At 39.8% G+C, this 94,067-nt stretch carries 85 protein-coding genes and 1 tRNA gene; 42 read left to right on the forward strand and 44 right to left on the reverse strand.

Translation table 11 applies throughout. The features are described from left to right. Nucleotides 1-303 precede the first annotated feature (303 nt). A complete protein-coding gene (gene aroB / locus LO761_RS07690) occupies nt 304-1,362 on the reverse strand; it encodes a 3-dehydroquinate synthase (RefSeq protein WP_272817707.1) in 1,059 nt (352 codons plus the stop codon). A 106-nt stretch (nt 1,363-1,468) separates the two neighbouring features. Between aroB and LO761_RS07695 the strand changes: the two genes are divergently transcribed. The 4 genes from LO761_RS07695 (at nt 1,469) to cls (ending at nt 7,946) form a co-directional block, all read left to right on the forward strand. Continuing rightward, nucleotides 1,469-1,879 carry a hypothetical protein gene (locus LO761_RS07695; protein WP_272817708.1) on the forward strand — a complete coding sequence of 137 codons (411 nt, stop codon included), beginning with the start codon at nt 1,469-1,471 and terminating at the stop codon, nt 1,877-1,879. 73 nt (nt 1,880-1,952) lie between these two features. Continuing rightward, nucleotides 1,953-4,868, forward strand: a complete 2,916-nt coding sequence (locus LO761_RS07700; protein ID WP_272817709.1) for a TonB-dependent receptor — start codon at nt 1,953-1,955, stop codon at nt 4,866-4,868. Between the two features lie 78 nt (nt 4,869-4,946). After that, nucleotides 4,947-6,482, forward strand: a complete 1,536-nt coding sequence (locus LO761_RS07705) for a S41 family peptidase (RefSeq protein WP_272817710.1) — start codon at nt 4,947-4,949, stop codon at nt 6,480-6,482. Nucleotides 6,483-6,509: 27 nt separating this feature from the next. Continuing rightward, nucleotides 6,510-7,946: a cardiolipin synthase gene (cls, locus tag LO761_RS07710; RefSeq protein WP_272817711.1), complete on the forward strand. Its 1,437-nt coding sequence runs from the start codon at nt 6,510-6,512 to the stop codon at nt 7,944-7,946. Here the strand turns inward: cls and LO761_RS07715 are convergent. Genes LO761_RS07715 through LO761_RS07725 form a run of 3 tightly spaced genes read right to left on the reverse strand, consistent with a single transcriptional unit; the run spans nt 7,870 to nt 9,964 of the window. Continuing rightward, entirely contained in the window at nt 7,870-8,472 is a 603-nt protein-coding gene (locus LO761_RS07715) for an RsmD family RNA methyltransferase (RefSeq protein WP_272817712.1), read from the reverse strand. The two genes, cls and LO761_RS07715, sit on opposite strands and share 77 nt — an antisense overlap. Further along, nucleotides 8,463-9,275, reverse strand: coding sequence for a DUF3822 family protein (locus LO761_RS07720; RefSeq protein ID WP_272817713.1), 813 nt, complete (start codon nt 9,273-9,275; stop codon nt 8,463-8,465). Before LO761_RS07720 ends, LO761_RS07715 begins: the two co-directional genes overlap by 10 nt. Before the next feature lie 2 nt (nt 9,276-9,277). Continuing rightward, entirely contained in the window at nt 9,278-9,964 is a 687-nt protein-coding gene (locus LO761_RS07725) for a hypothetical protein (RefSeq protein ID WP_272817714.1), read from the reverse strand. A gap of 118 nt (nt 9,965-10,082) precedes the next feature. Between LO761_RS07725 and LO761_RS07730 the strand changes: the two genes are divergently transcribed. After that, nucleotides 10,083-11,516 carry an ATP-dependent DNA helicase gene (locus LO761_RS07730; RefSeq protein ID WP_272817715.1) on the forward strand — a complete coding sequence of 478 codons (1,434 nt, stop codon included), beginning with the start codon at nt 10,083-10,085 and terminating at the stop codon, nt 11,514-11,516. A gap of 291 nt (nt 11,517-11,807) precedes the next feature. Here the strand turns inward: LO761_RS07730 and alaS are convergent, their stop codons facing one another. Further along, a complete protein-coding gene (gene alaS, locus LO761_RS07735; RefSeq protein ID WP_272817716.1) occupies nt 11,808-14,435 on the reverse strand; it encodes an alanine--tRNA ligase in 2,628 nt (875 codons plus the stop codon). Nucleotides 14,436-14,566: 131 nt separating this feature from the next. On the opposite strand from alaS, the gene LO761_RS07740 reads away from it, so the two are divergent. Next, nucleotides 14,567-14,914, forward strand: a complete 348-nt coding sequence (locus tag LO761_RS07740) for a MerR family transcriptional regulator (RefSeq protein WP_272817717.1) — start codon at nt 14,567-14,569, stop codon at nt 14,912-14,914. On the opposite strand, the gene LO761_RS07745 is transcribed toward LO761_RS07740, so the two are convergent. The 5 genes from LO761_RS07745 to LO761_RS07765 form a co-directional block, all read right to left on the reverse strand. Further along, nucleotides 14,911-17,217, reverse strand: coding sequence for a RelA/SpoT family protein (locus LO761_RS07745; RefSeq protein ID WP_272817718.1), 2,307 nt, complete (start codon nt 17,215-17,217; stop codon nt 14,911-14,913). The two genes, LO761_RS07740 and LO761_RS07745, sit on opposite strands and share 4 nt — an antisense overlap. 76 nt (nt 17,218-17,293) lie before the next feature. Beyond that, entirely contained in the window at nt 17,294-18,571 is a 1,278-nt protein-coding gene (locus tag LO761_RS07750) for a lytic transglycosylase domain-containing protein (RefSeq protein WP_272817719.1), read from the reverse strand. An 8-nt stretch (nt 18,572-18,579) separates the two neighbouring features. Continuing rightward, on the reverse strand, nt 18,580-19,377 hold the full coding sequence (locus LO761_RS07755) for a DUF5683 domain-containing protein (protein ID WP_272817720.1): 798 nt from the start codon (nt 19,375-19,377) through the stop codon (nt 18,580-18,582). 3 nt (nt 19,378-19,380) lie between these two features. Then, nucleotides 19,381-20,259 carry a ParB/RepB/Spo0J family partition protein gene (locus LO761_RS07760; protein WP_272817721.1) on the reverse strand — a complete coding sequence of 293 codons (879 nt, stop codon included), beginning with the start codon at nt 20,257-20,259 and terminating at the stop codon, nt 19,381-19,383. A 1-nt stretch (nt 20,260) separates the two neighbouring features. Beyond that, entirely contained in the window at nt 20,261-21,028 is a 768-nt protein-coding gene (locus LO761_RS07765) for a ParA family protein (protein ID WP_272817722.1), read from the reverse strand. Between the two features lie 251 nt (nt 21,029-21,279). Here LO761_RS07765 and surE point away from each other — a divergent pair, with 251 nt between their 5' ends. Together surE and lpxB are read left to right on the forward strand one after the other, a co-directional pair. After that, entirely contained in the window at nt 21,280-22,050 is a 771-nt protein-coding gene (surE, locus tag LO761_RS07770) for a 5'/3'-nucleotidase SurE (protein WP_272817723.1), read from the forward strand. After that, nucleotides 22,047-23,186, forward strand: coding sequence for a lipid-A-disaccharide synthase (lpxB, locus tag LO761_RS07775; protein WP_272817724.1), 1,140 nt, complete (start codon nt 22,047-22,049; stop codon nt 23,184-23,186). Before surE ends, lpxB begins: the two co-directional genes overlap by 4 nt. Here lpxB and LO761_RS07780 read toward each other — a convergent pair. From LO761_RS07780 to rsfS, 3 genes are all read right to left on the reverse strand, one after another. Then, on the reverse strand, nt 23,176-24,015 hold the full coding sequence (locus LO761_RS07780) for a phosphatidate cytidylyltransferase (RefSeq protein WP_272817725.1): 840 nt from the start codon (nt 24,013-24,015) through the stop codon (nt 23,176-23,178). The genes lpxB and LO761_RS07780 overlap by 11 nt on opposite strands. A 63-nt stretch (nt 24,016-24,078) precedes the next feature. Then, nucleotides 24,079-26,022 carry an ATP-dependent zinc metalloprotease FtsH gene (gene ftsH / locus LO761_RS07785; protein ID WP_272817726.1) on the reverse strand — a complete coding sequence of 648 codons (1,944 nt, stop codon included), beginning with the start codon at nt 26,020-26,022 and terminating at the stop codon, nt 24,079-24,081. A gap of 18 nt (nt 26,023-26,040) precedes the next feature. After that, nucleotides 26,041-26,400: a ribosome silencing factor gene (gene rsfS, locus LO761_RS07790; RefSeq protein WP_272817727.1), complete on the reverse strand. Its 360-nt coding sequence runs from the start codon at nt 26,398-26,400 to the stop codon at nt 26,041-26,043. Nucleotides 26,401-26,930: 530 nt separating this feature from the next. Here rsfS and LO761_RS07795 point away from each other — a divergent pair. The 6 genes from LO761_RS07795 (at nt 26,931) to LO761_RS07820 (ending at nt 31,743) form a co-directional block, all read left to right on the forward strand. Then, nucleotides 26,931-27,323 (forward strand): ISAon1 family transposase N-terminal region protein, encoded by a 393-nt coding sequence (locus LO761_RS07795; protein WP_407951552.1) that lies wholly within the window; start codon nt 26,931-26,933, stop codon nt 27,321-27,323. Between the two features lie 81 nt (nt 27,324-27,404). Next, a complete protein-coding gene (locus LO761_RS07800) occupies nt 27,405-27,638 on the forward strand; it encodes a hypothetical protein (RefSeq protein WP_272817789.1) in 234 nt (77 codons plus the stop codon). Between the two features lie 446 nt (nt 27,639-28,084). After that, on the forward strand, nt 28,085-28,528 hold the full coding sequence (locus LO761_RS07805; protein WP_272817729.1) for a PqqD family protein: 444 nt from the start codon (nt 28,085-28,087) through the stop codon (nt 28,526-28,528). 17 nt (nt 28,529-28,545) lie between these two features. Continuing rightward, nucleotides 28,546-28,968: a hypothetical protein gene (locus LO761_RS07810; RefSeq protein ID WP_272817730.1), complete on the forward strand. Its 423-nt coding sequence runs from the start codon at nt 28,546-28,548 to the stop codon at nt 28,966-28,968. 363 nt (nt 28,969-29,331) lie between these two features. Then, nucleotides 29,332-30,273 (forward strand): NAD(P)H-dependent flavin oxidoreductase, encoded by a 942-nt coding sequence (locus LO761_RS07815; protein WP_272817731.1) that lies wholly within the window; start codon nt 29,332-29,334, stop codon nt 30,271-30,273. Between the two features lie 219 nt (nt 30,274-30,492). Further along, a complete protein-coding gene (locus LO761_RS07820; protein WP_272817732.1) occupies nt 30,493-31,743 on the forward strand; it encodes a 3-keto-disaccharide hydrolase in 1,251 nt (416 codons plus the stop codon). 464 nt (nt 31,744-32,207) lie between these two features. Here the strand turns inward: LO761_RS07820 and LO761_RS07825 are convergent, their stop codons facing one another. Next, nucleotides 32,208-34,511, reverse strand: coding sequence for a glycoside hydrolase family 20 protein (locus tag LO761_RS07825; protein WP_272817733.1), 2,304 nt, complete (start codon nt 34,509-34,511; stop codon nt 32,208-32,210). Between the two features lie 178 nt (nt 34,512-34,689). Between LO761_RS07825 and LO761_RS07830 the strand changes: the two genes are divergently transcribed. The 5 genes from LO761_RS07830 to LO761_RS07850 are packed head-to-tail and all read left to right on the forward strand — an operon-like array spanning nt 34,690 to nt 39,201. Further along, the gene (locus tag LO761_RS07830) at nt 34,690-35,334 is read left to right on the forward strand and encodes a PASTA domain-containing protein (protein WP_272817734.1); all 645 of its coding nucleotides are present in this window, start codon (nt 34,690-34,692) and stop codon (nt 35,332-35,334) included. 14 nt (nt 35,335-35,348) lie between these two features. Further along, nucleotides 35,349-36,419, forward strand: a complete 1,071-nt coding sequence (locus tag LO761_RS07835) for an RluA family pseudouridine synthase (protein ID WP_272817735.1) — start codon at nt 35,349-35,351, stop codon at nt 36,417-36,419. Beyond that, complete coding sequence (locus LO761_RS07840; RefSeq protein WP_272817736.1) at nt 36,416-37,396, forward strand: D-alanine--D-alanine ligase; 981 nt, start codon at nt 36,416-36,418, stop codon at nt 37,394-37,396. Before LO761_RS07835 ends, LO761_RS07840 begins: the two co-directional genes overlap by 4 nt. 3 nt (nt 37,397-37,399) lie before the next feature. Next, nucleotides 37,400-38,551, forward strand: a complete 1,152-nt coding sequence (locus LO761_RS07845; RefSeq protein ID WP_272817737.1) for an acyltransferase — start codon at nt 37,400-37,402, stop codon at nt 38,549-38,551. Further along, complete coding sequence (locus tag LO761_RS07850) at nt 38,548-39,201, forward strand: NigD1/NigD2 family lipoprotein (RefSeq protein ID WP_272817738.1); 654 nt, start codon at nt 38,548-38,550, stop codon at nt 39,199-39,201. The genes LO761_RS07845 and LO761_RS07850 overlap by 4 nt, the downstream gene beginning before the upstream one ends. On the opposite strand, the gene ccsA is transcribed toward LO761_RS07850, so the two are convergent. The 6 genes from ccsA to LO761_RS07880 all read right to left on the reverse strand — a co-directional run bounded on the left by ccsA (nt 39,202) and on the right by LO761_RS07880 (nt 46,337). Beyond that, nucleotides 39,202-39,984 (reverse strand): cytochrome c biogenesis protein CcsA, encoded by a 783-nt coding sequence (ccsA, locus tag LO761_RS07855; protein ID WP_272817739.1) that lies wholly within the window; start codon nt 39,982-39,984, stop codon nt 39,202-39,204. Next, nucleotides 39,981-40,886, reverse strand: coding sequence for a cytochrome c biogenesis protein ResB (locus LO761_RS07860; protein WP_272817740.1), 906 nt, complete (start codon nt 40,884-40,886; stop codon nt 39,981-39,983). Before LO761_RS07860 ends, ccsA begins: the two co-directional genes overlap by 4 nt. Further along, the gene (gene nrfA / locus LO761_RS07865; RefSeq protein WP_272817741.1) at nt 40,886-42,376 is read right to left on the reverse strand and encodes an ammonia-forming cytochrome c nitrite reductase; all 1,491 of its coding nucleotides are present in this window, start codon (nt 42,374-42,376) and stop codon (nt 40,886-40,888) included. The genes LO761_RS07860 and nrfA overlap by 1 nt, the downstream gene beginning before the upstream one ends. A gap of 23 nt (nt 42,377-42,399) precedes the next feature. Continuing rightward, nucleotides 42,400-42,972, reverse strand: a complete 573-nt coding sequence (gene nrfH, locus LO761_RS07870; protein ID WP_407951553.1) for a cytochrome c nitrite reductase small subunit — start codon at nt 42,970-42,972, stop codon at nt 42,400-42,402. Between the two features lie 150 nt (nt 42,973-43,122). After that, nucleotides 43,123-44,775 (reverse strand): hydroxylamine reductase, encoded by a 1,653-nt coding sequence (gene hcp / locus LO761_RS07875; RefSeq protein ID WP_272817742.1) that lies wholly within the window; start codon nt 44,773-44,775, stop codon nt 43,123-43,125. Nucleotides 44,776-45,371: 596 nt separating this feature from the next. Continuing rightward, nucleotides 45,372-46,337, reverse strand: coding sequence for a Rossmann-fold NAD(P)-binding domain-containing protein (locus LO761_RS07880; RefSeq protein WP_272817743.1), 966 nt, complete (start codon nt 46,335-46,337; stop codon nt 45,372-45,374). 60 nt (nt 46,338-46,397) lie between these two features. Here LO761_RS07880 and LO761_RS07885 point away from each other — a divergent pair, with 60 nt between their 5' ends. Further along, complete coding sequence (locus LO761_RS07885) at nt 46,398-47,183, forward strand: Cof-type HAD-IIB family hydrolase (RefSeq protein WP_272817744.1); 786 nt, start codon at nt 46,398-46,400, stop codon at nt 47,181-47,183. A 7-nt stretch (nt 47,184-47,190) separates the two neighbouring features. Here the strand turns inward: LO761_RS07885 and LO761_RS07890 are convergent, their stop codons facing one another. From LO761_RS07890 to dinB, 8 genes are all read right to left on the reverse strand, one after another. Then, complete coding sequence (locus LO761_RS07890) at nt 47,191-48,888, reverse strand: AMP-binding protein (protein ID WP_272817745.1); 1,698 nt, start codon at nt 48,886-48,888, stop codon at nt 47,191-47,193. A 3-nt stretch (nt 48,889-48,891) separates the two neighbouring features. Continuing rightward, a complete protein-coding gene (locus tag LO761_RS07895; protein ID WP_272817746.1) occupies nt 48,892-49,443 on the reverse strand; it encodes a helix-turn-helix domain-containing protein in 552 nt (183 codons plus the stop codon). Between the two features lie 401 nt (nt 49,444-49,844). Continuing rightward, complete coding sequence (locus LO761_RS07900) at nt 49,845-50,060, reverse strand: immunity 17 family protein (protein ID WP_272817747.1); 216 nt, start codon at nt 50,058-50,060, stop codon at nt 49,845-49,847. Then, nucleotides 50,060-50,485 carry a tRNA (adenosine(37)-N6)-threonylcarbamoyltransferase complex ATPase subunit type 1 TsaE gene (tsaE, locus tag LO761_RS07905; protein ID WP_272817748.1) on the reverse strand — a complete coding sequence of 142 codons (426 nt, stop codon included), beginning with the start codon at nt 50,483-50,485 and terminating at the stop codon, nt 50,060-50,062. Before tsaE ends, LO761_RS07900 begins: the two co-directional genes overlap by 1 nt. Before the next feature lie 10 nt (nt 50,486-50,495). Next, the gene (locus LO761_RS07910; RefSeq protein ID WP_272817749.1) at nt 50,496-51,320 is read right to left on the reverse strand and encodes a metal ABC transporter permease; all 825 of its coding nucleotides are present in this window, start codon (nt 51,318-51,320) and stop codon (nt 50,496-50,498) included. Continuing rightward, nucleotides 51,317-51,751, reverse strand: coding sequence for a phospholipase (locus tag LO761_RS07915; RefSeq protein WP_272817750.1), 435 nt, complete (start codon nt 51,749-51,751; stop codon nt 51,317-51,319). Before LO761_RS07915 ends, LO761_RS07910 begins: the two co-directional genes overlap by 4 nt. 19 nt (nt 51,752-51,770) lie before the next feature. Continuing rightward, nucleotides 51,771-53,009: a 3-phosphoshikimate 1-carboxyvinyltransferase gene (locus tag LO761_RS07920; protein WP_272817751.1), complete on the reverse strand. Its 1,239-nt coding sequence runs from the start codon at nt 53,007-53,009 to the stop codon at nt 51,771-51,773. Between the two features lie 59 nt (nt 53,010-53,068). After that, nucleotides 53,069-54,166 carry a DNA polymerase IV gene (gene dinB / locus LO761_RS07925; RefSeq protein WP_272817752.1) on the reverse strand — a complete coding sequence of 366 codons (1,098 nt, stop codon included), beginning with the start codon at nt 54,164-54,166 and terminating at the stop codon, nt 53,069-53,071. Between the two features lie 93 nt (nt 54,167-54,259). Here dinB and LO761_RS07930 point away from each other — a divergent pair, with 93 nt between their 5' ends. The 6 genes from LO761_RS07930 to LO761_RS07955 all read left to right on the forward strand — a co-directional run bounded on the left by LO761_RS07930 (nt 54,260) and on the right by LO761_RS07955 (nt 62,736). Continuing rightward, the gene (locus LO761_RS07930) at nt 54,260-55,015 is read left to right on the forward strand and encodes a tRNA threonylcarbamoyladenosine dehydratase (RefSeq protein WP_272817753.1); all 756 of its coding nucleotides are present in this window, start codon (nt 54,260-54,262) and stop codon (nt 55,013-55,015) included. Between the two features lie 13 nt (nt 55,016-55,028). Continuing rightward, the gene (locus LO761_RS07935) at nt 55,029-56,315 is read left to right on the forward strand and encodes a histidine-type phosphatase (protein WP_272817754.1); all 1,287 of its coding nucleotides are present in this window, start codon (nt 55,029-55,031) and stop codon (nt 56,313-56,315) included. Between the two features lie 569 nt (nt 56,316-56,884). After that, complete coding sequence (pruA, locus tag LO761_RS07940; RefSeq protein WP_272817755.1) at nt 56,885-58,510, forward strand: L-glutamate gamma-semialdehyde dehydrogenase; 1,626 nt, start codon at nt 56,885-56,887, stop codon at nt 58,508-58,510. A 9-nt stretch (nt 58,511-58,519) separates the two neighbouring features. After that, complete coding sequence (locus LO761_RS07945; protein WP_272817756.1) at nt 58,520-59,392, forward strand: M90 metallopeptidase family protein; 873 nt, start codon at nt 58,520-58,522, stop codon at nt 59,390-59,392. 30 nt (nt 59,393-59,422) lie between these two features. Continuing rightward, nucleotides 59,423-61,822 (forward strand): trans-4-hydroxy-L-proline dehydratase, encoded by a 2,400-nt coding sequence (gene hypD, locus LO761_RS07950; protein ID WP_272817757.1) that lies wholly within the window; start codon nt 59,423-59,425, stop codon nt 61,820-61,822. Nucleotides 61,823-61,827: 5 nt separating this feature from the next. Further along, a complete protein-coding gene (locus LO761_RS07955) occupies nt 61,828-62,736 on the forward strand; it encodes a glycyl-radical enzyme activating protein (protein WP_272817758.1) in 909 nt (302 codons plus the stop codon). An 82-nt stretch (nt 62,737-62,818) separates the two neighbouring features. On the opposite strand, the gene LO761_RS07960 is transcribed toward LO761_RS07955, so the two are convergent. Continuing rightward, a complete protein-coding gene (locus LO761_RS07960) occupies nt 62,819-62,941 on the reverse strand; it encodes a hypothetical protein (RefSeq protein WP_272817759.1) in 123 nt (40 codons plus the stop codon). A gap of 172 nt (nt 62,942-63,113) precedes the next feature. Then, on the reverse strand, nt 63,114-63,236 hold the full coding sequence (locus LO761_RS07965) for a hypothetical protein (RefSeq protein ID WP_272817760.1): 123 nt from the start codon (nt 63,234-63,236) through the stop codon (nt 63,114-63,116). Between the two features lie 51 nt (nt 63,237-63,287). On the opposite strand from LO761_RS07965, the gene LO761_RS07970 reads away from it, so the two are divergent. Beyond that, nucleotides 63,288-63,521, forward strand: coding sequence for a hypothetical protein (locus tag LO761_RS07970; protein ID WP_272817761.1), 234 nt, complete (start codon nt 63,288-63,290; stop codon nt 63,519-63,521). A 57-nt stretch (nt 63,522-63,578) separates the two neighbouring features. Here LO761_RS07970 and LO761_RS07975 read toward each other — a convergent pair. From LO761_RS07975 to LO761_RS07985, 3 genes are all read right to left on the reverse strand, one after another. Beyond that, a tRNA-Lys gene (locus LO761_RS07975) sits at nt 63,579-63,651 on the reverse strand. A 202-nt stretch (nt 63,652-63,853) separates the two neighbouring features. Then, complete coding sequence (locus LO761_RS07980; protein WP_272817791.1) at nt 63,854-64,987, reverse strand: AI-2E family transporter; 1,134 nt, start codon at nt 64,985-64,987, stop codon at nt 63,854-63,856. A 32-nt stretch (nt 64,988-65,019) separates the two neighbouring features. After that, a complete protein-coding gene (locus tag LO761_RS07985; RefSeq protein WP_272817762.1) occupies nt 65,020-65,631 on the reverse strand; it encodes a thymidine kinase in 612 nt (203 codons plus the stop codon). A gap of 189 nt (nt 65,632-65,820) precedes the next feature. On the opposite strand from LO761_RS07985, the gene rsmI reads away from it, so the two are divergent. The 9 genes from rsmI (at nt 65,821) to LO761_RS08030 (ending at nt 78,170) form a co-directional block, all read left to right on the forward strand. Continuing rightward, the gene (gene rsmI / locus LO761_RS07990; RefSeq protein ID WP_272817763.1) at nt 65,821-66,501 is read left to right on the forward strand and encodes a 16S rRNA (cytidine(1402)-2'-O)-methyltransferase; all 681 of its coding nucleotides are present in this window, start codon (nt 65,821-65,823) and stop codon (nt 66,499-66,501) included. A 23-nt stretch (nt 66,502-66,524) separates the two neighbouring features. After that, nucleotides 66,525-67,367, forward strand: coding sequence for a Cbp1 family collagen-binding glycoprotein adhesin (locus LO761_RS07995; protein WP_272817764.1), 843 nt, complete (start codon nt 66,525-66,527; stop codon nt 67,365-67,367). Between the two features lie 5 nt (nt 67,368-67,372). Further along, nucleotides 67,373-68,059 (forward strand): YjjG family noncanonical pyrimidine nucleotidase, encoded by a 687-nt coding sequence (locus LO761_RS08000; RefSeq protein ID WP_272817765.1) that lies wholly within the window; start codon nt 67,373-67,375, stop codon nt 68,057-68,059. A gap of 941 nt (nt 68,060-69,000) precedes the next feature. After that, a complete protein-coding gene (locus LO761_RS08005) occupies nt 69,001-72,213 on the forward strand; it encodes a SusC/RagA family TonB-linked outer membrane protein (protein ID WP_272817766.1) in 3,213 nt (1,070 codons plus the stop codon). 17 nt (nt 72,214-72,230) lie between these two features. Continuing rightward, nucleotides 72,231-73,916: a RagB/SusD family nutrient uptake outer membrane protein gene (locus LO761_RS08010; RefSeq protein WP_272817767.1), complete on the forward strand. Its 1,686-nt coding sequence runs from the start codon at nt 72,231-72,233 to the stop codon at nt 73,914-73,916. Between the two features lie 41 nt (nt 73,917-73,957). Then, nucleotides 73,958-74,812, forward strand: coding sequence for a hypothetical protein (locus LO761_RS08015; RefSeq protein WP_272817768.1), 855 nt, complete (start codon nt 73,958-73,960; stop codon nt 74,810-74,812). A gap of 133 nt (nt 74,813-74,945) precedes the next feature. Further along, nucleotides 74,946-76,193 carry a GTPase HflX gene (gene hflX, locus LO761_RS08020; RefSeq protein WP_272817769.1) on the forward strand — a complete coding sequence of 416 codons (1,248 nt, stop codon included), beginning with the start codon at nt 74,946-74,948 and terminating at the stop codon, nt 76,191-76,193. A gap of 92 nt (nt 76,194-76,285) precedes the next feature. Beyond that, nucleotides 76,286-77,932, forward strand: a complete 1,647-nt coding sequence (locus LO761_RS08025) for a fumarate hydratase (RefSeq protein WP_272817770.1) — start codon at nt 76,286-76,288, stop codon at nt 77,930-77,932. 106 nt (nt 77,933-78,038) lie between these two features. Continuing rightward, entirely contained in the window at nt 78,039-78,170 is a 132-nt protein-coding gene (locus tag LO761_RS08030) for a hypothetical protein (protein WP_272817771.1), read from the forward strand. 113 nt (nt 78,171-78,283) lie between these two features. Here LO761_RS08030 and LO761_RS08035 read toward each other — a convergent pair whose 3' ends face one another. From LO761_RS08035 to LO761_RS08055, 5 genes are all read right to left on the reverse strand, one after another. Further along, the gene (locus LO761_RS08035; protein WP_272817772.1) at nt 78,284-79,309 is read right to left on the reverse strand and encodes a M28 family metallopeptidase; all 1,026 of its coding nucleotides are present in this window, start codon (nt 79,307-79,309) and stop codon (nt 78,284-78,286) included. Between the two features lie 89 nt (nt 79,310-79,398). Next, nucleotides 79,399-80,331, reverse strand: a complete 933-nt coding sequence (gene rsgA, locus LO761_RS08040; RefSeq protein WP_272817773.1) for a ribosome small subunit-dependent GTPase A — start codon at nt 80,329-80,331, stop codon at nt 79,399-79,401. A gap of 11 nt (nt 80,332-80,342) precedes the next feature. Next, nucleotides 80,343-80,906, reverse strand: coding sequence for a ribosome recycling factor (frr, locus tag LO761_RS08045; RefSeq protein WP_272817774.1), 564 nt, complete (start codon nt 80,904-80,906; stop codon nt 80,343-80,345). A gap of 78 nt (nt 80,907-80,984) precedes the next feature. Further along, on the reverse strand, nt 80,985-81,695 hold the full coding sequence (gene pyrH, locus LO761_RS08050) for a UMP kinase (protein WP_272817775.1): 711 nt from the start codon (nt 81,693-81,695) through the stop codon (nt 80,985-80,987). A gap of 23 nt (nt 81,696-81,718) precedes the next feature. Then, entirely contained in the window at nt 81,719-82,942 is a 1,224-nt protein-coding gene (locus LO761_RS08055; protein WP_272817776.1) for a clostripain-related cysteine peptidase, read from the reverse strand. Between the two features lie 244 nt (nt 82,943-83,186). On the opposite strand from LO761_RS08055, the gene LO761_RS08060 reads away from it, so the two are divergent. Both LO761_RS08060 and LO761_RS08065 read left to right on the forward strand, forming a co-directional pair. Next, on the forward strand, nt 83,187-83,441 hold the full coding sequence (locus tag LO761_RS08060) for a hypothetical protein (protein ID WP_272817777.1): 255 nt from the start codon (nt 83,187-83,189) through the stop codon (nt 83,439-83,441). Next, complete coding sequence (locus LO761_RS08065) at nt 83,438-83,836, forward strand: putative toxin-antitoxin system toxin component, PIN family (protein ID WP_272817778.1); 399 nt, start codon at nt 83,438-83,440, stop codon at nt 83,834-83,836. Before LO761_RS08060 ends, LO761_RS08065 begins: the two co-directional genes overlap by 4 nt. A gap of 377 nt (nt 83,837-84,213) precedes the next feature. Here the strand turns inward: LO761_RS08065 and LO761_RS08070 are convergent, their stop codons facing one another. The 3 genes from LO761_RS08070 to LO761_RS08080 are packed head-to-tail and all read right to left on the reverse strand — an operon-like array spanning nt 84,214 to nt 86,636. After that, nucleotides 84,214-85,509 carry an MATE family efflux transporter gene (locus LO761_RS08070; RefSeq protein WP_272817779.1) on the reverse strand — a complete coding sequence of 432 codons (1,296 nt, stop codon included), beginning with the start codon at nt 85,507-85,509 and terminating at the stop codon, nt 84,214-84,216. A 2-nt stretch (nt 85,510-85,511) separates the two neighbouring features. Further along, nucleotides 85,512-86,255: a biotin--[acetyl-CoA-carboxylase] ligase gene (locus LO761_RS08075; protein ID WP_272817780.1), complete on the reverse strand. Its 744-nt coding sequence runs from the start codon at nt 86,253-86,255 to the stop codon at nt 85,512-85,514. Between the two features lie 15 nt (nt 86,256-86,270). Further along, nucleotides 86,271-86,636 carry a YraN family protein gene (locus LO761_RS08080; RefSeq protein ID WP_272817781.1) on the reverse strand — a complete coding sequence of 122 codons (366 nt, stop codon included), beginning with the start codon at nt 86,634-86,636 and terminating at the stop codon, nt 86,271-86,273. Between the two features lie 87 nt (nt 86,637-86,723). Here LO761_RS08080 and LO761_RS08085 point away from each other — a divergent pair, with 87 nt between their 5' ends. Then, a complete protein-coding gene (locus LO761_RS08085; protein ID WP_272817782.1) occupies nt 86,724-87,158 on the forward strand; it encodes a nucleoside deaminase in 435 nt (144 codons plus the stop codon). 2 nt (nt 87,159-87,160) lie between these two features. Here the strand turns inward: LO761_RS08085 and LO761_RS08090 are convergent, their stop codons facing one another. Genes LO761_RS08090 through LO761_RS08100 form a run of 3 tightly spaced genes read right to left on the reverse strand, consistent with a single transcriptional unit; the run spans nt 87,161 to nt 88,814 of the window. Next, nucleotides 87,161-87,394 (reverse strand): DUF4834 family protein, encoded by a 234-nt coding sequence (locus LO761_RS08090; RefSeq protein WP_272817783.1) that lies wholly within the window; start codon nt 87,392-87,394, stop codon nt 87,161-87,163. 19 nt (nt 87,395-87,413) lie between these two features. Further along, nucleotides 87,414-88,121, reverse strand: a complete 708-nt coding sequence (gene pssA / locus LO761_RS08095; protein WP_272817784.1) for a CDP-diacylglycerol--serine O-phosphatidyltransferase — start codon at nt 88,119-88,121, stop codon at nt 87,414-87,416. A gap of 6 nt (nt 88,122-88,127) precedes the next feature. Further along, nucleotides 88,128-88,814, reverse strand: a complete 687-nt coding sequence (locus LO761_RS08100; protein WP_272817785.1) for a phosphatidylserine decarboxylase family protein — start codon at nt 88,812-88,814, stop codon at nt 88,128-88,130. Nucleotides 88,815-88,997: 183 nt separating this feature from the next. Here LO761_RS08100 and dnaE point away from each other — a divergent pair, with 183 nt between their 5' ends. From dnaE to LO761_RS08115, 3 genes are all read left to right on the forward strand, one after another. Next, nucleotides 88,998-92,798, forward strand: coding sequence for a DNA polymerase III subunit alpha (dnaE, locus tag LO761_RS08105; protein ID WP_272817786.1), 3,801 nt, complete (start codon nt 88,998-89,000; stop codon nt 92,796-92,798). Between the two features lie 73 nt (nt 92,799-92,871). Continuing rightward, nucleotides 92,872-93,186 (forward strand): thioredoxin, encoded by a 315-nt coding sequence (gene trxA / locus LO761_RS08110; RefSeq protein WP_272817787.1) that lies wholly within the window; start codon nt 92,872-92,874, stop codon nt 93,184-93,186. A gap of 10 nt (nt 93,187-93,196) precedes the next feature. Then, nucleotides 93,197-93,520: a hypothetical protein gene (locus LO761_RS08115; RefSeq protein WP_272817788.1), complete on the forward strand. Its 324-nt coding sequence runs from the start codon at nt 93,197-93,199 to the stop codon at nt 93,518-93,520. The last annotated feature ends 547 nt before the right edge of the window (nt 93,521-94,067 follow it).

Below are 94,067 nucleotides of genomic sequence, written 5' to 3' on the forward strand. Positions count from 1 at the left end.
CCAGACTCCTCATACTCGCGAAGAAGATTTAATTTTTCTTCCTCACTGTAATGTTTGTACTTTTTACGCATAAGTTATACACATTTTTATGGTTATTAAATGTGTCTACTTATATCAGTATAAGTCACACTTTTCCCAATCATCCTTATCACACGCAATGTCCATATATACGATTCACAATCTTCATTTGAATAGTTGAAAAATTCTTTATGGAAAGAAATATAAGTTGTGAAGTTGCCTTCGGTTATTCTTTTTTATGAACAGCTGTCTTTTATTTTAAGTTATATTGTTTTGTTTAATCTCTCAAAAACCTGCGTCTTGAAAGAAATCGAAAATCTCAAATATTTCTTTTTTGTCGGCTTGCTGGTTGATATGAACATCACCGATATCACTGAGTAAGGTAAAGTTAATTACGCCGTTAGTATTTTTTTTATCGTGAGTAATCAGCTCATACAGCTTGTCATACTGTTTGCAAGTGATGCCGAGGGTTCCGTAATGTTCTTTTATAAACAGATTAGTCTGTTGCAACTTATCTTGTGGAAATTTAAGACGGAGATAAGAAAAATAGAGCTCGCAAACCAAACCAAAGGCGACTGCATACCCATGCAGAATGGGATGATTGCGTTCCATCGACCAACTTTCGAACGCATGACCGATGGTATGCCCGAAGTTGAGTGCTTTGCGGATGCCATGCTCATGCGGATCTTCTTCTACAATCTTTTCTTTAACAAGAACAGACTGCTCAATTAAGCTTAATAGTTCTTTATAGTCAGGCTTATTCCAATCGAAGTTCAGCAATTCTGCCCAATGTTTTACGTTACTTATCAGTCCGTGCTTCAGCATTTCAGCATAACCCGAAAAGAGGTTTTGCGTGTCGAGTGTTTTTAGAAAATCGGGACATATAATAACACTCTCGGCAGTGTTGAACACTCCTATTTCATTTTTTAGTCCGTTAAAGTTGATTCCTGTTTTTCCTCCTACCGAAGCATCAACCATAGCGAGCAAGGTGGTAGGGATGTTGACAAACGGAATACCGCGTTTGAACGTGGAGGCGGCGAATCCTCCTAAATCAGTCACCATGCCTCCCCCCAAGTTGATCATCAGTGATCTTCGGGATGCTTTCATCTTGTCGAGAGCATTCCAGACAATTTGCATGGACTGCAGGTTCTTGTTCAAATCTCCGGTTGGAATGGTAATGATGTCCGCGTTCTTTAAACATTCAAAGTTCTGAACAATAGGTGCACAGAACTTCAGAGTACTTTCGTCGGTGAGTAAGAAAAGTTTATCGTATGTGCAGCGAAAGAGAACTTTTTCCAAGTCTTTCTCTATATTATGCGTGAATAGAACCTCTTGTTTTTGCATATAATTCTAAAATTTGTTTGTAAAATTAGGTAAAAATAAGAAGTTCCTCGTCATTAATTCAACTAAAAAGCTTAAATTTGTCCAACAAAGAGAAAAGCCACCAATTATGAATGGAATATTACCGCATTACTGTCGCATATTAGGATATGTCATTTTAATTTTATCCGTTTTCGTACCTATCATTATGTTTCTTTCCGGGAGAATCGATGATAGTAACTTGTTATTAGTTAAGGCTTCTGTTAAATTATTTGTTTGGTTTGCTTTATTTATGATATTTTTGGCTCGTCAAAAGCAGGAAGATGATGGTACGGCGAAGATTCGTTTGAAATCCATATATTATGCCATATATTTGTTGGGGATATATTATATTGTTGCGCTGATTATCGGGTTCCGTCACGAGAATATAGAGAGTGCAGACAGTAATATAGCTATATTGTATATGGTATTCAATGTAGTTTGTATGGAGTTCTTCACACAAAAACAACGAATTGACAAAATCTTTAAGAATAAAAAATAAAATGTAGATTAAACCTTTTCGCTTTTTCCTTATCAAAAAGTTGTTTAGCAGTAAAATCACATAAAAAGGAAAGATGAGAAAGTTCTTGTTTGTATTGTTGCTGTTGATAGCCACAATCAATGCTTTTGCTCAAAGCAATCAGGTTACAGTGGTAGGAAAGGTAGTAGAGAAGGACACGAATGAACCTATTATACAAGCTACTGTTCAATTGCTTTCCCCAAAAGACAGCTCGATGATAAATGGTAACGTGACGGACGCGAATGGAAATTTTGCCGTTCATGCTAAGCCGGGTAAGTATATTCTAAAAGTATCTTATGTAGGTTATCTGTCTCAATTCAAACAATATACATTCTCGAAAAATCGTCCGCAGGTGAGTGCGGGGACGATTCCTTTGTCGGCTGATGCTATCATGCTGAAAGAAGCTATTGTTACTGCCGAGGCTCCGATGGTTTCTGTTTCAAAAGATACGATGATGTATAGTTCTTCAGCTTATCGCACCCCGCAAGGAGCTATGCTTGAGGAGTTGGTAAAGAAGTTACCGGGAGCAGAAGTGTCGGATGACGGGACAGTGAAGATTAACGGGAAAGAGGTAAAGAAAATCATGGTTGACGGAAAAGAATTCTTCGGTGGTGATGTGTCTACCGGTCTGAAAAACCTGCCGGTGGATATGGTTGACAGAGTAAAGGCTTATGATAAGAAGTCTGATTTAGCCCGTATTACGGGAATTGATGATGGCGAAGAGGAAACTGTACTTGATTTAACCGTTAAAAAGGGAATGAATCAGGGATTCTTTGGTAATGCCGATTTGTCTGTTGGTACGAAAGATCGTTACTCAGGGCGTATGATGATGAATTATTTCAAGGACCGGACACAATTCTCAGTGATAGGTTCAGCTAATAATACCAATGATCAGGGATTCTCTGGTGGTGGTCCGCGTTGGTTTAGCCCTAATGGTTTAAACGCACGTAAAATGTTGGGAGCAAACTTCGCAACTGAGACTGAAAAGTTGGATATGGGCGGTAGTATCCGCTATAACTATAGTGATCAGGATCTGATTGGTCGTGGATATTCCGAGCGATTCTTGCAGGCAGGAAGTTCATACGCTAATACAAACTCTTTATATCGGGCTAAAACCAATTCTATAAATTTTGATTATCGCTTGGAGTGGAAGCCGGATAGTATGACGAATATTATCTTCCGTCCTAATTTCAGCTATCGGAGTTCGAAAACGAATTCCGAAAGTCAATCTGCTACATTCGATAGTGATCCGTTTGATATTATCGCAAATCCGAATGATTACTTAAATCTTGATGATTTAGATTCGAATGAGCCGTTGAAATCAATTCGGGTAAACTCTTCAAATAATCGTTCTCATCAGAAATCAGGGAGTACTTCGGTAAATGCTACACTGCAAGTAAACCGTAAGCTGAATAATAAGGGAAGGAACATTACATTCCGAGGTCGATTCGGATATACCGATACAGAGAATGACTCGTACACTGACGCGTTAACCCGTTACTATCAGTTTGATTACAATCCGGATTCAACGAATATTCGACGTCGATATATTAATACTCCGGTAAATAATTATACTTATTCCGGTAGATTAACTTACAGTGAACCTATTGCTAAAGGTTTGTTTCTGCAGTTCAGTTATGAATTGTCATACCGTCATAATACGAGTGTCCGTTCAACGTACGATTTAGATAATTTTGGTTGGCGTTTAGATGACCGACTTCCGGAAAACTATAAGGATGGATTTGACCCGAGCTTAAGTAAAGATGCTACATACGATTATGTAAATCATGATATTCAAGCCGGATTTCGTTTGATTCGAAAGAAGTATCAGTTGGATGCCGGAATATCTGTTCAACCGCAGAATACGAAACTCTCGTATACTCGTGGAACTTATTCAACCGATACAGTACGTAATGTATTTAACTTTGCTCCTAACATGCGCTTTCGCTATAAATTCTCCAATTTAAGTCAGTTAGAGGTGATGTATCGTGGTCGAAGCAGTCAGCCCGGAATGGAAAATCTGTTGCCTATTACCAATGATTCAAATCCTTTGAATATTACTATGGGTAATCCGGGCTTAAAGCCTTCCTTTACGCATACAATGCGTGTGTTTTATAATACCTATAATCCAGAAAAACAGCGTGGTATAATTACACATTTAATGTTTAATGCTACGCAAAACGCTATTAGTAATAGCACGATGTATAATGAATCTACCGGTGGACGAATTACTCAACCAACAAATATCAATGGTAATTGGAACGCTTTCGGTATGTTCGGATTCAATAGCGCATTAAAAAATAAGAAGTTTAACATCAATTCATTTTCTCGTGCCAATTATATGAATAATGTCGCTTATCTTTATAATAACGCAACGAAGACGGACGATAGGAATAAAACAACTAATCTGACGTTAGCAGAGAACTTGAATGGTACATATCGAAATAATTGGTTTGAGTTTTCACTTAACGGCGCATTGGAATATAATTGGGAACGTAGTGCTTTACGGCCTCAAAATAATCAGGAGCCATATACCTATTCATACGGCGCGAGCACTAACATCTCATTGCCTTGGGACATGACAATTTCAACAAATCTGACGAATCAGTGTCGTCGAGGTTACAGTGATTCAAGCATGAATCGCAATGAGTTGATATGGAATACTCAGATTGCTCAGAGTTTCTTTAAGGGTGCTGCGACATTAAGCTTTGAGATGTATGATATTCTTCATAATCAAAGTACTATTTCACGTACACTTACGGCAGAACTTCGGAATGTAAACGAATACAATAGCATTAATAGCTATTGCATGGTTCATTTTATTTATAAATTTAGCTTGTTTGGTAGTAAAGAAGCTCGAAATAGATTCGAGCGTATGGGGCCTGGCGGCCTTGGTGGTCGTCGAGGTCCGGGAGGAGGTCGGCCGAACGGTCCACCTCTGGGTGGTTTTGGCGGAAGAAGAACATTCTAACCATATTTAAACAAATAAATATGGTGATTCCGTAAAAATTGCTTTATTTAGCGGATATAAACTTATAAAAGAATGATTATGAAAAGAGTTTCTTTTGTATTGCTTATGTCCGCTATTGTTTTATTGTGCGGATGTAGCAAAGATAAAGATGAAGTTAATACTCCTGTAATACCTGTCCAACCAACTATCAGTGAAGAAATAAGGTATGCCACACAAATGGCGAGAGATTTGATGGAAAGTTATTATTTCTGGGCAGATGAAATAACTTCCGATGTTATCCGCTTAAATCCTGATACTTGTCAATATCCTATCGGAGTCGTTAATAATATTCGATATAATTATGTAAGGTCTATGAATGGCAGTATCAGTTCTGGTGTTGATATTGATAAATGGACTGCATTAACGAATGATTTTAATTCTTTTATAGGCAGTGTTAATGGTGTTAATACTACGTACGGTTGGAATATTACTCCATATTCATTTAGTAATAGTAATAATATATTTTACGTTGTGAACTTTGTTTATAAAGATGGGCCTGCAGAGAAGGCCGGCATTAAACGTGGTGATATTATTTTGACTGTTGATGGAAGTCAGCCGACTCGTGATAATTTCTCTAATATTTATTATAGCTCCTCTGCGACAATAGGCCTTGGTACGTATGATTCAAACAATAATATTATTTCCGATGGTGGCGGGACACGCAGCTTAACTGCTGTCGAAATGTACGAAGATCCTATTTTATGTAATGCTATATTTGATGTGAATGGTAAGAAAGTCGGGTATTTGGCTTATGCTTCTTTTGATTTGAAGTCAGCGTCTGCATTAGTAGGGATAATGAAAGCATTTAAGGCTTCCGGAGTTGAAGAATTGGTTCTCGACCTTCGATACAATGGCGGTGGTTATGTTAATACAGAGGAACTGCTGGGATCTATGTTAGCTCCTGAAAGTGATGTTATAAATGGAAAAACTGTTTTCCATACCGAGGTTTATAATAAGACTATGACTAATCAATATAAAGAGCGAGGAGAAGATTTGAATACGTATTTTAGTACTATTCAGAAAGTTTCAACCGACGGGACATCAAAGACGCTAACAGAGGTTTCTATTGCTGATGCCATTTTAAGTCCGTCAAAGATTTATTTCTTGATGACAAGTAATACAGCTTCTGCTTCAGAAGGGGTTATTGTTGGTTTATCTCCTTATGTCTCTATTGAGAAGATTGGTAATCAGAGCTATGGGAAGTATTGTACAGGTTGGATGGTATCATCTTCAGATATTTATAAGACAGTTCCTTCTGTCATAAAGAATTGGGGTATGTACCTTATGGTCTCAACGTTTGCTGATGCAAATGGGAATAACGCTTCCCGCCCTGATGGTTTTGCTCCGGATTATAAAGTTGATGATAATCCTTTTGACGGCTATCAGTTGGGGGATGAGAATGAAACAATGTTGAAGTTCGCTTTAACTCGTGCAGGAAAGGTTTATCCCGAAGTTTCTTCGACACGTTCAATCAAAGAGTTGCCGTATAGTATTGTTATGGGTAAACCACATCAGGCTTCGTTTGGCATGAGCATTGGATTCCCTAAGGATGGTCAGTTTAATTTGAATAAATAATTAAAAGCATGAAGTTTATAGGATATAATGATTGAGTGGGGAATCTTTCATCAGATTTTTTCTACCGCAATCGACTTGGTGTATCTTTTTCTTGTTTTGGGTACAGTCATTGTGATAGTGATGGATAACAGGAACCCGGTGAAGACATTAGCTTGGTTGCTGGTTCTTATCTTTGTACCTTTACTTGGTCTCGTATTATATTTCTTTTTCGGCCGGAAGGATCGTAAGGCCCGACTTATCAGCCGAAGCAGATATACACGATTGACAAGGCATCCGATGGAAGAGTTTCAGGCTCAGAAAGCGTTTAAGTATCCTCAAGAGCAGTATCAGTTAATGTATTTCTTTTATAACATTAACCATGCTCTGTCATTTGCGGATAATCAGATAGAAATTTATACAGACGGAGAGTCAATGTTGCTTTCTTTGTTGAAAGAAATCAATAAGGCAAAGCATCATATCCATGTTGAATTCTTTAAATTCGAGGATGATCCCATTGGTCGTTTGGTGCGTGATGCTTTGATTGATAAAGCAAAACAGGGTGTAGAGGTTCGCGTTATTTATGACGACGTGGGCTGTTGGAAAGTTGGTCGTGATTTCTTTCAGGTTTTGCTCGAGGGTGGGGTGGAGGTACGCGATTTCTTGAAGGTTCGCTTCCCTCTTTTTACCAGTAAGGTGAATTACCGGAATCATCGGAAAGTTGTTGTGATAGACGGTCGGATTGGTTTTACAGGCGGTATGAATTTAGCGCTTCGATATGTGCGAGGTGTCAGTTGGGGTGTATGGCGCGATACGCATGTAAAGATTGTTGGCAAGGCTGTTTATGGACTGCAAACTGTATTCCTCACAGACTGGTATGCCATGGATCGTACACTCATCACTTCGTCGGAGTATTTTCCGGAAATCAGTTCCAAGGGGAACGCGTTGATTCAGATAGTTACTTCTGATCCTATCGGAGATTGGCGTAATATAATGCAGGGACTGTTAATGGCAATTACTAATGCTCGTTCTTATTTCTATATCCAAACACCGTATTTTCTGCCGACGGAATCTATTCAGATGGCTTTGAAAACTGCAGCTTTGGCCGGTGTCGATGTGCGAATCATGATACCTCGCAAAGCAGATACAATTCTGACACATTATGCTTCATTCTCTTATTTGGATGATATTATAAGAGCCGGCATAAAAGTTTATTTTTATGAGAAAGGATTCCTTCATTCTAAGATGATGGTGAGTGATGATCAGCTATCTACCATTGGGTCTACTAACATGGATTTTCGGAGCTTGGAATACGATTTTGAAGTAAATGCTTTTATGTATGATAAACAGTCGGCATTAGCTTGCAAAAACATATTTCTGAAAGACTTGGAATCTTCCTCATTGCTCAATTCTAAGATGTGGGAGCGTCGTTCGAAACGTCAGAAATTAGTTGAGTCGATTCTTCGATTAATCTCTCCTCTGCTGTAAAGATAGAGAAGTTTACACTTCCGTATTCACGGTGTTCGGCAAAATGTGGATTTGTTTTAAATGAATTTGTTTCACCATGCTCCAAAACAAAGATTCCATTTGGTTTCAGCAAGTGGTATTTAAAGATAAGTGATGGAATGTCAGGCAATTCTTTTAGTGCGTAAGGCGGATCGGAAAAAATGAAGTCAAACTGTTCTTGACATTTTTCTATATATTTCAATGCATCTGCGCGGAGAGGAAAGCCTTTATTGGTTTTTACTGCTTCCATCACATTACGTATGAAAGCATAGTGTTGGGGATCTTTTTCAATGGAGATGACCCTTTCACATCCTCTGGAAAGTAATTCCAGACTGATGCTTCCTGTACCGGCAAATAAGTCGAGCGCATTGAGTCCGTCTTCAAAATCTATATATTTCTTCAATACATTGAAGATGTTTTCTTTAGCGAAGTCTGTGGTAGGACGTGCTTTAAATGTCTTCGGAATATCAAAATGTCTGCCCTTGTATATTCCTGCTACTACTCGCATATCAGTAAAGTTTGAAGGTCGAAATGTATATCATCGCGTTGAGTGAGTATAGATCGATTGAACTCAGATCTCGGGTGAATGAGGAACACGTTACGAATGTATTTTTCCAGTCCATCGGTCAGTTTCTCTTTTTCTGCTATGTTGCCTACCAAATATAGCTCGTCGGTTTCCGTATCAAACCCTAATTGTTTCCATATATATAATAAGTAATAGATACGGTCTTCGAATGTTTCACAGCTGAAAGAATTTATAAGCATCGGGCGTCCGTTGTCGAATGCAAATACCTTGATGCCCCCTTTTTGCAGATAAGCGTATAGATGTTTGTTTTTTGTCTTACTTTTTTTCTGAAAGTATTCTGTGAGGGGACTAACTGTCGCAAAGTATTTTGCGTGTGGAAACCGCTCGTTCATAAGCTGGTATGCATGTTTGTCCATTCCAAAGAGAAGCGCGATGTTACTTTTCTCAAGAATATTACAAAGTATGGTTTCGTTATTCGCTTTCGGGAAGTTTGAATAGAACAGGTCTTCCATTTCGTCATCTTCGAAGAGCTCAAAGGGAACAGGAGTAACGCGTGCGGTATCGTATAATATATAGATGTGCCTATAAGTATGCTTGAATACCTCCGAAGAATCAAGCATCTCTTTTGCGTTGGCTGTAAGAGAGTAGGCGATGTTCACGGAATAAGGTTCATAGAAGAAGCTGCCCTCATCGTGAGGGTTGTATAGAGAAAAAGAAAATCCATCCGCGCTAAGGCGGATGGATAGACTATACTGATCTGATTTCGTGAAATCGATGACTGTCATTATTATTCCCAGTTACCCGCGTTGTTATTAGGCTCTTCAATGTTACCTACACGTAAGCCGGCATATTTATTCAACTTTTCTTGTAAGTCCTTAATATTAATGATTTCCTGCTTGTTTAAGCCATTCAGATAAACTTCGTATGGAACTTGAGCTTGGAATAAGTTCAATGGAGCGCCCGACTTTGTAGTATCACTGCGGACAGCCATCTCAAACTGTGCACCGTTACCAAATGGAACATAACGCAAAGAATCAGGATTAAAACCTTTTGCGAAAATAGTATCTGTAACAGGAATCCAAATAGTATCACGACTGAAATCCTTTAAGCCGGCAGCCTCAACTTCTTTCCAGTTACCACTCTTCTTTGCTTTCTCAATCATAGCGACAGCTTTCTTTTCTGTCATTCCATTCTCTAACTGATCATCGGTCAAAGTACCAACTTTCTTTACAAAAGGAATTTTTGCGGTTTTAACGAAGTCGATTAAAGTATCGAAGTTGGCAGTATACTTACCGTCATGCAACTGACGATACTCTACTTGAGCTTTACGAATGTCGATCAAGCGGGTTTTCACCTCAGTCTCTCTGATGTCTCTTTGCTTCTTAAAGTTGATAGGTCCCATGATACTACCATAGCAAATGTATACCAATCCGACCACGCAAAGAGCCAAAATAACATTAATAACAGTTTTCATGATAAATATGTGTTTTTTTAGTTTATATTCGCATTGAATATTTTAATATTTCGCTTCGCAAAAATAAATAAATAAATTGAATATCGCATCAAATCATGATTTTTTTTGATACCCAATTATGATAAATAACTATTTAACTACGCAAATTAAAGGATTTTTTCATTATAAACCAACTATAGAGCAGGAAAATACAATTAATTTTTTGTCTGAGTTCTTGGTTGACCGACGTGGAAATACCGTGTTCGTTCTGAAAGGGTATGCAGGGACAGGGAAAACCTCCCTCATCGGGGCTCTGGTGAAGACACTCGATGCCTTGAAACAAAAGACAATCTTGCTGGCCCCTACGGGGAGAGCCGCGAAAGTCTTTTCGCGTTATTCTGAACATACGGCCTTTACTATCCATAAACGTATTTATAGACAGAAAAGTTTTTCGAATGAGATGACCAATTTCTTACTCGATAATAATCTGAATCGGCACACCTTGTTTATCGTGGATGAGGCTTCCATGATTTCGAACAGAGGGCTTTCGGGCTCAGTTTTTGGAACAGGCCGGTTGCTTGACGATTTGATTCATTATGTTTATAGCGGGGAAGGTTGTCGTTTGCTTCTTATTGGTGATACTGCTCAGTTGCCTCCGGTAGGAGAAAAAGATAGCCCGGCGCTTTCTGTCAGTGTATTAGAAGGATACGGGCTGAAAGTTTATCTGTCGAAGCTGACGGAGGTAGTCCGTCAGTCGCAAGAATCGGGTATCTTATATAACGCGACTGTGCTCAGGCAAAATTTAACTAATCAGGACTTTTCAAGATTCCCGGAAATTAGAATACGGAATTTTCCGGACATTCAGATTATTAATGGCAGTGACTTGATAGAGAAGATAAACAACTGCTATGATGAGGTGGGCATAGGCGAAACCATGATAGTAACGCGTTCTAATAAACGGGCGAATATATATAATAACGGGATACGCGGTACCATTCTTTTTCGGACTGATGAGTTGAACTCAGGAGATTTGTTGATGATTGCGAAAAATAATTACTTTTGGGCAGAAAAGATGAAAGAGTTGGATTTCATAGCCAACGGAGATATTGCTGTGGTTAAACGCGTACGTCGTGAGCAGGAACTATATGGGTTTCGCTTCTGTGACGTATTGCTCTCATTCCCCGATTTTAATGATTTGGAAATAGAGGTGAAACTTCTGCTTGATACATTACAAACCGAGGCTCCGGCACTCACCGGAGAGGAAAATGATAAGTTGTTCTATTCAGTGCTTGAGGATTATGCTGACATTCCGCGAAAAGCGGAACGTATGAAAAAAATGAAAGCCGACCCGTTTTATAATGCTCTTCAGGTTAAGTATGCGTATGCGGTAACTTGCCATAAGGCGCAAGGCGGGCAGTGGAAACGTGTATTCCTTGACCAAGGGTATGTAACTGATGAGATGCTTGGACCGGATTATTTCCGCTGGATATATACTGCGTTTACTCGTGCTACAGAAACACTTTATCTGGTTAATTGGCCAAAAGAGCAGATTGAGAATGAGAATTTAAAATAATTACTTGATTAATTTATTGATTTATAATGACGAATTGCCTGAATCTACAGATAACTTAGGTGTACCACGCATGTGAGCCATGTGTACTACGCACGTGAACCACGTGTACCACGCACGTGAATCACATGTATCACGCACGTGATGCACTTATTTATAAATAAAAAATGAAATGATTCTTTATAAAAAAGGTGGACTTATTAGGGCCACCTTTTACTTGTTTTCTTTATCTTATTTATGAGATAACAAAGCTCGTTATTCGGGATGTTGTTTTAACCCGGCCGGTAAAGATAATTACTGTATTGATAAGTTAGCCAATTCCAGCACTTTATCTACAGCAACACTCAGTCCGTCAACGTTCTTGCCTCCGGCAGTCGCGAAGTGAGGCTGACCACCTCCGCCACCTTGTATCAATTTAGCGGCTTCGCGTACTATCTGACCGGCATTCAGTCCATCTTTAACCAAGTCATCGCTGATCATAACGGTCAGCATAGGGCGGTTGTTCTCTATACTGCCGATGACGACGAACAAATTGGAAGGAATTTGTCCTTTCAGTTGGAAAGCGATGTCTTTAGCCGAGGCAGCAGGAATAGGAAGGACGGAACTGATGACTTTTACACCGTTTATATCTTTAGCGTTGCTAATCAGTTTTTCTTTGACCTGAGCGACTTTTTCTTTTATAAAGGTTTCAACTTCTTTCTTTAACTCACTGTTTTCATCCATATACTTTTTGATGGTTCCGATTAAATCAGGAGCATTGTTGAAAAGTTCTTTTAAATCGGTCAGGGTACATTGAATATTGTCCATCAGTTCTTCTACTTTTTCGCCCGTGATAGCTTCTATGCGGCGAATGCCGGCAGCGACAGAACTTTCGCTGATGACGCGAACCATACCGATTTTTCCGGTAGCTGATACGTGTGTACCACCGCAAAACTCAACAGACGGGCCGAACTTGACTACACGAACCTCATCGCCGTATTTCTCACCGAACAAGGCGATGGCGCCAAGTTTCTTAGCCTCTTCGATAGGCATGTTACGATACTCGTTCAATGGGATATTTTTGCGAATCATAGCGTTAGCTATATGTTCAATCTGGCGAAGTTGTTCGTCCGTAACTTTTTGGAAATGAGAGAAATCGAAGCGGAGACCATCAGGACTGACCAAAGATCCCTTCTGTTCGACATGATTACCAAGAACTTGACGCAAGGCATAGTCGAGCAAGTGCGTACAGGAGTGATTGGCTTCGCATGCCTCACGTTTTTGCTTGTCAACAGACGCGATAAATTTAGCTTCCGGATGAGTAGGCAACTTCTTGGTGATATGTATCGGCAAGTTGTTTTCTTTTTTCGTATCAATAACTTCAATAACTTCATCACCACATTTCAATACACCGGTATCACCAACCTGCCCACCCATTTCGGCATAGAACGGAGTCTCTTTCAGCACAATCTGATAAAGTGTCTGTTTCTTCTGAGTAACTTGACGGTATCGAAGAATAGTTGTCAAACATTCGGTATTATCATAACCGATAAATTCCGTTTGTCCGTCTTCTATATTAACCCAATCTCCGGTTTCTATAGCAGCTGCGTTACGGGCACGCTGTTTCTGCTTTTCCATTTCGGCATTGAACTCATTTTCGTTCACAGTCATTCCATTCTCACGGAGAATCAGTTCAGTCAAATCAAGAGGGAATCCGAATGTATCGTAAAGAGTAAATGCGTCTACACCGCTAATTTCTGTTTTTCCGTTCGCTTTTGTATCATCTATTGTCTTCTCTAATAAATGAATACCGGTATCAAGTGTACGGAGAAAAGCCTCCTCTTCTTCCTTGATTACTTTCTCAATCAGCACTTCCTGTGCTTTTAGTTCAGGATAAGCCTCTCCCATGTTGGCGATCAGCGTTGGGATTAGTTTATATAAGAATGCTTGCTTCTGATTCAGGAATGTATACGCATAGCGGATAGCACGGCGAAGAATACGGCGGATAACGTATCCGCCTTTTGCGTTGCCGGGTAATTGTCCGTCGGTGATAGAGAACGCAAGTGTACGGATGTGGTCGGCAACGACACGCATAGCAACGTCCACTTTCTCGTCAACCCCGTATTTTAGTTCGGATAATTCGCCAATTGCCTGAATCAAAGGCTGGAAGATGTCAGTATCATAATTGGAATGTTTGCCTTGAAGCATACGGACCAAGCGCTCAAATCCCATGCCTGTATCAATTACATGCATAGGGAGCGGTTCCAAACTGCCGTCAGCCTTACGGTTGAACTGCATAAATACTATATTCCATATTTCAATTACCTGAGGATTGTCTTTGTTAACCATCTTGTTTCCCGGAATTAGAGCTTTTTCTTCCGGAGTACGTTCATCAATATGAATCTCAGAGCAAGGACCACATGGACCGGTATCCCCCATTTCCCAAAAGTTATCGTGCTTGTTTCCATTAATGATATGATCATTAGGGAGATGTTTTGCCCAATATTCGGCAGCCTCATCATCACGTGAAATTCCTTCGGAGGGTGAGCCTTCGAATACGGTAACATATAAATCTTTCGGGTCAAGACGCAGAACGTCAACGAGATATTCCCAGGCAAAGTCGATGGCGCCTTCCTTGAAATAGTCACCGAAACTCCAATTGCCGAGCATCTCGAACATGGTATGGTGATAAGTATCGTGGCCAACCTCTTCCAAGTCATTATGTTTACCACTTACTCGGAGACATTTCTGAGAGTCCGCCACTCTTTTATATTTTGCAGGGTGATTGCCAAGGATGATGTCTTTCCACTGATTCATACCTGCGTTAGTAAACATAAGGGTTGGGTCATCTTTAATGACCATTGGCGCAGAAGGAACAATTTCATGCCCCTTTGACCGATAAAAATTCTTAAACGATTCTCTAATTTCGTTAGCTGTCATCATTTAGCTATATATCTTTTATTTAATATTCAAAAATGATTTTGCAAAGATAATCTGTTTTATTATTTTTGTCGATATGATTTGAATAAAATCTTCGTTTTTTACGTTGATTATGAATTTAAAGGCCGATATTTATGTTGAATCTGGAGAAAGATCTGAAAATGTACTATTCTATTAGTGAGGTTGCTGATATGTTTAGTGTGAATGAGTCTTTGTTGCGCTATTGGGAAAAAGAGTTTCCTACAATGATTCAGCCAAAGAAGAGTGGTGGTAATATTCGTCAATACAAGAAAGAAGATATTCAAAATATTCGTTTGGTTTATCATTTGGTGAAAGAGCGTGGCATGACACTTGATGGCGCACGTAAACGATTGAAAGTTAATAAGGGCGCAACTGTAAAGGCATCAGAAATAGTTGATCGACTGAAAGGTATTCGTGCAGAATTGGATTCGATAAGAAAAGAATTGGATTACTTGACTTAATCGTCGGTAGGTAGTGCGTCAAACTGATCGATGCGGGCAGTTGTTTTTATTTCGGTTATTTTCTTCAGATGCTGTAGAACAGCTTTTACATCATTTACATCGTGAACAAACAACTCAATACGACCTTCGAAGATTCCATCGTTTGTCTCAATGACCAAACGGTGAATATTTACATTCATTTGAGTGGAGATGATTTGTGTCACTTTATTCAGTACACCAATCTGATCAATGCCCTTAATATATAAGAACACAGAGAAATATACTGATTTCCCGGGTTCCCATTTAACGGCTAACAAACGGTTTCCAAAGCTACTTTTTAATTTGGTTGCGACCGGGCATTGTCGCTTATGAATAATAATTTTGTTTTTATCATCGATAAAACCAAGCACATCATCCCCCGGAATAGGTTTACAACAGTCGGCAATAATGTAGTCCTTTTGTTGATCGGCCTCTTCATTAATCGTAAAAATCTTTTTGTTGTCAATTTTTTCATGCACCGGCTCTTCCTCTTCCTTTTCTTTTTCTTTTTTCTCTTTCTTTGATTTATTACCGAAAGCAAAAGATATAAATTTAGTCCAGTTACGCCCTGTAGACTTCTCTTTTAATTGATTTTTATCTTCATCACCGAGAATGATATCCTCTCGGCCAATGGCGGCATAAAGTTCTTCGATTGTATCCAGCCGGTGAAAGTCACATAGTTTTTTTAAGTTGGTTAAATTTACTTCTAATTCGTTTGTGTTGAAGAATTGTTGTAGCATTTCCTCTCCGTCTTGTTGTGCGCTTCTCTGTTCGCGTCGAAGGATGGCTGTAATTTTCGATTTAGCTTTTGCGGTGGTTACAAAGTTAATCCACGATGGTTGTACATGTTGGGCATTTGATGTCAGAATCTCCACTTGGTCACCACTCTTCAGCTTGTAGCTCATCGGTACCAATTTATGGTTTACTTTTGCTCCAATGCAATGACTCCCGAGGAAAGTATGAATAGAAAAAGCGAAGTCGAGTGCAGTGCAATTCTGAGGCATAGTCTTCAGTTCACCTTTTGGAGTGAAGACAAAAATCTCAGAAGCAAAGAGATTCAGTTTTATGGTATCCAGAAAGTCGATAGCATCCGGTTGCGGATCGTCAAGAATTTCTTTGATAGTGTGAAGCCATTTATCGAGTTCTCCCTGATCTTCTGTATAAGGTTCGTCGCCTTCCTTATATTTCCAATGAGCAGCAAAGCCTTGTTCGGCGACATCATTCATGTGTTCACTCCGAATTTGAACTTCTATCCATTGCCCCTTTTTACTCATTAACGTGACATGCAGTGCCTGATAACCGTTTGATTTTGGATGACTGACCCAATCGCGTAAGCGGTCGGGATGTGGCTTATAAATCTTTGTAATATTGACGTAGATATTGAAGCAGTCATTGATTTCTTCATCGAGATGATTCGGAGTAAAAATGATGCGTACAGCAAGGATATCATAAATTTCTTCAAAACTGACGTGCTTGGTCATCATCTTGTTCCATATAGAATAAGGTGTTTTGACGCGGGCAATGATGCGGTATTTTATACCCATCTTGTCTAATTGTTCTTTGATGGGAGCAGTGAAGTCGGCGAAAGTTTTATCACGCTCTGCTTGTGTTTCTTTCAGTTTGTTTTGTATTTCTTGATAAGTTTCAGGATGTTCATACCTGAAACTCAGGTCTTCAAGCTCTGTCTTTATTTTGTTTAAACCAAGTCGGTTGGCAAGGGGAGCATAGATATAAAGGGTTTCACCTGCAATTTTATACTGCTTGCTCGGAAGCATAGAGCCGAGAGTCCGCATATTATGAAGTCGGTCAGCCATCTTGATAAGAATGACACGAATATCATCGCTCATTGTTAAAAGGAGTTTCTTGAAGTTTTCGGCTTGAGCAGAAGCACGGTCTCCGAAGATGCCACCTGAGATTTTTGTTAAGCCATCGACAATTTGAGCGATCTTCGGGCCGAAAAGATTTTCTATATCCTCAACGGTATAATCCGTATCTTCAACTACATCATGTAGTAAGGCTGAGCAGATGGAAGTGGACCCCAAACCAATTTCCGTACACACAATTTTTGCAACCGCAATGGGGTGCATAATGTACGGCTCACCTGAGCGGCGTCGTACACCTTTGTGTGCTTGCTTGGCAAAATTGAAGGCCTTTGTAATAATCTCGACTCTTTTTCGGTGCTTGGTTGCCAGATAGCAATTCAACAAGTCTTGAAAGGCGTCGTTTATGGTCTCGTCTTCAATTTGTTCCTGCGTTTTAGTTTGTTCCTTAGATTTTTCGGCCATTTCTTATTATAAATGTCTTGCAAAAATAAAGAAAAAAGACTTTAAAGCAAGTCTTTTCCCTCAATATTGTATAAGATTATCTTACTCTAATAGACTTTCCTGCTTGAATATTATTACCAGTGATACCATTTAACTTTCTCAAATTAGAAACTGTGGTATGATATTTATTGGCGATTCCTCCCAATGTCTCACCTTTTCTTATTTTATGGTAAGAAGCTTTGCCCGAAGTTGCTCTGTTTCGTTTGCCTTTTTTCCATTGTGTGGTATTTTCACTGATTTCAACTCTTTGTCTCTTGCTTAGATACTTATCTGCTTGGTATGAAATAATGCTATCCTGATTGGCCAAGAATATACTTAATGTATTGTTTGGTAAGCGAATAGCGCTTGGATCACTTTTCCCTGGCACGACATCTCTACGATACTGAGGATTTAAGCTACGAAGTTCGTCTATATCTAAATTACAGACTTCGGCAATCTGGTTCAGGTTGATGTCTTTATTTACCATTATCGTATCGGTTTGAGCGGGAAGTTCCGCGTTCATCGGACAAATACCGTGTTCGCAATAGTAAGTCATAATGTAGTTGGCTGCAATGAAGCCTGGAACATAACCTCTTGTTTCTTTAGGAAGGTATGGATAGATTTCCCAGTAATCGGTTTTGCCGCCAGAGCGTTTAATTGCTTTATTAATTGTTCCGGGGCCGGCATTGTATGACGCTAATACTAAGTTCCAGTCCCCATACATATCATATAGATCCTTCAAATAACGGACAGCCGCCCACGTTGACTTAACCGGATCCTGACGTTCATCAACTAAACTATTAGTTTTCAATCCGTATATTTTTCCTGTCCCAATCATGAATTGCCAGAGTCCGGCAGCTCCTTGGCGAGATACTGCTTTAGGATTTAAAGCTGATTCTATTATCGGAAGATATTTTAATTCCAACGGTAGATTGTATAAATCCAAGGCTTCTTCAAATAAAGGAATATAGAAATTGGCAGCAGCTAACATATATGATACCCGTGTTCTAAGGGAACTTGAGTAATAGTCAATGAATTTACGAACAGCCTCATTGAAAGGCATTTCGATGACAGAAGGAATTCTGACAAGTCGGTCTATGATGATTTCATCACTGACGACCGGATTGCTATCTGTTGACTTACATGTTTCATCTTTATTGACATAGTTCTTTATTTGCCAGATCTGCATTTTTTCGTCTAAGTCTTTTCGCAGGCTTTCCGGAATATCTATTTCTTCTTCTTTTCCAGTTTCCTGATTCTTGACAGTTATGATATTTTGCGCATGGATGCTTTGAATAAATACTATTGCAAATAATATAATAAATATATGTCTCATGGTAACTTTTAAAATGTTATGCTACATTGCAGGCCAATATTCTTTGATGTTCTGCCATAGCCATTGTTTATCAATGTTGGTTCTATTCGTATACCCAAATCGTTTGAAATATCAAAGTCGGACAGTTCTGCGTCGACATATGCGTCAATGATGGATAACACATAAACTCCAATGAATGCAAAGATACTTAAATCTCGCTGACGGCGGAAAATATCTTTTCTCTTTTTAAATCGTTCTTGATATTGAGCTTTTTCTCCGGAGATATCATATCCCGGCGGTATATAATTTTCATAACTCTTTGTATTGGGGTCATCATCCATAATATCGATATAGGCTTGTTTATAATCGTTGTACATTTTACTGTTCCAGTTGAATGCATAAGCGCAACCTACGAAGCCTCCATAGAAGATGGGCAATTTCCAATATTTACGGTTATAAATTTGTCCACCCCCGGGAAAAATAATAGCAAGCCAAGTGGCTTTCTTTGAATTCGGAATAAAACGTTTATTTGGAATCATTGAGGTGAGGATACTTGCAGAATCTGCTTGCTGGGCTATATTGGCTGTATCAATCGGAGTGTGGAGTGCTTTCAGCGCACTATCATTTTGTAGAGCTATACTGTCGGCAGTTAAAGAATCTACATTCAAACTATCAAGTATATTAAGTTGGAATGTAATTGAATCGTTTTTTTGTGACAGAATACGACGTTGTTTGACATTCTGTCCACATATATTTGTGTTTCCCAATCCAAGAAGAATGAGAAATATGGTAAAAAGCAGTTGAATTATGGACTTATATTTTTCCAAGTCTTAATCTTTTTTCAGTGTATCAAAAATTTCAATGATACGTTCCAAATCTTCTTCATTATTAAACGGAATACTAATCTTTCCTTTCCCTTTCGGTGTATATGTCAGTTTTACTTTTGAACCGAAGAAGCCGGCCAGATGCTTCTGCAAGAGAAGATATTGTTCTGTCAGTTTTGAATTGTTTTTTCTTCCGCTTTTGTTATTTTTCTCAGAGATTGTTTTTACAATTTCTTCTACCTTGCGGACTGAATAGCCATGTTTTTGGATATCGTTAAAGATTCGAATTTGCTGTTTAGGGTCATCCAGAGATAATAGCGCTCTGGCATGTCCCATATCTATTTGTTTATTTTTTAAAGCTACCTGTATTTGAGCGGGAAGTTTTAAGAGACGTAAATAATTTGTGATAGTTGTACGTTTTTTTCCTACGCGCTCACTCAGTTTGTCTTGAGTCAGTTCGTACTGTTCTAATAGATGCTGATAGGCAAGGGCAATTTCCAGTGAGTTTAAATCTTCACGTTGAATATTCTCAATAAGTGCCATTTCCATTACATTCTCATCGTCAGCGGTGCGGATATATGCAGGAATGGTTTTTAGTCCGGCTTGGATAGAGGCACGATAGCGACGTTCGCCAGCAATAATTTGATATGAGTCTTCGCTTATCTTTCGTAAAGTAATCGGTTGGATGATTCCAATTTCTGTAATAGAATCGGCTAACTCTTGGAGAGCAACCGGATCAAACTCTCTTCGCGGTTGATTCGGATTAACGGAAATCTTGCTTAATTCTATTTCGCTAATGGATGATGAGCCGGAAGTCTTAATTTCATCTGTTGAGATGAGTGCATCCAACCCACGACCTAAAGCAAATTTTTTATGTACTGCCATATTATTTACTATTCCTTTCTATTAACTCTTTTGCGAGTGCCAGATAGTTACGTGAACCAGTAGAGTCTGCGTCATAAAGAATTGCAGGGATACCATGACTCGGTGCTTCGCTTAGTTTTACGTTACGTTGGATAATAGTTTTGAAAACTAACTCTTGAAAATGGCGTTTTACTTCGTCATAGATCTGATTAGCTAAACGTAAACGAGAATCAAACATTGTCAAAAGGAACCCTTCAATTTGTAAGGCTGGATTCAATTTCGACTTGATAATTTTTATGGTATTCAGTAATTTACTGATGCCTTCTAATGCAAAATACTCGCATTGTACGGGAATGATAACAGAGTCTGCCGCCGTTAATGAATTTATGGTTATTAAGCCTAAAGAAGGAGAGCAGTCTATAAGAATATAATCATAGTCTTTTACTATAGGAGTAATGACATTCTTCATAATCTTCTCTCTGTTTTCTAAGTTTAGCATTTCAATTTCAGCACCGACTAAATCGATATGCGAAGGGACAATATCCAAACCGTCAATATCGGTAGTATAAATGGCTTCGTGTATATCTATTTGGTTAATTAAGCATTCGTAGATAGAAGTTTCCACTTCCTTAACATTTACACCTAAACCAGAGGAGGCATTAGCCTGCGGATCTGCGTCAATGACTAATACCTTTTTCTCTAATGTAGCTAAAGAAGCAGCCAGGTTAATAGTGGTGGTTGTCTTACCTACACCACCTTTTTGATTGGCCAAAGCAATTACTTTTCCCATATTAATCTGTTTTTATTACACTGCGAAATAAAGAATAATCATCTAACCTATCTACAAAATCTATGAGACATTGGTAAAACTGTTGATAACTCATCTGTTTTGTTAATAACTCTTTTAGTCGCAAAGATAATTATTTCCTTCCAAATGCTCGTACTTTTTGTTCCGGCATTGCAGAACATTAAGTTAATTTTCTTTTATTCTCCATATTTATGGGGGAAGTATCATATCTTTGTAATTTAAAAAATAAAGATATGAATAAAAAGAAACCATTATTGCTAATATCTAATGATGATGGTGTAGAAGCAAAAGGATTGAATGAACTGATTCGTACCCTTAAAAGTTTAGGAGAGATAATAGTGATGGCTCCTGATGCTCCACGTTCCGGATATTCTATGTACTTTACTACGGACAACACAATTCATTATGAAGTGGTTAGAAAAGAAGAGGATCTTACTATTTATAAATGTAGTGGAACTCCTACTGATTGTGTAAAGTTAGGATTATTTGAGTTATCTGCTCGTAAGCCGGACATAGTTATTGGAGGAATCAATCATGGAGATAATTCAGCTATCAATGAGCATTATTCGGGTACTATGGGAGTGGTTAAAGAAGGTTGTATGAAAGGTATTCCTTCCGTTGCTTTTTCTTTGTGTGATCATAAATTGGATGCGAACTTTGAACCTATGCTTCCGTATGTTCGTAGGATTACAGAGACTGTTCTTGAAAAAGGATTGCCAAGAGGTGTTTGTTTGAATATTAACTTTCCAAATATTCCTGAATTTAAAGGGATTAAGATCTGTCGTCAGACAGATGGAGATTGGGTGAATGAGTTTGCGCCATGTTCTCATCCTACTCGTGATCATTACTTCTGGGTAACCGGAGAATATCAGAATTTTGAACCAGAAGCAGAGGATACAGACCATTGGGCGATGGACCGCGGATATATAGCTATTACTCCTACAACTATTGATGTGACAGCTTATGAATTTATAGATGAACTGAGAAGTTGGAATCTTAAATGAAATATTATCTGATAGTTGGCGAGGCTTCGGGTGATTTGCATGCTTCTAATTTGATGAAAGCCCTGAAGGAGAAAGATTCAGAAGCTGAATTCCGTTTCTTTGGAGGCGATTTGATGTTGGCTGTAGGTGGAACGAGGGTGAAACATTATAAAGAACTGGCCTATATGGGATTCATTCCTGTATTAATGCATCTGAGGACTATCTTTAAGAATATGGATGTCTGTGAGCAGGATATCCTTTTGTGGCAGCCAGATGTGTTAATTCTTGTAGATTATCCAGGGTTTAACTTAGATGTTGCACGTTACATAAAGAAGCATTCGTCTATCCCTGTTTATTATTATATATCTCCGAAGATTTGGGCTTGGAAAGAATGGCGTATCAAGAGAATCAAACGAGATATTGATGAAATGTTTTCTATTTTGCCTTTTGAAATAGATTTCTATAAGAAGCACAATTATCCTATTCATTATATTGGTAATCCATGTGTGGATGCAATTGATACTTTCAAAGCTCATCATCTTGAAACCTTTGATTCTTTTATCAAGGAAAATGGTTTGACGGATAAGCCAATTATTGCTCTTTTGGCGGGTAGCAGAAAACAGGAAATAAAGGATAATCTTCCGGTAATGATTGAGGCTGCTTCTGTTTATACGGATAAATATCAGTTGGTTTTGGCTGGTGCTCCAAGTATTGAGGATAGCTATTATAGTCAGTATATAAAGGTTGGAGTCCGGTTGAAAATAGTTCATAACCAAACATATAGATTGTTGCAGCAATCAAAGGCCGCATTGGTTACATCGGGAACGGCAACTCTGGAGACTTGTCTTTTCCATGTTCCACAGGTGGTGTGTTACTATACTCCGCTTGGGAAGATCATCGCATTTTTAAAACGCCATGTTCTGAGCGTTCAGTTTATTTCGCTGGTAAATTTAATTGCGAATAAAGAAGTTGTCAAGGAACTGGTTGCTGATAAGATGACAGTTGGGAACATCCGCTCTGAATTATGTACTATTTTGAATGACAAGAACTATCGTCAGAATATGCTGAACGAATACGACAATATTATCCGTATTCTTGGCGAACCGGGGGCGTCACGGAAAGCTGCTCAACAGATGGTTGCTTTGCTTAGAAAGTAACTGCAAATAAATATAATAATGTTGCAGGAACAGCAAGTAATGTGCTGTCGAAACGGTCGAGTATGCCTCCGTGTCCGGGAAGGATATTTCCTGAGTCTTTTATTCCCCAATGGCGTTTCATCAGAGACTCTGTTAAATCGCCCCATGTGCCGAATATAACAACTACCAATGCAAATCCCGCCCATTCTATCGTACTTAGAACAGGATAGAAATGTGCAATGATTGTAGAAACGACTACGCAGAACACCGCGCCACCAATAGAACCTTCCCATGATTTTTTGGGAGAGATACGGGGGAACAGGCGATGCTTTCCGATGGTACAGCCAACAACATAAGCACCGATATCGTTTGTCCAAACTAACAGGCAAAGTGCCAATGGAAAAATGTAATAGTATACCGACACGCTGGTAGGATCTTCCGAATGGAATGCCAGTACATTCATCAATGAAAACGGGAGTGCTATATATATCTGACTGAGAAAGCAGTACGCCCAATTATTTATCGGGTTATTTTTTTTTGCGTACAGTTCGCTCACCATGATTCCTATCAATATAATAAGGTATGGAATAAAGATTCCATTGACGAACGGGGTTATCTCATTCAGAAAAAAACATAGAAACATTACTGCGCCACCTAACATGCAAAGTCCGGTGTTAACCTGAACATTTTGCTCGTATTTATTGACCAGCTTACAGAACTCATGGATGGCGAACAAGGTGATAAGTAAAAAAAGAATACCGAATGAGATTGCGCCGCCTAATATGCAGCCAACCATAGCGGCTACGAAGACGATACCTGTTAAAATCCGTTGTATTAAGTTACTTTTCATCCGTTTCTGTTTTTTTCTCTTTATCTTTTTGGGCTGGTTCTTTTTGTTCTTCTGGTTTTATTTCTAAACTTTTTTCCCTATCTTTTCTTCTTCTGCGAGTATTTCTTCTGTACGTGATGTCCAAGGACGTTTACCAAAGATCTTCTCTACATCATCAGCCATGATGACCTCGCGTTCTATGAGTACTTGAGCTAATTGTGCATGTCCTTCCTTATGTTCCGAAAGAAGTTGTTTTGCCCGTTCATATTGTCCGTTTATCATGCGCTGAACTTCCGAGTCTATTAACTCGGCAGTTTTTTCGCTATAAGGCTTTTGGAAAGAGTACTCATCAGTACTGCTGTAATAACTGAGATTAGGCATTTTTTCACTCATGCCTATATAGGCAATCATGGAATATGCTTGTTTGGTAGCACGTTCCAAATCGTTCATCGCGCCGGTTGAGATATGCCCGATGAATAAATCTTCGGCAGCACGTCCTCCCAGCAAAGCACACATCTCGTCAAGCATCTGCTCCTTTGTCGTAATCTGACGCTCTTCGGGTAAGTACCATGCTGCCCCCAAAGCACGACCACGAGGAACAATGGTAACCTTTATCAAAGGGTCGGCATGTTCCAGAAACCACGACAGCGTTGCGTGACCTGCTTCATGGATAGCGATAGAACGTTTTTCGTCGGCAGTCATAATTTTTGTCTTTTTCTCCAGACCACCAACTATACGGTCGATGGCATCGCTAAAGTCTTGTTTGCTAATAGCTTTCTTGCTATGGCGGGCAGCTATCAATGCTGCTTCATTGCATACATTTGCTATATCTGCTCCACTGAATCCCGGAGTTTGGCGGGCTAATAGGTCAATGTCAACAGTTTCATCCATTTTCAATGGACGCATGTGAACTTTGAATACAGCAACACGCTCATTTAAGTCAGGTAGATCAACATGTATTTGTCTGTCGAAACGACCGGCACGAAGTAAGGCTTTATCCAACATATCTACTCGGTTGGTAGCAGCCAGAATAATTACTCCAGAGTTTGACTTAAAGCCATCCATCTCGGTAAGAAGTTGATTCAATGTATTTTCGCGCTCATCATTTCCACCCATACTTGGATTCTTGCCTCTGGCACGTCCTACTGCGTCAATTTCATCGATGAACACGATACATGGAGCTTTTTCCTTTGCTTGACGGAACAGGTCACGAACACGCGAAGCTCCTACTCCTACGAACATCTCAACGAAGTCGGAACCGGACATGGAGAAGAAAGGTACATTAGCTTCACCTGCTACGGCCTTGGCCAACAGGGTTTTTCCTGTTCCCGGAGGTCCAACAAGCAATGCTCCTTTTGGAATCTTTCCGCCCAACTCAGTATATTTTTCAGGATTCTTCAGAAATTCAACTATTTCTTCCACCTCTTGTTTGGCTTCAGCTTGACCGGCTACATCCTTAAATGTGATGCGGTCTTTATTGTTCACATTCTCATAAACCTGTGCCTTGCTTTTTCCTACGTTAAACGGATTTGCTCCACCGCCACCGGCACCGTTGCTCATACGTCGCATAAGCCAGATATAGGCAACTATAAGAATTATGATAGGGAGGGTGTTCCAAAGCACGACGCTCCAGATGTCACTTTTCTTTTCATATTTGACAGAGCCGTTGAACTGCCCATCTTTTTGTGCTTGTGTAAGAAAGTCGTCAAGCGCGTTCATAGAGCCAACTTCTACATGTACCGAAGGGCTCCGGCTGAGACCTTTGTAATTTTCTTTAAACACTTTCTGAACATATTCAGGCTTAACGAACATGTCAAGGCTATTATCATTATATGCTACAATTTTGTCGGCATATCCGTTCTGCACCATCTCCTTAAATTCCGAGTAGGTTACTTCTTTCGATGAGCTATTGTTATTATTGAAGAAGATAAGGATAAGGAAACTGAATCCGATAATAAGATATAACCAGCTTAAATTGAACTTTGGCTTGTTTATCTTTGGTCTGTTATTAGGTGTCTCTATTGGCATTTCTTAAGTTGTTGATAATTAATCTACATCGGGAATGTTTGTCAACTGGGCATCTGCCCAAAGGTGTTCCAAATTATAAAAGTCACGGGCTTCAGGAAGGAATATGTGAACCAATATGTTTCCGTAATCCATTCCTACCCATTGAGCGTTTCTTAATCCGTCTATAGATACAGGTTTATCACCTATGTTTTTTAAAACCTGATCGTAAACAGATTCAGTTAATGCGCTTACTTGTGAAGGAGAGTTTCCTTGACAAATGATGAAATAGTCACAGATTGTTCCGTCCATACCTCGTAAGTCGGCAATTACAATCCCTTTACCTTTCTTTTCTTGAATTCCGTTTTTAATTGAATCGATTAATTTATTTGCTTCACTCATTCTAAAATGAATAATGTTTTTTCTTTTAAACCACAAAGATACTCGCTTTTCTTTGTTCTACGAAAAATAGTGTCAGAAAACAGATTTTTTTTTTATTTTTTAGAGTTTTACTGTTTTAAAAACAAAACGAGAGGAGAAAAGTTTTTGATAATTTCCTTTTGTAACTTAACGAGAATTCGATGAAAAACAGAGAGGTTATGCAAGATGTACGAAGGTAGAATACGGTCTTATAGCGTGTTGGTGAGGTGTTTTTTCCTTTTTGTTTGATTCATTAATATTGTCATAAAGAGATGGAGGAAAAGTCATACGTATGAACTGATCAACTCATGCGGATGAATCATCCAATTCATGCGGATGACTTGCCAAACTCATACGTATCAGTTGAGTAATTCATACGCATGAACTAAGTAACTCATACATATCACTTTGTCGGATAGTCTTTATTGGTTCACCCGATATTTCATGAGGGGATATGTGCTTCAATAAAATATATTATTTACTTTTGTCGCATGGAAGACAATGGTTTGATAATGTTAGCCCGTATCGTGCTGCCGAAAGAAATGTTGGACAATTTCCTCATAACAGATATTGAGTATGTTGATACAAAATTGAAGTATGATGAGCCGGAGATGCACATTCGTCTTGATGAGAAGATTCATCCCTCGCTTCAGGGAAACTCCCACTTTGAGTCCAAGGGTTTCATAGCTCCAGTCAAGGTGACAGACTTCCCGATCCGGGGCCATAAGGTATTGCTGATTATTCGGCGTCGCAAATGGTTAGACACCCGTACAGGAAAGAGTTTTATACTTCCCTACAGTTTGGTGGCAGAAGGTACCCGCTACTCGAAGGAGTTCGCGACTTTTTTAAAAGATACGAATGGAGAAGTCCCCAGTGACCTGCGCAAGCAGATGGAGGATGCCTGACTCGAAGGCCGTTCCTATGAGCCTTTCCGATATGAAAACAGAAACACGAGGAAGAAACTGCTGGCAAGAAGCCGGCACCTGCTGTTCAAGTCTGGAGAAAAGTGGACGCCATCCCAACGCAAACGGGCAAGGATACTCTTCGCTGAATACCCTGACCTGCAGAAAGCCTATTTCTTGTCACATCTGTCAGTCGCGTTATGCCATCAGCTGCAAGGAGTTTCAACTGGTAACAATTTATCACCATATCATTTCCCTCTTAATAGGAAAGAGGAATCCATGAGTTTTTTCAATATACATTGGCCGTGCTTGTTTTAGTAGCAAATATAGTACAAGTCATTAGCATACACTCCCGAGTATAACATAACACCAAAAAAGACATTGATAACAAAAAAAACAATAATTCAAGATGATTCTTTATTTTTTTCGCAAAGATAATACTTTGAATAGAAAAATTCATATATTTGCAAATAGTTCGAGTGATATGGATGCATATCATATTGAGAACTAATTATTAATAAAGAGCGTTTTGAAATTATCTCCTGCTGAAATCTAGACAATTTCATTCCCAGAGATAATGGCAATACGCTCACGTTCTGGATTATTATGCCCTTCCAGGTATAAATATCTTAGAGCGTGGGCCATTGTTTCATTACCTGGGAAAGGCAGTCTAGAGCCTCAGCGGAGTAATGGAGAATAGTTCCCACGCTTTCTTTTTATTGTTTCTTTCGGGGAACAAAGAAACACAAAATAAAGTCATAGTGATGCAAGATACCCAAGCACATAAGAAAAAGGTTTATTCAAGACCTATTGCACATTTTACGCCTAATACTACCCAAATATCTATTGATTCGTTGGCTACGATGAGCGATAAAGAACTACTATCATTTTACAACCAATGCAAGGAGACGGAGAATGCCAAAATTTACCAAGTGAATCCGGATTTGATTGAACGTCGGATTGGTGATGAATGGATTCTTGTACCCGTTGGAAAGCTTGCTCAAAATTTTAACGGAATGATTACACTGAATAAGTTCAGTCGTTTTCTTTGGGAACAATTCAAACAACCTACCAGTTTGAAAGATGCTATCCATGCGGCAACAGAGCGTTTTGACGGCAATACTTCAATAACAGAACTTGAAGTCAGGCAATTTATAGATGATGCAATAATAAGTCAAATACTTAACGAAATACAACAAAATGTTTAACTTAAAAAGTAATGAATATGAATATACAAAAAGAAAAATGGGGAAGCCCAAGAATTGAAGTACAGAGATTTACTCCACAGGAGTTTATAACTGCATGCTATGTAGTAAAATGCAATGTTAAGAGTTTTAATTATATGTATATGGAAAATGGGAAACAACCAGGTCTTCAAATATCAGGAGAAAATGCTGATGATTTGAAATTTGACACAGGAGGAGTGTCTTACCATGGTTGTGATAAGTTTCACAAAGGTGTCAATAAAAATCCAAGTATAAATGGATATGCTTGTAAAATTGGACCATCATGGTTAGGAGGAACCCATGCTTATAATATACAAAATATCTTCTTATGGGAGCAAGCTTTAGGTGCAGATAGCGATTGGCATGGATGCACAGATCCCACTAATCCGAATTTTGCATATACAAATCCTAATGCATCCTAATTAAGTTCTTTTTAAGCAATTGATTGTTATATAACCAAGAAAGTAAGCAAGAGATATTGGTGAGCATTAATCGCTATAAATGCAATTAATCCCCTTTCTTACACATATACTTTAAAATATCTCATTTGTTTTTACTGCTAAGGTATCCCCAACTACAATGCGATGATTTGATAATCAACAGATTATTGATTCATCGCATTATTTTTCACAGTCAAAAAGTGCTTTGACAATGTCATAACATGTCTTAATTCAATCTCCCCCACATCTACCATAATATAGTAAAATATAAACAAATGAAATTACTTCCATTATTTGCTGAATTAAAGAACTTTTCGGAAATTTGCCCTATATAAATATGTAAGTATGAAAACAAATAGAATAACAGAACTTTTTGGAATCGAATACCCTATTATTCAAGGAGGTATGGTCTGGATAAGCGGCTGGAGATTAGCTTCAGCAGTAAGCAATGCCGGCGGATTAGGTCTGCTCGGTGCCGGAAGTATGCATCCGGAGACTCTTATGGAGCATATTGACAAAATGAAGGCCGCAACGGATAAACCTTGGGGGATAAACCTTCCGTTGATGTACCCTGAAATTGATAAGGTAACAGACATTATCATTCAGAAAGGCGTGAAGATTGTATTTACTTCTGCCGGGAGTCCGAAGAAATACACTGCCAAGTTCCACGAAGCCGGAATAAAAGTGGTACACGTTATATCAAGCAGCAAGTTCGCCTGCAAATGCGAAGAAGCGGGAGTAGATGCCATTGTTGCCGAAGGCTTTGAAGCCGGAGGTCATAATGGAAAGGAAGAAACAACCACACTTACACTCATCCCGCAAGTCCGTCAAGCCACTACCATCCCTTTGATTGCTGCTGGCGGTATTGCCTCCGGCGCAGCTATGCTGGCCGTCCAAGCATTAGGCGCAGAAGGTGTTCAGATAGGTACTTTGTTTGCTTTAAGTCAGGAAAGTTCTGCGTCAGACGCATTTAAGCAACGTTGCATCTCCTTAAACGAAGGTGACACTATGCTGACTCTTAAGAAAATAGCTCCTGCACGACTAGTTAAAAATGCTCTTTATGAGCAAATTGCAGCAGCCGAGAATAGAGGCGCAAGTGCTGATGAGCTCCGTGAGCTGTTAGGAAAAGCAGCATCCAAACGTGGTATTTTTGAAGGTGATACAGAAAATGGAGAATTAGAGATAGGACAAATAGCCTCATCCATCAGAGAGATTAAACCGGTTGCCCAGATTATCAATGAATTAATTGAAGGCTACAACGTTGCGAAAGCAAAGATTTCAGAATAATATTCAACTATAAAATAAAAAAGGAACGTATTTCGTATGATTGAAGTTCTACTACTATCATCAAACGATTAGCATATTCTTTGATTTTTATCATGGGTGTTCTGTACTTGCCTGTCATACATATAACAGTGAAATACATGAGAAAAGTCAAAAAAAGTTTTTCTCTTTCCTATAACTTCCTTACCTTTAACCAAACTTTTTAATTTAATTATCAACAATATGTTAAAACTAAAATCTATTATCACGCTTTCGTTGATTGGTTGCTCTGCTTCTGCTTTTGCCATCAACGCGGACATTGCAAGTCAGGACACCACTATCAACGTAACAAAGACATTGCAATTATATGTTGACAATGCCAAACAACCACTTATTTTAGTGGATGATGTAATCACAAAAGATGTCTCCAATTTAGATATGAGCAATATCGCTTCTATCAAGTTGCTCAACAAGGAGACTCCTATTTCCCATTATGGTAAATCGGGGGCCAACGGTGTTCTCTTAATTACTACAAAAGGTTATGCTGCTGAGCAGGCAAAAATAGCACAGACACCTGAAAACCAACTCCTCTGTTTAAAAGGTCAAATGGAAAAAGCTACTTCCGATAGCCAAAAAGCATCCATTTTGAAAAGCGTCGCGCAGACCGGAACATTCCAATCTTTAATGTATGCCACTCAATATCTTAATGACGCTTCCTTAAAGAATACTGCCGCTGAAGTTGTTAAGGATATTGCTATCAATCATCCGGAATATAATGGCATTAATACACGTTCATACTTAAAGTTAGCTCAAAAGATTCTGAATAATAAGATTGCCACAAAAGAAATCAAGGACTATTTGAAAAAAGTCGGTACCAAAGAAAAAGGATTTGTTTCTATTTTCAACGGAAAAGACCTGACAGGTTGGAAAGGTTTGGTAGAAGACCCTATCAAACGCGCAAAGATGACTCCTAAGGAATTGGCAGAAAAACAAATTAAAGCCGACGAGAATATGCGTAAAGATTGGGCTGTTAAAGACGGTGCTGTCACTTATGTTGGCAGTGGATACGATAACCTTTGCACAGTTAAACAATACGGTAACTTTGAGATGTATGTTGATTGGATTTTAGACTCAAACGGATCAGATCCTGATGCCGGTATCTATCTCCGTGGTACACCACAAGTACAGATTTGGGATGTTACTCGTGTGAATGTGGGTGCTCAGGTTGGTTCCGGCGGACTCTATAATAATCAAAAGAATCCTTCTGCTCCATTGAAGGTAGCAGATAATCCTTTGAATCACTGGAACAGCTTCTATATAAAGATGGTAGGCGACAAAGTTACTGTCAAGCTGAACGGAGTTACGGTAGTCGACAATGTAACATTAGAAAACTATTGGGATCGTTCACAGCCTATTTTCCCGAAAGAGCAGATTGAGTTGCAGGCTCATGGTTCTATTTGTTCATTCAAAAACATTTATATCAAAGAGCTATAATGTACATGAGTCCGATGAATCTAAAATAATACGAACTATGTATCTTTACTTCTTAAACGGAGATACTGCTTTTAGAAAATATCAATTATATAAGCTACTGCTCCGATGCGTACGAAGATGAAAAGTGATACGTATGAGTTGATCGATTCATGCGGATGAGTTGGTTAACTGATGCGGATGAGTTGACAAGTTCATGCGGATGAGTTGACCGATTCATACGGCTCACTTTTACCGGTCATCTTGATGATAAATTTAATGAATCTGACGAAAAGGGAAAAACATCGTTTAAACATTCCATAAAGACGTATTCTTCTTTCGTAGGTTTCTGCATGACCTTTCGGTTATTTCATCGAGCTCTCGTTAATATAAAGCTTAATATCAAAAAATTAAAAGGGTTTAGAAAGCTGTTAACTTTCTAAGCCCTATTTTTTCACACAAATAACGATAGAATACTATAACTAAAATTATTCTACCATGATCTCATCAACATACATGTGAGCTTCCTTTCCCATACGGGCATGTAACTCCGGGCATTTTCCCGAACCTTTAAGAATAATCCGAATATAGCGGGCTGTCCCATTTATAAGAATAGGGAGGTCCTCCACTTCTGTGCCTTCTTTGAATATATCAGCCGTGATATACCGTTGTTCCCCTACTTTCCAATATTGAATGTCATTATCTGACAACAGAATCTTTATAGTTTTTGCCTTATGAACGGCCATACCATGATTATTCATCATTCCAATAGTTACTTTGCTCAGCGATTGACGTTTAAGCAAGTCTATTGTTAGACAGACAGAATCGTTCTGTGTCCAACCGGCCCACTCTCCATCGGTATACTTTATGCTGCCACGAACCCCATTCAACACATGCTGTTCTAATACGTTACTCCGAAGCAAACGGGTTGCAGTCGCCTTATTATATATAATAGGTATAGTGAGCAATTCTCCCATTCTCTTGTCATTCATAAAGGTAGCAGCCTTTACGGTGGTATTTGCTTTCACCATGATAGGACGATTATACAAATCGGAATGAGCAGTAGGTTCTTTTCCATCCATAGTATAATGAATTTCCACATCCGGGCGAATACAGCTAAGTTTTACTTGCAACTGCCCATTTCTCGGAAGCACATCGTGATCTATATTAAACATGGATTTAGCAAAATAGACGCCTTTAACTTTCAGTCGGGTATTAAATACATCCACATTAGTGAGGAAGCTTTTCCAATTCTTCAGTTCCGGAGCTGTCCAAGCGCTCTCAGCCAAAGCCTCCAAACGAGGAAAAAGCAAATACTCCACATCTTCAGGCTTGTTACAAAACTCTGTCCATAAAGAGCCTTGAATTCCCAACAGATTCTTTCGAACACTCATCGACCAGCTACGCTCCACCGGTTCATAATCATATACATCCTTCAGCGTATTATTATTAGCAAAGTAGGTAATCGGTTCAAACCATTGAGGTCCCTGATAACGGTTGAGACACAGAGCTTCTTCCGGAGTCATGATAAACTTATGCCCCTGTCCTCCCGCTTGCTCCCCGGCTTTGCCTAACTCTCTCCAACCGAAGATGACTGCTCCTTCAGGTAATGTATTACGTGTAAGTTCATCCCAGCCCATCATCTCTCGACCTTTACTCCTCAAATATTCATTTACACGACGCATAAAGTAAGTCTGTAAACCGGACACATCATGAATATGTTCTTTCTGCATGCGATCCTGACAAAACGGGCACTTTTGCCAATAAGTAGTATTTACCTCATCTCCACCAATATGAATATAATGTGAAGGAAACAAATCTATCACTTCATCCAAAATATCATTAATAAAAGAAAATACACTGTCATTTCCCGCACAAAAAATAATAGATGTTTGATCACCTCCTAACCCCGGCAATACACCAATGTACTTATCCACAACAGGACAAGCCAGCATAGGATATGCCGCTAAAGCCGCATTCGAATGAGCCGGCATATCAATTTCCGGAATTACCGTTATCTGCCTTTGTCCGGCATAATTAACAATCTCCTTAATATCACTCTGCGAATAAAATCCTATTTCTTTTGTCGATTCTCCCTGCCGTGCGTTTCTTCTATCAGGAAAAGGAATTTCTTTACGTTCTACTCTCCGTGAACCAATTTGCGTCAGTAATGGATACTTTTTTATCTCCAATCTCCAACCGTTACCATCCGTCAGATGCAGATGCAAAGCATTAAGTTTCAAAGAGCCCATAACGTCAATAATACGAAGCAGCTTTTCCTTTGGAAGAAAGTAACGAGCTACATCTATCATTAGTCCTCGATATTTAAAACGGGGATTATCATTAATGATCATGGCCGGTACACTCAATCCTGCTTCTACCTTTCTTGGACTTTCTATTCCGGGAGTCAGCAATTGGCGAATAGTTTGTAATCCATAAAAATACCCTTTATCTGAAGACGCAGTAATCGTTATCTTTGTCTTTGTAATTTCCAAATTATATGCTTCTTCGGCTAACGATACATCCTTCTTAAATACGACATCCCCTTTTTGAGTACCAACCTTTATTTTCGGAGTGAAACCGACAGCCTGAGTAAACAAGTTGGTAAATGTTTCAGCAATCTGTTCTTGTCTTTCATTTTCAACTGCAAAGTCTGTCTTATCTGAGAAAACAAAAAAGCCATCTCCCGGAATAATAATCACCGGCTGTGGAATAATATGCGAAATCGTCTGCGTCCATCCTCCTAATGGTAATAAAAATAATGTAATGATCAATAAAAATAACTTATTCATAAATACTTACTTCTTCCTAAATTAAATGTGAAATAAAGATAAAGAGAAAAATGAATAGCTCCAAGAGAGCAAATACTTTTTAATGGGATATAGGAGTTTTTGAATAGTTATTAAAATTTATGATAGGATTAAAATAGAAAATGTAGTATCTTTACACCCAACTATAAGTAAGTAAAGTATGATATCGTTTAAAGATTTCTTTTCTTTCAAGAACAACCGTTGGTTCTGGATGAATATCATTGGGATGTTAGTCGCAATTATCGTGTTGTTTCTTCTTGTTCTTTCCGGACTGAACTTATATACTCACCATGGAGAAGCTGTAGTAGTTCCTGACGTAAAAGGTATGCTGCTCAATGAAGCTGAACTGAATATCTCAAAAAAAGAATTAAAAACAATTGTTATTGACTCTAACTTCGTCAAAGGTATACCTGTAAATACCATTCTTGAACAAAATCCGATTGCCGGTCAGAAAGTTAAAAAAGGACGTATGATTTATGTAACAATTTGCACCGATAACGAGCCTTTAGTTACTATCCCCGATATTATTGATAACAGTTCATACCGCCAAGCAGAAGCACGTCTTAAAGCTCTTGGATTTTTAGTCGATAATCCTAAAATTGTTGCCGGAGAACGAGATTGGGTTTATGGCTTAAAGATGGGTGAGAGAACATTAATTGCCGGAGAAAAAATTCCACGCGAATCTCTACTTACGCTCGAAATAGGTAGCGGTTCTAATGACGTTCTTACCGATTCCCTAACACAGGATTCTATTCGTCCAGTAAAAGAAAAAGAGACTGAAGCTGCTGATGACGCTTGGTTCTAATCGATAGATGAACTATGGATGAAGAAAGCTTAGACATATTAGATGATTCGTTAGATGACATAGAGCCTGTTGGAGAAAAGCCTACAGAACTGTATGAACATTTCCGGGTTGTTGTTGATAAAGGTCAAGCGTCCATCCGCGTAGATAAGTATCTTGCTGATAAATTTGCCAATATATCAAGAAACCGCATTCAACTGGCTGCTGATGCCGGTATGCTCCGAGCAAATGAAAAACCGGTAAAAAGCAGTTATAAAGTGAAAGGTGGTGACATTCTAACCATTATGATGGATCGTCCCCGCTATGATCACGATATCAAACCGGAAAACATTGCTCTCGATATAGTTTATGAAGATACGGATGTAATTGTTGTCAATAAACCGGCTGGAATGGTAGTCCACCCTGGGTGCGGAAACTATTCCGGAACTATGGTGAATGCTATCGCATGGCATTTAAAAGATAATCCGAAATATGATCCTAATGATCCGAGTGTTGGATTAGTTCACCGTATTGATAAAGATACGTCAGGATTATTAGTGGTTGCTAAAACTCCGGAAGCGAAAACAGATTTAGGGTGGCAATTCTTCAACAAAACCACCAAACGGAAATACATTGCTCTTGTTTGGGGAATCATTGATGAGGATGAAGGAACTATTGAAGGTAATATAGGTCGCAACCCTAAAGACCGAATGCAGATGGCTGTACTGAGCGACCCAACCCAAGGCAAGTATGCAGTCACACATTTTCACGTATTAGAACGCCTTGGATATATAACAAAGGTTGAATGTGTACTCGAAACAGGTAGAACTCACCAGATACGGGTCCACATGAAGCATATCGGACATGTACTATTCAACGACGCCCGCTATGGGGGTGACCAGATTTTAAAAGGAACAAACTTTAGTAAATATAAACAATTTGTAGAAAACTGTTTCAGAATTTGTCCGCGTCAAGCTCTGCATGCCATGACTCTTGGCTTTACCCATCCACGAACAAAGAAAGAGATGTTTTTTACAGCTCCACTACCTGAAGACATATCTAATCTGATTGATAAATGGAGAAACTATATTAGTAACAGAGAAAAATGAAACGAACTATTGCAATAGTTGCCGGAGGTGATTCAAGTGAACTTCCGGTTTCGCTGCGCAGTGCACAGGGGCTTTACTCTTTCATGGATAAAGAGCGTTATGATTTATATATAGTTGAAATGGAAAGTCATCGTTGGGCTGTCCATTTAAATGACGGCAACCTTACTCTTATCGATCGTAATGACTTCAGTTTCACAGAAAACGGAAAAAAGAAGCATTTCGACTTCGCATACATCACTATTCATGGTACACCGGGTGAGAATGGTCTGTTACAAGGCTATTTTGATATGATGGGTATTCCTTATTCTTCATGTAATGTGTTAGTTTCCGCTATCACATTTAATAAGTTTTCATGCAACCAATATTTAAAGAGTTTTGGGGTAAAGATCGCAGATTCAATTTTACTCCGCAAAGGTCAACACATCAGTAATGATGAAGTTATCAAACAGATTGGACTTCCTTGCTTTGTCAAACCAAATGCAGGAGGATCCAGTTATGGAATAACAAAGGTAAAGACCAAAGAAGAAATCCAACCGGCTATTGAGAAAGCTACTCATGAAAGTGCAGAGGTCATCATTGAAGCTTTTATGAAAGGTATGGAATTGACCTGTGGATGCTACAAAACCCACAAAGTTCAACAAGTGTTTCCTATTACAGAAGTTGTCTCACATAATGAATTCTTTGATACCGGTGCTAAATATAACGGAGAAGTGGATGAGATTACTCCTGCCCGTATCAGCAATAATTTGGCTGATCGTATCAGTAAACTCACCTCTTCTATCTATGATATTCTCGGTTGCAACGGTATTATTCGCATTGACTATATAGTAACTGAAGGTGAGGTAATCAACTTGCTCGAAATCAACACTACTCCGGGCATGACTGCCACCAGTTTTATTCCACAACAGGTCCGTGCTGCCGGTTTAGATATCAAAGATGTACTGACAAATATTATTGAAGATAAATTTAACGATTAAATTATGAATATACCAGCAGAATTTGATGAGATTCGCCCGTATGCACCCGAAGAGTTACCTCAAGTATATGAGGAACTAATCGCCGATCCTGCCTTTCAGAAGGTAGCTACCGGCATCATGCCGGTCCCATTTGAGACTATTGCTCAAGAGATGCGATCTTGTACGTCGAATCTGGAGTTTCAAAAGAAATTCTTCTATAACATGATCAAGCAACTGCTGAGTAAACATTCTAAAGGTCTGACAGAAGATTACTCTGCTCTTGATAAGTCTATTTGTCATACTTTTATCTCTAACCATCGTGATATTGTAATGGATCCGGGAATTCTTTGTGTCTCTATGATTGACGCGGGGTTTTCGAATACCACAGAAATAGCTATCGGTGACAATCTTTTCGCTTATCCTTGGATTAAAAAGTTAGTACGCATAGTTAAAGCTTTTATTGTAAAACGCGGTTTAACAGGTAGAACACAATTACAGGCACTGAACACTATGTCGCGTTACATTCACTTTGCTATCACACAAAAACATGAAAATGTATGGATTGCTCAACGTCAGGGAAGAGCTAAAGATTCTAACGATGCTACACAAGAGAGCATTCTGAAGATGTTAAGTATAGGTGGCGAAGGTTCTATTGTTGAGAAACTATCAGAGATTAACATCGTACCGCTCTCCCTATCCTATGAATACGACCCATGCGACTATTTGAAAGCTCGTGAATTACAATTACGCAGAGATAATCCGGATTTCCATAAAACTCCGGGAGAAGATGTACTAAGCATGCGTACCGGTATCTTCGGCTATAAAGGGCATATCCATTTTCAAGCAGCTCCATGTATTAATAAGGAAATCCAAGAGCTGGCTATACAATATCCGAAGAAAACAGACTTTTTCCCTGCCCTTGCAAAACTGATGGACAAACATATTTACTCTTGTTACCACATCTTCCCATCGAATTATATCGCACTCGACTGGATAGAAGGTAGCCAGCACTTTAAAGATAAGTATACGGCCAATGATAAATTAGAATTTGAACAATATATCTACAAGCAATTAACAAAGATTGAGTTGCCAAACAAAGATGAATCATTCTTACTTGAACTATTACTGAAAATGTACGCCAACCCTCTCATCAATTATCTCTCTGTACAAGAATGAAACGGCTATTCCTATATATTTCCCTATGCACGATGTTAGCTGCATGTAGTCATGAAACCGACTATATCTATCCTAATCTTATTACCGAGATACTGGATATGACTACAGATTCCAACGGCACAGCCTCTACATTGATCAAAGACAATGGGACAATCTTCTGTATTAACAACACTATGAAAATTGACGGACTGAGTCCGGATAGTACTTTTCGTATTCTGGCCAAGTATGCTATCAATGATAATAATGGATGTACAGTCTATTCAACTATCCGGTGCATATCTCCTTATCCCATTCCACGCGAAAAGTTCAAGATGACACCTACCGACCCCGTTACTTTTCAAAGCGGATGGGTTTCCGGCAACTATCTAAATGCCAGTATTGTCGTTCGTATGAAGGAACAACTTCATTCTTATCACTTCATTCAAGACAGTATCACCAGTCAGACTGATGGGCATAAATCGCTATACCTCACCTTATTACACTTTAAGAATAATGATGTAGAAGGATATAATAAAACTATTTATCTCTCTGTTCCACTATATTATTATAAAAACATACTAAATCAAGGCGACAAAGTTTACTTTTCCGTTAATACCTATAAAAACGGACTCATTCAAAAAGAATACACCTTTCCTAAGCTATCAGAATAATCAAAGAGTGTAAGTATGCACACTGCCGGCCTGTGCAGATGGCAGATAATTGATGCCCCACCAACACATCTGGAGCAAGATAAAACATACAATAAGCAAAATCAAAGCTTGATGGATACCGCGATTCTTATTCAATCTGTAATGTATATAAGCCAAATAGCCAAACCAAGTTACAGCTGCCCAAGTCTCCTTCGGATCCCATGACCAGTAATGCCCCCAAGCCTCCTTTGCCCATAACGCGCCGAACAGCATGCCGATAGTAAGAAAAGAATAACCTACATATACCAAATTATCGGTAATATCCATCTCTTTATCCGTAGTTGTTTTTTTGAAGAAAAGCAGATAAACAGCCATCAGCGTAGCCGCACCGAACAAAGCATACGAGAACATATAAACGATGACATGAGGAGCGAACCAAGGACTTTGTAATGCCGGCATAAGTGCCTTACTATGTATCTCAGGTTTAAACAAATTGATACAAATAAACACAATAGATAAAATAGTACTGAAACTCAACATCCACTTATAATGCCAGCGACTGTAAACAATAAATCCGGCTAATGAAAGAAATAGACTGTACCACAGGCGTGTCTCACCCATCGTCCGAAGAGGAGGACGCTCCAAGGTAACCCACATAATGATAATGTACAAAGAAAACACTAACACACCTAATAATGTGGCAATATACGCAACCATGCTGTTACCTTTCCAAGCTGCCAACGCGCCTATAATCCAGCAACAAGCAGAAACAAGAGCAAAAATGAAAAAATAATCCCAAATCATAATCTCTTTTTCTTTCTTCGCTGAGCTGTAATAAACAACAGAACAGCCCCTGCAAGCATCATATATATACCAACATAAACCACAGGTAACCACGGATCTTTCACCAATTCAAAAATACTATACCGGCTCATAGGGCCTTTCTCTTGATCATAACCATACTGATAAATAGTCCATCCTCCGATAGTAAAAGGCTTGTTCACTTCAATAGTTGTCTGCACATGTTTACCATCCTTTGTCATAATCTCTACCTCCGAAGCAAAACGTTTCGGCATTTGGTCTCCCTCATATTGCTCCATAATGAACTTGTCTAACTGAACAGCTATAGGCAATTCTTGTATATTATTCCTATTGTCCAATCCACGCCATTCCGGTTGATTCATTTCACAATACATCTTCAACCGTTGCATATCGGCAGATCCTAAAGTACCACACACTAAAATAAGCAAGATGCCTATATGACTTAATAAAGAAGGAACAAAATGCAGTTTAAAATGTAGCACTTGATGGATAGTCGTCTGTGCAACAATAATAGCAACCCATAAATATACCAGCATAAAAGGCCAATACGAAAGCATCTTTGTCAGTCCGATAGGATCAACAGGTTCCTGAAATTCACCCACTTGAATAAATAAACCCATAATAACAGTCAACGTCAATGCATAAAGCAAGGCTGCAACAGCAGCTGATGAAGATGATTGAAAACGGAATGCGTAAATATTATCTCGCAGTCTGTAACCAATGAGCATCAACACGCAAAAGATCGATAAAACTATCACATTAACAGGCCATGCAAATACATTCCAATTGATGGCACCAACAGTTAGTTGTAACATCTCCCCCGTCAAGAGCAATCCTGCGCCAACTATTAGTCCTTCCTTAATAGACCAAGGTTTATTCCACATTAGATTTCAATAAACTTACCTTGTTTCTTTGCATCTTCAATCCACTTAGGAACAACGATATTTATAAATTCCTGTTTCTTCTCTTTCAGATCGTTCATATCCAAGCCTATGTATTCCTGAGCCTTTGCCTTTGTTGATATGTCCGGCAATGGAATCTCACTTGTATATCCGTGCTTAGCAACTACGCGAGCAATCTGTAAACGAGCATCCTTGGCATATTCCATAGCGTCAGCTAATAAACGCATAACTTCCTGAGGAGCATGGAATGCCGCGCCATGGCCGGCTAATGCATAATCCCAACGCCACTGGCTCTTACGGATATCGTTCAAGGCTTTCTCCATTTCAGATTCTGTAGCTCCATTATCCCAAGCAAACTTTGCTTCGATATGAGCGACAGCCAGCTCATGGTCAACTTTCGCGCTGAAGTCATACACTTTTTTCTCACGCTCTATAACATTCTGTTTCAAAGTCTCTGCACTCTGACGATGACACGTCTGACAAGTACGGTCAATGTTTGCCAACGGACTCATAATATGATGATCGGTATATTTCACACCACCTTCACTTATGTAAGGCATGTGACAATCGGCACAACTTACTCCTCGTTGACCGTGAATTCCCTGCTTGAAAATTTCATATCCCGGATGCTGAGCTTTCAGAATCTTTGCCTTTGACAGCGGATGTATATAATCATAAAAACCTAAGCTATCATAATAAATTTCTGCATCTTCACAAGTCAGACCTTTATCTTGAGGGAATTTCAAATACTGGCCGTTCTCTTTCTCAAAATAGTACTCAGTATGGCACTGTGCACAAACCAATGAACGCATTTCCTGATGCCCCGCTTTTTTCACATCCTGCCCCCTACGGCTCCAAGCCTCGTATAAGGCAGGACGTGCAGGGCGTAAATCCATATTGCGTGCATCATGGCAATCAGAGCAGCCAATGGTATTCATCACCTCATTTCCCCAATCACTCCATTTAGCAGCATAGAAATTATTAATACCTTTCTCGCGCATCAGACGAGGAATGTCTGGGCCTTTACAAGTCCAGCATGTACCCGGTTGAATATCATCATCACCACCTATACCAGGGTTACCTGTACGTAATATCTTACGCAAATCTTCTATACAATGCTTGTGTCCACGCGGAGTATTATATCCTCTTGCAAAAGAATATCCAGCCCAAATCACAACGATATCAGGATGTTCCTCCAATACATCAACTTCATTAGAGCTGTTATAGACACTGACGAAGCTCGTATCCTCCGTCATTGCCCAAGTTTGATACTCTCGAGGAAAATCTTCCGCGAATTTTTCATTTTGTGCTACAATGGAATCCGTAAACAGATTTCTTCGATTATTAAACACACTGGCCACTTCAGCCCTACGTTCTAATAAGGAAGAGCAAAGCAATCCAAGAACAAATACAACGGCCATCACAACAAAAAATAACAGCCATCCCTGCCAACGTTTGATTTGATTCGCCATATCTTTATTTTTTTTATCTATACTCATTTATTTCTCATTACATTCTGCAACCATTCCGGGACCGGCGATGATGGCAACGGCACCAAGCCTTCTGCATTCACAGCGCTCGACAATGAATTCATTCCACCATGAGGTACATTACGATGACAGTCCCAACACGCTTTTCCTTCACCTCGCTTAGCCATCATATAATCTATTCTTCCAGTCTTCACAAATTCCTGATTCAACTGCGTATGACAACGAATACAATTATCCATAATTACTTCTGCCGAGGGATCTTCTGCCATAATAGCCTGCCGCTCCGAATGAGTGACAAAATAAGCAACGTGTTTCATACCGTCCTTTCCTTTGAACAGATATTTCATGAATAAATTCTGATGAGGTACATGACAATCGTTACAAGTAGCATCGCGACCATGCGAACTGTGCGACCACGTAGCATAGTAAGGAGTCATGATGTGGCAATTGATGCATGCAGCCGGATCATCAGCTATATAAGTATGTACACGAAGCAAATACATAAACAAGCCAGCCAAACCTACAATAACACCACAAATAATAATCGCGAACACTTTCCATCCACGACTTGGAAGAATCTTATTTATAATTACGTGTAGTTTCACGATAATATTGATTTTTTACAAATTTATCTACTGTTTTTATATAAACAAATTTTTATCGTAAAAAATTTGACCAAGATGCAATAATTGCAACTTGGTCATATCCATTATAAATTATTTACTATTTTACTGAATATATTTTTGAATATCTTCTTCAACCGTTGAAATAGTCCCTAACCCAAAATTCTCAACCAAAATCTTCAATACACCTTCAGAAACAAAACCTGGAAGTGTTGGTCCAATATGGATATTCTTTATACCAAGACTCAGCAGAGCTAACAATACGATCACTGCCTTTTGCTCGTACCAAGCAATATTAAAGAAAATAGGAAGGTCATTTATATTGTTTGCTCCGAAAATCTCCTTCAACTTAAGTGCTACCACAGCCCAAGAATATGAATCATTACACTGTCCGGCATCTAATACACGTGGTATTCCATTAATATCACCCAGTTTCAATTTATTATATTTATACTTAGCACAACCACTGGTGAGAATCACAACATCGTTTGGAAGAGCCTTAGCAAAATCGGTATAATAGCTACGGCTATTCATACGACCATCACAACCTCCCATTACAACAAATTTACGAATAGCTCCACTCTTCACCGCTTCCACGATTTTATCAGCCAACGCAAATACTTGTGCATGAGCAAATCCTCCGACAATCTCACCTGTTTCAATTTCTTGTGGAGCCTGGCATTCCTTTGCCATAGCTATTACTTCTGAAAAATCCTTATGTCCGTTAGCATCAACCTCAAGATGTTTCCATCCGGGGAAACCTGTTGAATTAGTAGTAAAGACACGATTCCTATAGTTAGCGTTTGGCAATGGCGGAACAATACAGTTAGTTGTAAACACAATAGGTCCATTGAAAGTAGAGAATTCTTCTTTCTGCTTCCACCATGCATTACCATAATTCCCAATAAGATGCTTGTATTTTTTCAGTTGGGGATAATAGTGAGCAGGGAGCATTTCGCCATGAGTATACACATCAACACCTGTACCTTCTGTTTGTATAAGCAAATCCTCTATATCATGCAAGTCGTGACCACTGACAAGAATACCTGGATTTTTCCCGACACCAATATTCACCTTTGTGATTTCAGGATTACCATATACATTTGTATTAGCCTTATCCAAAAGAGCCATCACATCAACACCATATTTTCCTGTTTCCAAAACAATAGACAACAAACTCTGTATATCAGCCGATGGATTAGAAATAACAGCCAAAGCTTTACACATAAATTTGATAATCTCTTCATTACGATGATTAAGACGAGCTGCATGCTCATAATAAGCAGCTATACCTTTCAATCCAAGAACAGTCAGTTCTTTAAGTGAACGAAGATCGGCATCTGTATTTCTAAGTACAGTTTCCCGCTTACCCTCGGCATCATAATCCGACTTTTCACCACCCCACTTTACTTCCTGATAATCGGGTAATTTCACCTTATTATTATATGCTGAAATTAGTAATTCTTTCTTTAACACGATACCCTTATCTACTTTCGCCAAAATAGACTGATCATCAAAATTAGCATTAGTAATTGTTGAGAAGAGCGCGTCAACTATAAAATCGCCTGAAGCAGCATTAGTTTTTACGCCGGCCTCATCCAACACGTGACAGATAGTACCTACGCCGCGTACCACACTAAGGAGAAGATCCTGCCACCGAGCAGTCTCCGGAAGTTTACCACATACACCACGAACAGTGCAACCTATACCCTTCGCTGTTTCCTGACACTGGAAACAAAACATCTTGTTCTCTACCATAATCTTGGAGGTTTAAAATTATAGTTACAAAGGTAAAGGGAGAAAAACAAGCCAATGGTAACAAATGTGACCAAAAGCAGTTAAAGTAATTAAAAACAAAATATTACATTATCTAATCAAGATATTTTATATAACTAATTCAATATTAATATATAAATAACGTAAATTCGATGAAATAACAGAGAAGTCATACAGATTCCCATGAAGGTAGAATATGGTCTTGTAGTATGTTGACAAGGTGTTTTTCCCTTTTTGTTTGGTTCATTAAAATGGTCATAAAGACGCGGAGGAAAAGTCATGCGGATGAATCAACCAACTCATGCGGATGAATCGTCCAATTCATACGGATGACTTGTCAAACTCATACGCATCAGTTGAGCAACTCATACGCATCAGTTGAGCAACTCATACGCATCACTTTTTATCTTCATACGCATCAGGATAATAGCTTATATTGTTGATATTAACGGTGTATCCTTTTAAGAAGAAACAATGATACAGAGTTCGTATTATTTTAGATTCGTCGAACTCACCTTAAACATATAAAAAACAGACTATTCATATAAATATATCAGATTATATACCGGCTTTACATCTTATATAATTCCTTCAAGCAAACGTTTTAATACAACGGTAGCTGAAATCTCTCGATTCGCTGCTTCAGGAATTACTAACGACGTTGGCGCTTCAATTACATCATCCGTTACAATCATATTCCGGCGTACCGGCAGGCAATGCATAAAATAAGCATTATTAGTCCATGACATGTGTTCGGCATTAACAGTCCAGTTCATATCCTTACTCAGAATCTTTCCATAATCAGAAAGATTCGTCACGCCGGGACAAGCCCAATTCTTAGCATAAATAAAATCAGCACCTTCGAAAGCTTTCTTCTGATCATACTCCACGCAGGCATTACGAACAAATTTAGAGTCCAATTCATATCCATACGGATGAGTAATGACAAACTCTACATCAGCCTCGTTCATCCAGTCGGCAAAAGAATTGGGTACAGCCTGAGGCAGTGCACGTGGATGCGGAGCCCATGTCAAAACAACCTTCGGATGTTTTTTCTTTTTATATTCCTCTATGGTGATTAAATCGGCAAAAGCCTGCAATGGATGTCCTGTAGCTGACTCCATATAAAATACCGGACAACCGGAATGCTGAATAAATTGATTTAATATTTTCTCTGAATAGTCATCCTCCCGATTCTCGAAACGGGCAAACGAACGGACACCAATAATATCAGCATAACATCCCATTACCGGAATAGCTTCAAGCAGATGTTCACTTTTATCACCATCCATAATAATACCACGCTCAGTTTCCAACTTCCATGCCCCTTGGTTAACATCAAGGACTATAACATCCATTCCCAAGTTCCGCGCAGCTTTCTGGGTACTCAAACGAGTACGAAGACTATTATTGAAAAAGATAAGTAGGCATGTTTTATGACGACCCAAATTCTCGTATTTATAATGATTCTGTTTAATCTCAAAAGCTTCTTTAATCGCTTCATCCAGATTGCCAATGTCTTTTACATTTGTAAAGTATCTCATAATATGTTTATTTAGTTGTACAATTACAGCAAAGTTAAGCAAATTCCATATATTTGCAACATGAAAACGAAAGCTATATTCTTTGATATTGACGGAACATTAGTTTCTTTCAAAACTCATCGTATTCCCGATTCCACCATAGAAGCCCTAACTATACTGCGAAAGAAGGGGATCAAACTGTTCATTGCGACAGGCAGATCGTGGGGACTTATCAACAATTTAGGAAACGTAAAGTTTGATGGTTTTATAACCGTCAACGGATGCTCCTGCTTCACTTCCGACTTTACACCTATTTATAATAGCAGCATCCCTCATGAAGACATTAACAGATTGATTGACTCCGGTCTGACTGAAGAATTTTCTTTTACCTTTACCGATGGGGATGATGAATTTGTGACAAGAATCAACGAAAGAGTACAAGCCATATCTGATCTTATTGAACTTCCAAATGCTCGTGTTGCTCCTGTTACTGATGCTCGTGGAAAAGATTTCTATCAGTTGATGGGATACTTCACAAAAGAAGAAGAGCAGCGATTCAATATCTTCGAAAATATTTTGACACACTGCACGCCTATGCGCTGGCATCCGCTTTTCACAGATATCATAACAACAGGAAACAGCAAGCAGACGGGGGTGGATAAAGTACTCGATTACTTCCATATTGATTTGTCTGAGAGCATGAGCTTCGGTGATGGAGGGAACGACATTCCCATGCTGCAACATACTGCCATAGGAATAGCTATGGGGAATTCCAAAGATGAAGTAAAAACTGCAGCAGATTATGTCACCACCTCCATTGATGATGACGGAATAGTGAATGCGCTAAAACACTTCAAACTAATTTAAACAATCACTATAATCTTTTCTTATTATCCCTCTTTTGCTTATGTTCTAAGCGTTCCATATCACGCTCGCGAATCTCCACACGACGAATCTTTCCGCTGATTGTCTTGGGCAATTCATCGACAAATTCTATAACACGGGGATACTTGTATGGGGCTGTTATATTCTTAACATGATCCTGAAGTGCCTCTATCAGTTCAGGCCCCTCTTTTCCTTTATACTCCTTAGAAAGAACAATAGTTGCTTTTACCACCATACCACGGATTTCATCCGGAACACCTGTAATAGCACATTCTACAACGGCAGGATGGCTCATCAATGCACTCTCTACTTCAAATGGGCCAATGCGATAACCAGAACTTTTTATAACATCATCAGCACGGCCAACAAACCAATAATAGCCATCCTGATCACGCCAAGCAACATCACCTGTATAATAAATATTATCATGCCAAACTTCCCTCGTACGCTTCGAATCGCAATAATATTCCTTGAACAAACCTAATGGTTTCCCTCTATCTGTTCGAATAACAATCTCTCCTTTCTCTCCATCTTCAGCCCTACGGCCATCCGGCATCAATAAATCTATATCATACTGTGGATTTGGTTTTCCCATGCTACCCGGTTTCGGAGTCATCCATGGGAAATTTCCTAAAGTCAGAGTAGTCTCAGTCTGTCCAAAACCTTCCATCAACTTAATGCCTGTCAATTTAAGAAATGTATTATAAACCGGATAATTCAATGCTTCGCCCGCTGTTGTACAATATTCCAAAGACGAAAGGTCGTACTTACTCAAGTCCTCCCTTATAAGAAAGCGATAGATGGTAGGAGGGGCACACAACGAAGTAACGTGATATGTATGAATTTTCATCAATATATCATGCGGAGTAAATTTCTGATGGTCGTAAACAAAAATATTACAGCCAATTATCATCTGACCATACAACTTTCCCCACACAGCCTTACCCCAACCCGTATCCGCTATAGTAAGATGCAAACTGTCAGGCTTCAAATTATGCCAGAAATAAGCAGTAACAATATGTCCCAAGGGATAGGTAAAATCATGAGCAACCATCTTCGGTCCACCGCTTGTTCCAGATGTAAAATACATCAACATAATATCATCATTCGTATTATGACGCTCAGGACGCACAAAAGGAACGGCCTCCTTTATACCTTTTTGAAAATCATCAAACCCCTCCGGAACTAATGGCCCAATGCTAATTAAATGCTCCACTGTCGGAGATTCCGGCAAAGCATCCTTTACATGAGATATAATAGGATCATCACCTACTACCATAATAGCCTTTACACCGGCTGCATTATTTCGATAAACAACATCATTCTTTGTCAAAAGAAAAGTCGCCGGAATAGCCACAGCTCCTAACTTATGCAAAGCAACCATTGCGAACCAAAACTCATAGCGACGTTTCAGAATAATCATTACCTTATCACCAAATCCTATTCCAAGACTCTGAAGATAAGATGCAGTCATATCCGTATACCTTTTCAAATCGGAAAATGTAAACTGAATATGTTCTCCTTGATCATTCGTCCACAACAATGCTTTCCTATCGGGTTCTTCCTTCGCCCATTGATCAACTACGTCATATCCGAAGTTAAAGTTCTCAGGCACCTTTATCTTCAAATGCTCATTGAAATCCTCTTGCGAAGTAAAAGAGACTTGTTCCAAAAATCTTTCTACCATACCTTAAATAATAATTGCCAGGAATTTTAAAGTTTTTCTATCCAAAGCCAACATGCCATGAGGTAGATTCGAATCAAAATATACGCTGTCACCAGAATTCAGCGTTAATTTCTTACCATTGATATCAAGCAACATTCTACCCTCTATTACCATATTGAACTCCTGACCTTCATGCCTATTAAAATAGATATCCTGATTGTCTTTTGGCTCAACGGTTACTATAAACGGATCCATCTTCCTTCCCTGAAATCCGGCAGCCAATGACTGATACTTATATGCCTTAGTTCGCTCAACAGATATTCCTGCACCCTGACGGGTGATATAATAAGTGTTCATTCGAGGTTCCTCACCAAACATCAGAACATCAAGAGGAATATTATATTGCCGCGCAATGGCTTGCAAAACACTGACAGAAATATCACTATCCCCACTTTCCATTTTTAGGTATTGGTTGACTGGAAGATCACAAACTTTAGCAACTTCTTCCGGATCCAATTCTAAAACATCGCGTAAACCTTTCAAGCGTTCGGCAATCTGTTTAATCTGGTCATCCATATTCTTTTAGACATTTTATTTTACAAAGATAATGGAATTCAGTATTACATAATAACAATTAAAATTATTTTTCAAGAGAAATGAATGATTTATCTGATTATAGGATCCTTTCTTATGAATTCCGACTACTATTTCCAAATCTTCCCACGCAATATAGCTTTGAAAACGTGACTTTCTTCTAAAAACTTCTTAATCTTGTTTTTTCCTGTCAAGAATCCGAGCAACAACATTTAAATAAATGAGCATCTCTTCAGAAAATCATACGGGTAAGGAAGTACCAGCCCCAAATATTAATCAAGCAAAAGTTTTACCTAACAGCAAAATAATATGCTACATGATACCATAAAATAAGCTGCATTATAAGAAACAGATGGTGAAATAACTTGTCTACCTACTTATCTTTACTGTTGAACGATATAGAAAAAGATACCACTTGCGGCGATTAATATCACTCCCATCAGCGCGTATACAAAACGTGCTTTCTGTCTACCGAAACGGGAAACAATATAATGCGCGTTATTAGCATCAAAGAACCAGTCCCAGTTAAATAAGGCAGCTAAAATGGCGAGTAGTCCGACAGCTGCAAATATTCCTTGGAGCAAGTAATGCATTCTCATTAGGCTTGTATTTCCATCTTAACCAATCGGCTTCCGTCTTCTTGTTCAGATATATCTACACGAACGGCATCTCCCGGCAATAAATCTTCTATTAGTTCTGGCCATTCTATGAAACAAAGAGCACCACTGTAAAAATAATCCTCATACCCCATGTCATATACCTCTTCTACTTTTTTAATACGGTAGAAATCGAAGTGATAGATCAATTCAGCTGTTGCATCTGAACGGTACTCGTTGACAATAGCGAAAGTAGGAGAGTTAATGACATCAGTAACACCAAGTTCCTCGCAAATGGCTTTAATAAATGTTGTTTTACCGGCTCCCATCTTGCCGTAGAAAGCAAAAACTGTATTGTCACCCATGGATTTGATGAACTGCTTGGCAGCGTCATGGATAATATCCAATGATTTAATTTGAATTTCCATATAATAATGTTTATTTCGCTTTGTTGCAAATATAAATGCTTTTCACCATTTTACAAAGCACATAGATTAAAATGGAAAAAAAGATGATAGTCGCTCCCGAAGGAACTTTCAGATAGTAGGAAATGAACAGACCGCATATACAGTTGATAAGTCCGATGATGATGGAGAGTCCTATAATTGTCTTAAAGCGATGTGTGAATAAGTTGGATGTAATTTGAGGGATGGTCAGCATGGAGATGGCCAGTACAATTCCGACCATTCGAAGGCAGGCAACAATGGTCAGCGCAATAAATAACATCAGCAGATATTCGAAAGCAACAACCGGTAGATGCTGAGAAAGAGCAAATTGGCGATCGAAAGCGATAGTAATAATTGGGTGAAGGAATAATCCGAAGAATATAATAAGTATAATGGATAGAATGGCAAGCATGATGATATCACCTGTCGTGATTGTCAGAATGTTTCCAAAAAGATAAGTAGACAAGTCGGGAGTAAATCCCGGAGCCAGATAACTAAATATAATTCCTACCGCCATTCCGAATGCCCAGAAAATGGCAATGGCAGAATCTTCTCGCAAATCTTGTCGTTTGCTTAGCCACTCAACTCCAAAAGCAGAAAGGATAGAGAAAAGAGCTGCCCCAAGTATAGGAGAAATGCCTGAGTAGAGTCCAATTCCGATTCCTCCGAAAGAAGCATGAGTGATACCTCCACTGATAAATACCAATCGTCTCGTCACAATGTAGGTGCCGATGATTCCACATGCAATACTTGCTAAAAGACAACCAATTAACGCATGTTGAAAGAATGTATAATGCAATAGTTCCAGCAGATTCATTTCCTTACTTGATCGCTTAACAATATGTAAAGTTCATCTTTAATTTGATCGGGGACATTTATACCCCGTAGTTCCAAACTACGGTTCCATCCCGGAACATCACTATCTAAACAAGTCTCAAGAATATCCCGAAACTCTTGCGCTTCCTCTTCCGTGTAATCATCTGAAGGACGTCCCTTATAACGGTCTAATTCCTCATCTTCATAATATTCTATTTCAATCTTTGCTTTTTGAAGTACACAGTCCAGCTCACAACCTTCTGTTCCCTGAATATGATTGCATGCTTCGCATTCTTCACTTTTTATGACAATATCCGGTTCTTTATCTAATTCTCCGGATGCAATCTTTTTATTAATTTGTCTATTATGAATATGACCGGCAACCATGGCTATGATGCCTGCAGCTATCAAGAGTAATATCAGTGCAATCATCTTATTAATCCTCCTCAATTTATTCGTTTTCTTCGATATTAAATCCTGCTTGTTTCAAATCCTCCCAATAATGTGGATAAGATTTTGATATTACTTCAGGATTATTAATTTGGACATCTTTCATAATCAAACCGGCAGGAGCAAATGCCATAGCCATGCGATGATCTTCGTATGTGTTTATTGGAGTCTCAGATGGTTTTATATGGTCACCTTTCCAAGTAATGACTGATTCTAAATCCTGCACCGCAGATATACCTAATTTTTTTAGCTCGGTAACCAGTGCAGTCAGGCGGTCGGTTTCTTTTATCTTTAAACTTTGCAGTCCATTGAAATTGAACGGAATATCCATCATCGCGCAAGTCACTGCGAAAGTCTGAGCTAAATCGGGTTGATTGATAAAATTGTATTCAAAGCGCAGAGGTTTAGTTCCTCCTTTTTTGATAATTACTTCGTCATCAGAAAATTCTGTTTGTACTCCCAGTTGATTGAATATCCAAGCTACTTCGCTATCTCCCTGACTGCTATTTTTGAACAATCCTTTAAGTTTAATTTCACTGTCGGCTGAACGAGAGAGCGCAATCATTTCGTACCAGTAGGAAGCTGCGCTCCAGTCACTTTCTATCGTAAATGGAATATCTTTGTATGGTTGCGGTTTGACTGTGAGTAGCGTTTCACCTACCCAATCTGCTTTCCCCCCAAATTGGTTCATCAAATCAAGTGTCAAATTGATATAAGGTTTGGAGACGATATCACCAAGAAGTTTAATATTCAGTCCCTCTTTCAAATACGGACCAATCATCAGTAAGGCGGAGATATATTGTGAGCTTACATTCCCTGGTAATTCAATCGCACGATTCCATTCATTTCCGTTTCTTCCGGTAATGCGTAAAGGGGGAAAACCTTCCTCACCATTGTATTCAATATTTGCTCCTAATGCACGCAAGGTATCAACTAAAACTTTTATCGGACGATGCTTCATTCTTTCCGTTCCTGTAATGATATGTGTTCCAGGAACAAGAGATAAATAGGCTGTGAGGAATCGCATAGCTGTCCCACTCGCATGAACGTCAATTATTTCGGGCATATCTCTTAGTGCACGAATCATTACTTTCGTATCATCACAATCAGACAGATTGGATAGTACGTTCGACCCCTTGCTTAGAGCGTGAATAATCAACGCTCTGTTGCTGATGCTCTTTGATGCCGGGAGTTTTATGGATGTACTGATAAGAGCCGGACCAGTAAGTTTATAAACCATATAACTTTTAATTGGAGCGTAAAGGTACTATATTTTTATGAATTGGACAAAAGAAAAGATTAATACTCCTTATCTTCAAATTTAAATGAGAGTTGAAGATCCTTCTTTGGCATCTCTTCATCCCATTCTTCTTTAGGATTTGATATGGTTAAACCTATCAGACGAATGGGATGATTGGCGTAGTCCACCTGCTTTATAAGTTTTTTTGAGAGGGGAAGAATCTGTGCTTTAGTTTGTAACTCTTCTTGCTGAGTAATACTTCGGGTAATTTGTTCAAAGTCGTGGAATTTTATTTTTAACGTGAGCGTATAACCTTTGAACTCATGACTTTTCAAGCGCTCTTCCAGCTCTATCACTATATGATATAACTCTATGATAACTGCTGAAGTGTGTGTAATATCTTTTTCCAGTGTCCGTTCTACGCCGATGGATTTGCGGATGTGTATGGTTTCTACTTGTCGGTCATCTATTCCATGAGCAAAATCATAATAAGTTAATCCCGCTTTACCAAACTCTACAGCTAATAAAGACTTGGAGCATTTTTGCAAATCCTTTCCAATATGGATACCCATCAGGTGCATCTTCTCAGCAGTCTTCGGACCTATTCCCCAGAACCGTTCAATACGTAACTTACTGATAAAATCCAACGCTTGCGAAGGATGGATAGTACATAGTCCGTCCGGCTTTCGGAAATCGGAAGCAATCTTCGCTAAGAACTTATTATATGACACGCCGGCGGAAGCATGCAAATGAAGTTCGTTCCAGATGGCAGCTTTGATTTCTTTGGCAATATTAACAGCCAATGGTATCTGTTTTTTATTTTGTGTTACATCCAGAAAGGCTTCATCAATAGATATAGGCTCTATAACATCAGTATAACGCTTGAATATCTCATGTACTTGCATAGACACCTCTTTATATACTTCCATTCGGGGAGGTACAAAAATAATTTGTGGACACATTTTCCTCGCTCTGAGTGAAGGTATGGCCGAATGAACGCCAAACTTTCTTGCTTCGTAGCTGGCTGTAGTAACTATACCGCGTTCTTCTTCTAAACCTACGGCTATCGGCTTACCTTTAAGCTCAGGGTTGTCACGCTGTTCTACAGAAGCATAAAAAGCGTCCATGTCTATATGTATAATCTTTCGATATTCCATCTTTTTAACAAAAATATAAAAAAGGTTCTTTCTTTCCAATTTTAGAAGAATTTCTCTAATTTTGTGTATTAATTTTTTCGAGAAAGATTTCCAATGAGTGAAAAAGATATATTACGCCGTACGGAATTGCTATTGGGCGAGAAGATGATGGAGAAGGTTGCCGGTACCAGAGTGATTATTTTTGGTGTCGGAGGTGTGGGAAGCTGGTGTGCCGACAGTTTGATACGTTCCGGTGTAGCCCATTTGACTATTGTAGATTCCGATAGTGTTTGTGTCACTAATATTAACAGGCAGATGATGGCTACAACAAAAACGGTGGGACAGGTGAAAGTGAACGCGCTCCGCGATCGTTTACTCGATATTAATCCTGCTGCCGATGTGTTGGCTATCCAGAAAATCTATACAGAAGAAACAATGGATGAGTTTAATTTGGATGGTTATGATTATGTTATTGATGCCATTGACAGCTTGAAAGATAAAGCCTTGCTTATTATGAATGCCACGAAGAGTAAGGCGAAGCTATTTGCTTCGATGGGCGCGGCATTGAAAATGGATCCTACTCGTATTCATGTGACGGAGTTTTGGAAAGTACAGGGCGACCCGTTGGCCGCTGCTTTGCGCAGAAAGTTCAAGCATAATAAAATGTTCCCGAGAAAGAAGTTCCAGTGTGTATATAGCGATGAATTGATGAAGAATCATGGAGTTGACAAAAGTCGCGAAACTGATACTTGTCTGCTTCCGAAAGCGCAGATTAACGGATCTGTAGTTCATATCACGGCTGTCTTTGGTTTTATGCTGGCAGGATTAGTTATGAATGATATCTGGAACAAGTATAAGAAAAATATTTAATATTATATATATCATGAAGAAAACCTTATTTTTTGTACTGAGCTTAATGATGACTTTTACCATACAAGCTCAGAAAGCGTTTGAGGATATAAAGGCCGATCGCCCTTTGTCTGCCAACAATTATCATGCTTATCCTACTCCGACAACTAAGTTGACTGATGCTCCTGCCGGTTACGAACCATTCTATATCAGTTCATATAATCGACATGGCTCTCGTTATCTTATTGATCCGAACGATTATCTGTTTCCAAAAAAGACGCTTTCTTTGGCCGACTCTCTTGGTATGTTAACAGAGAAAGGAAAGGAAGTGAAAGATGTTGTATTGAAAATGAGCATGATGGCTGAGAACCGTTTGGGAGAACTTACTCCTTTGGGTGCTCGTCAACATCGTGGTATAGCTGAACGTATGTACCATAACTTCCCGCAAGTTTTCGAAGGAAATGCTTCGGTCGATGCCCGTTCAACCATTATTATTCGTTGTATTCTATCTATGTCGAATGAAATTCTTGCACTCCGTTCCTTGAATCCAAATTTAAAGGTGTCTATGGATGGAAGTGAAGCTGATATGTTCTATCTGAATCATAGTGGAAAAGCATTTGCCCCGATATACAAAGATAAAGAAATCAATAAAATACGTGAAGAATTTACAAATAAACATACTCATCCGGAACGCTTGATGAAGGAACTCTTCAAAGATGACAACTATGTGAAAAACAATGTTAACTCAAAGCGTTTGTTCCAACTCTTGTTCGATATTGCATGCAACATGCAGAGTCATGATACGGATATGGAACTTTACTCTTTATTCACCGATCAGGAATGCTATGATTTGTGGCGTTGTCATAATGTCAGCTGGTTTCTTAGCAACGGGAATTCAGCTTTAACCGATGGTTGGATGCCTTATCGTGAGGCTGAACTGCTTCGTGATGTACTTGATAAGGCCGATAAGTTCATGGCAACCGATAAACATGGGGCCGACCTCCGTTTTGGACATGAGTCTTGTCTGCTTCCGTTTGTCTGTCTTCTGGAGTTGGATGACTATGGCAAAGAATATAATGATATGGACGCACTCGATCAGTATTGGCGTTCGTACGAGATTTTCCCAATGGCATGCAATGTTCAGTTCATTTTTTATCGTAAGACGGGCAGTGATGATGTTTTGGTTAAGTGTTTATTGAACGAACATGAGGTTCGTTTACCGGTTAGTACCAATCAAGCTCCGTATTATCATTGGACCGATGTAGAAAAGTACTATCGCGCAAAGTTGGTCAAATACGATCATAGCCCGTACTGTAAGTAAACAACTTAATTTATATTTGTCATTTGACTATCTGATACGTATAAAGATGGGAAATGATGTTGATAAAACGATCGTTTCACATTAGTGAGACGATTGTTTCACATTAGTGAGACGATTGTTTCACATTAGTGAGACGACTGTTTCACATTAGTGAGACGACTGTTTCACATCAGTGAGACGATCGGTTCATCAGTATGACATGACAGCATGTTCACCATAACATTAAAAACTGATCAAAATAAAGAATATAAATTACTTTTTGCTTTAAGTTTATGGAAGAAGACTACAATGTAAATTATTAAAGAAGTTATTTCTGCCTGACAATAATATTTCTTCTGTGTAAAAAATGTCATTAAAATTTGTACAATATGAAAATTATTTTTTATATTCGAATTTTGAAAATTGTAGGACATATATGTTAACCTATTTGTTGTATAAATTAGTAATCAGCTGACACGATAGAATCGTTTAACATTAATTATGCATGTTTTGCTACATGAGCGTCTAATATGTTATAAATTTGGACACTTGAAAAATAAAGATGAAAATTTATCTAAAATTGAAATAATATGAGAAATTCAGTAATTACTTTTCCGGTTCCTGAAAACGAACCGGTAAAAACCTATCTTAAAGGTTCTCCTGAAAGAGTGGCACTCGAGGCAGAACTTGAACATCAAAGTAACATAGTAGTTGATATTCCAATTATTATCGGCGGCAAAGAAATTCGTACAGGTATAACGGGTAAGGTAACTTGTCCTCACGATCATAAGCATGTGCTTGCTTCCTATCATAAAGTAACCGAGAAAGAAGTAAAGATGGCCATTGATGCCGCGATGGAAGCTCGTAAGATATGGGCAAATACAGACTGGACTGTTCGTGCTGCTATTATGTTGAAGATGGCTGAATTGTTGGCAACTAAATACCGTCCAATTATCAACGCTGCTAATATGTTGGGGCAGAGTAAAAATATATATCAGGCAGAGATTGATTCTGCTTGTGAGACGGTTGATTTCTTCCGTTACAATGTTCATTATGCTTCTAAATTATATGGCATGCAGCCGAAGAATGGTGTCGGTGTTCTTAATCACACAGAGTTCCGCCCTCTTGAAGGCTTTGTTCTTGCGGTAACTCCGTTTAATTTCACGTCTATTGCTTCTAACCTTTGCATGACTCCGATTTTGATGGGTAATGTCGCAGTCTGGAAGCCATCAACAACAGCTTTGTTGAGTAACTATTATTTGATGAAACTGTATAAGGAAGCCGGTCTTCCCGATGGCGTTGTCAACTTCTTGCCGGGCAGCGGCGCGTTAATTGGTAAGATTTGTACAGAATCTCATTATTTTGCGGGTTTCCATTTCACAGGTTCTACAGCTACATTCAAAACATTATGGCAGGCAGCTTGCGCTAATCTTGATAATTACATCTCCTATCCGCGCATAGTAGGTGAGACAGGGGGTAAAGATTTTATTTTCGTTCATCCTACGGCTGATACAAAAGCCGTCGCGACAGCAGCTTTCTGTGGCGCATACGAGTATCAGGGACAGAAGTGTTCTGCCGCGTCGCGTATGTATATTCCGAAGAGTATGTGGCCGGCAGTATTGGAAGATATGAAAGCCATGGCAAAGGAAGTTAAAATGGGTGATGTTAAAGATCCTGTTAACTATATCAACGCAGTTATTGATGAGGCTTCATTCGATAAGTGTGCCGAGTACATTAATTACGCAAAGAATTCAAAGGATGCAAAAGTTGTTATGGGCGGTAACTGCGATAAATCTGTCGGTTACTTTGTTGAACCTACAGTGATTGAGACATCTGATCCACATTTCAAATCGATGGAAGAAGAAATCTTTGGCCCAATTCTGACCGTTTATCCATACGATGATGATAAGGTAGAAGAGACGGTTAAGCTTTGTGATGAGACTTCTCCTTATGGCTTGACAGGCTCTGTCTTCGCGCAGGATCGTTTGGCTGCAGAGCGTATCTCTGAACAGTTGCAGAACGCAGCCGGAAATTTCTATATTAACGATAAACCGACAGGCGCCGTTGTTGGTTTGCAGCCATTTGGCGGTGCTCGTGCTTCCGGCACAGACGATAAGGCCGGTGGTGAGTTTAACTTGATTCGTTGGGTGACTCCGCGTGTTGTAAAAGAGACTCTGGTTTCACCGACAGATTATCGCTATTCATATTTAAAGTAATTGCATAACATGAGACGCATTTTCCTGTTATTATCAATCACACTTGTGCTTGTTTCGTGTAAACAGGTAAAACAGCCTGCAACAGAGAATCAAGAAGCGGTCGCGGAAGAAGAACGAGTAGATAGCATTGTAGTCCCTGATTTCACTATCACTATACCCCCGGATTCATTGAAGCTGGATAAATTCTATACTCGTTATGTAGATGTGAACGGAATCCCTTTAGTCTCGTCATGGCGGGTTCCTGATTCTTGTTACAAAGCAGCTTTCAAGACGTTGTATTCCATGACCAGCATGTTGAGTCCGAAAGTGTTGGAAGCCATGCATAAAGGGCATGCTCGTGTAGGTATTATGGCTCGTTATGAAGGAACGACAGACATACCTGAGCATCATTATTTGATTAATGACACTACGTTGAACTGGAATTTGCGTGCTCGTGGTTTGGGTGGAGACTTAAATGAACCCTTGACTACCTGCGCGGAAGAGAATATTCTGGCTTATCAAATTGATAAATATCATGCAGAAGATATCCTTATTCATGAGTTCTCGCATGCTATACATTTGATTGGGGTCATTCAGGTTGATAAAGACATTAATGATACGCTGACAAAGCTATTGAATAATGCTAAGTCAAAAGGTTTATGGGCTAACACATACGCTGAAACAGACATTGCTGAATATTGGGCTGAAGGAGTACAGGACTGGTTTAACGTAAACGCAGAAGTTGCTCGTCCGGATGGGAAACATAATTGGGTGAACACTCGTGAGGAGTTGCAGGAATATGATCCGGACTTATATAATCTCTTAGCTAAATATTTTCCAAAGACCAATCAGCAAATCAGTAAGCATAAGAAGGTTAACGAGTTTCATAATCCTTCCAAATAAAAGAAGAACTAATAATTAATACGTGGAATTATGAATTTTCCAATTAAACATCCGGAAAATGACGGGGGTATGAACGATAGAATCAAACGTCTGCATCAACAGAGTTTGGATACCCCTGCTACTCTGACCATTGAGCGTGCGCTCATTGAGACTGAGTTTTACAAGAAATACTATGGCACCATGCCTATTGCCGAACTTCGTGCAAGAAACTTTTACGAAATCTGCAAAAAGAAGACCATTTATATAGGAGATGACGAACTGATTGTTGGTGAACGTGGACCGGTTCCTAAAGCTGTTCCTACTTTTCCCGAGCTGACTTGTCACTCTGTGGAGGATCTTCATGTTTTGAACGATCGTGATTTGCAGAGCTATAAAATCAGTCAGGAAGATATAGATACATACGAAAAGGTTGTCATTCCTTATTGGGCCGGTAAAACTCAACGTGAACGTATCTTCAATCATGTATCTGAAGCTTGGAAAGACGCGTATGAAGCCGGTGTATTCACAGAATTCATGGAACAACGTGCTGCCGGTCATACGGCAATGGATGGTAAAATGTATCATGAAGGCTTGCTGGATATAAAGGAGCATATTGCTCGTAAACTTTCAGAACTTGATTTTATCAATGACCCGGAAGCTACGGATAAGCAGATGGAGTTGAAAGCTATGGACATCAGTTGCGATGCTGCTATTCTGTTTGCAGAGCGACATGCTAAGTTGGCAGAAGAAATGGCAGCAAAGGAGACTCGTCCACAGCGTAAGGCTGAATTGTTGAAGATTGCAGAAGTATGTCATTGGGTTCCCGCTCATGCTCCACGTGATTATTGGGAGGCTATTCAAATGTATTGGTTCGTCCATCTGGGTACTGTTACCGAGTTGAATGGTTGGGATAGTATGAATCCGGGGCATATCGATCAGCATCTTTATCCTTTCTACCGAAAAGGTCTGAAAGAGGGCACGCTGACATACGACAAGGCAAAGGAATTGCTTTCTTGTTTATGGATTAAGTTTAATAATCAACCGGCCCCTCCAAAGGTAGGTATTACAGCACGTGAGTCGGGTACATATAATGATTTTACTAATATCAATCTTGGAGGTATGGATCCGGATGGAAATCCGGTGGCCAATGATATTTCATACATGGCTCTTGAGGTGCAAGAAGAACTTCATGAATTGCAGCCGGGTTTAAATATTCAGTTAACAAAGGATACTCCTGATGAATTCGTGTTAGAAGGTATTCGTGTCATTCGTGAGGGCAACGGCTATCCTTCCATCTTTAATGCCGATCAGATAGTCAGTGAATTACTCCGTGCAGGAAAAACTCCACAGGATGCTCGAGAAGGAGGATGTTCGGGATGTATTGAGGTAGGCGCACTTGGAAAAGAAGCATATCTTTTGACCGGTTATCTGAATACTCCGAAGATTCTGGAGATAACGCTACATAATGGTACCGATCCGGAGACAGGAAAGAAGATTGGTTTGGAGACAGGCGATCCTCGTACATTTAAGACTTATGATGAACTTTATAACGCTTGGCATGCACAGATGGTGTATTTCGTTAATATGAAACTGGGCGTTAATAACTATATTGAACGTATGTTCTCTCTTTATGCACCTGCGACATTTTTGAGCTTGTTCATAGATGATTGTGTAGAGAAGGGCAAGGACTATTATAGTGGTGGTGCTCGTTATAACACACAGTATATTCAGTGTACAGGTTTGGGAACAATAACCGACTGCCTATGCTCATTGAAGAAGCACGTGTTTGAAGACCATAGGTATACGATGGATGAGATTATTAAGGCATGTGATACGAACTTTGAAGAAAATGAGAAGATGCGTCAATATATCCGTAATCATACTCCTTTCTTTGGAAATGACGATGAGTATGCCGATACCATTGCCGTTAAAGTATATGATGACTTGGTAGAAGCTATTGATGGTCATCCCAATACTCGTGGTGGCAAAACTCATTTAAATATGTTGAGTACCACCTGCCATAACTACTTTGGTCAGGTTTGTGGCGCTACACCCAATGGTCGTTTTGCTCACTTCGCTATTAGTGATGGTACTTCTCCGTCACATGGCGCAGATACCCACGGGCCTACTGCCGTTATTAAGTCTTTAGGAAAATTGGATCAGTCGAAGAGTGGCGGTACATTATTGAACATTCGTTTTATTCCGGCTTTATTAAAAAGAGAGCAGGATATGAAAAAGCTGAGTAGTCTGATTCGTACTTATTTCAAATTTGGCGGCCATCATGTTCAATTCAATATTGTTGATACCGCGACATTGCTTGACGCACAAAAGCATCCGGAAGATTATAAGGATTTGTTAGTACGTGTAGCCGGTTACTCTGACTATTTCAATGACATGACTTCTCAGCTTCAGAACGAAATTATCGCCCGTACTCAGAACGAAGAATTGTAATTGATATGGCTTTAATTTTTGATATTAAGCGATATGCTATCAATGATGGTCCTGGAATCAGGACCACCATTTTTATTAAAGGTTGTCCGTTACATTGCATTTGGTGCCATAATCCGGAAAGTTGGAGCAGCAAACGACAGAAGATTTATAAGAAAACGAAATGTATAGGTTGCAAGAGTTGTGTGGATGTCTGCCCTATGCATGCCATTGAACTTACTCCGAATGGTATTATGCCGATAGAAGGTAAATGTATCAGTTGTGGCATGTGTACCGATGTATGTCCTACAACTGCCTTAGAGATGTGCGGCAAAGAGTGGAAGATGGAAGATTTGATGAAAGAAATTGAGAAAGAACGTGACATAATGCAAGATAGTCATGGAGGTGTAACCCTTTGTGGTGGAGAACCATTGACACATCCCGACTATGCTCTTGAGATTCTAAAAGAATTGGGAAAACGCGGATTTCATAGGACAGTTGATACAACTCTTTATACAACGCCGAAAGTAGTACAGAAGGTAATGGAAAACTGTGAACTCTTTCTGGTAGATTTGAAGTCAATGGATTCTTCAAAGCATAAGTTTTTCACCGGTGTTCCTAATGAACAAATCTTGAATAATATTACGCTATTGGCTGAGATGGGTGGAGACTTTTTTATTCGTATTCCTTTAATAAAAGGAGTGAACTCAGACAAAAAGAATATAAAGGAATCGGCTGAATTCCTATCAAGTATTTCTTGGAAACGTAAAGAAGTAAACCTGTTGCCTTATCATGATATAGGAAAGGAAAAGCATACTCGAATGTGGAATCTCTATAATCCGGAGGGTTATGAGATGTCTACTCCTACAGAAGCGGAACAACAGCATTGTATCGATATCTTTGCAAGATATGGAATTAAAGCGACTGTTGGTGGATAGTTAAAATTGAATTGTTTCGCTAAGAAAGGAGGTGGGTCAGATTGATACATCTCCTTTTTTCTTCTTCCGGTACTGTTGAAGTTTATTCCCTGTAGACGTAGTCGTCATCTATCGGCAGGTCGAACACACTCACTGCCTTTTCAAGAATTCCCGTCTTAGCCTTCACCTTTTTCTTTATCATATCAAAAAACTCCTTTTCGTTCACAATTTTCAACTAAAGATTTGTTTTTAAATAATTAAAGGCATATCTTTGTTACAGAGGGAGGGCCATAAAAGACGCGATAATTTCAAGTCGGCAACCTCGTAGAAAGGAGGTGGGTCAGATTGATACATCTCCTTTTTTCTTCTTCCGGTACTATTGAGGTTTCTCTATACTTCTATTCCCTGTAGACGTAGTCGGCATCTTTCGGCAGGTCGAACACACTCACTGCCTTTTCAAGATTTTCCATCTTAGCTTTCATCTTTTTCTTTATCATATCAAAAAAATCCTTTTCGTTCATATTTTTGCATTTTAATTTACTATTATCCAATTATTAATTTATCTTTACGACATGGAAACAATTTTTGATCATAACGTAACTGATGAAGAACTTACTCGCTTCAGTGGCAGAGAATCCTTTGAATGGTGCAAGGAACATAACATTGACCTTTTCGAGAATCCTGATGATGCCAACTATGCGATAGGCTTGTTGTATTCCGGTCGTGGTGATAAGGAGAAGGCTAATTATTATTGGTCGAAAATCAAGGATAAGGACGTTCTTGGAGCCCTTGTTCAAGATTTTTAAGGTATCTTTCAAAACAAAAAAGGGGATTCGCGAAGAATCTCCTTTTTACCATTTCTGTGATCCGCTTGGGGCTCGAACCCAAGACCCCAACATTAAAAGTGTTGTGCTCTACCTGCTGAGCTAGCGAATCTCCTTATTGCTTTCAACTTCTTGGAAAGCGGTGCAAAGGTAGTGCTTTCTATTGTATCCTGCAAATAATAATCCTACTTTTTTTAAATTTATTTTTAAAATGTCACTTATAGAACTTTATAGTGCATGTTTTTACTTCCATAAGTTTTACGAAATGAATGTAGAGAGCCATACCTGATAGTATTAAATAATTATTTTCAATTTTAATTACCTGTTTCTTTCGTTATGTCTTTCGTTTCTTCTTGCTCTTCTGTATCTACCGTACCATTCTCTTTTATGACATACCTTTTATAATACGAGATAATGAGACTGGTCAGAGGGAGTGCCAAAATCATTCCGACGATACCCATTAGGGAGCCCCAGATGGAGAGAGAAAGTAAGATGATGGCAGGATTCATTCCCATGGCCTTGCCCATTACTTTCGGTGTGATGATCATGTCTTGAATGACTTGCACTACGCAAAATACTATAATGGCAAGAAACAAAATCCACCAAAAGTTCTGACCGGTTGCAGCAGCTTTCAGTAAGGCCAGAATGACCGTTGGAACCAAAGCGATGAGCTGCAGATACGGAACCATATTCAATATTCCAATGAACAAGCCAAAACCAATAGCCAGCGGAAAGTCAATGATGAGAAATCCAATGGCGAATAGAATGCCGACGCAGGTTGCTATCAGAGCTTGTCCGCGGAAGTAACGATTCATACCATCCTTTACATCACAGAATATCTGATAAGTGATGTTACGTTGCTTCTTAGGAATATATTTCACCCAACCGTTCGAAAGCGTTTCATAGTCAATAAGGATAAAGAACATATATAGCAAAACAATGAAAGAAGCAAAAATACTAATTAAGACACTCATGCTGCCTGCTAAGAAGTTCCATATCTGCGGAACTCCTTCCTTAATTATATTGCTTATGTTTTCAAAGTTGAGGGCTTCCTGCACTTTCTTCATATCAACATATTCGTTGATAAAGTTCTGCACCAAATCAGGAATGTTAGCATGTTTAGTGCCTTCTATAAAATACGCGCTTATCAGATCTTTCACTTTTCCGATGTCTTCAAGCAATGGAGGTATCACTCCCCAGATAATCAGTGTAATAATTCCTAAGAACAGAAGAATGACCGCTATAATGGAAAGTACTCTGCTGCGAAAATGCAATTTATATTGGAAGAACTTGACAAACGGATAAAGTATATAGGCTATAAGCCATGCCACAAAGAACGGAAGCAGTACACTACTCAATCTATTGATAAGGAGCAATACACATATTACCACAAAGGCTCCCAGCACCATGCGGATAAATGAGTCGAATGTAATTTTTTTCTGCATTATTTATATCAATTAACCTGTAACCTGTCGGGATATCAGTCTTCGGCAGTATTCTCGTTTGCTTCTTCAGCTAATGCTTTCCGATAGCAAGAACGGCAGAGCGGTTCGTATTTGTCCTGCTCACCCAACAGAACCCGCTTGTCACTTTTTGAAAGTCGGTGAGATACATAAGCCAGATGGCCGCATTTAACACAGATAGCATGTACTTTCGTCACTTCGTCAGCAATAGCGCAGAGTGCAGGTATCGGACCAAACGGAATTCCTTTATAATCCATATCCAAACCGGCAACTATTACACGTATTCCACTGTCGGCTAATTTGTTGCAGACTTCTATCAGCCCATTGTCAAGGAACTGGGCTTCGTCTATTCCTACCACATCCTTGTCCGATGAAAGGAGCAGAATGCTGCCCGACGACTCAATTGGAGTGGACGCAATAATATTCGCGTCGTGCGATACTACATCATCATTGGAATAACGCGTATCAATGCTTGGTTTGAATATCTCGACATTCTGCCGAGCGAACTTAGCGCGTTTCATACGTCGGATTAGTTCTTCGGTTTTCCCGGAGAACATAGAGCCACATATAACTTCTATACGACCTCTGTGGCGAATTTCATCTATTTGATCTTCTGAATACTCAGACATATTTTCGCTTTTCTTATAGGGCTGTAAAGATACAGAATTCTGAATTAATTATCCGAAAAAACATCCTTGATTTTACTAATAAAACACTATTACCCCTATTATTTGTACAACTTCTGTTAAAAGATAGGGTCATTTATAATTAACATAATTAAAACCCACTATCTTTGTACCAAATTTGATAGAGAAACTATGGGTATGCTTTATGTAGTGCCTACTCCGGTAGGAAATTTGGAAGATATGACTTTTCGGGCTGTTCGAGTGCTGAAGGAGGCAAATCTGATATTAGCCGAAGATACCCGCACTTCAAGTGTCCTGCTGAAGCATTACAACATAAAGAATGCCTTACTCTCTCATCATAAGTTTAATGAACACCAAACGGTAGACAGTATTGTAGGTCGGCTGAAGGCCGGTGAAACAGTAGCTTTGATTTCCGACGCCGGTACGCCGGGTATATCCGACCCGGGATTTCTGTTGGTAAGGGAATGCGTTCGGAATGAAATAGAAGTTAAATGTCTGCCGGGAGCTACTGCATTCGTTCCGGCTTTGATAGCATCGGGATTACCCGATGACCGTTTCTGCTTCGAAGGGTTCCTTCCGCAGAAGAAAGGACGCCAGACCCGATTGAATGAACTGAAAGACGAGGAAAGAACGATGATTTTTTATGAGTCGCCTTTTCGGATCCTTAAAACATTGACGCAATTTGCCGAAGTATTCGGACCTGACCGTAAGGTTTCGGTATGTCGCGAAATATCGAAAATACACGAGGAGAGTGTCAGGGGAACATTAACCGAAGTAATTGCTCATTTTAATCAGAACGAACCGAGAGGCGAATTTGTCATTGTCCTCGGTGGTAAAAAAGAAGAAAAGTAAAGAAATTAAATTTTAGGTGTAAGATGAAAAAGATTTTATTATTGTCATTTATGACCTTAGCGCTGTTTAGTTGTAACAATGGCGCAAAACAAGAAGCGATGAAAGCTCAGAATGATTCTTTGATGGTTCAATTGGCTAACAGAAATGCTGAGTTGGACGACATCATGGGTGCTTTTAACGAAGTTCAGGAAGGTTTCCGCGAGATTAACGAAGCAGAGAACCGTGTTGATCTGTCAAGCGCAGGAGCCGAGAACAATCCTGATAAAATTAAAGAGAATATTCGTTTTATCAGTGAGAAATTGAAAGCTAATCGTGAGCAGATAGTAGAATTGCAAAAGAAATTGCAAGGAAGTACTTATCAGTCAGCCCAGCTGAAGAAAGCCATCTCTAACCTGACAAAGGAATTGGAGTCGAAAGAACAGCAAATTCAAGACTTGCAGGCAGAGTTGGCCAATAAGAACATCCGCATCACCGAATTGGATGATGCTGTTGCCATGTTGAACGAGGATGTAACTAATCTGAAAGCCGATAATAAAGAGAAAGAGGCTACCGTAGCAAGTCAGGATAAGGCTTTGAATGCAGCGTGGTTTGTATTTGGAACAAAGAGTGAGCTGAAGGAACAAAAGATTTTAGTGGACGGTGACGTACTGAAGAATAAAGACTTCAACAAGGATTATTTCACTCAAATTGATATCCGTACGGATAAGGCTATCAAGTTGTATTCAAAGAACGCTACTTTGCTGACTACCCATCCGGCCGGTTCGTACAGTCTGGATAAAGATGACAAGGGGCAATTGACTTTGAATATTATCAAGCCAAGCGATTTCTGGAGTGTATCTCGCTATTTGGTAATAAAAGTTAAATAAGGTACGTGTATAAAAGCGTATTCATTGATCTGGATAATACCGTTTGGGCGTTCGATGAGAACTCCCGTGACACCTTTGTGGAGATGTATGAGAAGTATCATTTCAATCGATACTTTGATTCTTTCGATCAGTTCTTTCAAATTTACAGTGAGAAGAACGTACAACTTTGGGTAGACTACGGGGCAGGTCGTATAACAAAGGATGAGCTTAACGGAATTCGTTATGCTTATCCTTTTCGTGTTGTTGGAGCATACGATGAGGCGTTGGTTGACAGATACACCAAAGACTATATGTCGCGCGTCGCATTAAAGGAAAAGCTGATGCCTCATACCGTCGAAGCGCTCGACTATTTATATAATAGGTATAATCTGTATGTTTTGTCGAACGGTTTTCGTGAGTTGCAAGTACAAAAATTGCGTTCGAGCGGAGTGGAAAAGTATTTTAAAAAGGTGATACTTTCCGAAGACATCGGCGTTCATAAGCCGGGCTCTCAGATTTATAACTTCGCGCTTTCGGCTACTCAATCGGAGCTTCGAACTTCTATCATGATAGGCGATGCTTGGAATACTGACATTCAAGGTGCTATTAATGTTGGGATGGATTATATTTTCTTTAATTTGCAAAACAATGTTCCACCGGTTAAACCGATGCATGAAATTCATGATTGGAATGAGATAAAAAACCTTCTCTGATACTATCTGCTATCTATCTTAACGTGAGTTCGACGAATTCAAAATAATGTAAGCCGCGTATCTCCGCAGCTTCTTAAACAGACACGCAAATCTTTGAAGAAATCAATGGTACACGGCTACTACCCCGATACGTAGGAACAAAGAAAGTGGCCATATATGTTGCCGTATTCATCAAAAGAATTTTTCGTTTCACAGATGTGATACATTCGTTTCACTGATGTGATACACTTGTTTCACTGATGTGAGTCACTTGTTTCACCTATGTGAAACAAGTAGATTATGCGTATGAGTTGAGTGATTCATACGGTTCTTTTTTACTAATCTCTTTATGACAATTTTAAAGAACCTGATAAAAAGAGAAAAACATCGTTTTAAACATACTATAAGGTCGTATCCATCTTTGTAGATTTCTACATAGGCATCCTGTTATTTCATCGAATTCACGTTATCTTATATAGAAAAACATATCAAGTGGTTTGATAATTTCCGAATTTTATGGCCGTCACTTTTTCTGTTCATACGTATGAGTTGGCGAAATGACGCTGATGAGTTGGCCAACTTGTTTAAGAAGAATTTTGTGCTTGCCGGCATCTTTTATTTAAATCCTTTTACAGTGTGCCATATCTCAATTGCATAACCTTCCATATTCTTCTTAACGCGGTGTAAATTTTCCTTATCTGCTTCGAATCTTTAAAGTTCATTTCATTAATAAATCTTTAATCAAATTCTTTTTTTAAACAATATTTTATGTTATGTAGCATATTATACGGTTAATAAATGCTGCATAAACTCCTGTTTTTTCTTCCAAAATGTTCAATTTAGCTATTAATTGCTTAAAAAAGAACGATAAAAAGATTGCTTTTAGAAAAATTATTTTTAAATTTGCAAATCAAAATGGAGCAAAATATTTTAATTTAAAGTTAAACTTTAAGAGAATTTTTATGAAAAGAAAAGTAGTGATGTTTTTAACCTACCTATTTATAGGTATAGGTTTGGCGTCCGCACAAGTCAGGACTGTACATGGTAATGTCTCCTCGGCTGAAGACGGATTGCCAGTTGTAGGTGCTTCTGTTGTGGTTGACGGTACAACATTAGGAACAGTTACCGATATTGATGGTAATTTCAGTATTTCGAATGTTCCAAGTTCTGCTAAGACATTGACTGTTTCATACATTGGTATGAAATCTCAAACACTTGCCATCAAATCAAATTTGAAGGTTTCACTGGAACCGGACACAGAACAGTTGGATGAAGTTATGGTTGTTGCTTTCGGTACTGCAAAGAAATCCGCGTTTACCGGATCTGCTGCTGTTGTTGGTAAGGAAGATATCGCAAAGCACGTTACAACCAATGTGGCCAATACGTTGGCAGGTTCCGTTCCCGGTTTGCAGATTCGTGGTACATCAGGTCAGCCAGGTTCCGATTCCGGTAAATTTAAAATTCGTGGTATTGCCTCTTTGTATGCAGGTGAGGATCCGTTAGTGATTGTTGATGGCGCTCCTTATACTGCTTCACTTTCAAACATTAACCCTGACGATATTGAGTCGGTATCTGTATTGAAAGATGCAGCCTCTGCTGCTTTGTATGGTGCCCGTGGCGCTGCCGGTGTTATACTTATTACTACTAAGAAAGGTAATAACCACGATGCTCAAGTTACACTCAATGCTAAGTGGGGTGTTAACTCTCGCGCCGTTCAGGATTATGATACAATTGATGATCCTGCAGAGTACTATGAAGCTTACTATGCTCAGGTATACAACAATTATTTCTATGGTCAGGGTATGAGTGCCGCTGCCGCTAACGTTGCTGCTAATAAGAAGACTTTGAGTGATTTGGTTTATCAGGCATATACAGTTCCTGAAGGTCAGTATTTGATTGGCATGAATGGTAAGATTAATCCTGCCGCTACATTAGGTTATCAGTATACGGGCGCTAATGGTACTACTTACTATGTTACTCCTGATAATTGGAAAGATTTGGCTTATAAAACAGCCTTACGTCAGGAATACGATGTTAGTATTAACGGTGGATCCGATCGTTCTTCTTTCTATGCCAGCGCAGGTTATTTGAATGAGGATGGAATCATCGAGTTTTCCGGTTACGAGCGTTTTAATGCTCGTGTTCGTGCAGAATTGCAGGCAAAGAACTGGCTGAAGATCGGCGCGAATGTGAACTTTGTTCACTCTAACCAAGATTCTAACCCTAATTTGAGTGGTTCAAGTTTAAATTCAACCAATATTTTGTACTATACTTCGAATATTGCTCCTATTTATCCTGCGTACATCCGTACAGTGCAGAATGGAGTTGTCGGTATCGCAACCGATATGAATGGCAATCCGTCATACGATTATGGTGTTCCTGCCACTAACTATTACGGTTTGTCCCGTCCGTTCCTGTCGACAGGTAACCCGTTGGGATCTAATACCTATAATAAGGTAACATCGAAAGGAAATCAGTTAAACGGTTCTTTCAACGCAGATATTACTATTATGCCGTGGTTGAAGGCAGCTATTCAGAGTACAGCTATCTTAGGGCAAAGTAATTTTTCTGATTATGAGAACCCGTTCTTCGGGCCGAAAGTGGTGACTAACGGTGAAATTCAGAAGTCGTCATCGACAACTTTCAGAACGAACCATGTGCAGACATTGACTTTCCTGAAAGATTTCGGAGAGCATAACGTGAAGGTATTGCTTGGTCATGAGTATTATAAAACTCGTACCAAGTACTTGTGGGCAAAAGCAACCGGAGGTTTTTCACCGGCTATCAAGGAAATCAACGGATTTGCAACTAAGTCTGATTCCGAATCATACACTAATAAATATAATGTTGAAGGTTACTTCGGCAATGTAGAATATAACTTCGCGGAAAAGTATTTCGCATCTGCTTCTTATCGTCGTGACGCTACTTCACGGTTTGCTAAGGATCATCGCTGGGGATCATTCTGGTCGGTAGGCGGCGCATGGATGTTGACAAAAGAGGCCTTTATGAAGAATCTTACTTGGGTTGATATGTTGAAATTGAAAGTTTCTATTGGTCAGCAGGGTAACGATAATATCGGAAATTGGGCATATACCGACATGTATTCTCTTTCTAAGGGCAGTGATACTTCCATATCTCCTTCTTTCTTCCGTGTAGGTAATCAGGATATTACTTGGGAAACAACAACCAACTTGAATGTTGGCTTGGAATTCAATTTGTTTAAGAACAGATTGAACGGTACTGTTGATTTCTATAACAAAAAGACAACCGATTTGCTGTTCTGGCTGTCAATTCCGGAATCAGCCGGTTCACGTGGTTACTATGGTAATATCGGAGATATCCGCAATCGGGGTGTCGAACTCACTTTAACAGGTGTTTTGGTTAGGACAAAAGATATAGATTGGTCGGTAAGCGGCAATATTGCTCACAACAGTACCAAGATTTTGAAGTTACCTGAAGCAAAGATTACAGAGAATGGCGGTTTCACAGAGACGAATTTGTGGTATGAAGAAGGCGGTCCGCTTTACAATGCGTTCCGTGCCAAATATGCAGGTGTGAATGAGCAGGGCGAGGCTACCTATTGGGTTGATAATTCTTTGAATGGCGCTACCAATAAGCCCGGTAAAAACTATGACACAGTAACCACCAACCCTAACAAAGCTTCTAAATACGCGTTAGGTTCATTGCTTCCAAAGGCTTATGGAGGTTTTGGTACTTCATTCCGTTGGAAAGGTATTGACGCTTCCCTTCAGTTCGATTATCAGCTTGGCGGTAAGATTTATGATAGACGTTACTCCGGTTTAATGTCTCCATGTGAAACTTCTAACAATGCGGGTTCCGCGTTCCATAAAGATATTTTAAAATCTTGGTCACCGAATAATGCCAGCAGTAATATTCCACGTTGGCAGTTTGGCGATCAGTATACAGCAGCTGCCTCCGACCGTTGGTTGACGAGCGCAAGTTACTTGAACTTCCAATCGTTTACCATAGGTTATACATTACCTAAGCTTACAAAAGAGATCTCTAAGATTCGTATCTATGCAGCCGGTGAAAACCTCTGCTTCTGGAGTGCTCGTAAGGGCTTGGATCCACGTTATTCATACTCAACAACTGAAACTATCAATCAGTACTCTCCGGTGCGTACTATTTCGGGTGGTATTCAGTTGACATTCTAAAGAAAGGAGATAATTATATGAAAAAGATAATTTCAATGTTATTCGCTGTTGTAATCGCAGGCTCGCTTACAACAAGCTGTATTGAAGAATACGATCCGGAAGGTTATAAAACCGATAGGGGATATATTCTTGCTACAAACGATCAAGCAGCAAAAGCTCCCGGATCTTTTAACAATTTTGTGAACACTATTACTTCAACCCTTTGCGGTCAGTTCACTTATGGTGGAAGCAGCCATTATCCTTACGATTTCGGTTATCCTTCATTTTTCCTTATGAGGGATGTGATGGGTAATGATATTGTCGCTCATGGAAACAATAACTGGTATTCCACATGGTATGCATGCGGTACCGGACTTGGCCCCCAGTATGCCAGGTGTCAGATTCCTTGGACTTATTATTATGCTTGGATTAAGAGTTGCAACACCGTTCTTGCATTAGCCGGCGAGAATCCTGATGAAGAAAAGATGGCAGGTGCAGGTATCGCGCATGCCATGCGTGCCATGTTCTATATGGATTTGGCCCGTATGTTTGCTCAAAAGACTTATGCAGCCGATAAGAGCGCAGAAACTGTTCCATTGGTAACCGAAACTACTGCTCTTACAGATTTGCCAAACAATCCTCGTGCCACTAACGAAGTAATGTGGGCGTTCATTCTTTCCGATTTGGATAAGGCTGAAACAGAATTGGCTAATTACAAACGATTAGATGTTTATACTCCTGATATAACAGTAGTATATGGTTTGAAAGCTCGTGCATATCTGACAATGGAAGATTGGGCTAACGCTCAGAAATATGCAAAGATGGCTCAAAACGGTTATTCTTTGTTGACAGACGCTCAGTATAACGATCGAAAGAAAGGTTTCAACTCACCCAATGAATCTTGGATGTTCGCTTGTTCGTTCAAATCAGATAATCCTAATATTTTAGAGAATGACGCAGACTCTTCTTGGGGATCTATTATGATTTCCGAGGTGGCAGCTTCCGGTTGCGGTTACTCTGCAAACTATGGTCAGAATATGTTGATCGACCGTCACTTATATGAGACCATCCCTGCAACAGACTTCCGTAAGAAAGCATTTATCGATTTTAATATTGACAGTATGGACGAGAAAGGGCAGATTGCGGCTTTGGCTGATTATACCGATGATGCTAAGGGTATGTATAATACCGGTCAGGGCGCTTCTCCAAAGGGCGTAGGCGGTATCACGGTTAAGTTCCGTCCTAATGGGGGTGAGCATGTCAATCAAGCTCTTGCTTTTACCGTTGCCGTTCCTTTGATGCGTGTTGAAGAAATGTATCTGATTGAAGCTGAGGCTGCAGGTATGCAGAGTGAGTCGGCAGGTGTAGCTTTATTGACCACATTTGCGCAGACTCGTGACGCGAAATATGAATATGGTACTCACGGAGCAGAAGCTTATTACAACAATTCAACTTCTAAATTCCAGAACGAAGTTTGGTGGCAACGTCGTGTTGAGCTTTGGGGCGAAGGTTTTGCCACATTCGATATCAAACGTTTGCAGAAAGGAATTATCCGTAATTATAATGGTACATATCATTTGGAATCAAATCGTTGGAATATACAGAGTGTTCCGGAGTGGATGAACTTGTGTATTATTCAAACAGAGACTAACTACAATACGGCTTGTACGAATAACCCGACTCCTGTCAAGCCGACCGGTGATTCCGATGAGTATGTATGGTAATTTACAGAACATTAAAAAGAAAAAAGAATATGAACAAATATATGAACAGATTACTCATAGTGTTGCTCGCTGTATTCACTATGAATGCTTGTACAGACGAAGAAGGCACCAATCCGGGCGGGGATGGGAGTCCAAGTGTTATTCTCTATCAGTATGATGCTGAAAGTCCTAATGATCCTGATACGGACTCTGCTTTGAGAATTGCCGTTAATAATAAAACCGCGGATGTTTATTATTTCGCGGAGCCTACTTCGAGTGTTTCAGGTCATGGGGCTACGACAGAAGCTTATGCCGACTATGTAGTAGCCAATGGAACAAAGGCTGCAACGACAGCTGATGAGAACAATGGCGGTTATTACGCAGATGTTGTTGTTACCAATATGAAAGGTGATTATACTATTTCCGCTGTCGCTGTAAGCGGCAACGAGAAAGCTATACAGCAGAAAACTTTCTTCGGAAAGACATGGGTTGATGTTTCGACCGGTACTTATTACTTCAGTGGAAATATGCAAAAAAGATTGGGTGTTGATAAATCTGTTCCAACTACTCTTCAGTCTTTGGAATCAGATCCTAACCAGTATCGTTTTAAAAATCTTTATGGCGCAGGTTATTCTTTAATCTTGACCAAGACCGATGTTACCGGTGCTGACGATAATGACGCATTGCAGTTCTTCCGTGTAGCTGATCAGGCATTGCCGTTCTCTTCTGCCAAATATGGTACTATAAGTGTACGTGATCTTGGCTACTGGCAAAATGACGATAGCTTTGCGTACGATCCGGGTTATGGCGTGTTTATGTATACTGACAAATTAAAAGGTAATTTTGTATTAAATTTGCAGTTGCATGTAACAGCCGGTAGTTTTGGCTTTGATACTGATCAATATGTTCCGAATTGATGGAATAATCAATAATATACTAAAAGAGGATGAGCGTCTGTTCATCCTCTTTTTATTTGTTTATTTGCTTGCACTTCTTTTATCATTTCGCTACTTTTGCGCAATGAGATTATCGGATAACTCTTTAGATTAAATGAGAGAATTTATTATATCGGAAGTAAAAGCAGAGACAGCCATTCTTGTCGGACTGATCACTCCTCAGCAGGATGAGCGAAAAACGAAAGAATATATGGATGAATTAGAGTTTTTAGCTCATACCGCGGGCGCGCATGTGGTAAAACGTTACACACAACGAGTGGGAGGACCTAACTCGGTGACTTATGTCGGAGTGGGCAAGCTGGAAGAAATTCGCGAATATATAAAGGCGGAAGAAGACGCGGAGCGAGAAATAGGTATGGTCATCTTTGATGATGAGCTGTCGGCAAAGCAGATCCGGAATATAGAAAAGGCATTACAAGTAAAGATTTTAGATCGCACCTCATTGATTCTTGACATCTTTGCCATGCGTGCTCAGACAGCTAACGCAAAGACGCAAGTAGAATTAGCCCAATATAAGTATATGTTGCCTCGCTTACAACGACTATGGACACACTTAGAGCGTCAGGGAGGCGGTTCCGGCGCAGGTGGAGGTAAAGGAACGGTAGGTTTGCGTGGCCCGGGCGAGACCCAGTTGGAAATGGATCGGCGTATTATTCTCAATAGAATGTCTTTGTTGAAAGAACGTTTAAAAGAAATTGATAAACAAAAGGAGACACAACGGAAGAACAGAGGTCGATTGATTCGGGTTGCCCTTGTGGGATACACCAATGTAGGCAAGTCTACACTGATGAACCTGTTGGCAAAGTCGGAGGTGTTCGCGGAAGATAAATTATTTGCCACGCTCGATACTACTGTCCGTAAGGTGGTGATTGAAAATCTGCCTTTTCTGCTTTCCGATACCGTAGGTTTTATTCGAAAGTTACCCACCGATTTGATAGAGTCTTTTAAATCTACGCTGGATGAGGTACGTGAATCAGACTTACTGATTCATGTAGTGGACATTTCGCATCCCGATTTTGAAGAGCAAATTGATGTGGTAAATAAAACAGTGGCTGAGATTGGCGCGGGTGGTAAACCGACCATGATGGTGTTTAATAAGGTGGACGCCTATACTTATGTTCAGAAAGATGAGGATGATTTGACTCCAAAAGTTAAAGAGAACTATACGCTCGAAGAGTTGGAAAAAAGTTGGATGGCGAAGCTCAACGACAATTGTATATTTATCTCTGCCAAAGATGGGATCAATGTCGATGAGCTAAAAGAGCGACTGTACCATAAAGTGAGTGAGCTGCATGTACAGAAGTACCCGTATAACGATTTCCTTTATCCAAAGTACGAATAAACATAAACTTTATAAAGAAGATGGAGAAATATCAGGATTACTTTCTATCTTTGTATATCGAAGTAAACTAATCATTTTAAATATACGTATATATGGCTAAGACACCGGATTTTAAGTATGCTCCCATGTTCCAGCTTGGTAAGGACGATACGGAATATCGTTTACTTACGAAGGACGGAGTATCTGTTAGTGAGTTTGAAGGAAAGAAAATCTTAAAAGTCAGCAAAGAGGCTTTGACACTTCTTGCTCAACAGGGTTTTCATGACGCGGAATTTATGTTGCGCCGTGCTCATAACGAGCAGGTCGCTCAGATTCTGAAAGACCCCGAGGCATCAGAAAATGATAAATATGTCGCGTTACAGTTCCTCCGTAATGCCGAAGTTGCTTGTAAAGGTATTCTTCCTTTCTGTCAGGATACCGGTACAGCTATTATTCACGGAGAGAAAGGACAGCAGGTATGGACCGGCTTCAGCGATGAAGAAGCACTTTCTTTAGGAGTTTATAATACATATATTCAGGATAATCTGCGTTACTCACAGAATGCTCCTCTTACCATGTACGATGAGGTGAATACCCGTTGCAATCTTCCTGCTCAAATAGATATTGAGGCAACCGAAGGGGCGGAATATCGTTTCGTCATGGTAGCAAAAGGCGGAGGCTCTGCCAACAAGACTTATTTCTATCCGATGACAAAGGCTACTATTCAGAATGAAGGAACATTGCTCCCATTCTTAGTTGAGAAGATGAAGAGTTTGGGCACCGCTGCTTGTCCTCCGTATCATATTGCGTTTGTTATTGGCGGTACATCTGCCGAGAAGAACCTGTTGACGGTTAAGTTGGCTTCTATTAAATATTATGATAATCTGCCCACAACCGGTGATGAGACCGGTCGTGCGTTCCGTGATGTTGATTTGGAGAACAAACTGTTGCACGAAGCGCATAAGATTGGCTTGGGCGCTCAGTTTGGCGGAAAGTATTTGGCACACGATATTCGTGTCATCCGTTTGCCTCGTCATGGCGCGTCTTGTCCTATCGGTATGGGTGTCAGCTGTTCTGCCGATCGTAATATCAAAGCAAAGATTAACGAAAATGGCGTTTGGTTGGAAAAGATGGATGTTAATCCTACCGAATTGATTCCGGAAGCGTATCGCAAGCCGGGGGAAGGCGCTAAGGGTATTGAGATTGATTTGGATAAGGGTATTGACGCTGTTCGTGCGGAACTCACGAAGTATCCGGTCAGCACACGTGTGTCATTAAACGGTACTATTATTGTTGCCCGTGACATTGCGCACGCTAAGTTGAAAGCTCGTTTGGATGCCGGTCAGGAGATGCCCGCGTATTTCAAAGATCATCCTATTCTGTATGCCGGTCCGGCGAAGACTCCGGAGGGTTATCCGTGTGGAGCGATGGGACCGACTACGGCTAACCGCATGGATCCGTATGTGGATGAGTTCCAAGAGCATGGAGCGTCGCTTGTGATGATAGCTAAAGGCAATCGTACACAGGTTGTAACCGACGCTTGCCATAAGCATGGCGGATTCTATTTGGGAACTATCGGCGGTGTTGCCGCTGTCCTTTCGCAGAGTAGTATCAAGAGCATAGAGTGTATTGAGTATCCTGAATTAGGAATGGAAGCTATTTATAAGATTGTTGTTAAGGACTTCCCCGCGTTTATCCTTGTTGATGATAAAGGTAACGACTTCTTTAAGCAGTTGAAGCCGTGGTCGTGCATTTGTTGATGTGTTTGTTTTATATATGAATAGCGGTGTGTCTAACGGGCACACCGTTATTTTTTATTCGGTTGATTCAACAGCGTCGTCAAGAGAACATTAAAAACTGACGCGGATGAACTGCTCAACTCACGCGGATGAGTTGCTCGGTTCATGCGGACGAGTTGTCCAACTCATGCTGATGAGTTTGCCGATTCATGCGTATGAGTTTATCCGTTTGTACGTATCAGTTGATAAGGACTTCTGATGAACACAGAAACTCAAGCATATCACCTCAATTGTTTAAGCTGTGATACGCTTTTGGGTATAAAGAGTAATGTTTAGTGTGTTATGAATAAGTAATTTAACCTATTCGTTATGCTAATAACTGTTTTCGTTAGCCAGTCGCCAAGTAGCTAAATAAGCAGCCTTGGTAATTTCTACCAATTTATTCCAGTTCAAGCGGAACGGCTCGTCACTCGGCATGTGATAATCCGGATGACCGTCGGTATGATACCAAATAATGGGAACGTCTTTCTTTGCAAAGCTGCCGTTATCGCTTCCTCCTACCGGATTATCCCATGCGCGGTAGTCCGGTTCCAACTGCAGATGATAATTCTCTATGTCCGATCTCAACCATTGCTCAAAAGCCGGATATGCCTGCGTATAGAAATAAACGAAGTGCATGGGACGGTCTTCTTTGTTGTTTCGCCCTATCATATCGAAGTTCATGTAGCTTTTCACCTTGTTCATCCCTTCCCAGTATAAGGTGAAGTATTTTGAGCCTAACAATCCCTCTTCTTCACCATCCCAGAAAGCAAAGATAATGGTCCGTTCCGGCTTTTGCCCGGATAATTTAAACGCTCTTGCCAATTGCAATGCCGCTGATACTCCGGAAGCGTTATCATCCGCTCCGTTATATATTTGATCACCTTCTAATCGAGTATCCATCCCCACATGGTCGTAATGCGCTCCCACAATCACATACTCATTCGGATTATTTCCTTCAATCATTCCGAAGATATTCCGAAGGTTGATACGCTGATGAGGGATTTCTTTTAACTTGGCGATGGAATCGAGATTCACTTCAAATCGGTCTTTGTTATGTTGCCGTTCTCTGCGATAAGCCGAGAAGGGCTGTTCGTATGTCTCGAACAGAGGAGCTATATCCCATTGTTTCAGCATAGATATGATATAGTCTCCTGCTATTCTTCCAAAGCTTGTTCCTGCCTCACGACCTTTTAGATTATCACCGGCCAAGAAGTTGATATGTGCTTCTGCCATATTCCGATTGATGGTAGCCAGTCCGACTTCTTTGGTATTAACAATTTGTTTTTTCGGCTTAACTGCATAAGTAGCACTGAATGTACAAAGTAATACGAATATAAATAGGAGATTTTTCTTCATGATATAATGTTATTTAATGCTTAAATCAAGCGTGCGATGACGCGTTCTCTCGCCTGAAAGAGCATAAGTTTTAAATTTTCCACAGTAAATTAATAAGCTTCACGATATTTCTTTTCATTTTTATCTTCCAACATACTGAGATAGGATATGTAACGCGATTCAGCTATTTCATGTTTCCGAACGGCTTCAAGGACAGCGCAGTCGGGTTCGTGCGTATGGGTGCAATTACCATATTTGCAACCGGACGAGGTTTTAAAAATCTCACGGAAGTAATGGCTTACTTCTTCTTCTTCCATATCGAATGTGCCGAATCCTTTAATGCCCGGAGTATCTATGATATAGCCTCCGCCCGGCAATTCGTACATTTCAGAGAATGTGGTGGTATGTGTTCCTCGGTTACTCGACTCGGAAACCTCGCCGGTTTTGATATTCAAATCGGGCAGAAGCGCATTTATCAGTGTCGACTTCCCTACTCCCGAGTTTCCGGCAAGAAGGGTTACTTTCCCTTTCAATCCGTTTTTCAACTCCTCCATACCTGTCTGAAGTTTGGCAGAGACTTTAAAGCACGGGTAATTTATCTTCGTATAGATGTTTATCAGTTCGTCTTGTCTCTGCTGTTCTTCCTTGTCCAATAAGTCTGTCTTGTTGAATACCAAAGAAACAGGTACACGATACGCTTCCGCCGTAGCTAAGAAGCGGTCGATAAAAATTAGATTTGTTTCGGGATGATTAATAGTAACAATCAACATGCACTGGTCGAGATTAGCGGCCAGTATATGCGATTGTTTCGATAAGTTTGACGCTTTACGGATAATGTAGTTCTTGCGGTCTTTAATTTCTGTAATAAAGGCGGTACCTTCTTTATTTTCTACGATGTCCACATAGTCGCCGACGGCTACCGGATTGGTGCTTCTGATTCCTTTGAGCCTGAAATTGCCTTTTATCTTACATTCAACAAGCCGGTCGTCATCGGTTTTTACCTCATACCAACTGCCCGTGTTCCTAACAACAAGTCCTCGCACGCTTATCGGTATTAAACGGTCATGATTTCTTTGTTCTTCTCTGCTAAGATTTCATCAATTAACTTCATGAATTTATCATGAGTTTTTTGTAATTTACCTTCCGAGTCTTTCTGAACATCTTCGGCCATGCCATCGTTTTTAACTGCTTTCTTCAAGGCTTCAATAGCGTCGCGACGAGCGTTGCGGACACTCATCTTTGCCTCTTCCGCTTCACTTTTGCACTGCTTGCTCAATTGTTTACGACGTTCCTCTGTTAACGGGGGAATGCCAAGGCGGATAATTTCACCATTGTTTTCCGGCATAATGCCGAGCGATGAGTCGATGATGGCTTTTTCTATGGGGCGGAACATATTCTTGTCCCAAGGTTTGATAGCGATGCTGCGCTGATCGGGCGTAGTGATGGCCGCGACATTCGAGATTGCCATCAACGTTCCGTATGATTCAACCTTGATGCCATCGAGTAGACGGATATCTGCTTTACCTGCACGGATATGAGCCAATGTATCCTTCAAATGCTCGACTGCATTCGTCATTTTCTTCTCAGCTTCGTTGAGATAAGTTTTAGCGTCTGCCATAATTATATATTTAAAGTTTGATATTTGAACAAATATAGAGATTCTATTCGGTATTGTCAATGTTTCATCGAATAATTTTTAGCGATGTACGTAAGTACCGATGTTTTCTCCTTCGACAACTCTCTTCAGATTGCCCGGCTTATCCATATAAAATACGTAGATAGGTAAGTTATTATCGCGGCACATCACAATAGCCGACAAGTCCATCACTTTCAGATTACGTTCCAGCACTTCGTCATAACTGATATCATCAAACTTTGTCGCGGTCGGATCTTTTTCGGGGTCGGCAGTGTAGACGCCATCGACACGGGTACCCTTTAGCATAACATCTGCTTCAATCTCCAATCCTCTTAAAGAAGAGCCTGTATCGGTGGTGAAATAAGGATTGCCTGTTCCGGCTGCCAGAATAACTACTTCGTTGTTCTCCAAATGACGAATGGCTTTCCATTTATTATAGAACTCCCCGACAGGTTCCATACGGATGGCGGTCAATACACGGGTAGAGACGCCTATAGCGCCCAACGCGCTGCTTAGCCCCAAACTATTGATGACGGTAGCGCACATGCCCATCTGGTCGCCTTTCACACGGTCGAATCCTTTAGCCGCGCCGCTCAGCCCACGGAAAATATTCCCTCCCCCGATGACAATGCCAATCTGAACACCCATATCATGGATTTCTTTAATCTGTCGCGCGTACTCGGCAAGATGATTCTCATCAATGCCGTATCCTTTTTCTCCGGCCAAGCTCTCACCGCTCAACTTCAATAATATACGTTTAAATCTTGTCATATTGTTGTGAATTTATAATCTTGTTACCAACCTGTACTGTTCCAGCCTGCCGCTCGGTACCACTCAAGTTTTTTTAAGTAAGTATTCAGTGATGGTTGACCGCTGTTTGGAAGATAGACAGATAGTCCGCCCGCGTTGTTATCTACTTCTACCACATCAGATTTTGCTGCCGTATAAATCTTTGGAGTGGCAGCCCAATATATAACCGCTTTATCAAAAGCGCTTTTCCATTCAGCGTACTCCTTTGCGTTTGCTATATGTTGAATGAATTCTTTCATATCATGATAGTACCTTTTGGCCTGCCGGTTATCGTAGTTGTAAATACCGGAAGCATCAATGGCTTCAGAGTCATGAATATGCGCGGTAATAATGTTATTCGTGGCAGAAGCAAGCATATCTATGTTCTTTGTTTTAACAGCTTCTATACATACTCCGGCAGTCCAGTTGTTGTTGCTGTTCGGTATGGCGGGATTATAGGAGTTGGCATAATGGGTATAATACGCTGAGGCTATTGACAGGCCGACATTATTTGCTTCCGTATCCATGTAATTGAACATAGCGGGAACCACATCGGGATAATACGCGCCCGGACCGGGAATCTCCGCAGGACAGGCTATGAGATAATCGCAGTAGTCGCGCAGTTCGTAAATCACTTCCGCGCTGCTCATAAAGCAAGCGTCAAAAAGGATAAAAGAAAAACGCGGCGCGGAAGAAAGAACCGTTTTCAAATCAGGAATATCCATATACGAGTAAAAACCGGCATCCTCTCCCCACCAACGGGTAGTACTGCTCGCCACGGTCGCTTTGGCAGAAGGAACCCATCCGTCTGCATGCGACCAGAGAACCAATCCGTAGGATGTTGCGGGATAGGCGGCTTTCACGTCCGCTATTACCTGACTCATGGTGTTCACCGATACAGAGTTATGTTCCGGATAAGTTTTGACAGTGGTTTCTTGATAAGTCGTGCCGTTGATGTCTAATTTAACCAAGCGCGGGTTGCCGGAGTAATTATCGATGTAATATAACAAATTGTCCGTTTTACTGTTGGTCGACAATACTCCTTTTCTCAATTCTTCTATGTCATCCGATGCCAAATCAAGTTGCCCGAGGGAATTATCGGCAGCCATATAAACTAAGACGGTACGTGTTGTGATTGGTTCCGGAGTAGGATCATCTTTTTTATGCCTGCACGCAGTATTTACCAGCACGAGTACCATTAATAAAATGCTATGTGACAGCTTACTCATAAGTGTTTATTTTATGTTGCGAAATAACAAAAAATAATTGATATAATGAAGAATAGGTATTAATAATAGGAAATTATAACTTTTACATTCATCGGGAGCTGTTTGAATAAACGAGGTTGTCAGAAACTCGATACCGCGCTCAACACGAAGCGTAGGACGATTATTTTCTCGCTTTCCACTTGCTATTGCGTGTAAAAATAACTATATTCGCACCGTAACAACTAAACAATAAGGAGGCAAGGATATGAATACACTTCAATTAAACGAAGAGCTACAACGACAGTTGAACTATATCTCGAATGATGCCGAATTGATGAAAAAAGCTATTAATTACATCAAGAGATTGGGTAGATTGCGTAGCAAGACGTATGAACAGGATGTTCTGAATAAAGATATGGACGAACTGCTGACAGCCTTTCACACAGATAACATTGCGCAGGAGGATATCGACCGTGAATGCAAATTGGTTAGAGAAGAGCGTTACAACGGCAAGCAATGAAAATTGTTATCGACACGAACCTTTGGATAAGTTTTCTGATAAAAGGCAATGTAACACTTTCCTTGAAAGAAATCATTGGAAATGGGAAAACGGCTATCGTGATGTCTCAAGAATTGGAAGAGGAAATCATGGCGGTGGTTCGCCGTCCCAAGTTCCAAAAGTATTTCAGCGAAACATCCTGCCGATTGCTACTCTCTTTTCTGCGCAAGCGTTGCGAGTATCATTCGCCGATAGAACCGACACAACATTGCCGTGATCCGAAAGACGATTTTCTGCTTGGGCTATCGCTTGTGTCGGACGCGGATTTCTTGCTGACCGGCGATGATGATTTGCTTGCCATGGAAACCGTAGGCAACTGCCGGATTCTTACACTTTCGGCATTTTTGACGCAATAACAACAGTTTTAGTTTTTTCAACCCTTCCTCGTCCCACGTTTCAATCGATGTGAAGCGTGGGACGATTGTTTTCAACTGCTCGACAGTGCTTTTACACAAGAAAATGAATCGGCGAGCTGCTCGACAGTGCTTTTACACAAGAAAATGAATCGGCGAGCTGCTCGACAGTGCTTTTACACAAGAAAATGAATCGGCGAGCTGCTCGACAATGCTTTTACACAAGAAAATGAATCGGCGAGCTGCTCGACAGTGCTTTTACACAAGAAAATGAATCGGCGAGCTGCTCGACAGTGCTTTTACGTGAAAAGAAGGCCTGTCGTCGACAAAAACGATATGAAAAATGATACATCGGCTGTGGTGATGGAAATCGCTGCCGGTTACGAGATGATTTTTCTGCCTAACCAACCTTGCAAAACACCTCTTAATAGAAGATAAACGATAAAGGAGAACCAGAGGGCATGATTCCCCCATATACCACGCAGACTGAAATAAAGTATAAAGAAACTGAGCGTGGCAATGAACATCGATTGAAGCATCATTTTTGTAGCAGTGGCTCCGGTAAAGATGCCGTCGAAAAGGAATGCCGCGAATCCGCCGTACGGAATGAGCAACACCCAGAAGAAATACTCCTTAGACGCGGCAATGACCGATTGGTCGTTGGTGAGTATATGCAAGAACGGAATACCGGCAACAGCATATAGTATGGTAAATATGGCAGCCAACCCCGCTCCCCATATAAATAATCGTTTAATTGTGACGCGTAGCGAATTTTTATCTTCCGCTCCGATAAACCGGCCGGTTAAAGCCTCACCTGCGTATGCAAATCCGTCCATGATGTAAGAATCGAGCATAAAAAGCTCCATCAGTAAGGTGTTAACGGCTAATATCACTTCTCCTTGCGCGGAGCCTGCCGATGTAAAATATACGGTAACAGCTACCAGACAAATGGTCCGGAAGAAGATGTCGCGGTTCACTTTGAAAAACTTCATCATGGCAGTCCGTTCGAACAGCCCGTCGAAAGAGATATGTGGTTTAAGATGCCGATAGTTCTTACGCCATAATCCGTAAGCCATAAAGAATCCGGCATATTGCGCGACAACAGTTCCGGTGGCAACTCCTTCTATCTTTAAATTCAGTACGTAGACCAAGAGCAGACTGGTGAAGATGTTCACCATGTTTTGAGTAATGGCGATAAACATTGGAATTCGGGTGTTCTGCATGCCGATGAACCATCCGTTAAAACTATATAGCCCAAGTACGGCAGGAGCTCCCCAAATGCAAATGCTGAAATAAATTTTAGCGTATTCCCGAACTTCCGGAGACGCTTCTATCAAGGCAAACGCAATCAGATTGATGAGTTTTTGAGCCATTACCAGCATCATGGCAATAGAAAAGGCAACCGTAACAGAGCGGAGCAGTAAACGGATAATCTCCTGTCGATCCCGACGCCCGAAGGCTTGAGCGACCATTCCGCCGGTACCCATCCGGAGGAATCCGAACACCCAATAAATAATATTGAAAAGCATGCCTCCGACAGCGATGGCTCCGATATACGAAGTCGCGCCCAAATGTCCCGTGATGGCAACATCTATTAGTCCTAACAAGGGAACTGTGATATTCGATACAATGGATGGAAGCGCTATTTGAAGAATCTGCCGATTGGTCTTATCCATAATTACAGTATGTATTCTACTTCTTTAAACATGTAGCGTTTCCCGTTGCCCGACTGATCTGTCAGCACAATGCGTCCGTTAGGCTCAATATCGGTAATCTTTGCCTTGAATATTCCTATTTTGTCTTTATAGGTGTGGAAACCTTCGCGATGAAACAACGAATGGCGGTAAAGTCTGTCTACTTTCCTATTTTCTCCATTGCGAAGCATGTCGTAATATTCCATCAGCTGTTCTATGAACCGGTTCAGAATATCCCTTGGTTGGTATTCTTTTCCTGTAATCTGTTTTAATGATACAGGATTAGGGGCAGAACTATGGAATGTCTCCTGATTAATGTTAATGCCTATTCCGTTGACGCTCCAATTGATACACGTATTTGTCAGGTTGTTCTCAATAAGCATTCCGCAGATTTTTTTATCTTTCCAATAGATATCGTTCGGCCACTTGATGGAAATGTCATTGGTATAAACCGATAACGTGTCTTTTACAGCGAGAGAGGCTATTTCGGAAAGTAAAAACTGATGATGCACATCTATAAAGTAAGGATGTAGCACATAACTGAACGTGAGGTTTCTATGCGGATCCGATTCCCATGAGTTACCTCGTTGTCCGCGTCCTTCCGACTGGAATTCAGAGAGCACGACAGTAAAATCGGCTACCTCTTGTTTTTCACAAAGAGCACTCAGGTAACTGTTGGTAGAGTTTATTTCCTCAACGTGTATCAAAGGAAAAGCGGTATTGCTCATGTTAAGTTATTTTTATTACCAAATGGGTGGGTAGAACGCGTCAGGGAAATGTTCTATATGGAATGGCGGTTCTTTTCCGGTTACAGAGATAATATCAAAACGTATTGGCAAGTCTATATTATACTTGTTTATATACGCGTCGGTCGACTCAATGATATGCCGGATTTTTTTATTTGTCACAGCGTCTTTCGGTTCTCCATATTCTTCATCGGCGCGGGTTTTTACTTCGACGATGATTAATTTGCCATCTTTCTCAGCCACGATGTCTAAGTCCCGCTTTTCGTTTTTCCAGTCACGATGCCTAATGACATAGTCGTTACTTATTAAGTAGCGGGATGCTGCTTCTTCGCCTGCTTTCCCTAATTTATTATGCTCAGCCATGGGTCTGTCTATTTTCTGATTGCAAAATTACGCAATTTATTGCATTATTGAAGAACGAAAACTAAATTTGTGGAAAATAATGACGATATGGCAGATGATATCTTTTATATGAAACAGGCCTTACAAGAGGCTAAGAAAGCTGCTGACGCGGGCGAGGTTCCGGTGGGTGCCGTGGTGATTTGCGGAAATCAAGTAGTTGGTCGGGGGCATAACCTGACAGAAACGCTCCGCGACGTGACCGCTCATGCCGAGATGCAGGCTATTACTGCCGCGGCAAACACACTTGACGGGAAGTATTTGAATGAATGTACCATTTATGTTACAGTGGAGCCGTGTGTGATGTGTGCGGGAGCCATCGGTTGGGCACAAATGGGGCGTCTCGTTTATGGCGCTTCGGATGAAAAACGTGGATACCATAAATTCGCTCCCAATGCATTACATCCTAAGACTGAAGTTATCAGCGGTGTCATGGCAGAGGAATGTGCCCGCCTTATAACAGACTTCTTTAAAAGTAAAAGATGAAATCAGTCCTCTTTCTTTTCTTCAAAGTCAATGTATTCCCCTTCATCTTCTTTGAAAATCTTTCCTGTTGAGTGAGCATAATTGGAAAGGTTACGTTCCTCGTCAATCGGTTGGCGAGGTTGCCGCTTTTTGGTCTTAAACAAATTGGAGAATCCATTCACAGCTTTACTGATGATGTAAAGTCCGATGAAAATGAATATCAGAATAAGCGATAAAAAGAACAAAAGGATATGCATAGTTGGAAAAGGCTTTAAATTATACTTTCTTCTTTGTTAGAAACGATAGAAGAATATACCATATAATGATTGCGGCAATCCCGCTAATTCTCATAAAGACAAGTAAAGGGACGCAGACGATAAGAAAAATGAATCGAATTTTATTATCCTGCCATCTTAAATTATGAAATTTCAGAGAAAACATCGGAATCTCAGCAACGAGTAGCAGTGAGAAGATGATGACTAAAATAAACAGATATAGCGCGTTGAATGCATCCGATGTGAGCCAAGCGCGCGCGCCGACTACCAGTGCTCCCCAAAAAAGAGCGTTAGCCGGAGTAGGTAATCCGATAAATGAAGTGCTCTGACGCGGATCAATATTGAATTTTCCCAAGCGCAGAGCGGAGAATACAGCTATTAAAAACGCAGTATAAGGCATCCAACATGTCCATGATACCATAAATCCGGGATAATGAACTTCTTTAAATAGTGAGAAAACGATAGCTGCCGGAGCAAATCCAAAAGTGATATCATCGGCTAACGAATCCAATTCCTTTCCCATTGGGGCGGAAACATGTAACAGACGGGCAAACATTCCATCGAAAAAATCGAATATCGCGCCAAGAATAATGAATCCGACAGCAGCTTCATAGTTTTGTTGGAAGGCCATAACAGCAGCAATACAACCGGAGAACAGATTGCCGCAAGTGACAGCATTGGGAATATTTCGAACGATGCAATTTGCCATAGCAACTTACTTTAGGCGGGCAATGACAGTTTGGTTTCCTGTCGTCTTTTGTCCCATCTTAACACATACTTCTGTACCGAGTGGCAGGTATACGTCTACACGGGACCCAAACTTAATAAATCCCATGTGTTCGTCGATAAAGCAATTTTCACCTTCGCTGGCGTATGTCACAATGCGTCGGGCAATAGCTCCGGCAATCTGACGTATCAGTATTTCCGTTCCTTCAGGAGTTTCTATTATAATAGCCGAACGTTCGTTCTCTGTGCTGGCTTTGGGAAGGTAAGCTGCTTGAAACCTTCCGTCTTGATGATAGACCTTTTTAACAATTCCATCCACAGGGTACCAGTTGGCATGTACATTAGTCAGGCTCATGAAAATGGAAATCATGATACAGCGTTGACGCAGGAATTCCGTTTCCTCTACCTCTTGTGCTACTACAATCTTTCCATCAGCAGGCGCGACGACTACTTTTTCAGTGTCTTCTTCAAATAGACGAACAGGGCATTGAAAGAAGTTTACCATCAGTCCGTAAACGACGCAACTTATAGCTGCAAGAATATAAAAAGGAATCTTACTGCTGAATAAGTAAAATATTGCAGCATTTAGAATGATAAGGGCGACAGCACTGCCAATCAGTATTTCTGTACCTTCACGATGAAGTCTTATCTTTTTTAATTTCTTAATTTTGTTCATCTGAATGACTTAAAACAAGGCAAAAATACGTCTATTTTATTCAACCTGCAAATAAAAGACCGGCTAATTGGATGGCTATTTGCGTTTTTCTGTTAGCCGTATGGATTGTTAATAACTTCTTTAAGAAGTTTTTGCAAGTAAAAGTTATTAGCGGTATCTTTGAGTACTTTTGAAAGGATATATATGGAAGATTTTGTTCATTTACACGTACATACACATTATTCTATACTTGATGGTATGTCACGAATACCCAAATTGGTCAACAAGGCTATTACTGATGGAATGAAAGGACTTGCCATTACGGATCATGGCAACATGTTCAGTATCAAGGAATTTTTTGATTATTGTAATAAGATTAATGACGACCGGAAAAAGGAAGGTAAGGAGCTTTTCAAACCTATTTTTGGTTGCGAGATGTACGTTGCTCATCACAATAAGGAAGATAAAGTGAAAGAGAACGGTGATATAAGCGGTTATCATCTGATTGTTTTGGCTAAAAATAAAAACGGTTATAAGAACCTGATTAAGTTGGTTTCCCGTTCTTGGGTCGATGGATTTTATCAGCGTCCTCGAACTGACCGAAAAGATCTTGAAAAATATCATGAGGATTTAATTGTTTGTTCTGCTTGTATAGCCGGAGAAGTGCCATCAAAGATTTTAAAAGGTGATATGAAAGGTGCTCGGGAGGCTATTGAATGGTATCATAATTTGTTCGGTGATGATTATTATCTGGAAATACAGCGTCATGAGGTAACAAACCCTAATATTCATGCGAACAGAGATACCTATCCCCTTCAACAAAAAGCAAATAAGGTAATCTTTGAGCTGGCAAAGGAATATGGTATAAAAGTGATCTGCACTAACGATTGCCATTTTGTGGATGAGGACGATGCTGAAGCTCACGATATATTGCTTTGTCTTTCGACTGGAAAAGATTTGGATGACCCTACTCGTATGCTTTATTCTAAACAAGAGTGGTTCAAGACAAAGAAGGAAATGAATGAAATCTTTGCTGATGTTCCTGAGACATTGAGCAATACGCTTGAGATATTAAATAAGGTAGAGACCTATAGCATAGATATGGATCCTATCATGCCGTTTTTCCCTATTCCGAAGGAATTCGGTACAGAGGAGGATGTGCGTAAGAAGTATACCGAGAAACAACTATATGACGAATTCACCAGCGATGAAAACGGAGAAAATCAGCTAAATGAGGAAACAGGAAAGAAGAAAATCGAACACTTAGGTGGATACGATAAACTTTACAGAATTAAATTTGAAGCTGAGTATTTAGCAAAGTTGGCTTATGATGGCGCAAAGAAGCGGTATGGTGATCCGATTCCACAAGAAGTGTTTGACAGGATTAAGTTTGAATTGCATGTCATGAAGACCATGGGATTCCCCGGATACTTTCTTATAGTTCAAGATTTTATCAATGCAGCTCGTAACGAACTCGGAGTAATGGTTGGACCAGGTCGTGGCTCAGCCGCGGGATCTGTTGTTGCTTATTGTTTGGGAATCACAAAGATTGACCCGATAAAATACGATTTGCTGTTTGAGCGTTTCCTGAATCCTGACCGTATTTCATTACCTGATATTGACACTGATTTTGATGATGACGGACGCGGGAAGGTACTCAATTGGGTTGCCGACAAGTATGGACATGAGAATTGCGCGCATATCATTACTTATGCAAGTATGGCCACGAAGAATTCTATCAAGGATGTGGCTCGAGTGGAGAAAGTGCCGTTGGATACGGCAAACAAACTTTGTAAGGATATCCCGGATCGCTTGCCGGATGGATTGAAAATGAATTTGACAAATGCTATTAAATGTACGCCTTCTCTCCAAGAAGCAGAAGTTGCTACGGACAAGAATCTTTCGGATACCATAAAATACGCGAAAAAGTTGGAAGGTACTATTCGTGGAACGGGTATTCATGCCTGTGGCTTCATTATCTGCCGTGGGCCCATTAGCGATTGGGTTCCTCTCTCAACAGCAGACGACCCTGATTTTCCGGGAAAGAAGACAAATTGTACACAGTATGATGGGCATGTCATTGAATCGACCGGATTGATTAAGATGGACTTTTTAGGTCTAAAAACCCTTTCCGAGTTGAAAGAAGCTGTTCAGAATATACATGATACAGTAGGAGCAGATATTGACTTGGATACGATTCCTATTGATGATGAACTCACATACAAGTTATATCAAGAGGGACGGACAATTGGCACGTTTCAGTTTGAATCTCCGGGCATGCAGAAGTATCTGCGCGAGTTAAAGCCGACTGTTTTTGAAGATTTGATAGCCATGAATGCCCTTTATCGTCCGGGACCTATGGATTATATCCCTTCATTCATTGCCCGAAAGAACGGAAAGGAAGAAATAAAATACGATATTCCATGTATGGAGAAATATTTGAAAGATACTTATGGAATCACAGTATATCAAGAGCAGGTCATGTTGCTCAGTCGTCAGTTAGCTAATTTTACCCGAGGCGAGAGTGATGCTTTGCGAAAGGCGATGGGTAAGAAAAAGAAAGCTATTGTAGATGCAATGAAGCCTAAGTTCATTAAACAGGGACAGGAAAATGGATACGATCCAAAAATCCTTGAGAAAATATGGAGCGATTGGGAGAAGTTCGCGTCTTATGCATTTAATAAGTCGCATGCCACCTGCTATTCTTGGGTAGCCTATCAGACCGCATACCTTAAAGCTCATTATCCGGCAGAGTTTATGGCGGCTATTATGAGCCGTAGAAAGAATGACATAAAAGAGATAACCAAGCTGATGGCCGAATGCAAATCCTTAGGAATCCCAACGTTGGGACCAGATGTAAATGAGAGTCGTTTGAAGTTTAGCGCAAATAAAAAAGGTGAGATTCGTTTTGGTATGGGCGCAGTTAAAGGCGTTGGAGAAGCTGCAGTGGAAAGTATCGTTGAAGAGCGTGAAAAGAATGGCCCGTTTAAAAGTATTTTCGATTTTGTCCAGCGTGTCAATTTGTCTGCATGCAATAAGAAAACAATAGAAAGTCTGGCTTTAGCAGGAGCATTTGATAATTTTAAAGAGATTCATCGTGAAGATTTCTTTGTTTTGAATTCCAAAGGAGAGATGTTTAGTGATATACTTGTCCGTTATGGAGTAAAATATCAAGCAGATCAGCAAAGTTCGGCAAATTCTCTTTTCGGCGATATGGGAGGTATTGAGATTGCAACACCTGAAATTCAACGGGGAGAAGCTTGGTCTGATTTGGAGCGGCTAAACAAGGAGCGTGATTTGGTTGGCATCTACTTATCGGCTCATCCGTTAGATGAATATGCTGTTATTCTTGAGAATGTATGTAATGTCAGGATGACCGATTTGGATGATCTTTCTTCATTATATGATAAAGATATCACTGTGGGAGGTATTGTTACAGAGACAAAGCAAATGACAACAAAGCGTGGGAATCCGATGGGCAAAGTGAAAATTGAGGATTATAGCGGAGCGCATGAATTTGTCTTTTTTGATCGAGATTGGTTGGATAAAGAGAAATATTTTGCTCCGGGGATGTTCCTCTTCATGCGTGGTCGTTGTCAACCGAAAAAATGGAGGCAGGATGAGTATGAGATAGCCATAAACACCATAGAGCTATTGCCTGAAGTGAAAGAGCGTGCCATTCAAAAACTGATGGTTAAGGTTCCGCTTTCTTGCATCAACGAGGACTTTGTGGCAGAATTCAATGAACAAGTGAAGGATAATCCGGGGAACGCAGAACTTTGTTTCATGATTTTTGATGATGATCAGGTATCTCAAATTACTATGTCAACTCGTAAGGGAAGTATATCTGTCCATAAAGAATTAATGGATTTTTTGGATAGTCAGCCTCGTATAGATTATCAGATAAATGATGGTATTACAAAGAGTGATAAACTTCACCGATTGAAAAAGGATGAAGTCGAGGAAGAGGAACTGCCTGTTATGGAAGAAGTGCTTGATAATTAATTTCTTTTTCGTTTACCCATTATGGTATCAAATTTGTAAGTAAACAAAAGTATAATGATTAAATATTTCAATTATGGTTTCAAAAATTACAGATCAGAATTCTAAAGAGGTATTAAGCGGTAGTAAGCCGATAGTGATTGATTTTTGGGCTACATGGTGCGGACCATGTAGAAAGATCGGGCCGGATATTGAAGCTTTGGGTGAACAGTATGCTGACCGGATTACTACAGTGAAATGTGATGTGGATGAGAATAATTATTTAGCTTCTGAATATGGCATTCGTAACATACCGACAGTTTTGTTCATTAAAAATGGTGAGATTGTAGATAAGATGGTAGGAGCAGCTCCCAAGTCGACTATTGAAGAGAAATTCAAGAAATTACTTTAATATATTTATTATGGCACAAGATGACGATTTCTTAATAGAAGGCGCTGAAGATGATTTGAAAACTATTCAATACATTCGAAATTTTCTTCCGCAGGAATTAAAGAATAAGTTTACGGATACTGATTTGTATTATATCGTTGATGTGATTACAGATTATTATACGAATAGTGGTATACTGGAACAGAAACCTGATAAAGATGGTTTTATTAATGTTGACCAGGATGTTATTGTAGATTATATTCTAAAGGAAGCGAAGAAAGATGGAATGGGACCGTATGAGGCAGATGATGTTTTCTTTGTCGTTCAGGGAGAAGCCGAAAGTATAGAAGAATAAAAATCCCATTTAACAATATTGCTGTCTGGTAAGTTTTTTTAGCTACCTATAAAATTAAGGTTGACACTTCTCACGAGGTATCAGCCTTTTTGATTACCTTTGAGTTGTAAGACAAAAAGCGTATAACCATGCGCAAAGACAGTCGTTTTACCGAACAGCAATAATAGAAAATACAATAAGTCTTGAAAAATTATCATAAGATAACATAAGTTCGACGAATCTAAAATAATACGAACTCTGTATCATTATTTCTTCTTAAAAGGATACACCATTAATATCAACAATATAAGCTACTGATTTGATGCGTATGAAGATGAGAAGTGATGCGTATGAGTTGCTCAAGTCATCCGCATGAGTTGCTCAAGTCATCCGCATGAGTTGCTCGGTTCATGCGTATGAGTTGGTTGATTCATCCGTATGATGACTTTACCTGATTTTACTAGACACTTTTTTGCTACATTAGCTGAACCGGTAGACACTTTTTTCCTTGCCATACTGATTCCCTATACACCATCGAGCAACCCGTGCTGTTTTGATAGACAGTGCA

The sequence above is a fragment of the Phocaeicola oris genome (assembly GCF_021295095.1).
Taxonomy (GTDB): Bacteria; Bacteroidota; Bacteroidia; order Bacteroidales; family Bacteroidaceae; genus Phocaeicola; species Phocaeicola oris.

Bases quoted from the DNA above. Each gene is read 5' to 3' on its own strand.
- rsfS (WP_272817727.1), bottom strand. From the start codon at position 26,400: ATGAGTGAAGCAAATAAATTAATCGATTCAATTAAAAACGGAATTCAA.
- LO761_RS07945 (WP_272817756.1), top strand. From the start codon at position 58,520: ATGAGACGCATTTTCCTGTTATTATCAATCACACTTGTGCTTGTTTCG.
- LO761_RS07850 (WP_272817738.1), top strand. From the start codon at position 38,548: ATGAAACGGCTATTCCTATATATTTCCCTATGCACGATGTTAGCTGCA.
- cls (WP_272817711.1), top strand. From the start codon at position 6,510: ATGATTGAGTGGGGAATCTTTCATCAGATTTTTTCTACCGCAATCGAC.
- rsmI (WP_272817763.1), top strand. From the start codon at position 65,821: ATGGGTATGCTTTATGTAGTGCCTACTCCGGTAGGAAATTTGGAAGAT.
- LO761_RS07840 (WP_272817736.1), top strand. From the start codon at position 36,416: ATGAAACGAACTATTGCAATAGTTGCCGGAGGTGATTCAAGTGAACTT.
- LO761_RS07900 (WP_272817747.1), bottom strand. From the start codon at position 50,060: ATGAGAATGCATTACTTGCTCCAAGGAATATTTGCAGCTGTCGGACTA.
- LO761_RS07815 (WP_272817731.1), top strand. From the start codon at position 29,332: ATGAAAACAAATAGAATAACAGAACTTTTTGGAATCGAATACCCTATT.
- dinB (WP_272817752.1), bottom strand. From the start codon at position 54,166: ATGGAATATCGAAAGATTATACATATAGACATGGACGCTTTTTATGCT.
- LO761_RS07730 (WP_272817715.1), top strand. From the start codon at position 10,083: ATGATAAATAACTATTTAACTACGCAAATTAAAGGATTTTTTCATTAT.
- LO761_RS07820 (WP_272817732.1), top strand. From the start codon at position 30,493: ATGTTAAAACTAAAATCTATTATCACGCTTTCGTTGATTGGTTGCTCT.
- LO761_RS07725 (WP_272817714.1), bottom strand. From the start codon at position 9,964: ATGAAAACTGTTATTAATGTTATTTTGGCTCTTTGCGTGGTCGGATTG.
- pruA (WP_272817755.1), top strand. From the start codon at position 56,885: ATGAGAAATTCAGTAATTACTTTTCCGGTTCCTGAAAACGAACCGGTA.
- hcp (WP_272817742.1), bottom strand. From the start codon at position 44,775: ATGGTAGAGAACAAGATGTTTTGTTTCCAGTGTCAGGAAACAGCGAAG.
- hypD (WP_272817757.1), top strand. From the start codon at position 59,423: ATGAATTTTCCAATTAAACATCCGGAAAATGACGGGGGTATGAACGAT.
- LO761_RS07955 (WP_272817758.1), top strand. From the start codon at position 61,828: ATGGCTTTAATTTTTGATATTAAGCGATATGCTATCAATGATGGTCCT.
- LO761_RS07760 (WP_272817721.1), bottom strand. From the start codon at position 20,259: ATGGCAGTACATAAAAAATTTGCTTTAGGTCGTGGGTTGGATGCACTC.
- LO761_RS08070 (WP_272817779.1), bottom strand. From the start codon at position 85,509: ATGGATAAGACCAATCGGCAGATTCTTCAAATAGCGCTTCCATCCATT.
- lpxB (WP_272817724.1), top strand. From the start codon at position 22,047: ATGAAATATTATCTGATAGTTGGCGAGGCTTCGGGTGATTTGCATGCT.
- LO761_RS07890 (WP_272817745.1), bottom strand. From the start codon at position 48,888: ATGGTAGAAAGATTTTTGGAACAAGTCTCTTTTACTTCGCAAGAGGAT.
- LO761_RS08010 (WP_272817767.1), top strand. From the start codon at position 72,231: ATGAAAAAGATAATTTCAATGTTATTCGCTGTTGTAATCGCAGGCTCG.
- LO761_RS07845 (WP_272817737.1), top strand. From the start codon at position 37,400: ATGAATATACCAGCAGAATTTGATGAGATTCGCCCGTATGCACCCGAA.
- LO761_RS07935 (WP_272817754.1), top strand. From the start codon at position 55,029: ATGAAGAAAACCTTATTTTTTGTACTGAGCTTAATGATGACTTTTACC.
- LO761_RS08090 (WP_272817783.1), bottom strand. From the start codon at position 87,394: ATGCATATCCTTTTGTTCTTTTTATCGCTTATTCTGATATTCATTTTC.
- LO761_RS08035 (WP_272817772.1), bottom strand. From the start codon at position 79,309: ATGAAGAAAAATCTCCTATTTATATTCGTATTACTTTGTACATTCAGT.
- aroB (WP_272817707.1), bottom strand. From the start codon at position 1,362: ATGCAAAAACAAGAGGTTCTATTCACGCATAATATAGAGAAAGACTTG.
- LO761_RS07795 (WP_407951552.1), top strand. From the start codon at position 26,931: ATGTTAGCCCGTATCGTGCTGCCGAAAGAAATGTTGGACAATTTCCTC.
- LO761_RS08030 (WP_272817771.1), top strand. From the start codon at position 78,039: ATGAACTGCTCAACTCACGCGGATGAGTTGCTCGGTTCATGCGGACGA.
- LO761_RS07745 (WP_272817718.1), bottom strand. From the start codon at position 17,217: ATGGCCGAAAAATCTAAGGAACAAACTAAAACGCAGGAACAAATTGAA.
- LO761_RS07740 (WP_272817717.1), top strand. From the start codon at position 14,567: ATGTTGAATCTGGAGAAAGATCTGAAAATGTACTATTCTATTAGTGAG.
- LO761_RS08085 (WP_272817782.1), top strand. From the start codon at position 86,724: ATGGCAGATGATATCTTTTATATGAAACAGGCCTTACAAGAGGCTAAG.
- LO761_RS07965 (WP_272817760.1), bottom strand. From the start codon at position 63,236: ATGAACGAAAAGGATTTTTTTGATATGATAAAGAAAAAGATGAAAGCT.
- frr (WP_272817774.1), bottom strand. From the start codon at position 80,906: ATGGCAGACGCTAAAACTTATCTCAACGAAGCTGAGAAGAAAATGACG.
- ccsA (WP_272817739.1), bottom strand. From the start codon at position 39,984: ATGATTTGGGATTATTTTTTCATTTTTGCTCTTGTTTCTGCTTGTTGC.
- LO761_RS07895 (WP_272817746.1), bottom strand. From the start codon at position 49,443: ATGGATGACCAGATTAAACAGATTGCCGAACGCTTGAAAGGTTTACGC.
- hflX (WP_272817769.1), top strand. From the start codon at position 74,946: ATGAGAGAATTTATTATATCGGAAGTAAAAGCAGAGACAGCCATTCTT.
- LO761_RS08080 (WP_272817781.1), bottom strand. From the start codon at position 86,636: ATGGCTGAGCATAATAAATTAGGGAAAGCAGGCGAAGAAGCAGCATCC.
- LO761_RS08015 (WP_272817768.1), top strand. From the start codon at position 73,958: ATGAACAGATTACTCATAGTGTTGCTCGCTGTATTCACTATGAATGCT.
- LO761_RS08075 (WP_272817780.1), bottom strand. From the start codon at position 86,255: ATGAGCAATACCGCTTTTCCTTTGATACACGTTGAGGAAATAAACTCT.
- LO761_RS07715 (WP_272817712.1), bottom strand. From the start codon at position 8,472: ATGCGAGTAGTAGCAGGAATATACAAGGGCAGACATTTTGATATTCCG.
- LO761_RS07780 (WP_272817725.1), bottom strand. From the start codon at position 24,015: ATGAAAAGTAACTTAATACAACGGATTTTAACAGGTATCGTCTTCGTA.
- LO761_RS07860 (WP_272817740.1), bottom strand. From the start codon at position 40,886: ATGTGGAATAAACCTTGGTCTATTAAGGAAGGACTAATAGTTGGCGCA.
- LO761_RS08055 (WP_272817776.1), bottom strand. From the start codon at position 82,942: ATGAGTAAGCTGTCACATAGCATTTTATTAATGGTACTCGTGCTGGTA.
- LO761_RS08115 (WP_272817788.1), top strand. From the start codon at position 93,197: ATGGCACAAGATGACGATTTCTTAATAGAAGGCGCTGAAGATGATTTG.
- dnaE (WP_272817786.1), top strand. From the start codon at position 88,998: ATGGAAGATTTTGTTCATTTACACGTACATACACATTATTCTATACTT.
- LO761_RS07835 (WP_272817735.1), top strand. From the start codon at position 35,349: ATGGATGAAGAAAGCTTAGACATATTAGATGATTCGTTAGATGACATA.
- LO761_RS07700 (WP_272817709.1), top strand. From the start codon at position 1,953: ATGAGAAAGTTCTTGTTTGTATTGTTGCTGTTGATAGCCACAATCAAT.
- pyrH (WP_272817775.1), bottom strand. From the start codon at position 81,695: ATGACAAGATTTAAACGTATATTATTGAAGTTGAGCGGTGAGAGCTTG.
- LO761_RS07765 (WP_272817722.1), bottom strand. From the start codon at position 21,028: ATGGGAAAAGTAATTGCTTTGGCCAATCAAAAAGGTGGTGTAGGTAAG.
- LO761_RS08100 (WP_272817785.1), bottom strand. From the start codon at position 88,814: ATGAACAAAATTAAGAAATTAAAAAAGATAAGACTTCATCGTGAAGGT.
- LO761_RS07805 (WP_272817729.1), top strand. From the start codon at position 28,085: ATGCAAGATACCCAAGCACATAAGAAAAAGGTTTATTCAAGACCTATT.
- nrfA (WP_272817741.1), bottom strand. From the start codon at position 42,376: ATGGCGAATCAAATCAAACGTTGGCAGGGATGGCTGTTATTTTTTGTT.
- LO761_RS07705 (WP_272817710.1), top strand. From the start codon at position 4,947: ATGAAAAGAGTTTCTTTTGTATTGCTTATGTCCGCTATTGTTTTATTG.
- LO761_RS08005 (WP_272817766.1), top strand. From the start codon at position 69,001: ATGAAAAGAAAAGTAGTGATGTTTTTAACCTACCTATTTATAGGTATA.
- LO761_RS07830 (WP_272817734.1), top strand. From the start codon at position 34,690: ATGATATCGTTTAAAGATTTCTTTTCTTTCAAGAACAACCGTTGGTTC.
- alaS (WP_272817716.1), bottom strand. From the start codon at position 14,435: ATGATGACAGCTAACGAAATTAGAGAATCGTTTAAGAATTTTTATCGG.
- LO761_RS07930 (WP_272817753.1), top strand. From the start codon at position 54,260: ATGAGTGAAAAAGATATATTACGCCGTACGGAATTGCTATTGGGCGAG.
- LO761_RS08060 (WP_272817777.1), top strand. From the start codon at position 83,187: ATGAATACACTTCAATTAAACGAAGAGCTACAACGACAGTTGAACTAT.
- LO761_RS07750 (WP_272817719.1), bottom strand. From the start codon at position 18,571: ATGAGACATATATTTATTATATTATTTGCAATAGTATTTATTCAAAGC.
- ftsH (WP_272817726.1), bottom strand. From the start codon at position 26,022: ATGCCAATAGAGACACCTAATAACAGACCAAAGATAAACAAGCCAAAG.
- LO761_RS07915 (WP_272817750.1), bottom strand. From the start codon at position 51,751: ATGATTGCACTGATATTACTCTTGATAGCTGCAGGCATCATAGCCATG.
- LO761_RS07885 (WP_272817744.1), top strand. From the start codon at position 46,398: ATGAAAACGAAAGCTATATTCTTTGATATTGACGGAACATTAGTTTCT.
- LO761_RS08065 (WP_272817778.1), top strand. From the start codon at position 83,438: ATGAAAATTGTTATCGACACGAACCTTTGGATAAGTTTTCTGATAAAA.
- LO761_RS07985 (WP_272817762.1), bottom strand. From the start codon at position 65,631: ATGTCTGAGTATTCAGAAGATCAAATAGATGAAATTCGCCACAGAGGT.
- LO761_RS07910 (WP_272817749.1), bottom strand. From the start codon at position 51,320: ATGAATCTGCTGGAACTATTGCATTATACATTCTTTCAACATGCGTTA.
- LO761_RS07970 (WP_272817761.1), top strand. From the start codon at position 63,288: ATGGAAACAATTTTTGATCATAACGTAACTGATGAAGAACTTACTCGC.
- LO761_RS07825 (WP_272817733.1), bottom strand. From the start codon at position 34,511: ATGAATAAGTTATTTTTATTGATCATTACATTATTTTTATTACCATTA.
- LO761_RS07810 (WP_272817730.1), top strand. From the start codon at position 28,546: ATGAATATACAAAAAGAAAAATGGGGAAGCCCAAGAATTGAAGTACAG.
- pssA (WP_272817784.1), bottom strand. From the start codon at position 88,121: ATGGCAAATTGCATCGTTCGAAATATTCCCAATGCTGTCACTTGCGGC.
- LO761_RS08025 (WP_272817770.1), top strand. From the start codon at position 76,286: ATGGCTAAGACACCGGATTTTAAGTATGCTCCCATGTTCCAGCTTGGT.
- trxA (WP_272817787.1), top strand. From the start codon at position 92,872: ATGGTTTCAAAAATTACAGATCAGAATTCTAAAGAGGTATTAAGCGGT.
- LO761_RS07880 (WP_272817743.1), bottom strand. From the start codon at position 46,337: ATGAGATACTTTACAAATGTAAAAGACATTGGCAATCTGGATGAAGCG.
- LO761_RS07995 (WP_272817764.1), top strand. From the start codon at position 66,525: ATGAAAAAGATTTTATTATTGTCATTTATGACCTTAGCGCTGTTTAGT.
- tsaE (WP_272817748.1), bottom strand. From the start codon at position 50,485: ATGGAAATTCAAATTAAATCATTGGATATTATCCATGACGCTGCCAAG.
- LO761_RS07695 (WP_272817708.1), top strand. From the start codon at position 1,469: ATGAATGGAATATTACCGCATTACTGTCGCATATTAGGATATGTCATT.
- surE (WP_272817723.1), top strand. From the start codon at position 21,280: ATGAATAAAAAGAAACCATTATTGCTAATATCTAATGATGATGGTGTA.
- LO761_RS07720 (WP_272817713.1), bottom strand. From the start codon at position 9,275: ATGACAGTCATCGATTTCACGAAATCAGATCAGTATAGTCTATCCATC.
- LO761_RS07920 (WP_272817751.1), bottom strand. From the start codon at position 53,009: ATGGTTTATAAACTTACTGGTCCGGCTCTTATCAGTACATCCATAAAA.